Source organism: Microcoleus pseudofavosus SVA1_A4 (assembly GCF_036700565.1).
Lineage (GTDB): Bacteria > Cyanobacteriota > Cyanobacteriia > Cyanobacteriales > Microcoleaceae > Microcoleus.
Map to the genome: position 1 here is coordinate 1 of NZ_JAUBPE010000001.1, position 115,343 is coordinate 115,343.

General features: G+C 46.1%; 101 protein-coding genes and 1 tRNA gene (1 of these 102 running past the window's edge). 59 read left to right on the forward strand and 43 right to left on the reverse strand.

Annotated elements, in window-relative coordinates:
* Positions 1-78: 78 nt before the first annotated feature.
* Positions 79-3,732 carry a CHAT domain-containing protein gene (locus QUA02_RS00005; protein WP_333024312.1) on the reverse strand — a complete coding sequence of 1,218 codons (3,654 nt, stop codon included), beginning with the start codon at positions 3,730-3,732 and terminating at the stop codon, positions 79-81.
* A 267-nt stretch (positions 3,733-3,999) separates the two neighbouring features.
* On the opposite strand from QUA02_RS00005, the gene QUA02_RS00010 reads away from it, so the two are divergent.
* A complete protein-coding gene (locus tag QUA02_RS00010; protein ID WP_333024313.1) occupies positions 4,000-4,125 on the forward strand; it encodes a hypothetical protein in 126 nt (41 codons plus the stop codon).
* Between the two features lie 209 nt (positions 4,126-4,334).
* On the opposite strand, the gene QUA02_RS00015 is transcribed toward QUA02_RS00010, so the two are convergent.
* Positions 4,335-5,606, reverse strand: coding sequence for an aspartate aminotransferase family protein (locus QUA02_RS00015; RefSeq protein WP_333024314.1), 1,272 nt, complete (start codon positions 5,604-5,606; stop codon positions 4,335-4,337).
* A 128-nt stretch (positions 5,607-5,734) separates the two neighbouring features.
* Here QUA02_RS00015 and QUA02_RS00020 point away from each other — a divergent pair, with 128 nt between their 5' ends.
* The gene (locus QUA02_RS00020; protein ID WP_333024315.1) at positions 5,735-7,009 is read left to right on the forward strand and encodes a RuBisCO small subunit-like domain-containing protein; all 1,275 of its coding nucleotides are present in this window, start codon (positions 5,735-5,737) and stop codon (positions 7,007-7,009) included.
* 99 nt (positions 7,010-7,108) lie between these two features.
* Here the strand turns inward: QUA02_RS00020 and rbsK are convergent, their stop codons facing one another.
* Positions 7,109-8,029: a ribokinase gene (gene rbsK / locus QUA02_RS00025; protein ID WP_333024317.1), complete on the reverse strand. Its 921-nt coding sequence runs from the start codon at positions 8,027-8,029 to the stop codon at positions 7,109-7,111.
* A gap of 229 nt (positions 8,030-8,258) precedes the next feature.
* Here rbsK and nblR point away from each other — a divergent pair, with 229 nt between their 5' ends.
* Positions 8,259-8,954, forward strand: a complete 696-nt coding sequence (gene nblR / locus QUA02_RS00030; RefSeq protein ID WP_333024318.1) for a response regulator transcription factor NblR — start codon at positions 8,259-8,261, stop codon at positions 8,952-8,954.
* 131 nt (positions 8,955-9,085) lie between these two features.
* Complete coding sequence (locus QUA02_RS00035) at positions 9,086-9,616, forward strand: DUF192 domain-containing protein (protein WP_333024320.1); 531 nt, start codon at positions 9,086-9,088, stop codon at positions 9,614-9,616.
* 131 nt (positions 9,617-9,747) lie between these two features.
* Here QUA02_RS00035 and QUA02_RS00040 read toward each other — a convergent pair whose 3' ends face one another.
* Entirely contained in the window at positions 9,748-9,879 is a 132-nt protein-coding gene (locus QUA02_RS00040) for a hypothetical protein (protein ID WP_333024322.1), read from the reverse strand.
* Positions 9,880-9,911: 32 nt separating this feature from the next.
* On the reverse strand, positions 9,912-10,241 hold the full coding sequence (locus QUA02_RS00045; RefSeq protein WP_333024323.1) for a hypothetical protein: 330 nt from the start codon (positions 10,239-10,241) through the stop codon (positions 9,912-9,914).
* Between the two features lie 187 nt (positions 10,242-10,428).
* On the opposite strand from QUA02_RS00045, the gene QUA02_RS00050 reads away from it, so the two are divergent.
* Positions 10,429-10,644, forward strand: a complete 216-nt coding sequence (locus tag QUA02_RS00050; RefSeq protein ID WP_332981905.1) for a DUF2949 domain-containing protein — start codon at positions 10,429-10,431, stop codon at positions 10,642-10,644.
* Positions 10,645-10,699: 55 nt separating this feature from the next.
* Here QUA02_RS00050 and QUA02_RS00055 read toward each other — a convergent pair whose 3' ends face one another.
* Both QUA02_RS00055 and QUA02_RS00060 read right to left on the reverse strand, forming a co-directional pair.
* A complete protein-coding gene (locus tag QUA02_RS00055; RefSeq protein ID WP_333024324.1) occupies positions 10,700-11,857 on the reverse strand; it encodes a pyridoxal-phosphate-dependent aminotransferase family protein in 1,158 nt (385 codons plus the stop codon).
* A gap of 80 nt (positions 11,858-11,937) precedes the next feature.
* On the reverse strand, positions 11,938-12,183 hold the full coding sequence (locus QUA02_RS00060; protein ID WP_333024325.1) for a DUF5340 domain-containing protein: 246 nt from the start codon (positions 12,181-12,183) through the stop codon (positions 11,938-11,940).
* Here QUA02_RS00060 and QUA02_RS00065 point away from each other — a divergent pair.
* Entirely contained in the window at positions 12,182-12,370 is a 189-nt protein-coding gene (locus QUA02_RS00065; protein WP_333024326.1) for a hypothetical protein, read from the forward strand. The genes QUA02_RS00060 and QUA02_RS00065 overlap by 2 nt on opposite strands.
* 160 nt (positions 12,371-12,530) lie before the next feature.
* On the opposite strand, the gene trpC is transcribed toward QUA02_RS00065, so the two are convergent.
* Positions 12,531-13,442, reverse strand: a complete 912-nt coding sequence (gene trpC / locus QUA02_RS00070; RefSeq protein ID WP_333024328.1) for an indole-3-glycerol phosphate synthase TrpC — start codon at positions 13,440-13,442, stop codon at positions 12,531-12,533.
* A gap of 107 nt (positions 13,443-13,549) precedes the next feature.
* On the opposite strand from trpC, the gene QUA02_RS00075 reads away from it, so the two are divergent.
* Positions 13,550-13,882, forward strand: a complete 333-nt coding sequence (locus tag QUA02_RS00075) for a DUF433 domain-containing protein (RefSeq protein WP_333024330.1) — start codon at positions 13,550-13,552, stop codon at positions 13,880-13,882.
* Positions 13,879-14,160, forward strand: coding sequence for a DUF5615 family PIN-like protein (locus tag QUA02_RS00080; protein WP_333024332.1), 282 nt, complete (start codon positions 13,879-13,881; stop codon positions 14,158-14,160). The genes QUA02_RS00075 and QUA02_RS00080 overlap by 4 nt, the downstream gene beginning before the upstream one ends.
* Positions 14,161-14,440: 280 nt before the next feature.
* On the opposite strand, the gene QUA02_RS00085 is transcribed toward QUA02_RS00080, so the two are convergent.
* The 3 genes from QUA02_RS00085 to QUA02_RS00095 form a co-directional block, all read right to left on the reverse strand.
* Positions 14,441-14,845 carry a helix-turn-helix domain-containing protein gene (locus QUA02_RS00085; protein WP_333024334.1) on the reverse strand — a complete coding sequence of 135 codons (405 nt, stop codon included), beginning with the start codon at positions 14,843-14,845 and terminating at the stop codon, positions 14,441-14,443.
* On the reverse strand, positions 14,829-15,128 hold the full coding sequence (locus tag QUA02_RS00090) for a type II toxin-antitoxin system HigB family toxin (protein ID WP_333024336.1): 300 nt from the start codon (positions 15,126-15,128) through the stop codon (positions 14,829-14,831). Before QUA02_RS00090 ends, QUA02_RS00085 begins: the two co-directional genes overlap by 17 nt.
* A gap of 88 nt (positions 15,129-15,216) precedes the next feature.
* Positions 15,217-15,450, reverse strand: coding sequence for a type II toxin-antitoxin system Phd/YefM family antitoxin (locus tag QUA02_RS00095; protein ID WP_333024337.1), 234 nt, complete (start codon positions 15,448-15,450; stop codon positions 15,217-15,219).
* A 107-nt stretch (positions 15,451-15,557) separates the two neighbouring features.
* Between QUA02_RS00095 and QUA02_RS00100 the strand changes: the two genes are divergently transcribed.
* The 5 genes from QUA02_RS00100 to QUA02_RS00120 all read left to right on the forward strand — a co-directional run bounded on the left by QUA02_RS00100 (position 15,558) and on the right by QUA02_RS00120 (position 19,950).
* Positions 15,558-18,113 (forward strand): AAA family ATPase, encoded by a 2,556-nt coding sequence (locus QUA02_RS00100; protein ID WP_333024338.1) that lies wholly within the window; start codon positions 15,558-15,560, stop codon positions 18,111-18,113.
* 109 nt (positions 18,114-18,222) lie between these two features.
* Positions 18,223-18,663, forward strand: a complete 441-nt coding sequence (locus tag QUA02_RS00105) for a hypothetical protein (RefSeq protein WP_333024340.1) — start codon at positions 18,223-18,225, stop codon at positions 18,661-18,663.
* 86 nt (positions 18,664-18,749) lie between these two features.
* Complete coding sequence (locus tag QUA02_RS00110; RefSeq protein ID WP_333024341.1) at positions 18,750-19,091, forward strand: type II toxin-antitoxin system RelE/ParE family toxin; 342 nt, start codon at positions 18,750-18,752, stop codon at positions 19,089-19,091.
* 22 nt (positions 19,092-19,113) lie between these two features.
* The gene (locus QUA02_RS00115) at positions 19,114-19,434 is read left to right on the forward strand and encodes a helix-turn-helix transcriptional regulator (RefSeq protein WP_333024342.1); all 321 of its coding nucleotides are present in this window, start codon (positions 19,114-19,116) and stop codon (positions 19,432-19,434) included.
* A gap of 63 nt (positions 19,435-19,497) precedes the next feature.
* On the forward strand, positions 19,498-19,950 hold the full coding sequence (locus QUA02_RS00120) for a nucleotidyltransferase domain-containing protein (RefSeq protein ID WP_333024343.1): 453 nt from the start codon (positions 19,498-19,500) through the stop codon (positions 19,948-19,950).
* A 91-nt stretch (positions 19,951-20,041) separates the two neighbouring features.
* Here the strand turns inward: QUA02_RS00120 and lpdA are convergent, their stop codons facing one another.
* Positions 20,042-21,478 (reverse strand): dihydrolipoyl dehydrogenase, encoded by a 1,437-nt coding sequence (gene lpdA, locus QUA02_RS00125; RefSeq protein WP_333024345.1) that lies wholly within the window; start codon positions 21,476-21,478, stop codon positions 20,042-20,044.
* Between the two features lie 447 nt (positions 21,479-21,925).
* On the opposite strand from lpdA, the gene QUA02_RS00130 reads away from it, so the two are divergent.
* The gene (locus QUA02_RS00130; RefSeq protein ID WP_333024347.1) at positions 21,926-22,204 is read left to right on the forward strand and encodes a hypothetical protein; all 279 of its coding nucleotides are present in this window, start codon (positions 21,926-21,928) and stop codon (positions 22,202-22,204) included.
* Positions 22,205-22,531: 327 nt separating this feature from the next.
* Here QUA02_RS00130 and QUA02_RS00135 read toward each other — a convergent pair whose 3' ends face one another.
* From QUA02_RS00135 to QUA02_RS00160, 6 genes are all read right to left on the reverse strand, one after another.
* Entirely contained in the window at positions 22,532-24,766 is a 2,235-nt protein-coding gene (locus tag QUA02_RS00135; RefSeq protein ID WP_333024348.1) for a GumC family protein, read from the reverse strand.
* Positions 24,763-24,903, reverse strand: a complete 141-nt coding sequence (locus tag QUA02_RS00140) for a hypothetical protein (RefSeq protein ID WP_333024349.1) — start codon at positions 24,901-24,903, stop codon at positions 24,763-24,765. Before QUA02_RS00140 ends, QUA02_RS00135 begins: the two co-directional genes overlap by 4 nt.
* 195 nt (positions 24,904-25,098) lie before the next feature.
* Entirely contained in the window at positions 25,099-26,682 is a 1,584-nt protein-coding gene (locus tag QUA02_RS00145) for a polysaccharide biosynthesis/export family protein (protein WP_333024351.1), read from the reverse strand.
* Positions 26,683-26,811: 129 nt separating this feature from the next.
* Positions 26,812-27,522: a cyanoexosortase B system-associated protein gene (locus tag QUA02_RS00150; RefSeq protein WP_333024352.1), complete on the reverse strand. Its 711-nt coding sequence runs from the start codon at positions 27,520-27,522 to the stop codon at positions 26,812-26,814.
* A gap of 8 nt (positions 27,523-27,530) precedes the next feature.
* Positions 27,531-28,406 (reverse strand): cyanoexosortase B, encoded by an 876-nt coding sequence (gene crtB, locus QUA02_RS00155; RefSeq protein WP_333024353.1) that lies wholly within the window; start codon positions 28,404-28,406, stop codon positions 27,531-27,533.
* Positions 28,407-28,555: 149 nt separating this feature from the next.
* The gene (locus QUA02_RS00160; protein ID WP_333024354.1) at positions 28,556-29,695 is read right to left on the reverse strand and encodes a DegT/DnrJ/EryC1/StrS family aminotransferase; all 1,140 of its coding nucleotides are present in this window, start codon (positions 29,693-29,695) and stop codon (positions 28,556-28,558) included.
* 202 nt (positions 29,696-29,897) lie between these two features.
* On the opposite strand from QUA02_RS00160, the gene QUA02_RS00165 reads away from it, so the two are divergent.
* Positions 29,898-30,956 carry an NADP(H)-dependent aldo-keto reductase gene (locus QUA02_RS00165; protein WP_333024355.1) on the forward strand — a complete coding sequence of 353 codons (1,059 nt, stop codon included), beginning with the start codon at positions 29,898-29,900 and terminating at the stop codon, positions 30,954-30,956.
* A 586-nt stretch (positions 30,957-31,542) separates the two neighbouring features.
* Here QUA02_RS00165 and QUA02_RS00170 read toward each other — a convergent pair.
* Positions 31,543-32,148 carry a hypothetical protein gene (locus QUA02_RS00170; protein WP_333024356.1) on the reverse strand — a complete coding sequence of 202 codons (606 nt, stop codon included), beginning with the start codon at positions 32,146-32,148 and terminating at the stop codon, positions 31,543-31,545.
* Positions 32,149-32,557: 409 nt separating this feature from the next.
* On the opposite strand from QUA02_RS00170, the gene QUA02_RS00175 reads away from it, so the two are divergent.
* The 4 genes from QUA02_RS00175 (at position 32,558) to QUA02_RS00190 (ending at position 34,426) form a co-directional block, all read left to right on the forward strand.
* A complete protein-coding gene (locus QUA02_RS00175) occupies positions 32,558-32,812 on the forward strand; it encodes a hypothetical protein (protein ID WP_333024358.1) in 255 nt (84 codons plus the stop codon).
* A 113-nt stretch (positions 32,813-32,925) separates the two neighbouring features.
* Positions 32,926-33,273, forward strand: a complete 348-nt coding sequence (locus QUA02_RS00180; protein WP_333024359.1) for a hypothetical protein — start codon at positions 32,926-32,928, stop codon at positions 33,271-33,273.
* Positions 33,274-33,384: 111 nt separating this feature from the next.
* Positions 33,385-34,065, forward strand: a complete 681-nt coding sequence (locus tag QUA02_RS00185) for a DUF433 domain-containing protein (RefSeq protein WP_333024361.1) — start codon at positions 33,385-33,387, stop codon at positions 34,063-34,065.
* Complete coding sequence (locus QUA02_RS00190) at positions 34,049-34,426, forward strand: type II toxin-antitoxin system PemK/MazF family toxin (protein ID WP_333024362.1); 378 nt, start codon at positions 34,049-34,051, stop codon at positions 34,424-34,426. Before QUA02_RS00185 ends, QUA02_RS00190 begins: the two co-directional genes overlap by 17 nt.
* A gap of 39 nt (positions 34,427-34,465) precedes the next feature.
* On the opposite strand, the gene QUA02_RS00195 is transcribed toward QUA02_RS00190, so the two are convergent.
* Both QUA02_RS00195 and uvrB read right to left on the reverse strand, forming a co-directional pair.
* Positions 34,466-34,888 carry a DUF2281 domain-containing protein gene (locus tag QUA02_RS00195; RefSeq protein ID WP_333024363.1) on the reverse strand — a complete coding sequence of 141 codons (423 nt, stop codon included), beginning with the start codon at positions 34,886-34,888 and terminating at the stop codon, positions 34,466-34,468.
* Between the two features lie 180 nt (positions 34,889-35,068).
* Entirely contained in the window at positions 35,069-37,081 is a 2,013-nt protein-coding gene (gene uvrB / locus QUA02_RS00200; protein WP_333024365.1) for an excinuclease ABC subunit UvrB, read from the reverse strand.
* A gap of 198 nt (positions 37,082-37,279) precedes the next feature.
* On the opposite strand from uvrB, the gene QUA02_RS00205 reads away from it, so the two are divergent.
* Positions 37,280-37,756, forward strand: a complete 477-nt coding sequence (locus QUA02_RS00205; RefSeq protein WP_333024366.1) for a hypothetical protein — start codon at positions 37,280-37,282, stop codon at positions 37,754-37,756.
* A gap of 107 nt (positions 37,757-37,863) precedes the next feature.
* On the opposite strand, the gene urtA is transcribed toward QUA02_RS00205, so the two are convergent.
* Positions 37,864-40,788 (reverse strand): urea ABC transporter substrate-binding protein, encoded by a 2,925-nt coding sequence (urtA, locus tag QUA02_RS00210; protein ID WP_333024368.1) that lies wholly within the window; start codon positions 40,786-40,788, stop codon positions 37,864-37,866.
* Between the two features lie 564 nt (positions 40,789-41,352).
* Between urtA and QUA02_RS00215 the strand changes: the two genes are divergently transcribed.
* The 7 genes from QUA02_RS00215 to QUA02_RS00245 all read left to right on the forward strand — a co-directional run bounded on the left by QUA02_RS00215 (position 41,353) and on the right by QUA02_RS00245 (position 52,324).
* A complete protein-coding gene (locus QUA02_RS00215) occupies positions 41,353-41,559 on the forward strand; it encodes a hypothetical protein (RefSeq protein WP_333024369.1) in 207 nt (68 codons plus the stop codon).
* A 487-nt stretch (positions 41,560-42,046) separates the two neighbouring features.
* Positions 42,047-42,229 (forward strand): CsbD family protein, encoded by a 183-nt coding sequence (locus tag QUA02_RS00220; RefSeq protein WP_333024370.1) that lies wholly within the window; start codon positions 42,047-42,049, stop codon positions 42,227-42,229.
* 77 nt (positions 42,230-42,306) lie between these two features.
* Entirely contained in the window at positions 42,307-42,750 is a 444-nt protein-coding gene (locus tag QUA02_RS00225; RefSeq protein WP_333024371.1) for a hypothetical protein, read from the forward strand.
* Positions 42,751-42,866: 116 nt separating this feature from the next.
* On the forward strand, positions 42,867-43,379 hold the full coding sequence (locus QUA02_RS00230) for a hypothetical protein (protein WP_333024372.1): 513 nt from the start codon (positions 42,867-42,869) through the stop codon (positions 43,377-43,379).
* 298 nt (positions 43,380-43,677) lie between these two features.
* The gene (locus QUA02_RS00235; RefSeq protein ID WP_333024374.1) at positions 43,678-44,460 is read left to right on the forward strand and encodes a DsbA family protein; all 783 of its coding nucleotides are present in this window, start codon (positions 43,678-43,680) and stop codon (positions 44,458-44,460) included.
* A 314-nt stretch (positions 44,461-44,774) separates the two neighbouring features.
* A complete protein-coding gene (locus QUA02_RS00240; RefSeq protein ID WP_333024375.1) occupies positions 44,775-49,304 on the forward strand; it encodes a DUF4347 domain-containing protein in 4,530 nt (1,509 codons plus the stop codon).
* 608 nt (positions 49,305-49,912) lie between these two features.
* Positions 49,913-52,324, forward strand: a complete 2,412-nt coding sequence (locus tag QUA02_RS00245; protein WP_333024376.1) for a VIT domain-containing protein — start codon at positions 49,913-49,915, stop codon at positions 52,322-52,324.
* A 262-nt stretch (positions 52,325-52,586) separates the two neighbouring features.
* On the opposite strand, the gene QUA02_RS00250 is transcribed toward QUA02_RS00245, so the two are convergent.
* Both QUA02_RS00250 and rpe read right to left on the reverse strand, forming a co-directional pair.
* Positions 52,587-53,405, reverse strand: coding sequence for a Uma2 family endonuclease (locus tag QUA02_RS00250; protein ID WP_333024377.1), 819 nt, complete (start codon positions 53,403-53,405; stop codon positions 52,587-52,589).
* 278 nt (positions 53,406-53,683) lie between these two features.
* Positions 53,684-54,385 carry a ribulose-phosphate 3-epimerase gene (gene rpe / locus QUA02_RS00255; protein ID WP_333024378.1) on the reverse strand — a complete coding sequence of 234 codons (702 nt, stop codon included), beginning with the start codon at positions 54,383-54,385 and terminating at the stop codon, positions 53,684-53,686.
* Between rpe and QUA02_RS00260 the strand changes: the two genes are divergently transcribed.
* The 5 genes from QUA02_RS00260 (at position 54,384) to QUA02_RS00280 (ending at position 57,171) form a co-directional block, all read left to right on the forward strand.
* Positions 54,384-54,563, forward strand: a complete 180-nt coding sequence (locus QUA02_RS00260; RefSeq protein ID WP_333024379.1) for a hypothetical protein — start codon at positions 54,384-54,386, stop codon at positions 54,561-54,563. The genes rpe and QUA02_RS00260 overlap by 2 nt on opposite strands.
* Positions 54,564-54,627: 64 nt before the next feature.
* Complete coding sequence (locus tag QUA02_RS00265) at positions 54,628-55,002, forward strand: hypothetical protein (protein ID WP_333024540.1); 375 nt, start codon at positions 54,628-54,630, stop codon at positions 55,000-55,002.
* Between the two features lie 104 nt (positions 55,003-55,106).
* Positions 55,107-56,522, forward strand: a complete 1,416-nt coding sequence (locus tag QUA02_RS00270) for an LCP family protein (protein ID WP_333024380.1) — start codon at positions 55,107-55,109, stop codon at positions 56,520-56,522.
* Between the two features lie 14 nt (positions 56,523-56,536).
* Entirely contained in the window at positions 56,537-56,692 is a 156-nt protein-coding gene (locus tag QUA02_RS00275) for a hypothetical protein (RefSeq protein ID WP_333024381.1), read from the forward strand.
* A 50-nt stretch (positions 56,693-56,742) separates the two neighbouring features.
* Entirely contained in the window at positions 56,743-57,171 is a 429-nt protein-coding gene (locus tag QUA02_RS00280) for a YidH family protein (protein ID WP_333024382.1), read from the forward strand.
* Between the two features lie 191 nt (positions 57,172-57,362).
* Here the strand turns inward: QUA02_RS00280 and QUA02_RS00285 are convergent, their stop codons facing one another.
* The gene (locus QUA02_RS00285; RefSeq protein WP_333024383.1) at positions 57,363-58,901 is read right to left on the reverse strand and encodes a sensor histidine kinase; all 1,539 of its coding nucleotides are present in this window, start codon (positions 58,899-58,901) and stop codon (positions 57,363-57,365) included.
* Entirely contained in the window at positions 58,898-59,581 is a 684-nt protein-coding gene (locus tag QUA02_RS00290) for a response regulator transcription factor (RefSeq protein ID WP_333024384.1), read from the reverse strand. The genes QUA02_RS00285 and QUA02_RS00290 overlap by 4 nt, the downstream gene beginning before the upstream one ends.
* Positions 59,582-59,721: 140 nt before the next feature.
* On the opposite strand from QUA02_RS00290, the gene QUA02_RS00295 reads away from it, so the two are divergent.
* Positions 59,722-60,135 (forward strand): hypothetical protein, encoded by a 414-nt coding sequence (locus tag QUA02_RS00295; protein WP_333024385.1) that lies wholly within the window; start codon positions 59,722-59,724, stop codon positions 60,133-60,135.
* Positions 60,136-60,293: 158 nt separating this feature from the next.
* The gene (locus QUA02_RS00300; protein WP_333024386.1) at positions 60,294-61,214 is read left to right on the forward strand and encodes a calcium-binding protein; all 921 of its coding nucleotides are present in this window, start codon (positions 60,294-60,296) and stop codon (positions 61,212-61,214) included.
* 168 nt (positions 61,215-61,382) lie between these two features.
* On the opposite strand, the gene QUA02_RS00305 is transcribed toward QUA02_RS00300, so the two are convergent.
* Positions 61,383-62,297: an alpha/beta fold hydrolase gene (locus tag QUA02_RS00305; RefSeq protein ID WP_333024388.1), complete on the reverse strand. Its 915-nt coding sequence runs from the start codon at positions 62,295-62,297 to the stop codon at positions 61,383-61,385.
* Between the two features lie 241 nt (positions 62,298-62,538).
* On the opposite strand from QUA02_RS00305, the gene speB reads away from it, so the two are divergent.
* The 9 genes from speB (at position 62,539) to QUA02_RS00350 (ending at position 70,141) form a co-directional block, all read left to right on the forward strand.
* Complete coding sequence (gene speB, locus QUA02_RS00310; RefSeq protein ID WP_333024389.1) at positions 62,539-63,468, forward strand: agmatinase; 930 nt, start codon at positions 62,539-62,541, stop codon at positions 63,466-63,468.
* Positions 63,469-63,600: 132 nt separating this feature from the next.
* Positions 63,601-64,158, forward strand: coding sequence for a thioredoxin family protein (locus tag QUA02_RS00315; protein ID WP_333024391.1), 558 nt, complete (start codon positions 63,601-63,603; stop codon positions 64,156-64,158).
* A 74-nt stretch (positions 64,159-64,232) separates the two neighbouring features.
* Entirely contained in the window at positions 64,233-64,367 is a 135-nt protein-coding gene (locus tag QUA02_RS00320; RefSeq protein WP_333024392.1) for a hypothetical protein, read from the forward strand.
* A 19-nt stretch (positions 64,368-64,386) separates the two neighbouring features.
* Positions 64,387-65,187 (forward strand): molybdate ABC transporter substrate-binding protein, encoded by an 801-nt coding sequence (modA, locus tag QUA02_RS00325; protein WP_333024394.1) that lies wholly within the window; start codon positions 64,387-64,389, stop codon positions 65,185-65,187.
* Positions 65,188-65,261: 74 nt separating this feature from the next.
* Entirely contained in the window at positions 65,262-67,079 is a 1,818-nt protein-coding gene (gene modB, locus QUA02_RS00330; RefSeq protein WP_333024395.1) for a molybdate ABC transporter permease subunit, read from the forward strand.
* A 125-nt stretch (positions 67,080-67,204) separates the two neighbouring features.
* The gene (gene msrB / locus QUA02_RS00335; protein ID WP_333024397.1) at positions 67,205-67,603 is read left to right on the forward strand and encodes a peptide-methionine (R)-S-oxide reductase MsrB; all 399 of its coding nucleotides are present in this window, start codon (positions 67,205-67,207) and stop codon (positions 67,601-67,603) included.
* Between the two features lie 271 nt (positions 67,604-67,874).
* Positions 67,875-68,603: a UMP kinase gene (pyrH, locus tag QUA02_RS00340; protein ID WP_333024398.1), complete on the forward strand. Its 729-nt coding sequence runs from the start codon at positions 67,875-67,877 to the stop codon at positions 68,601-68,603.
* Positions 68,590-69,138 carry a ribosome recycling factor gene (frr, locus tag QUA02_RS00345; protein WP_333024400.1) on the forward strand — a complete coding sequence of 183 codons (549 nt, stop codon included), beginning with the start codon at positions 68,590-68,592 and terminating at the stop codon, positions 69,136-69,138. The genes pyrH and frr overlap by 14 nt, the downstream gene beginning before the upstream one ends.
* Positions 69,139-69,340: 202 nt before the next feature.
* On the forward strand, positions 69,341-70,141 hold the full coding sequence (locus QUA02_RS00350) for a geranylgeranyl reductase family protein (RefSeq protein ID WP_333024401.1): 801 nt from the start codon (positions 69,341-69,343) through the stop codon (positions 70,139-70,141).
* Positions 70,142-70,170: 29 nt separating this feature from the next.
* Here the strand turns inward: QUA02_RS00350 and QUA02_RS00355 are convergent, their stop codons facing one another.
* Complete coding sequence (locus QUA02_RS00355) at positions 70,171-70,398, reverse strand: hypothetical protein (protein WP_333024402.1); 228 nt, start codon at positions 70,396-70,398, stop codon at positions 70,171-70,173.
* Between the two features lie 313 nt (positions 70,399-70,711).
* Here QUA02_RS00355 and ybiA point away from each other — a divergent pair, with 313 nt between their 5' ends.
* Both ybiA and QUA02_RS00365 read left to right on the forward strand, forming a co-directional pair.
* Positions 70,712-71,167: a riboflavin biosynthesis intermediates N-glycosidase gene (gene ybiA / locus QUA02_RS00360; RefSeq protein WP_333024403.1), complete on the forward strand. Its 456-nt coding sequence runs from the start codon at positions 70,712-70,714 to the stop codon at positions 71,165-71,167.
* A 373-nt stretch (positions 71,168-71,540) separates the two neighbouring features.
* Complete coding sequence (locus QUA02_RS00365) at positions 71,541-74,546, forward strand: GAF domain-containing protein (RefSeq protein ID WP_333024404.1); 3,006 nt, start codon at positions 71,541-71,543, stop codon at positions 74,544-74,546.
* A 204-nt stretch (positions 74,547-74,750) separates the two neighbouring features.
* On the opposite strand, the gene QUA02_RS00370 is transcribed toward QUA02_RS00365, so the two are convergent.
* Both QUA02_RS00370 and QUA02_RS00375 read right to left on the reverse strand, forming a co-directional pair.
* Complete coding sequence (locus QUA02_RS00370; protein WP_333024405.1) at positions 74,751-75,527, reverse strand: pentapeptide repeat-containing protein; 777 nt, start codon at positions 75,525-75,527, stop codon at positions 74,751-74,753.
* A gap of 259 nt (positions 75,528-75,786) precedes the next feature.
* A complete protein-coding gene (locus tag QUA02_RS00375) occupies positions 75,787-76,431 on the reverse strand; it encodes a pentapeptide repeat-containing protein (protein WP_333024406.1) in 645 nt (214 codons plus the stop codon).
* A 1,088-nt stretch (positions 76,432-77,519) separates the two neighbouring features.
* On the opposite strand from QUA02_RS00375, the gene QUA02_RS00380 reads away from it, so the two are divergent.
* Complete coding sequence (locus tag QUA02_RS00380) at positions 77,520-77,957, forward strand: helix-turn-helix domain-containing protein (RefSeq protein ID WP_332978511.1); 438 nt, start codon at positions 77,520-77,522, stop codon at positions 77,955-77,957.
* 544 nt (positions 77,958-78,501) lie between these two features.
* On the opposite strand, the gene QUA02_RS00385 is transcribed toward QUA02_RS00380, so the two are convergent.
* Positions 78,502-78,855, reverse strand: a complete 354-nt coding sequence (locus QUA02_RS00385) for a metal-sensing transcriptional repressor (RefSeq protein ID WP_333024408.1) — start codon at positions 78,853-78,855, stop codon at positions 78,502-78,504.
* A gap of 186 nt (positions 78,856-79,041) precedes the next feature.
* On the opposite strand from QUA02_RS00385, the gene QUA02_RS00390 reads away from it, so the two are divergent.
* The 5 genes from QUA02_RS00390 to QUA02_RS00410 all read left to right on the forward strand — a co-directional run bounded on the left by QUA02_RS00390 (position 79,042) and on the right by QUA02_RS00410 (position 87,786).
* On the forward strand, positions 79,042-80,319 hold the full coding sequence (locus QUA02_RS00390) for an HhoA/HhoB/HtrA family serine endopeptidase (RefSeq protein ID WP_333024409.1): 1,278 nt from the start codon (positions 79,042-79,044) through the stop codon (positions 80,317-80,319).
* Between the two features lie 62 nt (positions 80,320-80,381).
* Positions 80,382-81,032: an RNA ligase family protein gene (locus tag QUA02_RS00395; RefSeq protein ID WP_333024410.1), complete on the forward strand. Its 651-nt coding sequence runs from the start codon at positions 80,382-80,384 to the stop codon at positions 81,030-81,032.
* 154 nt (positions 81,033-81,186) lie between these two features.
* Positions 81,187-83,595 carry an EF-hand domain-containing protein gene (locus QUA02_RS00400; protein ID WP_333024411.1) on the forward strand — a complete coding sequence of 803 codons (2,409 nt, stop codon included), beginning with the start codon at positions 81,187-81,189 and terminating at the stop codon, positions 83,593-83,595.
* Between the two features lie 586 nt (positions 83,596-84,181).
* Positions 84,182-86,710 (forward strand): sacsin N-terminal ATP-binding-like domain-containing protein, encoded by a 2,529-nt coding sequence (locus tag QUA02_RS00405; RefSeq protein WP_333024413.1) that lies wholly within the window; start codon positions 84,182-84,184, stop codon positions 86,708-86,710.
* Positions 86,711-86,712: 2 nt separating this feature from the next.
* Positions 86,713-87,786, forward strand: coding sequence for an AlbA family DNA-binding domain-containing protein (locus QUA02_RS00410; RefSeq protein WP_333024414.1), 1,074 nt, complete (start codon positions 86,713-86,715; stop codon positions 87,784-87,786).
* Between the two features lie 163 nt (positions 87,787-87,949).
* On the opposite strand, the gene QUA02_RS00415 is transcribed toward QUA02_RS00410, so the two are convergent.
* The 6 genes from QUA02_RS00415 to QUA02_RS00440 all read right to left on the reverse strand — a co-directional run bounded on the left by QUA02_RS00415 (position 87,950) and on the right by QUA02_RS00440 (position 95,231).
* Positions 87,950-88,255, reverse strand: coding sequence for a hypothetical protein (locus QUA02_RS00415; protein ID WP_333024415.1), 306 nt, complete (start codon positions 88,253-88,255; stop codon positions 87,950-87,952).
* A gap of 77 nt (positions 88,256-88,332) precedes the next feature.
* On the reverse strand, positions 88,333-89,532 hold the full coding sequence (locus QUA02_RS00420; protein WP_333024416.1) for a glutathione S-transferase family protein: 1,200 nt from the start codon (positions 89,530-89,532) through the stop codon (positions 88,333-88,335).
* Positions 89,533-89,733: 201 nt separating this feature from the next.
* Complete coding sequence (locus QUA02_RS00425) at positions 89,734-90,618, reverse strand: tetratricopeptide repeat protein (RefSeq protein WP_333024417.1); 885 nt, start codon at positions 90,616-90,618, stop codon at positions 89,734-89,736.
* A gap of 248 nt (positions 90,619-90,866) precedes the next feature.
* On the reverse strand, positions 90,867-91,085 hold the full coding sequence (locus tag QUA02_RS00430; RefSeq protein ID WP_333024418.1) for a hypothetical protein: 219 nt from the start codon (positions 91,083-91,085) through the stop codon (positions 90,867-90,869).
* A 57-nt stretch (positions 91,086-91,142) separates the two neighbouring features.
* Positions 91,143-91,766, reverse strand: a complete 624-nt coding sequence (locus QUA02_RS00435; protein WP_333024420.1) for a DUF4347 domain-containing protein — start codon at positions 91,764-91,766, stop codon at positions 91,143-91,145.
* Positions 91,767-92,042: 276 nt separating this feature from the next.
* Positions 92,043-95,231 (reverse strand): ATP-binding response regulator, encoded by a 3,189-nt coding sequence (locus tag QUA02_RS00440; RefSeq protein WP_333024421.1) that lies wholly within the window; start codon positions 95,229-95,231, stop codon positions 92,043-92,045.
* A gap of 396 nt (positions 95,232-95,627) precedes the next feature.
* Here QUA02_RS00440 and QUA02_RS00445 point away from each other — a divergent pair, with 396 nt between their 5' ends.
* The 3 genes from QUA02_RS00445 (at position 95,628) to kaiC (ending at position 98,776) form a co-directional block, all read left to right on the forward strand.
* Positions 95,628-96,563 carry a circadian clock protein KaiA gene (locus QUA02_RS00445; protein WP_333024423.1) on the forward strand — a complete coding sequence of 312 codons (936 nt, stop codon included), beginning with the start codon at positions 95,628-95,630 and terminating at the stop codon, positions 96,561-96,563.
* 191 nt (positions 96,564-96,754) lie between these two features.
* Positions 96,755-97,069, forward strand: coding sequence for a circadian clock protein KaiB (kaiB, locus tag QUA02_RS00450; protein WP_006632119.1), 315 nt, complete (start codon positions 96,755-96,757; stop codon positions 97,067-97,069).
* Positions 97,070-97,213: 144 nt separating this feature from the next.
* On the forward strand, positions 97,214-98,776 hold the full coding sequence (gene kaiC / locus QUA02_RS00455; protein WP_333024424.1) for a circadian clock protein KaiC: 1,563 nt from the start codon (positions 97,214-97,216) through the stop codon (positions 98,774-98,776).
* A 158-nt stretch (positions 98,777-98,934) separates the two neighbouring features.
* On the opposite strand, the gene QUA02_RS00460 is transcribed toward kaiC, so the two are convergent.
* Positions 98,935-99,007: transfer RNA gene (locus QUA02_RS00460), tRNA-Arg, on the reverse strand.
* Positions 99,008-99,366: 359 nt separating this feature from the next.
* On the opposite strand from QUA02_RS00460, the gene QUA02_RS00465 reads away from it, so the two are divergent.
* The 4 genes from QUA02_RS00465 to QUA02_RS00480 all read left to right on the forward strand — a co-directional run bounded on the left by QUA02_RS00465 (position 99,367) and on the right by QUA02_RS00480 (position 106,788).
* Entirely contained in the window at positions 99,367-102,234 is a 2,868-nt protein-coding gene (locus tag QUA02_RS00465) for a hybrid sensor histidine kinase/response regulator (RefSeq protein ID WP_333024425.1), read from the forward strand.
* The gene (locus QUA02_RS00470; protein ID WP_333024426.1) at positions 102,227-103,663 is read left to right on the forward strand and encodes a hybrid sensor histidine kinase/response regulator; all 1,437 of its coding nucleotides are present in this window, start codon (positions 102,227-102,229) and stop codon (positions 103,661-103,663) included. Before QUA02_RS00465 ends, QUA02_RS00470 begins: the two co-directional genes overlap by 8 nt.
* Before the next feature lie 126 nt (positions 103,664-103,789).
* Positions 103,790-104,185 carry a response regulator gene (locus tag QUA02_RS00475; protein ID WP_333024428.1) on the forward strand — a complete coding sequence of 132 codons (396 nt, stop codon included), beginning with the start codon at positions 103,790-103,792 and terminating at the stop codon, positions 104,183-104,185.
* Positions 104,182-106,788: a PAS domain S-box protein gene (locus tag QUA02_RS00480; RefSeq protein ID WP_333024429.1), complete on the forward strand. Its 2,607-nt coding sequence runs from the start codon at positions 104,182-104,184 to the stop codon at positions 106,786-106,788. The genes QUA02_RS00475 and QUA02_RS00480 overlap by 4 nt, the downstream gene beginning before the upstream one ends.
* Positions 106,789-106,795: 7 nt before the next feature.
* On the opposite strand, the gene QUA02_RS00485 is transcribed toward QUA02_RS00480, so the two are convergent.
* From QUA02_RS00485 to tkt, 5 genes are all read right to left on the reverse strand, one after another.
* Positions 106,796-107,884, reverse strand: coding sequence for a hybrid sensor histidine kinase/response regulator (locus QUA02_RS00485; protein ID WP_333024431.1), 1,089 nt, complete (start codon positions 107,882-107,884; stop codon positions 106,796-106,798).
* A gap of 125 nt (positions 107,885-108,009) precedes the next feature.
* On the reverse strand, positions 108,010-109,509 hold the full coding sequence (locus QUA02_RS00490) for a sensor histidine kinase (protein WP_333024432.1): 1,500 nt from the start codon (positions 109,507-109,509) through the stop codon (positions 108,010-108,012).
* Between the two features lie 74 nt (positions 109,510-109,583).
* Positions 109,584-110,030: a response regulator gene (locus tag QUA02_RS00495; protein ID WP_333024433.1), complete on the reverse strand. Its 447-nt coding sequence runs from the start codon at positions 110,028-110,030 to the stop codon at positions 109,584-109,586.
* Positions 110,031-110,072: 42 nt separating this feature from the next.
* Complete coding sequence (locus QUA02_RS00500) at positions 110,073-112,400, reverse strand: PAS domain-containing sensor histidine kinase (RefSeq protein ID WP_333024434.1); 2,328 nt, start codon at positions 112,398-112,400, stop codon at positions 110,073-110,075.
* Between the two features lie 262 nt (positions 112,401-112,662).
* Complete coding sequence (gene tkt, locus QUA02_RS00505) at positions 112,663-114,678, reverse strand: transketolase (RefSeq protein ID WP_333024435.1); 2,016 nt, start codon at positions 114,676-114,678, stop codon at positions 112,663-112,665.
* Between the two features lie 536 nt (positions 114,679-115,214).
* Between tkt and lysS the strand changes: the two genes are divergently transcribed.
* Positions 115,215-115,343 carry the 5' portion of a lysine--tRNA ligase gene (gene lysS / locus QUA02_RS00510; protein ID WP_333024436.1) on the forward strand. 1,428 nt of this gene lie beyond the right edge of the window, so the window shows 129 of its 1,557 coding nt (coding positions 1-129); the start codon lies at positions 115,215-115,217; its stop codon lies off the right edge, out of view.

A 115,343-nucleotide genomic window follows, 5' to 3' on the forward strand; every position in this document is an offset into this window, starting at 1 on the left:
TTTCTTGCACCCTTACTACTTTTTTGGTCGGAAAACCCATACACTGTTTACTTTTCTCACTGATTCAGCAAGCCCTAACTAAACCCCAGCAGCCGTAAAAGCCGCCCAATAATAAGGATTAGCAAAAGGATAAGGTTTGCGGTTGCGAATTTGCTGCAAAGAAGCCTCCGCAATCAGGCGAGAACTTTGAGAAAGCCGATCGAACATTTGCGAAATTTGAGGTTGAAAATCCGCCAACAACACCTCCAATTCCTCGCCAGTCAAATCCCGCAGCCACCTTTGAGCGTCGATCAGCGCGATCGCCACATCTCCCACCTGCAACCGAGGAAACCGTCCGAGATTTTCATAAAACTTGCTAGTAAGCAGCAGCGTCGAAACATCGTTCACCTTCCAAAGACTGCTGACAACACTAGACGTACCAGCATACAGCAAACCCGCCGACAAACCGACAAAATCTCCAGCACCGCTGACAGAGGCGGCCGCAATTTCGCAAGCCGATAAAGTAACTAAAAAGTATTGCCTAAAATCGAGATTAAAAATTTCCTCCAAACTCAGAGAATCATTCCTCAAAAACACTGCGGATTTCAGCGGCACAGCCAAATTAAGCAAACTCAAACAAGCAAAGTGAGCGCATTTTTTCTGCTGCAACTGCCCTATTTGCTGGGGTAAATCCCCATTATTAGCAGACATTGCTCGGGAAAAAGCCTCTTTAATTGCCAGCTTCTGGCGCAAAACTTCTGCACTGGAAAAATACTGCGAAATATTGCCGATTTCAATGTTGCTGTAGAGCGAATTTCTGGTGAAAGTGGGAACTGCCAAAAGGTGCTGCAAACGCGGTCTGTACCGGCCAATAGCTGCGCTGCGCGCGATTTGTTTAAACCGCAATAGCTGACAGCTAGGAGCATAGCGAATTCCTCCAGCAAATCGATCGATCAAATAAGCAGCAGGAGTTGGAACGTCGCCCAAAGCCGAACCTTGAGAAACATCCGAACCGCTGTGGGCCTCCACATCTAAACCGCTGCGATCGCCCCACCCAGACTTAAAACTTCCCCCGCCGTCCTCAAACCCCTCTCTCACCCCCAGAGGCAAAGCGTGCAGCGGCAAAGCGTGCAAAAATCGGTGCGGCACAAAAATCAGCTGATCGCAATTCTCTGGAATCAGCGCCACCACTCGATCGATTTCCAGCAGCGCCGCCAAGCGTTTGAGCCGAGCCGGGAGATGATTGATCCAGCGACCTTTTTGCTCGGAATAAGCGCTGAGGTACTCCGATGCCCAAGTTTCGGCAGCCAAAGCATTTTCCCTGGAACACAGGTGAACAGCGGGATATTCTGCGCCAGCCATCACCACAAAAGCCACCAACAACTCCCCCAAACTCGCCCACACCACAGCAGCGCAATTAGCATCAGGCAACAATTGGCGAATTTCCTCGAAAGCGATCGGTTCAACTTTGCGAGCTAGGCTGAAGAAAGGGTCGTTTGCCTGCACCTCCCGAGCAATCAACCCATCAAACTGCCGCCACAATTGATTTAAGTGCATGAAGTCCGAGTTCGGCAGCAGAGAACCGCTGTTCAAACCAAGGCTGTCGCCCTCAGAAATCAAGGTAGCGATCGGCTGGGGCTCTCGCTGTTGTTGGTGCCGCTGTTCCCCCGCTATTTCCAGTTGCAGCGACTCCAACTCGCGGAGCACGGCTGCGGGAATGTCGCCTTTCGGGGTCAGGTGGCATTTGACGAGCAGTTCTACCAAATTCCGATTTTTGTGGCGTTCGGCGTATTCCAGAGCTTTAGCGCAATATTCGGGCTGGCTTGGGCCCAGTTCCAGGCAAACTTGCAGCAGGCATTTATAAAGTCCAGTCCAGGTGCTGGCTAGTTTGACTTTGGCGGTACTCGCCCGTGAAGCGTAGCTATCCCGTAGGGAATCGCCCAAATCGGCCACATCAACTTCAGCTTCGCCGCGCAAGAATTCAACAGTATCGACAGCAGCAGTAAAAACGCCGTAGGCGCGAAGCAAGTCGCCTCGAACTCGGTAAGCTTGACCCAAATAAAATGCAATTTGAGCCCAGCGGTGGGGATAGGTTTCGCGAGTGTAGACAAAGCCAGCACTGTGATAGCAGCCGATCGCACTTTCGATGTGGGACGAGTTTTCCGTCTCCGTCAGTTCCGAAAAAGCCCGGCCCAGATAAATTTGCAGCATGGCCCAGCGGTTGGGATATCTCTGCCTGGTGTAGACTTGACCCGAATTTTGATAGCAGGCGATCGCGCTTTTGAGATTGCGGTTTTTTTCCCCTTTCAGGTGTTCGCTGAAAGCCCGGCCGAGGTAGGTGCAGAGCATTGCCCAGCGTTCGGGAGTTTTTTGGCGGTTGCAAAACAACAAAGCATTTTGATAGCAGGCGATCGCCATTTCGATATTTTCGGCTTTTTCCCCTTTCACCCGCAGGCTGTAGTAGATCCTGCCGAGGTAAGTTTGGATCGAAGCCCAGGCTTCGGGAAATTTGATGCGGGTGTAGACTTGTAAAGCATTTTGAAAGCAGGCGATCGCCATTTCCACATTTTCCACCCGATCGCCTTTGATGCGATCGATAAACACCCGGCCCAAATTCCTTTGAGTCGTCGCCCACTGGAGTGGCAAAGCTTCCCGAGTCCGCACTTGCAAAGCTCTCTGATAGCAGTTGACCGCGTATTCGAGATTTTCGGCTCGGTTGCCCCCCAGCAACTCGCAGTAAGCATTTGCCAAATTATTTTGAGTCGTGGCCCAGCGCCGGGGAAACACCTTGCGGTTGTAGACTTGCAAAGCATTGTGGTAGCAAGCGACTGCCTGTTCCAGATTTTCGGCTTTGCCGCCCCGCAGCCGGCGGCTGTAAGCGCGGCCGAGATTGTTTTGAGTGCTCGCCCACTCTTCCCCGAAAGTTTCGCGGGTGCGAACTCGCAGCGCGTTTTGATAGCAGGCGATCGCCTGTTCTAGATTGTCTGCCGAATCTCCTCTGAGGCGATCGATGTAAGCGTTTCCCAGATTGTTTTGCAGCGTCGCCCACTGTTGGGGGTACTTTTCGGGAGTGCGCACTTGCAGGGCATTTTCAAAGCAAGCGATCGCCATTTCCATATTTTGAGCCTTATCGCCTTTGGGGCGATCGCTGTAAGCGTTGCCCAGATTGTTTTGCATCAGGGCCCACTCTTGGGGAAAGTCTTTGCGGGTAAAAACCTTAGCAACTGTTTCGTAACCGGCAATTTCGATTTCCAAGTTATTAGCCTTGCTGCCGAGGGGAAACCGCCCAATTTTGTTGCTCAGATTGCCGATTAGGGCTGCAATGCGCCTGGTTTCGGATTCTTTGGCAGCAGGAAACACCAAAGTTGCCCAGTGGCGCAGCAGTTCTGCGAAATTCTGGTCGAGTTTGTCTAAATTGTTTCTCAGCAGCGAGTACAGGTGCTGCGAATCAGCGCTGCGCGCCACTGCCTGCAATACTTCTGCTAAAAAAGCCAGATATGCGGCCCCGGTTGCGGGCAATTTATAATTGCCCTTTGCAGATTCTAAGGGTGCGATCGTCTTTTGGAAAAATTTTGCAGCTCTGAGCAAACTTTCTGGCGTCAGTGCCGGCACTTCCAAGTAAAGCGTTTGCACGAACCCAGAGTCGATGGACTTTGAGTCAGTCCTCAAAATCAAATCTATTCCTAAGTCCACAGGATTTTCCAGCAGCGCTCGGAGCATATTAACATCAGTTTCGCGACGCCGTTCATCCATCGTGCATTCCGCCGAATTATTAACGATAGGATCGCTGCTTCCGTGCAGCAATTAAATCACTTCCTGGTTTAAATTTCAATCTTTAACCGCAAGTACCAGTCTTCGAGGGGGATTAAAAAAACCAGTTTTTTCCACCATACACATCGCCACAACGTATTTTCCTAAAAAAACAGGCTTCTGCACAAGTCTTAAACTTGACAAACCCGCCCCGACTGATTTGCAGCGGGGCGGGTTTAATTTTAACCTGATAAATTTTAGTAGTGCGCAGTGCGCACCCTACTATTGGGCCGAGGAACGAGAAATCTCGAAGAAACCGGGTTTAGTCCCAATATTGCGTTAGTTGCAGCGCTACAGCTAACAAAAACAGTTCGCGATCGCACTCCGACTCAATAAACCGGGTTTTTTATCGAATCTGCGGGCCAGAACCAAGTGGGTCCCCATGTAATATCAATTCCGGCTGCACCGGAATGATATAGAGGACACGGCAGTGCCGTGTCCCTACAATTGATCGTGGTAGGGACACGGCACTGCCGTGTCCTCCGTTTATATCATTCCGATGCTAACGGAATTGATGTAAGTCCTAAAAAATCAAGTCAGAAGATTTAGTGTACCGCTTGAGAACGCAGCGCTGCTTCCACAGCCAGCAAAGCTCGATCAACTTCAGCGGAGTTGACAATCAGCGGCGGGACAAACCTCAGCACTTTCGGCCCGGCGGGAACCAACAGCACTCCGGCGGCGATCGCAGATTTGACGATATCAGCGGATGTAAGTTCGATATCAGCTTGCAATTCCATCCCCACAATCAAGCCCCAGCCGCGCACCTCAGCAATTAAATGCGGATATTCGGCCGCCAGCTTGTTGAGCCCTGCTTTCAACTGTTCCCCGCGCTGCTGCACGTTTTCTAGAAGGTTTTCCCGTTCCAAAGTTTGGCAAACGCACAAAGCTACAGCGCAAGCAAAAGGATTGCCGCCGAAAGTGCTGGCGTGACTTCCCGGTTCAAATACATCGCAGGCAGATTTGCACAGCATAGCGCCGATCGGGATACCGCCGCCCAATCCTTTGGCAGATGTAAAAATATCCGGTTCGATGCCGAGGTTTTCGTAGCCCCAATATTTGCCGCTGCGTCCCATCCCGACTTGCACTTCGTCGAGAATCAGCAAAATGCCTTTTTCGTCGCAAATTTCCCGAATGCGCTGGAAGTAGGCGATATCTCCGGGGCGAACTCCGCCTTCGCCTTGCAGCGCTTCCATCATAATTGCAGCTACTTGGCGTTCGTCTTTGTCGAGTTGCTCGATCGCAAGTTCGATCGCACTAATATCGTTGTAAGGCACGTAGTGAAATCCGGGCATCAAAGGGCTAAAACCCTTTTGATATTTAGGCTGTCCCGTTGCGGTAATTGTCGCTAAAGTCCGCCCGTGGAAACTCGCAACGGCGGTAATAATTGTCGGATTCGCGATATTTAATTTTTCGTGGGCGTACTTGCGGGCGAGTTTAATTGCTGCTTCGTTAGCTTCGGCACCGGAGTTGCAAAAGAAGGCTCTGTCCGCGCAAGAATGGTCTACAAGCCACTTCGCCAGCTCGCCCTGTACGGGGATGTAATAAAGGTTAGAAACGTGGTGCAGGGTCTGAATTTGCTGAGTTACCGCTGCAATCATTGCCGGGTGCGCGTGTCCGAGAGTGCAGGTAGCGATACCCGCCACAAAATCGAGATATTCGCGGCCCTCGGTATCCCAAACGCGGCAGCCCAGGCCCCGTTCTAGGGCGATCGCAAAACGCCCGTAAGTTGACATTACATAGTTGTCGAAGCTTTCAGAACTGAAGGGACTGGCTTCGGCTTGCACGATTGGTTCTTTTAGTAAGGTTTCTGGACTCACGAATCGCTCCTTAACAAATAATATGCAGACCTCGATTGTAAGGTAAAAATCCAACTTCGCGGTGCAGCCTGTTACTTTTGTCATAAAATCATAACAGTAACCTCAATTAATCCCTCACAAATCTACTGATGAGTTATTACATTTCTCCTAACTTTCTCGATAAAGTTGCGGTGCACATCACTAAAAACTTTTTAAATTTGCCCGGGGTTAGAGTTCCCCTAATTTTAGGAATTCACGGCCGCAAAGGAGAAGGCAAAACTTTTCAAGCCGAACTGGTTTTCCGGCGGATGGGCTTTGAACCGGTGATGATATCTGGCGGGGAATTAGAAAGTCCAGATGCGGGAGATCCGGCGCGTTTAATTCGCTTGCGCTACCGGGAAGCTGCGGAGCAAATTCGCGTGCGGGGCGAGATGTGCGCCATCTTTATTAACGATTTGGATGCCGGTGCTGGCAGGTTCGATACTACTACTCAATATACAGTCAATACTCAGATGGTCAATGCCACTCTGATGAATATTGCTGACAATCCCACTAACGTGCAGTTACCGGGAAGTTATGACAGCACGCCACTGCACCGAGTGCCGATTATTGTCACGGGAAATGATTTTTCTACGCTGTACGCGCCGCTGATTCGCGACGGGCGGATGGAAAAGTTTTATTGGGAACCGAGCCGGGATGATAAAATTGGGATTGTCGGCGGAATTTTTGAGTCGGACAAATTGTCAAAAACCGAGATTGTCGGGTTAGTTGATAATTTTTCCGATCAGGCGATCGACTTTTTTAGCGCTTTGCGATCGCGCATTTACGACGAACAAATCCGCGACTTCATTCACCAAGTAGGAATCGAGCGAGTTTCCAAGCGTTTGGTAAACACTCTCGAAGCACCGCCAGATTTCAAGAACCCGAATTTCAGCCTCGCTCATTTATTAGAAATGGGCAGTTTGATGGTGGGCCAACAAAAGCGGATTCAGGAAATGCGCTTAGTAGATGAATACAACCAATCGCGCCTGTTCAACGTTCAAGGAACCGTCAATGTTCCTGCTGCTGCTGCGCCGACGCAAAGCCAATTAAACGACCCAAACTCGAAATATTATAAGGCTTATGTTGAGCCAAGTCCTGAAGTTAGTAACGGTCAAGTAGCGCGGCTGAGTTCCGAGGTATTGGAACAAGTAAAGCAGTTATTAGCAAGAGGCTGCAAAATTGGCATGGAATATGCAGATAATCGCCGATTTAAAACTGGTTCTTGGCAAAGTTGTGCGACGATTAAAACTGCACAGGAGAAAGATGTGGTTGCATCTTTAGAAACTTGTTTATCCGAACACGGCGGCGAATACGTGCGGCTGATTGGTATCGATCCAAAAGTCAAGCGGCGGGTAGTTGAAACAATTATTCAGCGGCCATAAAAGTAGTTCAAGTAGGGTGCTCTTCGGCGTACCTGACAAATTCCAGTAATGCGCGCTTGAAAAGTTAACGTAGGGTGCTCTTCGGCGCACCTTACAAATTCAAATTAAATTCTGCAAAAATTTATCAAAAGTTGCCCGATCGCACATAGCACCTTGAGCACCCGCTTTAGTTGTACACAGAGCGCCCGCTGCTGCGCCCCACCGCACCGCCTCTGAGATTGATCGACCGGCATCTAAGGCGGAGGCCAAACCGCCGTTAAAAGCATCGCCAGCAGCCACAGTGTCGATCGCCTCCACAGCAAAAGCCGGTACAAAAAACGTTTCATCCGCAGTCACCGCAACAGCCCCGCGATCGCCCAATTTGACAATAACATTCTTGACACCGCGCTCCTGCAAGTGTTTGGCAGCTACAATCGCTGTTTCGGTGTCGTTCACCCGAAAACCGGCTAACTGGCTGGCTTCCACTTCATTCGGCGTCATAATGTCAATTAGCGGATAAAGTTCCAGTGGCAAATCCGCCCTAGCAGGTGCTGGATCGAGGATAACTTGCACCCCCGCTTGACGAGCAACTTTCGCAGCTTCTTGCACAAATGCCAAGGGAATTTCTAACTGTAACAGCAAAGATGTAGCTTCGGTTAACAGTTTTTTGAGACGTTCTATATCTGCTTCGCCAACATTATTATTCGCGCCCGGAATCACAATAATATTATTTTGACCTGTCTCGTCTACGGCGATAATTGCCACTCCTGAATGAGTGTTTTTGTCTATTAATACATTGTCTGTATTTACACCATGTAATTGTAAATTCGTCAACAATTCTTCAGCAAATTTATCGTTGCCGACGCGACCGATGATGTGGGTGGAAGTGCCGAGACGGGCGGCGGCGACTGCTTGATTTGCTCCTTTGCCGCCGCCAGCGGTGAAAAAATTGCTACCGATGATAGTTTCCCCTGGCTGTGGCAACCGGGGAGTTTTCGCTGCTATGTCGATGTTGATACTGCCGAATACGATGATGGTCATAATTTAAATTGGGAATTGGGAATTGGGAATTGGGAATTGGGAATTGGGAATTGGGAATTGGGAATTGGGAATTGGGAATTGGGAATTTTCAACCAATGACAACTGTCAACTGACAACTGACAACTGACAACTGTCAACTGACAACTGTCAACTGACAACTGTTAACTGTCAACTGACAACTGTCCCTTGATACGTGCTAGAACAGTTATGATCTACATCGGTCAATTCAATGGCTGCAATTACTCTCGATCGCAATCCCTGTGTCCTGCTAGTTGAAACAGACGAAGTTCTCGCCGGACACTTGAGTCTAGATTTAAAATCCTCCGGCTACGAACCGGTAGTGGCTTCTAATACCGCCACCGGCCAACATTTAGCTCATGAATTGCAGCCAGCTTTGATTGTAATCGATCGCATACTTGGTCCTGAGTCGGGGCTGTCGCTGTGTTCTCACCTCCGAAATATTGGCAATCGGGCGCCGGTGCTGCTATTGATCGGTCGCGATACAGTTGACGATCGCGTCGCTTGTCTGGAAGCTGGCGCGGACGATTATTTCCTCAAGCCCTACCGCACTGAGGAGTTTTTGCAGTTGGTGCGCTTGTACTTGCAGCCGGATAACAGCAGCAACGAACAATTGAGGTTTGGCGATTTAGTTTTGGATTTGGCCTCTAGGCGGGCCCTGCGCAACGGACGGGCGATCGACCTGACGATGAAGGAATTTGAGCTGCTAAAGTATTTGATGGAACATCCCCGCGACGTTTTGACTCGGGAACAAATTTTGGAAAATGTTTGGGGTTACGACTTTCTGGGCGAGTCGAATGTGATTGAGGTTTACATCCGCTATCTGCGGATCAAGATTGAAGATGAGGGCGAAAAGCGCTTGATTCAGACGGTGCGCGGTGTTGGTTATGTGATGCGCGAATCTTGAAGCAGTCAGTTGACAGTTGTCAGTTGTCAGTTGTCAGTTGTCATCACTCAACGCAGTCAACAGTCAACAGTCAACAGTCAACAATTGCCAATTACCAATCTAAAATCTAAAATCTAAAATCTAAAATCATTATGAGTTATTTCGCTAATTTCCTGAGTATTGGGGTAATTGTATTTTTGCTGGGATGTTCGCCGGCTTTACCTGTCGCGAATGCTGGTGCTACTGGTATTTTGGCGTCGCAGTCTCCGACGGCGACAACATCGGGTCAAGTGCTGCCTGTTTCTGCTAGAGTTCGGATAGCCGATCGCGCCATCGAACTGGAAGTCGCTAAAACCCCCGAACAGCAGGCTATGGGTTTAATGTACAGAACTTCTTTGGCTGATGACAGAGGAATGCTGTTTGAGTTTAAACCGGCGCGGTGGGTCAATTTTTGGATGAAAAATTGCCAGATTTCTCTGGATATGATTTTTCTGCGGGATGGGGTGGTTGAGGCGATCGAAGTTTCTGCACCTCCTTGTACTGCCGATCCTTGTCCCACCTACGGGCCCAATACGACTGTCGATCGAGTTATTGAACTCCGGGGCGGGCGGGCTGCTGAACTCGGTCTCAAAGTGGGCGATCGTATTGAAATCGAATTTTTGAACGAAAACCTGCATCAATAAACAATCCCCCGGTTTCCTTCTTCCTTCTTTTTACCATCCGTTAGATCCGTTACGGAATCCGTTGCCGAACTGCCTTCTGCCTTCGGAAAACCGAAAAAATTTAGAAAATTTACAAAAATTGATATAATTTGTTAAATTATTAATCGGCGAGTCAGCACAAACACCAAAAGATTTGCTACGATGTCAATCTCAGTCAGTCTGGGGTTGAGCTTGTTGGCGGAAGCTGTAGATTGTTGGTCGCAGGTATGAGACGAGTCAGCCACTCGTTACCAATCCTGAGAGACGATGCTCAGCCTCAAGGGCAGCAGCACGAAAAGAAATTCTCTGGAACTTCTGGCGATCGAGCTCCATCTACTAAACCTATCTGAAGTAAGATGCTACGAGCCAATTTAATTGGCAAAGTTAACTTCTGGTAGCAAGACCTGAGTTCGATCGAAATATCTGACCAATATTGCCGAAGTAGATTTGCGGATTCTGCATTTTGGTAGATGAAGTTAAACTCTGAACCTGGTTTAGTAGTTTTAAGTAGGCAGCAGAATTTATTCAGATTTCCGCTGCAAAATACCGAGGTATTCAGTTTAGGTGCGATCGCACATCCTGCGATCCCATAGCGAAAAAAATCCAAAACCTTTCACTTTTTGGGAAAGGTTGGCTTTAGAGTCGCACTCAGCAACAAACGTCGCATTTTCAACGGCAAATACTGTTTTAACAGATATCAACGGTTCCAAGACAGATTTAAAACTGGCTTATTACTAATCTCAAACATCAGGTTCGCATCAGAAAATGGTGTCCTACACTTGGAGGAAAAATTCATGGCACCCGCTACATACACAAGATTAATTCGATTTTTACAAGAAGATTTGGCGATTTCTCGTGCGTCAATTGATGTCGCCGAACGTGTTGGCGGTAACGAACAGCGACAACGCGATCGCGACCCGAACTCCTTGCCGATGGTATTGTGGCAGTACGGTTTAGTGACGCTAGAACAGTTAGATAAAATCTTTGATTGGTTGGCCACGGCATATTAAAAGGATTTTAGATTTTAGAAAGCATCCAAAACCCAAAATCCTTTAATAACTGAGATTAAGATTCAGCCAATAATCTCGCAGCAGCGGCAACGCCGGCACCAGGAGTAAAGCCTTCGTAACCCATTTCTCGCAACACCACTTCTAAAGAGGAAATAGCTGCTAGAATATCGCGATCGCACACGAAGCCCAAATGACCGATTCGGAAGATTTTCCCCTTCAAATGGTCTTGTCCGTCGGCTAGTGCAATGTCAAATCTCTTTCTCATCAAAGTCCGCACTTTTTGAGCATCTACTTCGGCGGGCGGCATGACAGAAGTAATCGCAGGGCTGGCGGCACCGTCAGCGGCAAATAATGGCAAACCTAAAGCTTGTACGGCGGCGCGAGTAGTCATCATTAACCGCTTGTGTCGCGCGAAAACATTTTCCAATCCTTCGGCTTTCATCATCTGCAATGTTACTTGCAGTCCAAAAAACATATTGACCGGTGGAGTAAAAGGAGTCGTATTTTTGGCAGCTTCTTTGCGGTATTTGCCCAAATCTAAATAATAGCGGGGCAATTTTGCAGTTTTGTAAGCTTCCCAAGCTTTGGGACTGACGGCGACAAAACCCAAACCAGGCGGAATCATGTAAGCTTTCTGAGAACCCGAAGCAATGACATCGATTCCCCAAGCATCCATCGGAATATTGACAGCACCTAAACTGGTCACAGCATCGACCATAATTAAAGCTTCGCCGTGGGCTTTAACGTGGCGGTTGATGGTTTCGAGGTCGTTGAGCACGCCGGTGGAAGTTTCCGAGTGCGTGATGATGACAGCTTTGATTTGCTTTTCTGTATCTGCTTCCAGTTTTTCGCGGAAATTTTCCGGGTCTAAAGCTTGGCCCCACTCGGCTTTGATGATTTCGACATTCAAACCGTAAGCTTCGGCTACTTCCGCCCAGCGTTCGCCAAATTTGCCGTTGGTGCCGACTAAAACTCGATCGCCCGCACTCAAGAAATTAATTATCCCAGCTTCCATCGCGCCAGTACCAGAAACCGTTAAACTCAGCACGTCGCTGCTGGTTTGGTGCAACCATTTCAGGTTTGCGGTACATTCTGCAAAAATCGCATCAAATTCCTTGCTGCGGTGGCCCATCGGGTGTTTTGCCATCGCCAGCAATGCCGCTTCGGGCACCGGTGTCGGGCCCGGAATCATCAGCATTGATTTGTTGTCCATGATATTGTCCTAACTTTTTCTGTGGGAGTTATATAGAATAAATCAAAAAGCTCTATTGCCGAATCTGCACCCTAAGTTTTTTAATTTTTAGCTCCCATAGGGTTAGTTTCGTTTAGAGACCAGCGGTGTTCTACTGCTAAGTTCGATCGCTCGCAGCTTTGTTCTAATTGCTTCTGAAGGGCAAGGGCTTTCCGCAAAGTAATTATCAGTTGGTGAACTTGTGCTTGCTGCGGTGATTTTTGACTGACAGCAAACATCGTTTTGCGTTCCAACAATTGGAGTAGCAATTCGTAGTGAATGTAGGACGGAAGGGGGATTGGCTCCATGAAAGCTAACATACCTCAGCGAACCGACACCCCATTGCAATTGCATGAGGCATCACAGGTGAACATTAGATGCCCGATTTTTTATTTGTTTTCTAACCGTACAAAAACCCCTGCTTTGCCGATCGAATATTCGGGGCTGGGTGCGTTGGACACGCTAAATTTGGCGATCGACCGACTCAAAGAATAGATTTAATTGATTTGCTGCAAGATATCTCTATGCAATATAGCTGCGAGTGCTATTTTTTTTTTCAGCGCCTGAGTCGATCCAGGGCATAAATTCTCATTTATTTGCCTACTGTATCAATTTTTATCAGAATTCAGGGCTATTTGTCAAGCGCTCTCACCTTTCAAAGGCCCGCACGGGGAGTGGCGATTTCGGCGGCAAGGGAGGCCAAAGCTGCGCCTGGATCGAGCTGTTTGACCAGGGATTCGCCGATGAGGACGGCTTCAGCACCTGCCATCGCAACTCGATCGAGGTCGTCGGGAGTGTGGATTCCTGACTCGCTGACGGTGAGGATGTTTTTTGCTTGGATTTCGGTTTGTCGCGAGGCTAATAGTTGGCTGGTGGTTTCTAGGCTGACGGAAAAGTCTTCTAGGTTGCGGTTGTTGATGCCGATTAAGTTTACGCCTTCGAGGGTTAATACTCGATCGAGTTCTTCGAGAGTGTGAACTTCTATCAAAGCTGTCATGCCTAAAGTCTTGACAATTTTCACAAAATATTGTAAGTCTTTATCAGAAAGAATCGCGGCGATTAAAAGTACGGCATCGGCCCCGTGAATGCGGGCGAGATAGATTTGGTAGGGATAGATAATAAACTCTTTGCAAAGCAGGGGTAATTCGACGGCGGCACGGATTTTAGCGAGGTTGTCGAAGCTGCCTTGAAAGAACTTTTCATCGGTGAGTACGGAGATGCAGCTAGCGCCGTTTTGTTGGTAAGCTAGGGCGATCGCAACTGGATCGAAATCTTCGCGAATTACGCCTTTGCTGGGGGAAGCTTTTTTAACTTCGGCGATGATAGCGGGGGTGGTTTTACCGTTTTTGAGGGCGGCAAGAAAGTCGCGGGTTGGTGGTGCGAAGGGGAGTTTTTTGTGAAGTTCGGCTAAGGGCGTGCGATCGCGCTTTTGGGCAACTTCTACTTCTTTTTGCCAGACGATTTCTTCGAGAATGTGCCGCGGTTCGGCGTCGGGTACGGCGATTTGGTAGCTGAGGTAGAGTACGGAGACGGAGGTGCTGGGGGGACGGCGGCGGATTTGGAGCATGATAAGGGGGATAAAGGGCGATCGCAACAAGTTTCTATTATATAAGGTCGATCGCCCTTTTCAATTTATGATAAAATGCGATTAACTAAGTATTCGGAGATAAACCGATGCAATTAGAAGACTATTTTGAATTTCTCGACCCCGATGACATCCGCATCAAAGGACATCGGATCGGCATCGACGACGTGATTGATTATTACTTGGATGGATATTCTCCAGAGCAAATTCTGGAGGAATTACCGAGTCTGAATTTAGAGAAAATTTACGCGACGCTAACCTATTATCTGCACAATCGCAGACAGATGGATGCTTATATGTTGCGGTTGGCCAAGTGGCGGGAAGAATGCTATCAGGAATCTTTGGCTAATCCATCTCCTCTAGCATTGCGTTTGAGAGCAATCAAAGCACAGCGAGAACAGGAGTTGCTTAACCTAAAGTGAAAATTCGTTTTTTGCTCGATGAAAATTTGCCACCTAAGCTCAAAAGTGCTGTTTTAAAACTTCAACCGGAGATAGATATTTTACGGGTGGGCGACGAAAATGCACCGCCATTGGGAACCTTAGATCCAGAGATTCTCATTTATTTGGAATCATCCAAACGACTATTGGTGACGGATAATCGCAAAAGTATTCCCGGACATTTGGAGGAACATTGGGCGGCTGGGGGACAAAGTTGGGGATTAGTTTGGGTGTGTCCAAGTGCAAGTTTAGGCAGATGAGCAGAAGAAATTGTGATAGTTTGGGAGACTTCGGAAGCTGAAGAATGGATTGATAAATTGGATTGGATTCCATTATAAAAAATTGTTTACAAAGTGCGTGAAGCTTAGCTATCCTGTAGGGAATCGCACATTTTGCCGCTAAAATCCCTTCGCTAACCCGCAAGTCCGCCGGGGGTTGAAAACCCCCGTCTCATAGCGAAAGTCCTCTAAAAGAGGACTGAAAAGTCAATTCAATAAACAAAGGTCGATCGCGCATTCCCAAATTTTACCAAAAGGTCGATTAATTAAACAGAAACAAACCCGGATTTACGTGAAAAAACTTTCCCAAAGCCTCAGCTTGTTTTTTATTAATTTCTAGCTGACCGTTAACGATTTCAGTTACCGTCTCAACTGTGCCAATAATTTCTACTAAATCTGCTAGTTCTAAACTTCTAGCATCCATCAAATGAAGAAGTCTTGAGTGGGGAGTTGAAGCATTCAGTTGATAGTGATTTTCTTCAAAATCCTCAATTAGTTTGACTAAAAGTTCTAACAGAGTATCTTCTTCGGGAGTTAAATTTTTCCGACAGAGCAAGTTTTCAACTATTTCTAAAAAAGTCTCGTTTTCATCTTCATTTTTGATAATTCGAGGTTGATATTGAGATAGCAGGCTGCTGTACCTGTCGGAGTCAAAAGTAAGGGTCATTTTTCCAGTTGTCTTTGTCATATTCTGCATGAGTCAAAATGTACTTGATATAAACAATCTGCTTTTGATAGTTAAGACTTACGATTAAGCGATATTTATTTCCTTTGATATTGAAAATTGTAAAGTTTCCAACTGCTTCAGCTTGAGGATAAATAGTTTGAACTTCAATAAGTTTAGTCCAGTGGGCTTGACTGGCAATTTTGTACCAATCATCAAGGGCTTCGCAGGAATCAGCATGATTTTGGCAGTAGTCTCTTAATTTTTTGCGACTGATAACGTGCATTGAGCGATCGTTCAGATGTTTGGCAGATACCTAATTCTATCAAATTTATGAAATTAGCTTAAGTAGAGTACGGCAGAGGTTTGGCTGTTCAGGCTTTTGCCTGTTTCAGGGCACTTAACAAGCGATCGGCGTTTTTGGGCGATCGCAGCAGGTGTAATGTCTCCAATAAGCTTGCCAACTCGTCAGCGGCAATTAAGGCTACGTTTTCGCCGTCTTTGCGGGTGATGATGATGGCATCGCGATCGCTGATGACTTGTTCGCACAGTTCATCGAGATTTGCCAGAGCTTCAGTATAAGTTACTTGGGTTTGTGTGAGTGACATGGTTTTTGGCTTCCAAATACTAAGGATAGTATAAGGGCGATCGGGCTTGTTGACATTCTCCTTGTTGAGCTATAATGAATTTCAGTGTTTCCCATTTTTCCCTAACTATGAGACTAGATACAATTTTTATCCGATTCTATAAGTCTTTCAACGTCGATCACGCGCGGCAATACCTCGCTACAGACAATGAATCCACCAACCCCAAAAAGCCGAATCAAGACATAAAAAAACTTCCGTGGGAAATGATTAAGGCAGATGGTAGCGACTTATGGTTTCCCTTTATTAGAGTCCCTATAGAGCCGCAAATCACGGCAGTTGTAGGTGCTAATGAATCAGGCAAATCACACCTACTGACCGCGATCGAAAAAGCAATCACTGGACATGATTATAAAGATTATAAAATTTCCGCTTCAGATTTTTGCCGATACTCTGACAGATTTCTCATCACTGCTGATAAATCACGTATTCCAGATTTTGTTACTGAATGGTCTGGCGTTTCTACAGAAGAAGCCGACCAAATCAAGGCTCTCTCTGAAATCCCGAAAGCTCAACAATTTGATAGGTTTTATTTACTAAGAAAAAACGTTGATGAATTAATAATTTATCTGCCTGATGGTAAAAACCCACATCCAGTTAAATCAGATTCTCTTGAACAATTTCAGAAGATACTACCAAGAACTAGAAGACTCGATACTACTACAGCCCTCCCAGATAGTGTACCGATTCAAAAATTAGTTCAAATTATCAACGGAAAGCCTGAAGGCACAAGATATGAATTATTATCTTTTGAAAAAAGAGAGAAAATTAGACTTTTACTTGATAAACTAATAGAAGATTCAACCTTATTTCAAAAGTCACTTCCTCCCACTCCTGGAGCTGCTAGCGATGATGAAAAGAAAGGAACTCAACTAATCAATGATCTTTTAAAAGAACTTGAAGCTCACGAAAATATAGAAAAAAACCGAGAATCAAAGCAAGAAAAAGGTATAAGACTTGCCTATGATATGATATGCAGTATTGCCAAGATTAGCACTACAGCTATTGTTGAGCTAGCAAATGCAATGGCGGAAAACGATATAGGATATACGCAGGCACTAATAGATCAAATTAACAAACAACTATCAGCTAATCTGAATTTTCCGAAGTATTGGCTACAAGATAATAAATTTCAAATTCTCGTTCAAGCTAAAGACCATAATTTAGAATTCAGTATTGTCGATCGGACGGGAACAAAATACTCTTTTGAGGAGAGAAGCTCAGGTTTAAAATACTTTCTCAGTTACTTTATTCAACATAGGTCGTATAAACCACCTAATAGCATCCCTGAAATTCTTCTCATGGATGAGCCAGACACCTACTTATCCAGTCAGGCTCAACAGGATTTGCTGAAGATTTTTGAAGAAGTTGCCAGTTCTGAAGATGGTACTCCCAGTTCTCAGGTAGTTTATGTTACTCACTCTCCTTTTCTGATCGATAAGAACCACTCTGAACGCATCCGTGTTTTGAATAAAGGAATTGGATATGAGGGGACACAAGTAGTTAAGAGTGCTGCCAATAACCGTTATGAACCACTTCGTTCTTCATTAGGGGCATTTGTTGCTGAAACTGTTTATATCAGTCAGTGTAATCTTATGGTTGAGGGGTCTGTAGATCAAGTTTTGCTTGCAGGTGCAGCAACTTATTTACTGCGAAGCGGTGCATCGAAGCGAGAAACTTTGAACTTGAATGAAATAACGATTGTGCCTGCTGGAGGAACGGGAAATGTTCCTTACATGACTTTCTTAGCACGTAGTCGGGATACTGAGCAAGCAGCCGTGATTGTCCTTATGGACAGTGACTCAGATGGAAATGAAGCAAAGCGACAACTGACGGAGGAAAAGTATGGTTGGCAGAAGACTCCTTTACTCAAACAACGTTATGTACTTCAAATCGGTGATTTGAGGGAACTAGGAGTGAATCTTCCTGAAAAACTCAAAGATGCTCAAATCGAAGATATTATTCCTTTGAGGATCGGTGTATTGGCAGCCCGCAGGTATGCAGAAGTTATCTGCGGGCTGACAGAACCCGATCTAAAAGATATCAAGGAGGAAGAGATTCAGAAAAAACTCAACGAAGGTATGACAATGTTCAAAGCGATCTATTCCTGCGTTGAAGCGGCATCGAAAGATAAACCCCGATTAAGCAAGCTTCCTTTTGCCAGATACGTCATTAAAGTAGTAGAGGATCTGCATAAAAAAAGCTGTAGCGACCAAAAAGATTTAGAACCAAAAGATTTAGAGGCACTCAATAAGTTCAACCATAACTTTAAAATTCTGTTCCGCGAACTTGATGAGCGAATTGGTGAGGCAGAACTTGAGAGGACTCGTGAAAAGGCTTCAGAGAAGATCGGCGGTTTAGAGGAAAGCTTCTTTAATAATCATCCGAACGGTGCTAACAAAGAAGATGCTGTTGGTTTTTTGCATAAGCTGAATGTTTTGCTAATAGGAGATACTAGCTTTGATGCTGAAGCAATTATAAAAGCGGTTGAAAGTATCCGAAAAGATTACCAACTTGATACGAATCTAACGGAAAGAATCGAGAAATATGAGGACTTTCAGAGAGAAATCAAAGGTTTGAAGTATCGAGGACAAGAGAAAACTGGAGAACTTGCGGAGGAAGGCTAAAAATAAAAGGTACGTAGAAGGTGGAGATTACCGCTATCACGCAAAGTTTATTGAGGAAGTTTTACACTTTTCAGGTGTCAAGACAAGTCATTAAGGGAGAATTAAGCTGATGAATGCAGTAACTGTGACAAATCACCAAATTTGGGATGAACTTGCTCAACTATTAGCACCGATCGCCCTGAATCACCTGATCGAGAAACATCTAAAATCCTGTAATTACAAAATACGCGGCTATTGGGATAGCAACAAGTTTTATGAAGAGATAGCTTTTATTCATCCAATTTATGCTGAGTTAATCGCCAGATCGATAGGGACAAATATCATCAACAACCATTCCACTTCTAACTGGATTAAACTTAAATTTTTACTCAAAGCCGATTTATCTGCGGGTGAAAACAACTTAGTTAGCGATGATGGAGATGATGAAATTGGCGAACTGACTCTAATTTTAAATGCCAATCTCAAAGTTATTGATGAAAACTGGTCTATCCACCTCGAATCTCCTTTTATTATTGCCAAAAGTCAGCCTGATTTGCAATATTCTGATTGAAGTACGATCGACCTTCTCTTTATAAGGCAAGCTGTATTGCCAATATGTCTGATTTGACATACGATCTAAAAAAACCCAAAATATAGATGGTAGATTCGGAAAGCAAACCCCTTGTCTGGCTTAGTGGGGAAGTAAAAACACCGCCATTTTCTACTGATGCGCGTATTCAAGCCGGATTTCTGCTGCGAAAGCTACAGGATGGCGAAAGCCTATCCATGCCATTCTCTCGCCCTATGCCAAGCATCGGAGCTCATTGTCACGAAATCCGTCTAGCCGATTCACAGACAAGCAAGGATTGGCGCATCATTTATCGAATTGATGTAGATGCTATTATTATAGTGGATGTATTTAACAAAACCACGAACAAAACACCGGATTCTATAATTGAAAAATGTAAAAAGCGCTTGAAGCAATACGACGAAATTTAAAGTTAAATCTAGAAGGTATTTTATGGACATAGCTAAACGCCAACGCTTAGAAGCAGCAGGATGGACTATCGGGACAGTAGAGGAATTTCTCGGACTTTCATCAGAAGAAATTGCTTTCATAGAAATGAAACTTGCACTGAGTAAAGCCATCAAACAAAACCGGATTAGCCAACAGATGACTCAGCATGAGCTTGCCCATAAAATTAAGTCTAGCCAGTCAAGAGTTGCTAAAATGGAAGCTGGCGATCCTTCCGCTTCCCTGGATCTCCTGATTCGCACCTTGCTTATCTTCGGTGCTACACGCCAAGACATTGCTGAGGTAATTCTTAACAGTGGTTCCTGACAAATATCTGATCTTAAGTGAATTAGTCAAAGTCCGATCGCCCTCCAATCATTTACAACAAATATGAACATTAACGATAAACTCAAGAACATATTGACAGAATTACGCTCGCACTTCGAGCAACTTTACGGCGATCGCCTCACCCAAATGGTACTCTACGGTTCTCAAGCCAGAGGCGATGCACGCCCCGACTCTGACATTGATATTTTAGTCGTCCTCAAAGGGCAAGTAAACCCAGGCGAAGAAATTAAAAGAACCAGCCACATTCGAGCCGATTTGTCGCTCCAAAATGATGAAGTGATTAGCTGTCTGTTTATGGACGAACAGCGATTTATACATTATAACGGGCCTTTACTGCGGAACATTCGCAAAGAGGGAATGTCATTTCTCAATCAGCCTTTGACGGGCGGGCAGGATGCCCACCCCACAAAAAAACTTACTCTTTGTGGAACAGGCATCTTGCCTGTTCTGGAGAATGCTAAAAGATGCAATTGCGAACACTTTCATCTCCTTTAACTTTCTCTACCGCCGCCCTACAACAGAATACCAAAATCCCCGACTTATTCAACAAGTCGGGGATATAAAACAAGAGCACCGCCCCTACAGATTAATGACTACCCGCTCCAGCCGCCCGTTTAAACGCCTCATCCAACACTTCCGAAAGCGTCGGGTGAGTGTGCACTCGGAATGCTAAATTGTTAACAGAATCGCGCTGGGCGATCGCATTTGCCGCCTCCTGAATCAAATCCGAAGCGTGCAAACCGAAAATGTGAACTCCCAACAACTCCCCAGTATCTTTCCGGTAAATCACCTTAGCCATACCGTCGGTTTCACCCTCCGCAATAGCCTTAGAATTTCCCTTAAAATAACTCTTGACAGAAGCTACCTCAAACCCTTCAGCTTTTCCTAACTCCTTCGCCGCCGGTTCAGTCATCCCCACATAGCTAATTTCCGGGTGAGTAAACGCGGCCGCAGGGATACTCAAATAGTCAACTTCGCGCGATCGACCGCAAATATTTTCCACCGCAGCAATTCCCTGGGCAGACGCAGAGTGCGCTAACATCATTTTGCCGTTAACATCCCCGATCGCCCACAAATTTTGCACCGGTTCTCCCCCCGCCAAAACCTGCATCTTATCATTAACTGGGATATAACCGCGCATGGTTTCCACGCCAACAGTTTCTAATCCCAAATTCTTGCTCACCGGAACCCGACCAGTTGCTACCAAACAAGCGTCAACTTCCAAAACTTCGACAACTTCCTTCGTTTTGAAATCAGCTAATTCAATAATTACCGGCGAACCAGGAATAATCTTCTTAGCCAACAACCCAACTTTTGTTTCAATATCGCGGGGTGCAATTAACACTCGTTCTGCCAACTTAGCAATATCCGGGTCAAAAGTCGGCATCAATTGGTCTAGAGCTTCAATCATCGTAATTTCGCAGCCCAGGGCCGTGTAAATATCCGAAAACTCCAAACCGATATAACCGCTGCCAATAATTGCGATCCACTTCGGCAGCGATTCCAACCTGACAGCATCATCGCTGGTAAATACTGTTTTGCCGTCAATTTCTATCCCGGGGGGGACAAAGGGAACTGAACCGGGAGCGAGAATAATATCCTTGGCGGTAATAGTTTTCTCGCCTTTATCGGTTTCGATCGTAATTTTTTGAGAACCCGCGATTTTACCCCAACCTTGGATCGTATCGACATTCAAACGTTTGAGGCTGTTGGTCAAGTCGCCGCGAAGTTTGCTAACAATGGTATTAGCGTGATTGGCGATCGCCCCGCGATCGAAATCCACACTCCCCAATTGAATTCCCAAAGTCTTCAGGTGGTGGGCATTCCGCAAATCTCGCACCCGCCCGGAAGCCGCCAACAGCGCCTTCGAGGGAATGCAGCCGCGGTTGACGCAAGTCCCGCCCATGTCGCCCGCTTCGATAATTGCCACTTTCAGCCCGCAGCTAACCGCGTGTATGGCGGCCCCGTGTCCGCCCACGCCGGCGCCGATAATTGCTAAATCGTAATCAAATCCCTGAGTCACCTTAAAATCTCCTAATGCCTTTGAAATCTTAGGACTCAAGCAAAAAACACCGTATGTCCGTCCTTTCGAGGTGGCGCGTTGCCATCGCAACCCTTGAACAGCGGTAATAGTTGCATAAGTCCTGTCTCCTTATTCTCGACTAGACTAGGGTTAATTAGACAACGAAAGAGCAGTAACTGAGATTTTTTCAGGGTCGATGATTTTGAGCTGGTTTTGCACAAAGTCACAAATCACTCAGTAGGCGGGTGTACAGTTAAATATAGTTTGAAGGCTGACCATGCCCGCAGCGGGTTTTATATTGGGGCAGCAACTTGGGCCGCAAGCATTCCCACCGCCCGGTTAAATTCTGTCCGCCTGCTTGTTTTAGTCGGTTTTCATGTCTAATATCTGCAGGCGCCGGGGGCGGACAGAGTTTGTTGGCAACTTTTAGAGTTTATGGAGTGGCTTATGACGGATGACGACGACCAGAAAGATTTACGCCGGGCCTCGGCTCAATCATTTTTTGAGTCCCTTGATGAATTGTTTGATTCTATAGAATCGAAAAGCAGTCAAGCGGCACAGCCTAAATCTCCACCGCCTCAAACTAAGTCTTCGAGTCAGTCTTCGATTCCGCCGAAGAAGACCAGACCTGCAAAAATTAATTTGTCGGATTTTGAAGATGCGATCGCCGATTTGGAACAGTTTATCCAGAAAAAACACTCCAAACGCCCGGAATCCAATCAATAGTGCGATCGACACATTTTCAAGTAATGACTGTTAACTGTTAACTGTTAACTGTTGACCGTTGACTGTTAACTGTTGACTGTTGAACTCGCCCAAAAACTGATACTTGCTTGAAGACAGGAGTCGCCCAGATCGCAAAATGTTAGACCAAAGTTATGCCTCCCAGATTCATCTGTGGAGTCGATTCTTCAATCTCAAATCTCAAATCTCAAATCTCAAATCTCAAATCTACTGACTGTTAACAGTGCTTTCGGCTGAAGCTGCTTAGGTTGCATCCTACAATATTCACATTTCGTTGAAGATTGCTTTAGAAGAATACAGCGACATAAATTAGCTTAATTTACTATTAATAGCCTTGTTTTTAGTCTTTGACTGCTGCGGTAATTGCCTCGATCGCACTTCGAGCGCCCGATCGCCGATCGCACTCAAAGGCAACTCCAATTCATCAATATCAATATCATTGCGGAACTTCACCGCAATATCAGCACCGTTAATAATCGCTCCCAACAGCCGCGGCCCGGATTTATGCGACTCCTCGTCGTCAGATTCCAGCAACTGATCGGCAGCCTCAGACAACATACTAGACAAAGTGTAACCAGGCCGCGCCACCAAAATCATACCGTCCGTGTACGGTTCCAGCGTCAGCGCATCGTTGCACTCGCTCAACGCCGGAGAATCCACAACCACAAAATCAAAGCGGTTGCGAACATCCTCAAACAACCTCCGCATTTCGCTCGATTCGAGTACGGCGGAGGCCTGCCGCAAAAAGCCCGGACTCGGCACCACGTATAGGTTCTCTATCTCTGGAACCAAAAGGACGCACTCGCTCATATTGCCGTAATAGTGCAAAGGTTCCACCGCCGCCAGAGGATCGGCGGCGATTTTCAAAGATTCAACATTAGAAGCCGATCGCAAATCTGCTTCAATTAACAAAGTCCGTTTACCCGATCGAGCCGAAGCAATTGCCAAATTGTAAGCGCTAAAACTTTTCCCCTCCAAAGGCGCCGCCGAAGTCAGCAACACCACCTTCACAGGTTTGTCCCCGATCCGGCGCAAATTAGTGCGCAACCGCTCGTAAAATTCCAAATAGGGAGAATTCGGTTCTAGCGCCAAAGGCATCTCATCCCCATAGGAATCAAACACAATCACTTCAGGCAAAACTCCCAGTATCGGCACCTCTTTTTCCACCAAAGCCGCCCGCACTTCTTCCCAACTGTAAAACTTGCCGTTGAGCATCCCCAACAAAAATATCAACCCGCCGCCCAGCAGCAATCCCACAAATCCCCCCACCGCCAGCATCACCGGCAAACCTCTCTTGTTTGACTCAACATCATCAGTTTTGGGAAGTTGGGCGATTGTCAAACTCCCGGTTGTCTCAGCTACCGCCGCCTCAGCGTCTACCAAAGCCGACTGCATCTTATCGTAGAGAGATTTTTTCAGCGCCACTTGCTGGGCCAACCGCGCTTGTTCTAACTGCTTGTTGGGGATTGTCGCGTGTTCCAGGCGCAATTGCTGTTCAGTTTTTTCGACTCCTTTGAGTTGCTGTTGCGCCGTATCCCGCTGCGTTTGTAAAGCAATCAAACTTTGAGCTAGCTGCTGTCTGGCCGCGTCTAAAGAAGAGTCTACGCGAATTCGCTCGGCACTTCTGAGCGGAGCCGCCACCCCGTTACCGCCGAGTACCTCCGACTGTCGCTGCTGCAACTGCTGCTCAAAAGCTTGTTTTTGCTTGAGCAATTCTACAATTTTTGGGTGTTCCTCCTGCAAGTCGCTGCGGAGAATTTTGAGCTGAGATTCGATCGAAAACAGTTGCACTCGCAGTTGCGCAATAATTGGATCGGCAGAGAGTGCTTGAGCGACGTAAGCTTGCTCCACATTCAATCCCAACCGCTCTTGCAAGCTTTTGATTTGAGCTTCAATCCCTCCCAACTGCAAGCGGAGCTGCCGCTGCTGCTGTTCGGTATTGATAATCGCCTGGGGCAGTACACCGCTCTGAGCTGCTAAAATTGCAGTTCCTTCTCGTTTTTCGTAAGCTTCAAGTTTTTCTTCCGTCTCTCTAAGTTCCTGTGTTACTTTCGGCAAGCGGATGTTAATTTGGGCGATCGTTTCTCGCAGTCTAGAAGTATTAATAGTTTGGCTGCGAGCCACCATTTCCTTCATCAGCACCTCTACAACCGCTTCTGCTTTTTTGCGATCGGCATTTTTGTACAATACTTGAATCAAAGCGCTCGGGTCATTATTCTTGCTCGGCATCTTTACCTGCACGTTGTCTGCCAGCTTTTTAGCAGAAACATTTACTTTTTTTGCTGCTGCTTCAACCACCCTTGTATCCAACAGCATATCTTTAGTTATTTCTTGTCCTTCCTGTTGAATTTTAGTAGTAGTCGATGAAAAAATCACGCTCGGTCTGCGGTAAGCCAGCGTACCTGCCGCAACGTAAACTGGTGGCGGAGTTGGCTGCAAGGCCACTACTCCCGACACGCCCACAGTCGCCGCGAGAGTTGCCAGTCCCACCCACTTGTATTGGTCGAAAGCAATTAAATAACGTTTAACAACTGATAAAGTCATAATGATTGTTGACTGTTGACTGTTGACTGTTGACTGTTGACTGTTGACTGTTGACTGTTGACTGTTGACTGTTGACTGTTAACCGTTGACTGTTGACTGTTGACTGTTGATTTTGAGTAAGTAGGGTGCGTCGCCATCTATAATTTGCAAGTTATATCCAATATCTCGTAGCGACGCACCCTACGGATTAACTTAAGTAGGGTGCGTCGCCATCTATAATTTGCAAGTTATATCCAATATCTCGTAGCGACGCACCCTACGGATTAACTGTTGATTTTGAGTAAATCATAACTAATAACTAATAACTAATAACCCTTACTAATAACTAATAATTACCTGCCATTATTATTAGTCGGTCCGAACAGATTTGTCACCCCATTTCTCAACTGATCGAAGAACAGAATAAATCCCAAAGTATCGCGGAATGGTCGAGTAAAAGTATTGATTACATAACCAATGCGCTCTACCAAATTCCTACCGATCACAATCACATCATTATCTTCGAGCATCGGGTTCTGAGAAACATTGCCCTCCAACGCAGCTTTAGCATCTATCGAACGGTTGATTGCTCTACCTTGCTTTTCGTCGAACCGGATCAGGGCTATTTTCCGCAAGTCAGCAAGATTTACAGGCAAGTTGTTGATAGCATCCAAAAACTTGCTGCCATTTTCTAGGTAGAACGAGGTCAAACCACCACTAGCGTAACTCAAAACTCGAACGTAGATCCTGGGCTTAATCAGGGTAGACCGCGCCACCAGAGCTTTGTCGTAGTCTAGGTTTTTTGTACTAGCGTCCAATTCCGGGATGACAATCACATCTCCCGATGCCAAAGGAAAATCGAACAAATCGTTAGCCTTTGCTAGGGGAGTGTAGAGGTCGATTGGTTCCTCCACCGAGGAGCCATCCACTAGCGTCCGCCGCACTCGCACCTCCCGCAAATCGGCTTTTCCCGTGACTCCCCCCGCGATGGTCAAAGCAGCCGAAATTCGACCAGAACCCGCCGGAAGCGTATAAAAACCGGGTTTGCTGACTTCTCCGGTGACAGTGACTTGGACGGGGACAGCGGCAGCAGCTAGGCTGTACCTGGATGCTAAATCTCGATCGGATTTGCGATCGGGCGTAACCTGTTTATACGGTACGACGATCGCATCTCCATCTTCCAAACGCAAATCCGGCGGAGCAATACCAGTTTGCAGCGGTGTCAAAATATCAACAACTTGCTCCGCGACACCACCCCCCGGCAAAGTCCGCCGCACCCGCACCCCCCGCAGTTCCGCCGTAAGAGTAGTCCCAGCAGCAGCCGCCAGAGCCGCCGGAAGCTGGGGAGTTTGCAGCGGATAAAAACCCGGTCTCGCCACTTCCCCCGTCACCGTCACTACTACGGGGCGCTGAACCAGCAAAGCAGCCGAGACTTGAGGATTTTTGATAAATTGAGCAAAGCGCTCCCGGAGGCGCTGCTGTGATTCTTCTACGGTAAGACCCCGCACATTTACTGTTCCGATTAGCGGCAGTACAATTACCCCTTCAGGGCTGATTGCACCTGTAAAAGCTAGCTCGGGGAAGCGCTGAACTTGAACAGAAATCTGGTCTCCCGGGCCCAGGCGGTAGGGCCGATTCCGAAAAGCTGGGTTAATTTCCCGGTTGAAATTGGCAGGCGGCGGTGGCGGTACGCGCAGTGGCGGTGGCGGCGGACTCTGCCGGTCGGAACTAGGAACAACAGATTGAGCTAAAGCCGTTTCTGGAAAAACTTTGCCGTTAAAACCCCAGAATACAGCAGTAAAAGATAGAGTCCAAGCAGTTGAATACAGGCCTGCCAAGGAAAAAGCGGCGCGATTTTTAATTGTGAATTTTTCCCGCATTTTGAGAGGATAAAAAAGAGTAATATTTTGAATAATTCGCTGACTTTTAAGTTTCATCTAAATAGAGCGGCGCGAAAAAACAATAAGATATTTTAGGGGCGGGTTGAACCCGGATATTTACTATGAGGCAGTTTATTGTGGCAAAACCCGCCCACCCCGTAAGCCGATTTATTTGCACCTACCTACTTACTCAAACCGAAAAGTTTCTGCTATTAATTTAGCCTGGACAGTTTGGCCGAGAGATTCCAGCAACGGTTCAACTATCTTAATGTCCTCTTGCGGTTGAATGGGAACGATGATACTGACAGCAACCCAAGAGGCGCGGCGGTTTGACAGTCTAGCAATGCTGTCTTCCCAAAACCAGCGGCTGGTTGCTGGAGAACCCCCGTTAGGCCAAGCGTACCACTGCACGACAGCAAAAGTTTGTTGGGCAGTCCAGCTTCGGAAAAACCGGGCCTCGACATTAGGCGGCGGCTTGTCGGGTACGGGCGCTAATTTTACTGTAAACCTCAAAGTGCGATGAGAATCTGTTTGCCACCGGTGAAATCCATCGATATCGAGCCATTCTACCTGGGGCTGATCTTTTGGGCCATTTTGAGGCAACAGCAATAAAATGGCAATTGTTCGATCGTTTTTAATTTCTTCAACTAACCACCTGTGACCGCCAATTTGAACGTTATTCTGGACGCGCATTACATCCCAGCCGGGAAGTGTCATCCCGTGTTGGCGCAAACTTCTCAATTGCTTGAGGTTTGCAACTGGGGGCGGATTTGTCCAAGGCCACCTTCCCGTCGCGTAGCCCGGAAGTGCTACTGCCCCAACCAATACCAGCAAAAACACCAGTACCACAATTTTAGATAATTGGTACTGCCGCAGTAGTTTCCGTGCTGAAATCATTTGTTTCACTAATTTACAGACTGGCTTGGGAAATACTTTTCCATCCCGTTGAGGATAAGTACCAATAAGCCTAGTATACAAGCAGAATACAAGTCTCCGCCCCATCCGGCGTGCAGCCAAGTAAAAAGCGTCTCTCTCTCTGTTCCGTGAAAGTAAGTTAGCAAAGTGTTGCGGAAAATGTTGGAAGCGATGCTAATGATAGATGTACTTGCTAAAAACAAAATGCTTCTTTTGCGAGAACTCCAAACTCCCGTCCAATCCAGCAGAATTAAGCTGACATAAAGACTGGTAAACAGCATTTTCAAGCCTGCACAGTGGGGAGCAACTTCTACAATGCGGTCGTTTACGTACAGATAAATTTGTTCCACTCTCACGTTGAGACCAACCTTAATTAATATTAAGCCTGATGTTTCAGCAATGAAGTGCTGCAACGGCAAGGCGTAGGGTTCTATGAGGTAAGGAATGTGGTTGGGCGAGGCCAGAAATACGAATAAAAGCGGCATCGCCTGCAATTTTAAGCCGGGAATTCCTTTTAAAGATAAGCAAATGCTGGTCAGCATTACTGGCAGGGATAAATTTACCAAATCGCTCAAGCGACTCAGATAAAAAAGCGTTGCTAGTACCAGCAAAAAGCCTCCCAAAGGATGCGGGGAGTTGGGCAAGCGGCGCCAGGACTTTCGGTTCATCCAAGCAATATAAGCCGCGTAGGGCAAACCAATAAGTCCGTGGCTGAAATATTCGTGTTCGATGCTGATACTTTTGTTGAACCAGCCGTCGTACCAGTTTACTAGCAGGGGGGCATACAGCAGCACTAGGAGTACCGTGATACCTTCCCCCAAGAGGTGTCGCTTTATAACAATGCGAATTCTGCGCTGGATGTGCATGGTTTGAGAAGTTTTGAGATTGCTGCGCTGGATTCGCCACGCTTTGCGGTTTTCAACTGTGAGTTAAAGATTTGTTAATTCCCCACAAAAACGCTTTTAGAACCGCACCTTACTGCTTGAAACACGTGCAGCATAACTTTTACGAACAATTAGCAATTCAATGATAGTTCGATCGCCCCAACAACTTGCTCGATCTGAGTATTGCTCAATCCGGGATACATTGGCAATGATAAAATCTGTTGGCACAGGGTTTCTGCGTGGGGGAAGTCGCCCCGATGGCCTAAGTTTTGGTAGGCGGGTTGCAGGTGACAAGGTACGGGATAGTGTATACCTGTTTGAATGCCGTTTTGGGCCAGTTTTTCCTGAAGGGTGTTGCGGTCGATCGAGCTTTCCTCAGTAATTTGGATAACATAGAGGTGATAAATGTGACCGCTGCTGCTGTGGTTGGCGATCGGTACAATGCCTTTGTGTTTCAGGGGTTCTAGTAGAGTATTGTAGTATTGGGCGGCGTCGGTGCGATCGCGATTCCATTTTTCTAAGTAAGGCAATTTAACATTGAGCACGGCAGCTTGCAAATTGTCGAGGCGGCTGTTGGTACCGATTTCTGTGTGCAAATATTTGCTGGGTGCTCCGTAATTGCGGAGAGTTCGCATTTTGTGTGCGAGCTCTGCATCATTAGTAATTAACATCCCGCCGTCGCCAAAAGAACCGAGGTTTTTGCTGGGATAAAAGCTGAATGCTGCTGCTTTGCCAATGGAGCCCGCGCGGTATCCTTCTCTTTCGGCTAAGTGCGCTTGGGCGGCATCTTCAAATACGATTAAATCGTGGCGATTCGCAAAATCTAAAAGCTGCCGGGGCGATACCATTTGACCGTAGAGGTGTACGGGGATAATTGCTTTAGTTTTTGAGGTAACTGCTGTTTCGGCTGCTGTGAGGTCAATCAGGGCGGTTTCCGGGTCACAATCTACAAGAATAGGTATAGCTTTGGCTTGGAGGACGGCGATTATGGTGGCGATAAAAGTGTTGGCGGGTATGAGAATTTCGTCGCCCGGATTAATGCCGCAAGCTTGGAGTCCCATAGCGATCGCATCTGTTCCGCAAGCCACTCCTACGCCGTATTTTACTCCAGAAGCTGCTGCAAATGCTGTTTCAAATTCCGTCAATGCTTGACCTAAAATAAAGTCTCCTTCCTGGATTATTTGTCCAATTGCTTCTGCTATTTGGGATTGGATTGGTTGGTGTTGCAGGGAGAGATTTACAAAGGGAATTTTGGGCTGACGGTTACTCATAAACTATCGGGCATAATTCTTTATATTAACATTTAAGGGCAAATAGCTTTTAAAATATTTTAACCGCAGAGGGCGCAGAGTAAAAGAGGGCGCAGAGTAAAAGAGGGAAAAGGGAGATTTTTTACAAAATAGCTGCGCTTCACGTACTTTTTTTATTCAGCAACTAAATCTTTTTTTGCCGCTAATATAGAATCAGATCATTTTGCAGCAAGCAATCGAAATCATGGAATACAAAAAACTCGGCGACAGCGACTTATCAGTATCTGAAATTTGTTTGGGTACGATGACTTACGGCCAGCAGAACACCGTTGCAGAAGCGGCCCAACAGCTCGATTTTGCGATCGCCAGAGGCATCAACTTTATCGATACGGCAGAAATGTATCCTGTCCCTGGAAAACCGGAAACTCAGGGTAGAACAGAGGAATATATCGGCGAATGGTTGGCGAAACAGCAGCGGGATAAAGTCATTATAGCGACTAAAGTGGCGGGCAGAAGCACTCGATTAAAGTGGATTCGGGAAGGGAAAAATCAGATCGATCGCCCAAATGTCGAAAAAGCCCTGAATGACAGCCTGAAGCGCCTGCAAACTGACTACATCGACCTCTATCAGATCCACTGGCCCGATCGCTACGTGCCGCTATTTGGCGCGCCGGATTACGACATCGCCCAAGAACACGAAACCGTACCGATTCTCGAACAGTTAGAGGTATTTGCTGACTTGATTAAAGCTGGCAAAATCCGCTATTTGGGTTTGAGTAACGAGACGCCTTGGGGAGTTTGCGAGTTTTGTGCATTGGCGGAAAAACACGGCTTGCCGAAAGTTGTTTCGATTCAGAATGCTTTCAGTTTAAGCAATCGGACATTTCACCTAAATTTAGCAGAAACTTGCCGCTTTAAGAATGTGGGATTGATGGCTTACAGTCCTTTGGGATTTGGAATTTTAACGGGCAAATACTTGAATGGAATCCCGGAAAATTCGCGGCTGGCTTTATTTGCTGGTTTTGGTCAGCGTTACGATAAAACTAATCTGAATGATGCGGTAAAAGCGTATATTGAGATTGCTCAAAAACACGGTTTGAGTCCGGCGCAGATGGCTTTGGCGTATGTGCGATCGCGCTGGTTTGTGACTAGCACAATTATCGGTGCAACAAGCCTCGAACAGTTGGAGGAAAATATCGGTAGTTTGGAGGTGAATTTGGATAAGGATATCGTAGCGGAAATCAATGCGGTGCACGCTAAGTATCCGAATCCAACACCGTAAGTTTATTAGTAGGTTGGGTTGAGGTAAAGAACCCTACGTTTCACTTCGCCCAACTTACCACTTTAATATGCGAAAATTACATAAATAGAACTTACGCACTCCGCCAAAGAAACCGGGTTTTTTACTGCATCTGCGGGCTGTTACGAAGTATTAGCCCAAAAAACCCGGTTTCTGAGTTCTCCTGCGTAACTCCTATTTGAGGAAGTTTGAAACTTCTGGTTAGGAAAAGGTTTTTGAATGCGATCGCACTCACGTATTAGATGTGCTGAGAGGTTTTCTTTAGGAAGTGATGCAGCTAGCTGTAGATAAGGGTTACATCACGCTGGAAGAGAAGGAGGAGTTTATTCGTCCGGCTTTTGCTAGCAGTACGGATGCTGTGGTGTTGAGTAAGTAGTTGGTTTTGGTGGTGTTTTGGGCGATCGCACCTAACTCTTAATTTATCCCCTCACATTTACCCCTAATTATTACCCCTAAACTAAGGGTGTTAAGGACGATCGCACCTAACTCTTAATTTATCCTACGAATATTTTAACCGCAGATGATGTACGGGCGAGACGCCCGTACCACGGTTTAGCTTGTTGGCATTTTACTCTTCTTCTGAGTCCTCAACTTTAGACTCTTTGGCTTTCTGTCGAATCTGCTTGAGTTCTTCTTTTGGTTTCCAGTTGCTTTTGGGAGTTAGTCTGTACACGTCAGTACGTCCCTTACGCTGTTCCTTTAGTATTAAACCCGCATCACACAGAGTTTTTAGGGCATATTGGGCTTTTCTGACGCTCATATGACAGATTTCTGCTGTTTTCTTCAGTTTAGCGAAACACTCACCTGTGAGTTTTCCGCCTGTCCTGCGAACTACATGGGCATAGAGTCGGAATTCATAGGGGTCTAAGCCGTACTCATCAAGGTCAGAATGGACAACTGGCAAGGGTTGTAAGTCATTTTTATAATTTTTATTTGTGGGTGGCTGGGGCTCTTGAAAAGAGTCATCAACAGTTTCTGGGATTGTTTTTTTGATTAGCAACTCATCCGAGTCTTCCCCCTCATCTTGGTTGCTTTTCTCTGTAAACATATTTTTTGGGAACACATTTTTAAGATATTCCACATTTTCTGGGTCTATTTGTTTTATTGGCAACTGATCCGAGTCTCTCCCGTCATCTGGGTGATTTTTATCGACCGACATATGTTTTAAGTGCATAAGTACAAGTGCATTAAGTGCATATCATAGCATATGTATTTGATGCGTAGCTAGTATGCACTTAATGCGTAAGCTTGGTTATTATATTATAGAGTTTTTTTTAAGGATCTACAATGGTATCTACGATAATGGGAATACCTTTGCGATCATGCACCTAACTTTTAAGTTTGCTGCCAACTTCGGCACGAAGTTGCAAATTTAGATAAAAGGTGTTAGAGTTTTAAAATAGAAAACAAAGCAAAAGCGTCCTCAACACTTCTCAGGTGTAAGGACGCTAAGTCTCAACACTTCTCAGGTGTAAGGACTTTCTAATGTTTTCTATTTTTCGTAATATCGAATCCTAGAGTGGCTGCGCTGGTGTGCATCAGGTCACTTGAAAGATTCTCTTGTTCTTTAAACAGTCAAAAACATGATAACACAAAATCCGCTGTTGCTACTAGACAAGCTGTCTAAGCATCCTCGTGGTTTGGAGCTAGCTTATCTGGTTTATCAGCTCCATCAAGATGGTCAAAAACAGACACAGCCAGAGTCTCGGCTTGTGGCGCTCGCCTTGAACCTAGCCAAGCGTCAAGGTATAAAAGACAGACCATACTTCAAAGGTATGGCTAATGACGAGATTCGCGGGTGGATTGCTCAGCACTCTCCCAAGCAGGAAATTAACTGAGAACAAAATAGCCTAGACAGCAGCCAGTCAGCTTACTGGCTGGCTTAGCTGTATCTAATCTACTTGTTGCAATTGCGAGTATCAATCCACCCAACACTTAGTCAAAGAAGCTAATGGCTAACATCCTAATTTCTGAAAACAGACAACTCATTGAGCAACTTGAAATAGCACTCTCTACTCAAGCAAACTTGTACCGCATTCTGCTTGAAAAAATGGAAGCAAAGGACAAAACTATCGAATTGCTTCAAATTGAGAATCAACAAATTAAAGGTAAACTGAGCTACCTAGACCATGAAAATCTCGAACTGCAACAGGAGCGAGATGAGTTACAAGATGAAAACCTTGAACTACAACAAAAGGTAGATTCATTGGAGGATCGGAACCTGGAACTGCGACAACGAGTAGATCCCTGTTCGCCAGATGGTCTTTCGATTGAAGACTCTTTTGATGACGAATATTAAACAGGGATGTAGGTAAATTCATCAAAAGTACGATCGCCCTTTCCATCCATAAAATAAAAGAATGGTCAAAGGCGATCGCACTTCACCCTAAAATCTTTCTCAACTAAACCCATGAGTACAATTCGCTTACAACTAGCCGAATACTTGAAATGTCGAGGTTTCACCCCCGAAAACTTAGTCGAAGCTGTGGGCGAAACACTCAATCCTGAAACCGTATACCAACTGATCGAAAAAGCAGAAAAGCTCAACCATCTAGACTTATCCGTCTTAGCCGCCATTATAGATGGCTTGAGCAAACTCAATGGTTTTCCAGTTGGTATCGCAGAAGTGCTAATATTTTTTCCTGACATTTCCGAGGAAGCATTGGCAAAATCGCCTTGGCGTCAACTTTACCTCGTCGATAATGAAATTCCCCCCTATGATTGGGGAGATGTAGACCCCCTCGAAGGCACAAAGCCTGTGCGTTTTATTCCGGGAGTTGGAATGGTAATTCTGGACAATGAAAGTGCAACCAATAGCAAAGAAGATATCCAGCAATTTACTAGAATTACTTCCGATTCAGAATTCATGGCGGGAAAACCTTGCATTCGCAACTTACCCATAACTGTTGAAACTATCATCTCAATGATAGCGTCTCACTATTCTACAGCAGAAATACGCCAAACTTATCCAGAACTTGAAGAAGAAGACTTTAAAGAAGTTATAGCCTATGCTGCGTGGCGCATTCAAGAAACAAACCCGATCGGCATTGGCAATAAAAACGTAGAGAAAATTTGTGAGTCAGCTACCTAATTTTTTGCAGGTGAGGGCTGTAGTGTTAGTTAACTTCCCGGCTCAAATTCCCCCCGGTCGCGAACAGGAAAACACTCGACCTGCCGTAATTGTAGCTTTGCCAAATGTCACAGGAATAACGCGGTTTTCGCTGGTAATAGTCGTTCCCTTGACGACACAACAAGGAGATTGGGCGGCACGAAACTCAACGCTATATCCGCAGCTTCAGGCTGGAATGGGAAACATACGCTATGACTCTACAGTGTTGCTGGATCAAATACGTGCTGTGGACATAAAGCGTGTTTTGGGCTACCGAGGAGATTTAACCGCAGAAGAGTATCAGCCGATCGCAAATGGACTAAAAGCGATGTTTGGCTTTTGAATTATCCCTTCATTACCTAAACGTTTATCGCGCAGATGCTTAATACGATTCCCTACGGGATAGCTTCGCTTCACGCACTTTTTGCTGTTTTTCCTGCAAAAACTCCGCAAAATCGCAGACTTCAGCCACTAACTCGTCAGGTAAATTATTTAAAACCGACAGTAAACGCTCTCGAACTCCCATAAGTTCGCTGGCAGATTTTACTAATTGCAACTGATGCGGATAAACTGTTTCAACACCAATCGTTTCCATAAATGCGCCCGGTTCATCCTGAGTTGCAGGCACAAAATCCCCGCCAACTTCTGCTTTCACCCATCCGCCAAATAATTCTACTAAATAAGCTTCACCGTTCTTGAAAACCTCAACAATTGTCCCGGCTGTTTGTGGCGGTGCAATCTCGCCATCAGCGAGGGCGACTCCTTCGGTTAAAGTCACTGCATCCAATAACTGAAATTTGCTCATTGCTGTCTCCCAAAGAAATCAGGACACGGCAGTGCCGTGTCCCTACAATTAATAGGGCGATAGTTACATCTCTGATTGAGGAAGATTGATTATTTTCGGGTAGGGAAATGGCACTGCCGTGTCCTCCGTTGTTTCTAATCGAAGGTAATGCGATCGAACATCATATCCTCCCACTCTTCCTTAATGTCCCAATAGCTTATCGCGCAAATGCTTGATTCGATCGCGCAATTTACCCGCCTCCTCAAACTCCAACTTCTTCGCCGCCGCCTTCATCTGCGCTTCCAACCGCCCGATTAACTGAGGAATCTCATCCAAAGATAACTCGTTTACCTGTTCGTAAACCTCCTCCAACTGCTGAGAATTCAGCTTGCGCGACACATCCAAAAATGCCAAAATCGCATTACTCGATCGCTTTTTGGCGATCGGCTGCGGCGTAATCCCGTGCATCTTATTGTACGCTAGCTGAATCCCCCGGCGTCGATCGGTTTCGTCGATCGCCTTAACCATACTATCCGTCAAATTATCCGCGTACAAAATAGCCTGTCCCTGAACGTGCCGCGCCGCCCTTCCAATCGTTTGAATCAACGAACGTCCCGATCGCAAAAACCCCTCTTTATCCGCATCCAAAATTACCACCAGCGAAACTTCCGGCAAATCCAAACCTTCCCGCAGCAAGTTAACGCCAATCAATACATCAAACTTACCATCCTGCAAATCTTGGATAATTTCGATGCGTTGAATCGACTGAATTTCCGAGTGCAAATACCGAACTCTAATCGCCCTTTCCTGCAAATATTCGGTTAAATCTTCTGCCATCCGCTTGGTTAAAGTCGTCACCAAAACTCGCTCGTCCCGAGTTACTCTATCCTTGATTTCCCCCAACAAATCATCAATTTGTCCCTCCGTCGGGCGCACGAAAATCGTCGGATCGACTACTGCCGTCGGGCGGATCACCTGTTCGGCAACTCTTCCTTCAGAAATCTCAATTTCCCAATCCCCAGGCGTAGCAGAAACAAAGATGCACTGATTCTCTTTTGCCCAGAATTCCTCTGCTTTTAAAGGGCGGTTATCTGCCGCGCTGGGCAAGCGAAAACCGTGTTCGATCAATACTCTTTTGCGCGCTTGGTCGCCGTTGTACATTCCCCTAATTTGCGGCACTGTGACGTGAGATTCATCTATCACCAACATCCAATCTTTCGGGAAATAATCAATTAAACATTCTGGCGGTTCCCCGGCATTTCTCCCTGCTAAATGCCGCGAATAATTCTCGACTCCGTTGCAGTAACCTACCTCGCGCAGCATTTCCAAATCGTAGCGGGTGCGCTGTTCTATCCGCTGAGCTTCTAATAGTTTACCCTCTTTTTCAAATTCTGCCAGTCGGTCTTCTAATTCGAGTTCTATTCCTTGGCAAGCAGCTTCTAATTTATCTTCTGCCGTGACAAAGTGGCGCGCTGGATAAATATTTAAAGCGGTTGTACTTTGCAGGATTTTACCGGTTACGGGGTCAACGTAGCGTATGGCATCAATTTCATCCCCGAAGAATTCAACCCGAATAATTCTATCTTCGTAAGCGGGGCCAATTTCCAAAACATCGCCTTTGACGCGAAATTTGCCTCTGCCTAAATCTATGTCGTTGCGGCTGTATTGGACGTTAACTAAATCTCGCAATATTTGCCGCTGGTTGACTTCCATTCCTACTTGCAAAGGAATAGCAGCTTTCAGGTATTCTGCGGGCATTCCCAAACCGTAGATGCAGCTAATTGAAGCAACTACAATTACGTCGCGGCGTTCAAAGAGCGATCGCGTTGCTGAGTGCCGCAGCATATCTATCTCGTCGTTAATTGCTGCCGTTTTCTCAATGAAAGTATCGGTGACGGCGATGTATGCTTCAGGTTGGTAGTAGTCGTAATAACTGACAAAGTATTCGACTGCATTGTTCGGGAAAAAATTTCGCAGTTCGTTGCACAGTTGGGCTGCCAGGGTTTTATTGTGTGCTAGGACTAAAGTGGGTCTGCCGATTTTTTCAATCACCGAGGCAATGGAGAAGGTTTTACCCGTACCTGTGGCACCGAGTAAGGTTTGAAATCGATCGCCCGCTTGGATGCCTTTGACGAGTTGCTCGATCGCTAGCGGTTGGTCGCCTGTGGGCTTGAAGGGCGCTTGCAATTGAAAAGATGCTGCCGCAGTTACCATAGGAAAATGTAGCTATTACTAATAAATTTTAACAAAAATCCGATGACTCTGCAATTTAGTTAATCAATTGGTTAGAGTTTATAATATTATTTTAACATCGATCGAAATAGAAAGCAGAAAGCCCAGAAAAAAAGCTTGGACAGTCCGAGGCTTTCCGAACCCAGCAATCAAAGCCCAATAATCAAGAGGAAAAAAATTATGAGTCTCAGCCCCAAAGATAAAGGCAATGCGATCGCCCGCCGCGGCAAAGCAAGTTCCAAAAACCAAGCGACAGCAGCCGCAGAGGCAAAATCAGCGGGAATTCAACTTTATCAGCCGCAACACCTGCATGACAACCGCCCCGTCGGCCCAGACGATTTTACCATCAGCGAGACCGTCTCGATATCGGGGAATCGCCCGATCGGCACCAGCACCCTGCACATCAGCGAAACCTACGGCATTGTAGCCAATCGCCCGGTGGAATCCAGCGACTTGGAAGTGGTGGGGACAGTGGGAAGACGCCCGATCGGCTCTAGCGCCATGCAAGTCAGCGAAATGTTCAGTATGTCCGGTGCCCGCCCTATTGGCGTCAGCCTTCTGCACATTGATGAAGTTTACTCCACAATGGGAGGAAACCGCCCCATTGCCTCAAACGAAATTGACGATAGCTCGACCTTAATGGGATTCTTAGATTAAGTTGTTAGTTGTTAGTTGTTAGTTGTTAGTTGTTGTTATTTCTTGGTTTTATCTGCCACTAACAACCAATAATTAATAACTAATAATTAATAACTAATAACTAATAACTAATCTCTCGATCGCTGATATTTGCTCAATAAAGCAGCAAAGCGCTTGTAATCCAAAGGCTTCCCCAAATACTCCGCCGCTCCCAATTCCAAACCCTGATTTTTGTCGTCCAAAAAAGTCAACATAATCACCGGAATATCAGCCAAATCCGGATCGGCTTTCAACGCCGACAGCACCGCCCAGCCGTTCATACTCGGCATCATCACGTCCAGAGTAATCGCATCCGGCAGCAACTCAGACGCCAACTGAAGCCCCGCTTGACCGCTAGCCGACGATCGCACCCGAAATCCCTGTTTCGACAAGCAGCGGGTGATTAAATCCCGTGCATCCGGGTCATCGTCAATCACCAGCACAGTAGCAGCATCGGGCAGATCCAGCGGTTGCGATCGCACTTCTTTTTGCTTCGCTTCTGTCGCCGCTGCACCCGTTTCTAACTCCAGGGAAGACTCGGCCTGCATTTCTGCGATTTCTCGATCGGGCGCAACTTCTTTCTCGCTTTTAACCGCAACCGGCAACCGGATCGTAAAACTAGAACCGCAATCAAACCCGCTCTCAACCGTAATGTCCCCGCCCATCATCTGGCAAAACTTCCGGCTAATTGTCAGCCCCAAACCGGTGCCGCCGTACCTGCGGGTAGTCGAATTGTCCGCTTGGGCGAAAGCTCCGAACAGCCTCGACACCTGATCCTCAGTCATGCCGATGCCGGTATCGGTGACTTGAAACACGATCGAAGGATTTGGACACCGAGAACGAACTGCCGGGAGTTCTTCGGAATTGTCGATCGGCAAAACTTCCCCTTCTTCCTTCCAAACATTAATCGTAATTTTGCCTCGATCGGTAAACTTAGCAGCATTGCTCGCCAAATTCAACAGCGCTTGCCGCAGCTTCGACGAATCGGAGTATATCGTGCCAATATTGCGATCGCAATTGACGATCAAAGTGTTGCCATTTTTCCCTAGCATGGGTTGAACAGTAGTGACAACCTGCTCGATCAAATTCAACACCTCAAAAGTCTCCAAGAAAAGAGTCATCTTTCCTGCTTCAATTTTAGAAATATCCAGGATGTCACTAATAATGTTGAGCAACTGCTTGCCTGCCATATTAATGCTTGCCAAATCCATCACAAACTCTTCTTCGCCGAGTTCGATCGCCTCTTCTTGCAGCAGCTCGCTGTAGCCGATAATCGCATTCAAGGGCGTCCGCAACTCGTGAGTCATATTTGCCAAAAATGTGCTTTTCGCCCGGTTGGCAGCTTCCGCAGCATTCTTAGCGACTTCCAATTCGCCCGATCGTTCCTCTAGCTGCCGCTGCCGCACTTCCAAACCGTTGAGCAAACTGCTAATTTGCTGAGCCATTGTATTGAGAGTAGAAGATAGCACCCCGATCGCGTCATTAGAAACAACAGGCGATCGAGCCGTCAAATCACCGCTCGCCATCATGGACGCAGTTTTCCGCAGCAAGCCGAGATTCCGAATAATTGCCGACACCGACACAAAAGCCACTATCCCCGCGATCGAACTCAAAACCAAAGCCCCCAGCAGCCAGTGCTGAGTGCGGCTCGCCACAAAGAGAGTTTGCTGCACCAGCACCCCCATTGCTGCCTCGGGAACCCCCGCCGGAGCCGAGGCAGCCTCTATTGCCAGCAAATAGTTCTTCATTTCCACAGCACCAATCCACCCGACTCCCACCGCCATCCAAGTTATCAGTACCAAGATGACAAACAGCCCGATCAAAGAAGCCCGAGTTCCCACAGAAATATGCCTCGGAGCAAATGCCGCCGCCCAAGGATAGGCTTTTAGAAAAGGATCTGGCTGTACCGGTGCGCCCGAATTCCAAATCTCCTCAATTTGACCGTCCGACTTCACCTTGCCAATCCGCACTGTTTTCCAGGTATGCTGCGTTTGGGTATCTATTTTGACCTTGCCCGAAGGCGCTGCAAACTCCATATTTTTAGCAGCCGCCCTGACTTTCACCACATCTGTAGAACCAGCTTTTTCTACTGCTTGCTTCCACAGGTAAACGCCGAAATAAGCCGCTTCGATCGGGTCATCCGTGACTCGATTTTCCCCGTATCGGGCTTTATAAGCCTTGACAAATTTCCGATTTTCCGGTGTATCAACCGTTTGAAAATAGTTCCAAACCACCAAATGTCCGGCAATATTTTCTGGCCCGATCGCCCGCACTTCTTCTTCTGCTACGCTGACCGACATCACCGGCAAATCCTGCGGTTTCAAGCCAGCTTCCCGCCACTTTTGGAAAAAAGCCACATTGCTGTCGCCGTTGAGAGTGTTGAGAATAGCATCCGGTTTCACTGCTAAGATATGTGCGATCGCCTCGTCAACTTCCTTAGAACCCAGCGGCAAATACACTTCCCCCGCCAACTCTCCCCCCAGTGCCGCCAATTGAGCTTTCACAATCAGATTTGCCGTGCGGGGAAAGATATAATCCGAACCCAACAGAAAAATTTTCCGCTTCCCCTGTGCCAGCAAGTAATTCACCCCAGGCACAATCTGTTGGTTCGGGGCAGCACCAGTGTAGAAAATATTCGGAGACTGTTCTAGCCCTTCATACTGCACCGGATAAAACAGCAACCCGCTGCCGTGCTCCAAAGCCGGCAGTACAGCCTTGCGGCTCGCCGAAGTCCAACAGCCAAATACCACCGCCACCTGCGTTTCTAGGAGCAATTGCCTAGCTTTTTGAGCAAAAGTCTGCAAATCGCTGGCTCCATCTTCTATAACCGCTTCCAAGGGGCGTCCGAGCACCCCGGACGCCGCATTAATTTCCTCAACAGCCAACAGCGTCGCGTCTTTCACAGAAATTTCGCTGATGGACATCGTGCCCGTCAGCGAATGCAACACGCCTATTTTGATCGGCTCACGAGTCGAACCGGCTGCTTCGAGGGGGTTACTGCTGCTTGCTCCCATAGGGTTTTAGATACTTTTTACTAATAACAGAAATTTTAGTTCAATCCTGTCGGAAGTTAGCCTCGATGCTAACTCTTGTTTAGCAGATTACTTAAGCCGATCGCCACAAAACAGGGGAATTGCTGTACCCTGTGGATTTTAACGGTCAAACTCTCAGCATAGACTTAAGTCTGCACTAACCTGTCCCCTATTTCTCTCTTCATCTTTTACGGATGTCGAAAGAGCCTCATCCAACAACATTTGCCACTTAATGCGCGCGCCGCAGAAAATTCTCCCCATCCCCCGCCCTCCCCGCTCCTCCCATCTCCCCAACTCATTCACGGGATAGCCTTGTGAGTCATCAAGAATTTCACGCACTCACGCACTCATCCCTTTCCCATATCTTTCTTCCGGCAGATGGAAGTCTCCCTAATTTCTCTTAATGTAAAGTTACAAACTATTAGCCAGTCCCTATCTATCTTCAGGCAGAGGGAAGGCTTCGTTATTGGCCTTATTATAAGTATGAGGTTAGCTTCTAACTAGCCTTGTTAAAAATAAATTTAACCAACAATAGGGTCAAGACAAATGAGTATTGAAGAAAACGCGACCCACCCTGGCAGCGAAAATCAAGTAACGCTACCAAAATCAAGGGAAAAATTGCTCGGAGAGGAAACAGAAAAAGCCCTCGGCCAGCAGAAACAAGAAAATGCTCAAACTATGCGCGCTGTCGAACAGTTGAAAGAAGAACTTCAGCACAAAATAGATACAGAATGTCCTCAGAAGGTAGATTAAAACTCATAGCGATTTTTGTAGGGTGTGGGTAAGATGCGGTCTTGCCCACACTCGCCTTTTGAAGGCACAAAGCAGAATTCAATAAAAACATTATAATTTTCAATTTTTTTGGGTTTAAAAAAATTGTCTTGGACGCACGGGTGACCATCGACGAGTTTTTTCACAGAAATACTTCATTGCAGCCCGCTGAAACTGTAAAAATCCGGTAAGTATCAAAGTCGCAGTTTATCCCGGACTGAAAAAAAACTATTCCCTATTCCCTATTCCCTATTCCCTATTCCCTATTCCTTGTTCTTATTCCCAATCTCCGTTAAATCCGTTAAATCGGTTGCCATCTTCCCTATTCCCGACCTCCGTTAAATCTGTCAAACAATCTGTTGCCGAACTTTCTTCTTTCTTCCTACAGGTAGAGTGCAACGTAGCTCCTTGTTACCTATGATGAGTTTAAGTAAAAAACGTCAAATTAGATACAGATAGGGAGAAACCAATGAGCACTGAAGATAGAGCAAAGGCAACTGGCAAAAACATCGAAGGCGCTGCTCAAGAAGCCCTAGGCAATATTACTGGCGACCCGAAGGATAAAGCAGAAGGCAAAGCCAAGCAGGCACAAGCTGAAGCTGGTCACGCGGTCGAAGATGTAAAAGATGAGCTCAAAAAGAAACTAGACTGAGCCTAATACCAATTGAGAGGCTCTAGAAACCCGATCCTCTCAAGGATTCAAATTGTTTCGTGAACGGAGGAAAAAAGGTGAGTTTATTGCAGCAGAGTCGCAAAATAATTGCGGGCATACTCTTAGTATTAATGCTGGCGGTTACTACTGCCTGCGCGCCCAGCGTTTCAGCCCAACAACCGACTAATGTACCTGTAGCAGTTGGTGGCAGTCAGGGTTATTACGCGCAGCTAGAACGCGGCAATACCGCGGCAGGTCAAGATTTTGGTCAATGGGTAACAAAGACGGCTAAGGGTCTGGTTCAGGATGCTTACGTGCGCGACAATAACAAATTGGGAGTTGTAATTACCCCGCAAGTGAACCCTAAAGAAGTGAAAGATTTGGCCAAATCTTTAGCCCAAGGTTTTCACCGCAATTTCCCAAGTCAGGATGTAAGTGTTTTGGTTTATGCTCCTGACAAAAAACTGATTTTGACGGCTAAGTACGACCAGCAATCAAATCAGATTGAATACAAGTCTTGACCTGGTTAGCAAGCTTTAATAATAGCCGCGCGGCGGTTTTATATTCCGCAGTTTTTTGAAGGCGAAACAATCTCAAGTATAGACAAAACTGTTGTGTAGATTGGAAGAGAGTTATCATGAGTAGCAGCGATAGTTACAAAAGTCAAATCATGAGCGATTTGGCAAAGGGGGATAAAGAAATGATGCCGGAGACAACCGGTGAAGAGTACGAAAATTTTGACGATTTTGCTCAGAGAACTTCGCCGGATCAGCGCAAACAATTATTCGGCCGTTCTCTTAATCACGACTCGCTACCGCCGGCGCAGTTGGAACCGGAATTGCAAAAGGCGATCGCCCAAATTAAGCCGAACGAACGCGACGATGTAGCGCGGGAATTCTTCAAGCAGTTGGATAAGAGAGGATTGGACGATCGCCAATTGGAAAAGCAGCTAGGACTTTCTACCCACCACGCCAGCCGCATGAATGCTGACGATGTTACCAAGCTGGCCTCGTTTACCTATCACAATCACCCGGATATTTTCCGAGACGTGCTGGCCGAACAGCCGAGTTTGATGAAGTTTTTGGGAAATCCAATTGTGGCGGGTATTGTGGGAATAGTTGCTGCTAAATGGCTCAACAACCGCAAATAATCGAGCAAACACTTGCACTCTTGACTGCAAATCTTGTTAATTACAATTATATCAATTCCGGCTGCGCCGGAATGATATAGAGGACACGGCAGTGCCGTTTCCCTACCGCGATTAATTGTAGGGACACGGCACTGCCGTGTCCTAATTTCGGGTAAAATTAATTCCGATGCAACCGGAATTAATTTTACTAATTATTCATCACATATAAAAAGAGCTGCACAGCACTCAACAGCGGTACACCTGACACTCCGCAAAATTAAATGTAGGATTAAGTGTTGCCGTGTATGAGAAATAAAAGATGAACCTATCCACTATTTGGCGAAAACTCCGCAGCCAGCAAGCCTTCTGCTTTGCTGCACTCCTCGCAGGTTGCCTGGTATTTATCGGTTGTTCCCCCGCCCAGTCAGCCGGTGGTAATCCAGTCGATCCCAAGTTGAAAGAGCAAGTCTTGCAGGTTATCCGCGAAAACCCGCAAGCAATTTTAGAGTCTGTACAAGCGTACCAGCAACAGCAGCAGCAGTCTCTCAAAGCAGCGCAGCAGTCATTTTTGCAGTCCATGAAAACTAATCCCAAATCTTCGATCGGGGATTCTCCCAGCACGGGTTCAGCTTCGCAGCAGATTGTACTTTTAGAATTCTCTGACTTTCAATGTCCGTTTTGCGCGCGCGCTCACGATACTGTCAAGCAGTTTATGGCAAAACACCAGGACAAAGTTACTTTAGCTTACAAGCATTTTCCCTTGACTTCAATTCACCCTCAAGCGCTGCCAGCAGCTAAAGCAGCTTGGGCGGCCCAGCAGCAGGGCAAATTCTGGGAATATTACAGCGCTTTGTTTGAAAACCAGAAAGAGTTAGGCGAGCCATTGTACGGATCGATCGCCCAAAAACTCAATCTAAAATTAGATAAATTCAACACCGATCGCAACAGCCCCGCCGCCGAAGCCGCCATTGCCAAAGACGTGCAACTCGCTCAACAACTCGGCATTGAAGGCACTCCATTCTTTATTATGAACGGCAAAACGTTCTCCGGGGCGATCGAGCTTGCTGAAATGGAAAGCATTCTCGCTAGTATCTCCAAATAAGTAAGCCCACCTGAAAAAACAGAACCCCCAGATCCCCGATTTCTTAAAGAAGTCGGGGATCGAATGCGCGATCGGGTCGATCGCTATATTTACTGACTAATTTCTAAGATTGGGAACAAATTTGCTCTCGGTGTTGTCTTAGTAAGACTCTAAGCTGCTTATGATTTAAGCATTATATCTTGCCTTTTACAAGCTTTCCCAAACCTAGCTAGTGGATTCAAATGATTATTTGTCAATACTAATTTGAATTCTTTTGGCAAGACGCTCGCCGCTTTTAAGCTCCATTTCCCTTGCATCTACGAGGAAAATCGATCATGGAAAAAATTACGCAAATAGTTGTCATTGACCCAACCGTTGAAGATTATCAAAGCCTTGCACCAAGCGCCGAACCAAGGAAAGAGATATTTATACTCGATCGGGCGGGGGATGGAGTCGAGCAAATTACAGAGTTATTAGCTAGCTACACCGATATTTCCGCCGTTCACATTGTTTCTCACGGCGGGCCTGGAAATTTGCAACTGGGGTCAATTCAGCTAAATTCTGACAACCTAGACGAATATGGCGATCGACTTGAGCAGTGGAAAAAGGCCTTAGCCCCTAACGCCGATATCCTCCTGTACGGTTGCAACGTGGCGGCAGAAATCGCCCCACCGATAGCGGGGCGATCGTTCTTGCAACGCCTCAATCAACTCACAGGTGCAGACATCGCCGCTTCCAAAAACCTGACAGGAAGTGCTGCATTAGGCGGTGACTGGAATTTAGAAGTAACAATTGGTTCGATTGAGACCGCTTTGGCATTCACCCAAGAGGCGATCGCAAGTTACGATCGCGTTTTACCCACCATCAACGTCACCACCACTACCGACGAAGATAATGGAAATTTGGTCGGACTTATCTCTTTGCGCGAAGCCATTCGTTACTCCGCGGCTGGCGACAGCATCATTCTGCCTGTTGGCAACTATAACCTAGCGATCGCGGGGACAGGCGAAAACTTAGGTGCTACAGGCGACCTCGACATCACTAAAAACCTCACCATTACAGGCGCAAGTCAAGCCACAACAACAATTAACGCCGCTACAATCGATCGCGCCTTCCACGTCACAGCCGCAGGCATCACCTTCAATATCTCCGCTTTATCAATTAAAAATGGTAACGCTAACGCTGCTGGTGACGATCAAGGTGGCGGCATCTTTAACAACGGCGGCACAGTTAATGTTAACAACGTCACTTTCGACACTAACGTAGCAGGTAACAGCGGCGGCAGCATCAGAAACAACGGTGGAACCGTAACTGTCACCAACAGCACCTTTACTACAAACACGGCCCAGAGTGGCGGCGCTATTTTTAGCGATAATAGCGGCACGGTGACAGTCAGCAACAGCACCTTCACTAGCAACAAAGCAACCGGATTTGGTGGCGGTGCGATCAGAAACCAAGAGACGATGACAGTCATTAACAGCAGCTTCACCAACAACGAAGTGACAGGCCAAGGCGGCGGCGCAATTTATACAGAGGGAAGTCTAGATATTTCTGGCAGCACTTTCTCCGGTAATAAAGCCAGCAACCCCACTGTTTTTTACGGTGGCGGTGCCATTTACGACGGCAGCACGTTAAACACAAACATCGCTAACAGCACTTTTTCTGGCAACACAGCAAACGCTGAAGGAGGTGCCATTTTCAAACCCGGTGGCGGCACATTAACTATTAACAATAGCACGATCGCTAGCAACACCGCCGATCTCGATAACAACAACCAAGCTAACGACAATGGCGGCGGAATCTTCAGGCAAGGCGGCACAGTTAACGTCAAAAATACCATCATCGCTGGCAACATTGATAACACAGCAGTACCCGGAACCATACATCCCGACGTTTCTGGGCAATTCGTCAGCCAAGGCAATAACTTAATTGGTAACAACACTGGCAGTACAGGGTTTACCAATGGCACGAATAACGATAAAGTAGGCACTGCTGGCAGCCAGATCGATCCATTACTTGATGCTTTAGCTAATAACGGCGGCCTCACGTTTACTCGCGCCTTACTCTCAGGTAGTCCAGCATTCAACGCAGGCAACAACACTGGTGTTTCAACTAACGATCAACGAGGTGCTGGTTTTGCCCGCATCGGCAACGGCATCGTTGACATTGGTGCTTATGAATATCCCGACATTCTAGTTAACTTTGGTGCTCCCACTTTCTCAGGTACAGAAGGAATTGCTGCTAATACTGTTACTATCCCAGTCACTCTCAGCGCTACTCCCCTTGCCAATGTCACCGTACCATTAGTTAACACAGGTACGGCTACCCAAGGCGCAGGTTCTGACTACACTTTTACCCCTGGCTCTATCACTTTTAATGCTGGTAGCAGTGGTGCAGCCCTTACCCAAAATCTCACTGTTACTATCAATCCTGATGACATCCCAGAAAATGATGAAACAGCCGTTTTCAACTTCGGTACTATTATTAATGCCGTTGCTGGAACTACTAACCAAACTACCCTAACTATACCCGCCAACGACCCGATTTCTTATGCGATCGCACTCACAAATCCAGCGACAGGTTCCTTAATTGAAGGCAACTCCGGCACTAAACCCGTCACTTTCACCGTCACTCGCAGCGGCGGCACGGGGGTAGCGAGTACAGTAAATTATGCGATCGCTGGTACCGCGAGCAACGGCGCAGACTACAATAATATCAATGCTGCTGGGGCTACTAGCGCCACAGGGACGATCGCCTTTGCCGCCAACGAAACAACTAAAACTATTGCTGTGGATGTCTTGGGCGAAAGCGCAGTTGAACCTGACGAGACAATTACCGTCACCCTCAGCAACCCAAATTTGACCGCAGCGCCGGAAAGTTCGACTGTCACCACCAGCACCGCCACTGCTACGATCGCCAATGATGATATTCCTAGTATCTCGATCGGTGATGTAGTTGTTACCGAGGGCAATACGGGTACTGCTAGCGCCACCTTTACCGCCACTCTCTCAGCAGCTTCTAGCTTGCCCGTCACCGTCAATTACGCCACGTCAGACGGTACTGCTAACACTGCTGATAGCGATTACGCGGCGGCCGCAGGCAGCGTCACCTTCAATGCCGGGGAAACGACTAAAACCATTACTGTTGCTGTCAACGGCGATTCTAAGTTTGAAACTGACGAAACATTTAACGTCAACCTCAGCACCGCTGTCAATGCGACTATTACTAAAGCGACGGGCATAGGTACGATCGCAAATGACGACTTGGAGTCACCAAGTCCGACGCCAACTCCAACTCCGACGCCAACTCCAACTCCGACTCCAACTCCGACTCCAACTCCAACTCCGACTCCAACTCCAACTCCGACGCCAACTCCAACTCCGACGCCAACTCCAACTCCGACAACAACTCCGACTCCGACGCCAACTCCAACTCCAACTCCGACAACAACTCCAACTCCAACTCCAACTCCGACAACAACTCCGACTCCGACGCCAACTCCAACACCAACTCCAACTCCAACTCCAACTCCAACTCCAACACCGACAACAACTCCGACTCCGACGCCAACTCCGACGCCAACTCCAACCCCAACACCGACACCGACAACAACTCCAACCCCAACTCCGACAACAACTCCGACTCCAACGGAAACGCCAACTCCGACAACAACTCCGACTCCAATTCCGACTCCGACTCCGACAACAACTCCAACTCCAACCCCAGAAACTCAAGACGAAGATTGCATTTGCAAGCAGATAACCTTTCCCAGCCAGACTGCTATTCGCGGCCCCAACCAAACAAATAGCACCACCAACGGTACAGAAAGCGACGACTTTCTGGAGGGTTCGATTACCAATGACAATATCAACGGCTTAAATGGTAACGACTTGGAGATTGGCTTCACTGGCAATGACAATATTTATGGCGGATATTACCTCGGCATTAATCTAGGAAATATAACCATTCTTCCCTCTGCCCAAGATAGCGACGTGCTGTTTGGCAATGAGGGCGATGACTACCTCAACGGGGGTGCTAAAGATGATTTAATTTTTGCGGGCGAGAATGAAGATGTTGCTTACGGTGGCAAAGATGACGACATAATTTTTGGAGACAAACAGAGCGATACTTTAATTGGCGATGAGGGTAACGACACATTATACGGTGGTACTCTTAACCCTTTAAACATTGATTCTACAGGTCGCGATTTGCTATTTGGCTTCAGTGGCGATGATTACCTGAACGGGCAAGAAGCCGAAGATTCCCTTTCTGGCGGTAATGGAAACGATACAGTGCGTGGCGGCAAGGGTGATGATTTGGCCCTAGGAGACTTGGGCAACGACGTGCTGTTTGGGAATGAGGGCAGCGATACTCTCTGTGGTGGCGAGGGAGAAGATACTATGTACGGGGATATTGGCAGCCGTCTGGCGATCGGCTCCGCTGGCGGTCAAGACCAGATGTGTGGTGATTTGGGCAACGATTTGTTGTTTGGCAATCAAGGTCAGGATACCGTCAACGGTGATGCTGGAAACGATACTCTTTATGGCGGCAAGGATGAAGACAGTTTACTGGGTAGTGCTGGGGACGATTGGTTATTTGGAGATGAGGGGAATGATACTTTGATTGGAGGTACTGGGGACGATCGATTTATCTTAGGTATCGACAGCGGCCGCGAGACTATTTTAGACTTTCAAGATGGTCGCGATGCGATCGGCTTGACAGGCGGTTTAAGTTTCTCGCAACTGAGCATTACTGTAGAAAATAATTCTACTTCGATCCGAGTTACCAGTTCCGGTCAACTGTTAGCAACTCTCAGCAATGTGTCAACAGGGCTGATTAATGTTGCAGATTTTGTAGCGGTCTAAATCGATACCCCTGGGGACACGGCAATGCCGTGTCCTTTTGCTCGATCGTATACAAAAAATCGGCTCTCCTGGATCTATGGTGATAACTCGATCTAAGAACTGGTAATAGGTAATGGGTAATGGGTTAGTCATTTGGAGCCAATTACCTATTACCTATTAACCATTACCCTGTAACACAGGATACATTTTCCCAGCTCACTATGAGATCCAAAAAGGGGACTTTGACCCTCTTGCTCCCCTCTTTTTAAGGGGTACTGGGGGGTTCTAAGACGCAAGAAAACACGCTCTAGAGAACCCAAAAACCAGGTTTATGCGTCAATATTTCTCGAAAAAAGCGACAATTTTTCCCAAAAACCGATTTTTTTGCATAATTCCTGTTCTCTAAGCCGATTATTTAATAGGACAGATCGATACCAACTGGAATCTGTTGTTTTTCTCGTTCGTTCCCGCTTCCCTTTCTAATCTTTATCCAAAGCAAACAAAACAAAATAAAATAAAATAAAATAAAATCAAGCGCTGAAACCCAAACGAAATCGCTACAGTCAAGGCAGTCGAGACGATGCGTGTTGCAGTTCCTTTTGATGTATCATTTATGGAGGACTACTTTTATGCCATCCTTGAAATCTCCACCCGAGCGAACCAGTGGATTATACGTGGGTTCCCCAGAGGGAGAACAACTTATTTTTCCCCTGAAACATACAGAAGTCCGAGCAAAAATCGCCGGAAATTTATCGCGAGTTGAAGTCTCGCAGCAATTTGAAAATCCTTTCACCAAGCCATTAGAAGCCGTCTATATTTTCCCGCTACCGGAGGAAGCAGCGGTAGATGAGATGGAAATTAAAATTGGCGATCGCACCATTAAAGGCAGCATCAAAAAACGTGAAGAAGCCCAACAAATTTACGAAAAAGCCAAACAAGAAGGGCGGACTGCGGGTTTGCTGGAACAGGAGCGAGATAATATTTTCACCCAGTCCCTCGCCAACATCAAACCGGGTGAATCAATCGATGTCACGATTCGCTACACTGACAGTTTGAAATTTTTAGCTGGCGATTACGAATTCATTTTTCCGATGGTTGTCGGGCCGCGATATATTCCCGGTACGCCGCTGGATGAAACGGCTGCTAGCGGTAGCGCCCCAGCCCCAATGACAGTCAATTCGTCTACCGATATTGTCCCCGATGCGTCGCGCCTGAATGCCCCGATTTTGCCACCGGGAATGCGATCGGGACACGATATCGCCGTGACGCTGGAAATTGAGGCGGGCATACCGATTCGTAATGTCAATTCCCCATCCCACCAACTGGAAATAGAATATTTAGACTCCCCCCAAACTTCCTTAGCAAGCGAGCAGAAAAATGGGCTAACGGTGCGCGTTCAATTGGGGAATCAAGATACAATTCCCAACAAAGATTTGATTGTTCGCTATCAAGTTGCGGGTCGAGAAACTCAATCGACGGTATTAACTCATTCGGACGATCGCGGCGGGCATTTTGCAGTTTACTTGATTCCGGCGATCGAGTACAAAACCGATGAAATTGTGCCGAAAGATGTCGTTTTTTTAGTCGATACTTCCGGTTCGCAATCCGGTGCGCCTTTGCAGCAATGTCAGGCATTGTTGCGACAATTTATTAACGGATTGAATCCAGCGGATACTTTCTCGATTCTGGATTTTTCCGACAAAGTGCGACAACTGTCAAAACAACCGCTACCGAATACAGCAGAAAATCGACAACAGGCGATCGAATATATCAACAAACTGCGCGCTGACAATAGTACGGAAATGTTGGGCGGGATTCGGGCGGCGATCGATTTTCCCGCACCATCCGGGCGCTTGCGCACTGTGGTATTCCTCAGCGACGGTTACATCGGCAACGAAAACCAAGTTCTCGCCGAAGTGCAGCAACATCTCAAATCGGGGAATCGCCTGTACAGCTTCGGTGCGGGGAGTTCCGTCAATCGCTTTTTGCTCGATCGCATTGCGGAAATCGGGCGGGGAATCTCGCGGATCATCCGGCACGACGAACCAGTTAATGAATTTGTGGAAAAGTTCTTCCGGCAAATCAACAATCCGGTGTTAGTAAATCTGGAAATTACTTGGCAGGGAGAGGGCGAAAATCCGGTAATTTATCCGTCAGTTGCGCCGGATTTATTTGCCGAACAACCGCTGGTTCTGTTTGGGAAAAAGGGCGATCGCGAAGCTGGAACGCTTCATATTAAAGGGGTTAGCGCAGGCGGACACCAGTACGTCCAAACCTACCGACTCGACTTTACAGATCCTGGAAATCCGGCAGTTGCCCAGCTTTGGGGGCGGCACCGCATCAAAGATTTGATGAATCAGATGGTGCAGTACGAAACCAAGGTGGGCGTGGAAACAGTGACAGAAACGGCGCTAACCTATCAGCTTCTGTCGCAGTACACGGCTTTTGTGGCTGTCAGCGATGATGTGCGCGTCGAACCGGGTACGGAATCGATCGCGATGAACGTGCCGGTAGAAATGCCGGAAGCGGTGGAATATGGAGGTGTATTTGGTGGCACGCACTTTATGGCGCAGGAAATGATGGTTCGAGGTTCTGCACCTGTTGCAAGGTTTATGGAATGTTTTTGCCTTGCTGAAGAAGAAGAACCTGAAGAATTAGTGCGCGGCATCACATTTAACCGCATGGAGGAACGGAAGTATCAATTGTCCGCACCCGCCGCAGCCAGTGCCCCGATCGCACCGGCCAGCCCGCGCGGCACATCACCTGTAGAAGTCGTTAGCGCGACGGGGTTGGATGAAGAGGCGCGTGATAGTTTAAACGAACACTTGGAAACTTTGACTGTGCCACCGGGTACAAACGGCGAATTGGTGTTAGAAATTGTCTTCGGTAAGGTGCGCGCCAGCCGCATAGTTGTGGATGCTGATGCTTCGACTTTGGCGGATGTGGAGTTGCTGAAAACTATCAAAAAATGCCTCTTTAGCTGGCGCATTCCTCACTTTATTGGGGATACAGTGCGCCTGACGTTGCGGGTGCGATCGTAAAACAGCTTGAGTTGCACAACAATCCGGGCGATACTTTTGCTCGATCGATAACTCTTGAAGAATGTTAGAGCGACATCTTTGAGCGATGATTAATCTACCTTTTTTCATAGGGATAAAAACCAGTTTTTCGGTTAAAAAAGCAACCGCCAAAGCTCAAATAGGACTTACGCTCATAAACCGGGTTTCTCTGTAAAATCGTTGGTTGATAACCGGAGATTTACGAAGAAACCCGGTTTCTGGCCTTGACGTGCGTCCAGGACTGTCAAATTCGATCGGGATCGATACCCTGCGATCGCAAAAATTCGCCTAATTGAGCGACTCGCTGCTCGGCTTGAGTAGCTCGCTGTTCGGCTTGAGAGGCTTGCTCTTGGGCTTGAATCGCCCACTGTTCGAGTTCTGTGGATCTGAGCAGGCGCTCTTGAGTTTGAACATCCACCATCACCACCTCGCCATCATGCAATCCCATCCACAAACCCACCGTTTCGCACATAATGCGTCCCTCTTCATCGGGAGTAATCGGCACGTAGATGTTATCTATTAAACGGTAGCCCAACACCTCATCCAGCATTTGACCTCGCTGGCGCCGCCGATCGAAAATTATATATTCCCGCACGCCAGCCCGAGCGTATTGTTGGACTTTGATTTCTCGATCCTCTTTGCGATATCGAGGCGAAACCACTTCAACAATTAAAGACGGACGCGCGCCTTCAGAGTTCACTAAAAACTCTGTCCGCACCTGCTCTTTATTTTGAATGCCAAACACCACACAAGTATCGGGACAATGATCTTTGAAATCCGCAATTTCCCAGCGAACTATGAGATCGCGAAAAACCGCTGTTGTTGGATCGTTAGCGTAGTGACGGGTGAGAATATCTTTAATATCTCCTGCTATGCGATCGTGAAAAGTGCTATTTGGCAAATGATATCCCTCTTCTGGATGGAGAAATTCTTCAGAGGTCAGGGGAATATCCTCGAAAACCGTGCTGCCATCGGGTTGGACGATTTCTTCTGTGCGCCAACCGCGTTCGGCTAATTCGTTTGTTGGATGGCGGGTAATGGCGATCGTCATTAGCTTTTCCATTTTTGACCTAGCTATATTATACAGCAGGTTGACCAATGACCAATGACTTATGACTTATGACTTATGACTTATGACTTATGACTTATGACTTATGACTTATGACCAATAATCGAGGTTTTTAGTAAGGACTAAAGTCAGTATTAGCTAATATTTTCGCTTCTCGATCGGAAAAAAAATGGAAGAATTTGCTCTTCCATTTTTAAATAAGGATTATTCGTCCTGACTTCAAACCACTTTTATTATTATTGGTAATTCACCGGACACGATCGCATTTTCAACTAAACAGCAGCCAACTCGGGAGTCGGGCGCTTGCTGTGGCGGATACCCTCGATCGCCCCTGCGTAATCGTTCGCCTTAAACACAGCAGAACCAGCGACGATCGCATTTGCGCCCGCTTCCAGAACCTGCCAAGTATTGTTCCCCTTCAAACCGCCATCCACCTCAATCCAAGGATCGAGGCCCTTGTCGTCGCACATTTTACGCAACTGGCGAATTTTTGGCAAAACAGCCGGGATAAAACTTTGACCGCCAAAGCCGGGATTCACGCTCATAATCAGCACTAAATCGCAAAGTTCCAGCACGTACTCGATAAACTCCAAAGGCGTCGAAGGATTCAGAACCACACCAGCCATTTTGCCCAATTCCCGAATTTGGCCGAGGGTGCGGTGCAAGTGAGGCGAAGCATTATGCTCGGCGTGAACCGAAATAATGTCAGCACCAGCCTTAGCGAAGTCCTCAACGTACTTCTCCGGCTCCACAATCATCAAGTGGACATCGATCACCTTGGTAGTAACAGGGCGAATTGCTTCAACAATCAGCGGCCCGATAGTAATATTAGGAACAAAGCGACCGTCCATCACATCTACGTGAATCCAGTCAGCCCCTGCTCGATCGACAGCCTGAATCTCTTCTCCGAGACGGCTAAAATCGGCTGATAATATGGATGGAGCAATAACGATTGATTTTTGGGATTGGGTCATGGCTAAGTCTGTTCTCCTGTCTGCTGTGCTGTATCCAGTTTATCAAAATACGGGTCTCCGGGTCGAAAAGTTGCCAACGATCGGTCGCGGGTTGGGAGTGCCGAAAAATTTTGCCTCTGACAGACAAGTTTGGCGATCGCACCAGCCCTGCTCTGGGAATTTTGGTTTAGGATATTAATTTTCCCTCTAACAAATAACTCTTGTGCAAAATCTGACCTTCTGCAAATTTTGAGTAGCAAATGATGAAAAATACAGATCCCTTAGAAAATCCTGAACTCGATCGTGCAAGTCTGTTTGTATTAATGATCCCAGTCATCGGCTTTTTCCCCGCCCTGTGGAATCTTTACCGCCGTCAGGGCAGCCCCGAACGCAAAGCCGTCAGCCGCTTGGCAATTGCCCTTGCTTTTAGTTGGCTTTTAGGACATATTCTTTTAGAAGCTGGAGCGATTTCTGCGGAATCTCCGACACTTCCCATGTTATTAATGAGTAGCCTGCTGACAACCAGCTATTTCATCGTTGCTCTGGGACTGATGGTTCGCCTCTGGAAGCGTCAACCGCTATGGTTGCCCGGAATTAGCCGCGTAGCGGAGCAAGTGGTGGGCAAACATTTATCATAATTTAGGGTTCTTTTAAGCCCCTACCCTATTGATTGATTGCGTCTTCAGCTTGATACTACATATTGCCATTATCTTTTTTATTTTTGTTGTGTGTGAGGAAGCCAGTGCCAGCTCAAAAAATTCCTAATCAAGACCCTATCAAACAATCAACTGCTCAACCTTCAACCAAAAAATCTTCCCAGCCCCATCGAGGCCGTTGGCTGGGTTTTGGTTTTGGTTTGGCTGGAGTAGCCATGCTCTCAGCCACAGCCGGAGCGCTGCTAGCCGTGTCCCTTTCCACAACGCCGCTTCAGCAACAGAAGTTGAGTCCTGAAGAAGCAGCGGTGTTTTCTCAAGGCGACATGGCAAAGCTCAGCATGAAGATGCCGGAGCTGACTCGCCCAGTTAATATTTTAGTTTTAGGACTTAAAGTTCTCAGCTCAGACCTCGACGGCCATCCCGATAAGGAGCAGGGATACGAGGTCTGGCAAAACTCTTTCAAGGGGTTAACCGATACCATGCTGTTGGTTAGGTTTGACCCTCAAAATAAAAAGTTAAGCGTGCTTTCCATTCCGCGAGACACCCGCACCTATGTTGAAGGCAGGGGCGAGGTGAAAATAAACGAAGCTAATTTCTACGGCGGCCCGGCTTCGTCAGCAAAGTCAGTCAGCGGACTCTTGGGCGGCGTGGGGATTGACCGCTATGTCACAGTCAATATTCAAGGCATCAAAAGTTTGGTAGATGCACTTGGCGGCATTACCATTAATGTCCCTAAAGACATGAAGTATACCGATGAAAGCCAGCATTTATATATAAATTTAAAGGCTGGCAAACAGAAACTCAACGGCGAACAAATCGTGCAATATTTACTTTACCGCCATGACGATTTGGGCGATATCGGGCGGGTGCAGCGCCAGCAATTGTTGATGCGGGCTTTTGTGGAACAGGAAGTTAATGTAGGTTTGCTGTCTCGCTTGCCGAAGATATTGTCGGTGATTCAGTCTCACCTTGACACGAATTTGAGTATAGAAGAATTAGTGGCTTTGGCTGGTTTTGCTACTCAAACCGATCGCGCCAGCGTGCAGATGTTGATGGTTCCCGGCAAGTTCAGCGATCCCAAGGACTACAAGGCGAGTTTTTGGTTGCCAGACCAAAGTGCGATCGAAACTATGGTGTCAGAACATTTTGACTTCGGTCAGAATAGTTGGACAATTGAGAATGCTGATGCGACTTTTCTGAAGGTGGCGATTCAAGATAGTACCGGAGATGAATCTGCTGTTGAAGATTTTGTCAATACTCTGACTCAAGCCGGTTATCGGAATGTTCAGGTTTATAAGGCTTGGCCCGAACCGCTGGAGGTAACTACTCTAGTAGCTCAACAAGGCGATATTAAAGGTGCCCAAGCGATTCGCCAGTCTTTGGGTTTTGGAGATGTGCTGGTTGAGAGTACCGGTTCTTTGCAGTCGGATGTGACAATCAGATTGGGCAAGGATTGGTTGGAGAAAAAGGCTCAGTCCGGCGGGGCGGCTAAGTCTTTTTAAACGGGGTTTTAACCGTGGTATTTGTAGGGACACAGCAATGCTGTGTCCTCTTCTTTTCTGTTGGTAGAGATGGAGGCGATCGCTTTTTTGCAGATTTACTGATACTATATTTTTTGGTGATGATGAATCACGATCGCAATACCGATACTTCCCTCGGCAATCGGAACTGAAACAATAATCAACGAGGGAAAGCTTAAAATATTTTATAAAGGTAGGGTTGATGAACAAGGGTGCTAAAATAGACCGACAGCGCGAACATCAGGCAAATGAACGCACCTTTCTTGCATGGTTGCGAACTTCACTCTCTTTAATTGGTTTTGGGTTTGCGATCAGTCGGTTCAGTTTATTTCTCCGTCAATTTCAAGCTACAGTGACTCAGCAAGAAGTTTCCTCCCCTCCCTTCTTCAACTCGGAAACTTTAGGGCTGAGTCTGGTCGTTTTTGGAATTGCGGTCATTGCCTTAGCAGCATGGCGTTATAATCGAGTTTTCTGGCAAATTGAGCGAGGTGATTATCGCCCAAATCGCGTGCTAATTTGGATTATGACTGGAGTTGTAATGATTTTAGGAACGTCAAGCATTCCGTTGTTGCTATGGCGAGATCGCGGAAATATAGCTCCCCCTTCAACTCCTAAAAACTCTCAATTCTAAGTTAACCCGATCGGTTAGCTAAAGTGCCTCTTCCTTCATTCAGCTAACATATAGGCGTCCCAAATTGTCTTGATTTTTTTCAAACGTTCCAAATAGGTCAGGCGATCGAATTGAGGTGGTCTATCGTGCCAGTAAACTGGCTAAAATCGCAAGTTTGAGCTTTGTTGCGGCTTAAAAATTTTCAAGTTCCATTAATCGCGATCGCCCACAGGTAAACTGAGTATAAACCCTGTTTGACCAAGTATTGCAGCATCTAGTTTGATATCGCCGCCGTGGGCCCGTGCAATTTCCCTTGCTAAACTTAGTCCCAATCCCGATCCTTCTATTTTTTTGGTCTGAGTCGAGTCACCGCGATGGAAGCGCTCGAAAATGCGATCGCGCTCCCTCAAAGAAATATCTTGAGAGCTATTGACAATTTTCACAATTACTCTTTTTCCCTGACAGTCAGCCTGTAACCTGAGCCAACCCTTCGGTAAATTATATTTAATCGCATTACCAACTAGATTTTGCAAAACCTGCACCAGCAAATCGCGATCGCCCTTGATATATAAATTAGGAGCAATTGCCATTTGCACATCTAAATGCGGTGCTAGCAGTTCCATATCTTCGGCAATTTCCGATAGCAAAGCCGACATATTCACCTCAACCAAATGTAAACCCATACGTCCGGCATCGGCTAGAGAAAGTAAGAGAAGTTTACGGGTAATTTCACTCAAACGGCGCACTTCATCCAATAATTTACTGAGGGTTTGCTGTACCTCAGAACCCGATTCAACTTGATGCAAAGCCCGTTCTAGTTGGCCTTGCAAAATTGCCAGCGGAGTCTTTAATTCGTGGGCAGCATCTCCACTAAAACGAGAAGCTTGCTTAAAACTTCGTTCCAGACGTTCTAGCATCTGATTGAACACAAAAATTAATTCTACAAACTCTATATCCGTTGAGCCGTCTGGGACGCGCCGATCGAGCCCCTGTACGGTAACATTGCGAATTGCCATCGTAAGTCGCCCAATTGGAGATAGAATACTCCGCGATATGACCCACGCTCCACTGGCCACGAGTAAAAGCACTACGGGAATAGAAATTAGAAAGATATTACGAATCGATGCCATTTCCCGATCGATCGCTTGTAAGTTAACTGCGATCGCTATTTGAGTCTGAGGAGAATGAATCGCGCCTACACGCCAAACAGCCGTGCTAGTACGCTGGGTTGCTAGCTTAGCTTTGAAAACTCGAGGAAAATCCGGTCGATCGAATTGAGGAGGCCGATCGCGCGGGGGTCTTCTTTCTGTCGGTGAAAATGAATCGGGTCGATCGGGAGGTGGCGGATAGGGTGGAGGTGGTGGAGGGGGAGGTTCTAATTGAAAAGGTATTCTGGCAGGATCGGGAGGGGGTTGGGGCAGCGATCGCCATAGTGAATTGGCATCAATTCCATCTTGCCACTGGCTCGATTTGTAGAGCAAATTACCATCTCTGTCATTCACCAGCAAAGCCACGGTTGTTTCCCCATCATTCATGCCCAAAACTGATGGCAAAGAATCATTATAAACATCCCATTGAGTCGATTGGGGGCGGGTAGATTGGATTAACTGATTCTTGATTTCAGCATCAAGACGCTTGACCTTAGCATCGTAAATCAACCACCACGAAACAATACTAAAGCCAATTAAAGCAATACTTGCTAGAACAGCAGATGATAGAGCAATGCGAAAGCGAAAAGATTGCAATTTCACGATGGGGAATCTGGTTTGCGAAACCGATAGCCAACGCCGCGCACGCTCTCAACCCATCCCGTACCGCCGATCGGTTCTATTTTTTTGCGAATGCGTTGAATGCACACATCTACTACATTCGTATTCGGATTAAAATCATAGCCCCAGATATGTTCGAGGATTTGCGTGCGGGTGAGTACCCGGCCAGGCGATCGCATCAGATATTCCAACAGATTAAACTCGCGGCTTGTAAGTTCTACTGCATGGCGATCGCAAGTAACTTCTCGCAGAATGCGATCGAGCTTAACTGGGCCAACGCTCAGAATATTTTGGCGATCGCCCGAAGCCCGCCGCACTACAGCATAAATCCGAGCAACTAACTCCTCAACAAAAAACGGTTTAGCCAAATAGTCATCAGCACCGAGATGTAACCCTTCAATGCGATCGTCTAGTTCATTGCGAGCCGTTAATAAAATCACAGGTACATTGCGCCCAGCCTTTCGCAGATGTTTGAGAATAGATAATCCATCTTTTCCGGGCAAAACAATATCCAGGACGATCGCATCGTACTCATTATCCATCGCCCGATCGTAGCCATCATTGCCATTATCGCAATAATCCACGACAAAGCCTTGTTCTTTCAAGCCCATACAAACAAAATTGGCGATTTTTTCTTCATCTTCAACGTATAGAACATTCATAGATTTACTTATTCGGTTGTGATTATACCGCCATCAGGCATTTACTTAAATTACAAAACTGTAATCTATTCGCAGTGTTCCCGGTCATGTTTGGGGAGTTTGATGTAGCTATAAACATTTTTGGATTCGCGATCGTAAATATGATGAAAATTGCTTCACTGCTAGCGTTACCTGCTACAGCCTTGCTGCTGGGATTTAGCAGCTTGACTTTTCCCGATCGGACTACAGCTAATTCTAATACTCTACTCGCCCAGAGCCAACCCGAACCCAGTCAAGCGCCCAGACATCCGCCCCGTATAGATTTTCCTGCTGCTGCCAAACAGTTAGGAGTCACCGAAGCCGAGTTAATCGAAGCATTGGGGCTACCCGCCAAACCGCCGGAACCGCCAAGTGAAAATAATCGCCCGCCCAGCCCACCGCCCCGTCCTCGTTTAGATATTCCCGGTGCAGCGAAAAAGTTGGGAGTCACCGAAGCAGACTTGATTAAAATTTTGGGCATTCCACCGCGTCCACCGGGCGATCGTAATTTACCTCAAAATTCGGAAAAACCCTAATTTCTCCAGATTACAAAACTGTAATCACAGCACAGGGATAAATGTCATTTTCAACCAGCTTAATGATTGTAGCGACTAACTCAAAGGCCGAGCGAGAATTCATTCCTTTAGCCTGAAAGTTACTTCAAACTTAGAAAACTCATCGAGGGAATTACATCATGCCACCACTATTTCCTAATTCAAACAACGCACCGGGCAACCAACCACCTCAAAATCAAGGCGCACCGGGCAACCAACCACCTCAAAATCAAGGCGCACAACTTACCAATTCTGCTCTACCTCCCCAAATTCAAACTCCACCTCCTCCGCCAGCTAACAGTATTAGCACCACAGCAGGAAACGACAATATTACCGGAGATAGTTTAGATAACTTCATTCTAGGTAGTAGCGGCACTGATAGCATAATTGGAGGATTAGGCACGGACACAATTAGCTATCTTTCCCTTACCAGCAGCATTAGCCTTGAGGCGAAAGGTATTGTAGATAAAGGCGCAGCAGGTACAGATACCCTGCAAAATATAGAACAAATAATTGCTCCTTTAGGACAGATTAATACGATCGATGCTTCTACAGGTAGCGGCACAGCTTCTATTAATGTGGATTTGTCGCAGAATCGTTTGGCGGTTAACAATCTACCCGGTATCGGCACTCTGAATTTTACGGTAGAGAATTTCGTTAACGTCACAGGTACTCCGAATGTAGATGTCCTTACCGGAAACATCCAAAACAATTCTTTAGTAGGGGGAGATGGTAACGATACACTCTCCGGTTTGCGCGGCAATGATACGCTAATTGGAGTCAACCCATCGAGTGCTGCACCGGGAAGTAATGAAACGGATGTGCTGATTGGCGGTCGGGGAAGAGATGTTTTTGTGCTAGGTGATGCCGCCAAGACCTACTATAGTGGAACAGGAGTTGCGTTGATTCAAGATTTTCAGCAGGGAATCGATCGCATTCAGTTACGCGGGAGTCTTTCCAACTACAATATTGTTGGTAACTCGATAAATTTGGCTGGTACATCTGACCAAATTGCTGTAATTCAAGGAGCCTTTACTCCTGATAGTTTCCTGTTTGTGTAATATCAATTCCGGCTGCACTCAGACATGATACCGAGGACACGGCAGTGCCGTTTCCCTACCCAAAATAATATTGTAGGGACACGGCACTTATGAGACCGAGGACACGGCAATGCCGTTTCCCTACCCAAGATAATATTGTAGGGAGACGGCACTGCCGTCTCCTAATTTCTAATTTTCTGTAAATACCGATCGCTCTTTAATCCAATCGAGTAAAATAGGATTGACCAATTCCGGCGCTTCATCCTGGGGACAATGACCTACGCCTTCCAGCGCAATAAACTTTTCAACAGCCGGAAACTTTGCCAATTCTCGCCCCAATGCGATCGGCTCCCAAGGGTCATCCGTACCCCACAAAATCAAAGCCGGACAGCTCAAACGAGGCAACAAATCCTCCGGTAACGGCCCTTGAGAATAACTGATAAAGGCCACAAATACTTCAACTGCGCCGCTATCTTTGGCAGGTTCCAGCAGCATATTTACCAGTTCGTCGGTGACAGCTTCGGGACGGCGATATGCTTGCAAAAGCACTTTTTTTACTGTTTTTGGCGTTGCTAATTGTTTAAAAAATAATTGACTTATCCACTTGACATTTAAAACTTTTTGTGCAATTGGCGCTCCAAAACTGCGATACCAAGGCAATTCGGCGCGTTTGCGATCGTGCAGCAACCGCAGGGAACAATTGAGTAAAATTACGCCCTCAGCAATATCGGGAAAATCAACAGCCGCTTGCATTATTGCCACACAGCCGATCGAATTTCCCACCAAAAAAGCCCGCCCGCCCGCAACTTCCCGACAAAAATCAGCAATTAGCTGTCCCCAAGTTTCAAAAGTATAGTCAATCTCAAGTTTGGGCGCGGGTTTAGCAGAACCGCCAAAACCGATGAGGTCGATCGCATAACACCGACAATCAGCAGCCAATGCCGGCAAATTTTTGCGCCAGTGGCCCCAAGACGCGCCAAAACCGTGGACAAACACCACCGCAGGCCCCTGCGAACCCGCAGCCTGGTAGCAAATCGGAAAGCCTTTCCACAGCCAAGTTTGAGGTGCAACAGCAGTTGACGAAGTAGGAGTTGAAGGTGTCATGGGATTTTAGATTTTAGATTTTAGATTTTAGATTTTAGATTTTAGATTGGGAATGGGGCATAGGGCATCGGGCATTAGTAATTCTGCTTTCCTGTCAACTGCTTTCCTGTCAACTGCTTTCCTGTCAACTGCCCACTGCCCACTGTCAACTGCCAACTGACTAATGACTACTTTGCACCACGAGCCAATATTGTGCCACCATTAAAGATGCTGAATTTTTTGCCTTATTGAAATTTCCCTTATGCCAACGATCGTTTCCACTGCTGTCGTACCGTTTCTAGGATCGGAAATTGTACCAGACTACGACACTGCCAAAGTAGTTATCTTACCAATTCCCTACGAAGCTACCACCACTTACCGCCGGGGGTGCGAAAACGGGCCGGCGAAACTTCTAGAAGCTTCTCATCAACTGGAATGCTACGACGAAGAATTAGATTCCGAAGTTTGCTACGATGTCGGAATTTATACAAAAGAGCCGATCGCAGATACCCGCAACAGGCAACCGGTTTCATCCTTAGAAATGCTGCGAGTGACCCAAGCCGCAGTCCACCAGCTAGTTACCGAAAATAAATTTGTCATCTCCCTCGGAGGCGAACACAGCATCACTGCAGGCGTTGTCGAAGGTTATCGCCAAGCATACCCAAACGAACCCTTCACAGTCGTGCAAATAGATGCCCACGGCGACTTGCGGCACGAATACGAAGGCTCGATTCACAATCACGCCTGCGTGATGCGGCGCGTTGTCGATATGGGCTTACCGACACTGCAAATCGGGATTCGCGCTATCTGCAAAGAAGAAGCAGACTTGATTAAAGCAAAACAGCTAAACGTGATTCGAGCTAGGGAAATTGCTACTCAACCGGATTGGGCCGATCGGGCAATTGCCAGCATAACAACTAAGCGGGTATTTTTGACGATCGACTTAGACGGCATCGATCCGACTTTAATGCCAGGGGTGGGCACACCGGAACCGGGCGGGTTAAATTGGTATTCCCTCACCGGATTTTTGCGCCGCGTCTTCGAGTCCTACGAAGTAATCGGGTGTGACATTATGGAATTAGCACCTATTGTAGATTCTGTAGTCTCAGAATTTACCGCAGCCAAATTAGCATACAAACTTATTGGATATCAAGCTCTGGCTCAAGGTTGGCTAAAGCCAGACGCGGGATAAATCGCGAAGTACGAATCACTCATAGGCTGTTGGCAAGGCTAGAATTAAGCTAAAGCAAAAAACAGCCAATTTTATTCGCACTGACAGTTTCATCTTTGATGCTTGCAAAACTGCTCTTCACCTCCTGAAAAAATGAGTTTACTAATGGAAACAACCGGAACTCCCATTAACGGCTACGCTCCCGATTTTGAACTGCCTGGAGTAGACGAAGAAGTTCACCATTTAGCTCGCTATTTAGAAAAATATCGAGCTATTGGGGTGATATTTATGTGCAATCACTGTCCTTACGTGAAGTTCTATCTAGATCGCCTTAAAGAACTTCAAGCAGATTTTCAAGATCGAAATGTTACTTTAATTGGGATTAATGCAAATGATGCAAACCAGCATCCCGACGACAGTTTTGAGAATATGAAAATTTTTGCAGCCGACAATCAACTCAACTTCCCGTACATCCGAGATGTTGCTCAAGATGTGGCTGAAAGTTTTGGGGCTTCTAAAACGCCGGAGGTTTTTTTGTTAGACCAAGACGGCAAACTGCGCTATAAAGGTTTAATTGACGACAACGCCGACGATTCGGGGGCGGTGCAAGTTTCTTATTTGCGGAGTGCGATCGACCAATTGCTCAACAGCGAACCGGTAGAGCCTTCAACTACAGAGGCGATCGGCTGTTCCGTCAAATGGCGATCGTAGTCATTAGTTAGCAGTCATCAGTCATTAGTTGAAAGGTGCGTCTGTTGTGAGATTGTTGGTTTGTATCAAAAATAATGGTAGCTGACGCACCCTACTTCATTGTGGTAGGGTGCGTCAGGTTTTACATTCTGAATTTGCACGAAAAGTCGAGTCCTGACGCACCATTTATCGGAAGCTGCTGTAAGCTAGACTTCTCGATCGCCCTATGAAAAATTAAAACATAGCCCTATGAAAAGAAAACGCATCTTTCACTTAATTGTAGTAGCCGTCGCGGCACTGACACTACTAATTAGTTGGAACTTATTTCAGAGCGTTTCTCCAGCAACAGCGCAGCAGCGAACGTCTTTAACTGTATCTGCTGCTATCAGTCTGTCGCAAGCTTTAGGGGAAATCAAGACTGTTTATCAAAGCAGCAATCCCAATATTACTATCACTTATAATTTCGGTGCTTCCGGTGCTCTAGAACAGCAGATTCAGCAGGGAGCGCCGGTAGATGTATTTTTGAGCGCCGCTACCAAACAAATGGATGCTTTGCAGCAAGCTAATTTGCTCCTTAACGAGACGCGGCGCAATTTGCTGACAAATCGCCTGGTTTTGATTACTCCCAAAAACGGCGTTGCTGTGAGCGATTTTAAACAGTTGACAGATGCCAGAATCAAGAAAATTGCGATCGGCGAACCTAAAAGCGTACCTGTCGGACAATACGCTCAGGAAATGCTAACTAAGCTTGGATTGTGGCAGCAACTCCAGCCAAAATTAGTGCTAGGAAATAACGTCCGCCAAGTGCTGACATTTGTCGAAAGTGGTAACGTTGATGCCGGTATAGTTTACACGACTGATGCCAAAGCATCCAACAAAGTAATTGTGCGGCTAACGGCTGCTGAAAATTTGCACTCGCCCATTGTTTATCCGGTGGCAGTTATCAGAAACAGGCGCAATCCCGCTGCGGCTAAAGCGTTTGTTGACTTTTTAGCGGGCGATCGAGCTAAAATAGTATTTCAGAAATATGGATTTGGCATAGTTCGATAACTAACTAATTAGGGATTTTTTACCGCTGATGAAAGCAGATAAGCGCTGATTAACGCGGATTTATTTATATATAGATGGAATTTGATATTTCTCCGCTCTGGATATCTCTAAAATCCTCCACTATTGCGACATTTCTCACCTTTTTCCTGGGAATAGCCGCCGCCCGGTGGATGCTTTCTACTCGCATCAGAGGTAAAGCTTTAATTGAAGGGATTTTCATTTCTCCCTTAGTTTTGCCGCCGACAGTAGTGGGATTTTTGCTGCTGATGCTGTTTGGGAGAAATGGGGCGATCGGTCAATTCTTGCTACAATTCGACTTTACTATAATTTTCACTTGGCAAGCCGCCGCCATTACGGCCACAGTTGTATCATTTCCTCTCATGTACAAAACTGCTTTGGGAGCTTTTGAGCAAATTGATGCCAATCTTCTCAACGCTGCTCGCACTTTGGGAGCCTCGGAGTGGCAAGTCTTTTGGCGGATTATGTTGCCGCTAGCATGGCCGGGAATTTTAGCAGGAACTATTCTCGCATTTGCTCGCGCTTTGGGTGAATTCGGCGCGACGCTGATGTTAGCGGGGAATATTCCCGGACAAACTCAAACTATCCCGATGGCAATTTATTTTGCTGTGGAAGCAGGGGATATGAGGCAAGCTGGTATTTGGGTTTTGATTATTCTTAGTCTTTCTTTGAGCGTGCTAACTGCTGTTAATTTTTGGACTGATTTACAAAGGATATCGCCCAAACCGAATTCGAGCCAAAGACTGCACTCAAATCTTCCCAAAGTCGCGTCTACTTGTACCACAAAACCACAAAAACAACCGGAAAGCGGACTTTGTTTAAACATTTTTAAACCTCTCTCTGGCTTTGCCTTGGATGTCGGCTTTGATATCGGCCCGGAAGTGCTGGGAATTTTGGGCGCGTCGGGTTCCGGCAAGAGCATGACTCTCCGCTGCATCGCTGGTTTGGAAACTCCCAGCAGCGGTAAAATGGCCGTCAACGGCAGGGTTTTATTTAACTCAGCACAGGGCATTAATGTACCTTCTAAAGACCGCCGCATCGGTTTTTTGTTTCAAAACTATGCTTTATTTCCTCACCTGACAGTGGCTGAAAATATTGCGTTTGGCTTGCAACATTTATCTGAAAGCGAGCAAAAACTTCGGGTAAAAGAACAACTAATTTCGGTGCAAATGTCGGGACTGGAAAACCGCTACCCGCACGAACTTTCGGGAGGCCAACAGCAGCGGGTGGCTTTGGCGAGGGCGATCGCCCCTTCTCCAGAATTGCTGCTGTTAGACGAACCGTTTTCTGCTTTGGACACTCACTTGCGGAGTCAACTGGAACGCGAGTTAATGCAGACTCTGGCTAATTATCAGGGAGTTACTTTGTTTGTCAGCCACAATTTAGAGGAAGTTTACCGGGTGTGCAAAAATCTGTTGGTGTTGGCCGAGGGAAGGCCGATCGCCTTTGATACCAAGGAGAACATTTTCGATCGCCCTGGCAATTTCACTGTCGCCCAGTTGACTGGCTGTAAGAATTTCTCAGCAGCTAAACCGATCGCGGAAACTGTCGTAGAGGCGATCGACTGGGGCTGTACTCTGACTGTAGTCGAACCAATTCCCAAATCTCTAGTTTTTGTGGGAATTCGAGCTCATCAACTGAGTTTTGTTAGCGGGTGCGATCGTGAAAATACTTTTGCTTGTTGGATCGCCTCGACTGTGGAAACTCCGCACCGGGTGACATTATATCTCAAATTGCACTCGCCTCCCAATGATTCCCAAGATTATCACTTGCAAGCCGAAGTCTTCAAGGAAAAGTGGAGGGCTATTAAGGACAATCCTTTTCCCTGGTATGTTCATTTCGAGCCAATTAGGTTAATATTAATGGAGGCATGAGTTAACTAGCAATATACCGTTAACCGTCAACACTCAACAGTTAACAGCTAACCGTCAACACTCAACAGTTAACAGCTAACCGTCAACACTCAACAGCTAAATACATCTTAACCAAACATCAAATCATGACTGAAAAAGTTCAAAAAACCGACGCAGAATGGCAACAACAACTCACGCCGGAACAATTCAAAGTTGCCCGCAAAAAGGGAACGGAAAGAGCTTTTAGCGGCGAATATCACGACAACAAAAAAACCGGAATTTATAATTGCATTTGCTGCGGCACAGAGCTATTTAAATCAGAAACAAAATTCGATTCTGGTACCGGTTGGCCGAGTTTCTACGCTCCCGTTAGCGAAGAAAATGTCAAGTGCGAGTCGGATAACACCTTGTTCATGCGCCGCACGGAGGTACTGTGCGCTGTTTGCGACGCTCATCTCGGCCACGTATTTAACGACGGGCCCAAACCCACCGGTCAGCGTTACTGTATGAATTCTGCTGCTCTTGATTTTGTTCCCAAGGATTGAGTCTGTTGGGGGCGGGCTAAGAGTGCCTACACCACAAAAAATCAATCCGGTTGTGGAACAGGCATCTTGCCTGTTCACCTAGAATTCACTGAGAAAAAATCAATCCGGTTGTGGAACAGGCATCTTGCCTGTTCACCTAGCAGCCCGCGCAACAAACAAATTCTCTGGCAGCACCACAAGCAGGATGCCTGTTCTGGGCAATTGATGTTCAAAATGCACCCGTACTGCTATCTTATGGTGGAGGCAAAAAGAGTAAAAAAATAGTGGCGACATGGGGATGGTATATCAGCGAGTTTTGCTGAAGCTCAGCGGTGAAGCGCTGATGGGTGGACTGGGCTACGGGATCGATCCGGTAGTCGTTGGGTCGATCGCCCAGGAAGTAGCCAAAGTCGTGTCCGAAGGCATTCAAATCGCGATTGTTGTCGGTGGCGGCAACATTTTTCGCGGGGTGAAAGCTGCTTCAGCAGGGATGGATCGGGCAACGGCTGATTATGTGGGCATGATTGCTACGGTGATGAATGCTATCACTTTGCAGGATGCCCTGGAACAAGCAGGAGTGCCAACGAGGGTGCAATCGGCGATCGCCATGCAAGAAGTAGCTGAACCCTACATCCGGCGGCGGGCCATTCGCCACCTTGAAAAAAAACGGGTAGTGATTTTTGGTGCCGGTTCTGGCAATCCTTTTTTTACTACTGATACTACAGCCGCACTGCGGGCGGCTGAAATTGATGCAGAGGTGATTTTTAAGGCTACTAAGGTAGATGGGGTGTACGATTCTGACCCCCACATCAACCCCAACGCGCGCAGGTATCAAACCCTCACCTATGCCCACGTCTTAAATCAAGACTTGCGGGTGATGGACAGTACCGCGATCGCCCTGTGCAAAGAAAATAATATTCCTATTATGGTATTTGACCTCTCGGTGTCGGGCAACATCTACCGAGCTGTAATGGGAGAATCTATTGGAACTCTTGTCGGAGGTTTTTGTGAAGTTAGCTGAATCAGAAGATCATATGCAAAAGGCAGTTGAGGCTACTCAACGGTCTTTTAATACTATTCGGACGGGACGGGCAAACGCCTCTCTCCTCGATCGAGTCATGGTAGACTACTACGGCTCTCCAACTCCGATCAAATCCCTTGCCAATATCGGCACGCCGGATGCGACTACGATCAACATTCAACCGTTCGATCGCACAGCGCTCAACTCGATCGAAAAAGCGATTTCCCTGTCAGATGTAGGACTCGTTCCCAACAACGACGGTTCAGTTATTCGCTTGAACATTCCGCCGCTGACGAGCGACAGACGCCAAGAATTTGTCAAAATGGCCGCGAAGTTTGCCGAAGAAGGTAAAGTTGCAATTCGCAATATCCGCCGCGATGCCGTTGACTCGATTCGCAAGCAGGAAAAAAGCAGCGATATCTCTAAAGATGAATCCCGGGACTTGCAAGATAAAATTCAAAAACTGACGGACAAGTACATTGCCAAAATAGAAGAAGTTCTGGCAGCGAAAGAGAAAGATATCACGACAGTTTAGGGAATGGGAAATTGGGTATGGGGAATAGGAATAGTTTTGAGATTGCCCAGATCCGGTCGCGAACAACGCCCAGACGCTCGATGAGTTGTGAGTTGTGAGTTAAAAACTCAAGATTTAATACTTCAAGAGTTACCAATTACCAGTTACCAATTCCCCATGCCCCCATCACCGATCGCCCATTACCAGTTACCCATTACCACAAATGTTCGATCGCATTATTGTCCGTGCAGGTCCGGCAGGCAGCACAGCAGCTTATCACCGGGCAAAGCAGAGACGTTCTGTTTTGGTACTAGAAAAAGCGTCTGTGCCTCGCAATAAACCTTGTGGCGGCGGCGTTTCTGGGGCGATCGCCCAATGGCTGGCTTTTGACCTGACGCCAGCTAGTTCTCTGAAAGCTAACAAAATTAGCTACACCTGGAAAATGGGATACCCGGTGGAAGTTGAGATAGATTCGCCAATGCGGATCGTACAGCGAGATGTATTTGACGATTTTTTAATTAAACAAGCTCAAAAAACTGGTGCGGAACTTAGAGACTCAACAGAAGTTAAAGGAATTGAATTTAAGAATTATATTTGGAAAGTAAAAACTAAGTCAAAACCCGTTTCCGGCCACTATTTGATGGCTGCTGACGCGGACGGCGGGCCGATGACTAAGTGGCTCAGATTGAAAGAACCAAAACTCTGTTTGAGCGCAAGTTTAGAAACTCGCTCAATCAAGGGCGATTCCATCAATTTCGATTTTGGTACTATTAAAAAAGGTTTTATCTGGAGCTTTCCCAAAGCTGACGGCTACTCTTTGAGTATTGCTGCGATGCGCGGCGACAAGCCAAAAGATATCGAGAAAATTTTGACCGATTGCGCAACTAAGTGCGGTGCGGATGTTAGTGTCAGCAACCTGCGGGAACACCCCATGAGTCTGGGGGATGGCGATCGCAAATTGCACTCGCTCTCAGGCGCTGCTCGCAGGAGACTCCGCCAGTCTCGCCGACCCCCTCTCCGGTGAGGGGATTCGACCTGCCATATTTAGCGGATTTAAGGCGGCTCAGGCGATCGATCGAGCTCTTGGAGGCGCCGGCGACGCAAAGCGTCGCAGTACACTAAAACGATCGCCGAAGAATGGGGAACTGATATGGTTTGGGCCGACGCTTGGCTGCGGCATTCTATCAGTTTACTGGATGTGCTTACCGAGCGGGCGTCAAATTGCCGATCGCAACTCAGTTGACGAGCAAAATTTTGTGCCGCGAACTGCGTTATGCCCATATCGCTAACCCCCCTCTTAAAAAGCTGATGCCGTTTTAGAACGAAGGAAGTTCGGCAACGGATTTAACGGATGGATTTTGAGGGCAGAAGGTAGAGAGAAGAGGAAAGAAGGAAGAAAGAAGAGAGAATATTCTTAAATCCCAACTCCTTATTCTCAATTCCTCATTCCCAATAGCGGTAAGGTGCGTCCCTAAGCACCCTCGATAATTAGGTTCTGCGTAAATCTTGTAAAGTCAGGTGCGCCCCTAAGCACCCTAGATAATTAGGTTCTGCGTAAATCCTGTACAATCTAAAATCTCAAATCTAAAATCTAATGATAATTTATTTTTATAAATTAGAAAAGCCTTACGGCTGCTTTTCTAATTTTTCACTACACGACATTTACCTGCACGGTCAAGATTGGTTGACTGTGGAACATTACTATCAAGCCCAAAAATTTGTCGGTAGCGCTGATGAAAGATTAGTGGCGGCGATTAAAGCCGTAGCAACTCCCCAAGAAGCCGCCAAATTAGGTCGCGATCCCAACCACCGGATTCGCGCTGATTGGGAAGCGGTGAAAATTCCCATTATGCGCGAAGCAGTTTTAACTAAGTTTCTCGCTCATACAGACATTCAAGCTATTCTTCTCGCCACAGGGGATCGAGTGATTGTGGAGGATTCGCCAACGGATTACTACTGGGGCTGCGGGTGCGATCGAACCGGCCAAAATCATTTGGGTAAAATTCTGATGAGCGTGCGCAGCGAAATTTTTCAGCGCCGGGGGAGCTAATAAAACTCAAATTCTTTCGTTAATGCTCATTATATGAAGTTATCCCAACAAATGTCAACTTATCCTAACAATCAATAATTCCGATAGTGAGAGTTTAAGATTGCGAGAAATTTATAACAGGATTAAAATAATAATTATGATTGGGTTGAGTCGCTATGCCTGTTGAAGGCAAGGACTAAACCGGCGCGATCGCAGATTTTTCTTACCCCAGCGCGCCAGAGGCGATACACCGCAGTCTCTAACCAGTGTGCAGCAGATTAATTGTACAGATCGGTTGAATCAAAAACTCAGGGTGGTGCATTTGAGTTTGAGCGCTCCAACAGCACATCAAAACTTTTTATTATCATTGTATAATTACAAAAGGAGATTTATTATGCAATTCACAGAAAATACGCAAGAATTACATCATAAACTAGACAGAGAAGTTTTGGTACGGCGGATAACTGAACGCATCCGCCAATCTTTAGAATTAGAAGAAATTTTAACCAGTACGGTAGTAGAAGTGCGGTCTTTTTTGAAAACAGACCGCATCATGATTTACAGGTTCAGTGCCGACTGCAGCGGAGAAGTTGTTGCCGAATCAATTAATAACAACCGTCTCCCTTCCTTGAAAGGCCTGCACTTTCCAGCAGACGACATTCCCGCACACGCCCGGGAGATGTATGTGAGTATGCGCCTGCGGACAATCATAGATGTTAACTCCGGGACGATCGTCCTGAGTCCCCTCGATGCTGCAGACACCGGTCAACCTTTAGTAAAGGAAGAGATGCACTACCGAGCGCTCGATCCTTGCCACACAGCTTACCTGATGGCAATGGGAGTGCAATCTTCCTTAGTCGTCCCCATTTTGCACCGCACGATCGCGTCGGAAAACAGCAACACACATATCTGCGATGCCCCGAAGTGCCTGACTCGATACGAGCCAGGAAACAATCAAAAAATTCACATCGAACTGTGGGGACTTTTAGTGTCTCACGACTGTGCCCCCCTCAATATTTCACCAGCAGATTTAGAAGTAGTTCAGCTCGTATCAGATCAATTGTCTAGTGCTATCGCCCACGCGCTCCTCCTCCAGCAAACCCGCTCTCAAGCCACCCGGGAAGCTACCGTGAGCCGCATAGCAGCCCTGTTGTACGGTCACGCTAACATTCAACTGCAACAAGGTTTAGAAGCCACCGTCACGGCTTTGGGCGGCAGCGGCGGCAGACTCTATCTCAACCCCCCGAACATTAAGGGTGAAAAGTTATCGCTTCCCAAGATCGATCGAGCATTTTCCCTTGCCCCTGCTCAAAGTGATGCTACCTTTGAACTGTTCGCCACAGGAGAACAACCCACACTTCCCGACTGCGAAATAGTCAAGGCGATCGAAGCTCATCCCCTCTGGCAGCAATGGCTAACCAAAGGATTCCAAAATACCGAAGAAATTCCCAAATTGTCAATTATTACTAATTCTCAATTTCCAGTTTGGATAATTACCGACTTATACAAAGAACCTCTATTTAGAGTTTTAGTTCCCGCTTTCCAAACTACTAAAATTCGGGGTTTGCTGGTAATTCCACTCCACTACCAACAAAAAATAGTCGGCTGTTTGACCATTTTTCGCAATGAAATTGATACCGAAAAAATGTGGGCGGGGCGCTTTGATAGCAGCGCTGCACAAAGGCTTCCCAGACAATCCTTTGAACTCTGGCGAGAGATTAAAAAAGGTCAGTCACCAGAGTGGAAGTCGGAGGAGATAGAGCAAGCTTTAGCTATAGGCAGCCAATTTTGTGCGGCAATTGGGCAGTACGTTCTTTATAAAGAAGTGCAAGCCCTAAATGCCAACTTGGAGCGTCAAGTTCAAGAACGCACCGCCCAATTGCAAAAATCTTTGGACTTTGCTCAAGTATTGACGCGAGTTAGAGACCAGATTCGCAGCACATTGGATTTGAAAATCATACTGCAAACTATTGTGCGAGAAGTCAGAGTTTTGTTGGATACCGATCGCACGGTAATCTACCAGTTTGCAGAAGACAAACAGGGCGAGGTAGTTGTCGAAGCTGTTTGCGGCCAGTGGCGGTCAATTTTAGGTATCACATCTCCACAAGAATGCTTTACCGAAGGCTCAGACTGCTTTTCTCAAACCGGGCGGGTGCGAGCAATTAATGATATTTATACTGAGAATTTAACACCCTGTCACCGTGAATTTTTGGAAGATTTGCAGGTGAGAGGAAGTTTAATTGTGCCCATGAGGGGCAAAGATTCCCAATTGTGGGGGTTGCTGATTGCCCATGAGTGTTCGGGGCCCAGAGTTTGGCAAACAGCAGAACAGGAATTGGTGCAACATTTAGCGGCTCAAGCTGCGATCGCCATTCACCAAGCAGAACTTTATCAAGAAAGTCTCAATGCAGCAACTGCCGATCGATTAAAAGCCGAACAGCTAGCTAAAACCCTCACAGAATTGCACAATACCCAAGCCCAACTGATTCAAACCGAAAAAATGTCCAGTCTCGGACAACTGCTGGCGGGAGTAGCCCACGAAATCAATAACCCCGTTAACTTTATCTACGGCAATCTGTCCCACGCCAGCGAGTACACCAAAGATTTGCTCTGCTTGGTGAAACTCTACCGCCAGCACTACCCCAATCCCAACCAAGAAATTAGCGAGTGCTCCGAAGCGATCGACATCGAATTTCTTGCCGAAGATTTGCCAAAAATTTTGGGTTCCATGACAGTCGGAGTTGACCGCATCCGCCAGTTAGTTGTATCTTTGCGCAATTTTTCTAGGAGCGATCGAGCCGAGAAAAAAGCCGTTGACATTCACGAGGGCATCGACAGTACCCTGTTGATTTTGCAGCACCGGATCAAAGCCAAGTCCGATCGCGACACCGTAGAAATCATTAAAGAATACGGCAATTTGCCCTTAGTAGAATGCTATGCCAGCTCGCTCAATCAGGTATTTATGAATCTGATCGGCAATGCCCTTGACGCCCTAGAAATGGGACAAAAAGAGCGAGTTATGAATCTTCCATTGAAAGTGGCAAGTGCAGCGGCGACACATTTAAGCTCCCAAAAAATGGCTGTCGAGTCAGGAGATATCAATGCCACCACCGAGTGTTTTATTCCTGATTTCCCATCTCCTTGCATTCGAATTCGCACGGAATTGATCGATGAAATAACGGTAGGAATTTGCATTGCCGACAACGGTCACGGCATCCCCAAAGAGTTAATCTCTCACATATTTAATCCGTTTTTTACTACTAAACCCGTCGGTCAGGGCACGGGTTTAGGACTGTCCATCAGTTACCAAATTGTAGTTGAAAAACACCAAGGCGTACTCAAGTTTATTTCTGTACCCGGTCACGGTACAGAGTTCTGGATCGAGATTCCGCTGAATTAAGTACAACAACCTAAAAAACTGAACACCCAGATACCCGACTTCTTTGAGAAGTCTTGGCTCTAACATCGAACATCAAGAAATTATTTTCTCTTCATGGCAGAGAGAGATAATTCGATTCACAAAAGCTTTTAGTTCTGGACAAGCTTGAATCGCAATCATCAGATCGTTGTTTTTCAAAGTAGCCATTCCATCACTCACAAGTCTTTAAGGCAAGATCAACTTCACCAGAACAGAACCGATCGAGCCCAGAAGATTCATAAAGTCGCCGCGGCTGGCAGTGCGGGCTTCCGTAGGCTTTTGGCGCGCCACAATGGCTTCGGCTAACTGCTTTGACAAATCCTGACCTTGGGGATTTCCCTGAGCGGCAAAGAGTTGGTTTGCTCGAACTGCGTCTTGAGTCGCGCCGGCGAAGTCTCCCAAGTCAGCGCGAGACATACTGCGCGCAAAATAAACGGCGGCTAAATCCGATTTCAGATTCAGGGCTTGATTGTAATAATCAATGGCGTTTCTGTAGTTTCCCGCTTGAGCTTCCTGCACTCCCAACCGATAGAAATCCTCAGCGGTGCCGATATTAGTTGGCATTCCTCTAACTCCGAGCAGTTGCGCGTTAGTTAGATTGGCGTTGACCAAATTCGCGTCGCCCAGATAGGCACTTCTCAAGTCAGCACCGCTGAGGTTGGCACCGCTGAGGTTGGCCCCCGTCAGGTTGACGCCAAACAGGCTGGTGCCGCTGAGGTTGGCTCCGCTGAGGTCAGCCCCCGTGAGGTTAGCCCGGCTGAGGTTAGCCAGCCTCAAGTCAGCACCTTTGAGATTGGCTCCTGTTAAATTGGCTAAAACCAGACCTGCACTGCTGAGGTCGCAGTTGGGGCACTGTCGGGTGGCTAGTAATTGTTGCGTGTGTTGGATGTTCTCGGCAGGTGCAGGAGCGATCGGGGCGATCGCGCTCAGCAGCGTTACAGCAGCGAGGATTCTGAGTTTCATCTTAACCGTCCCAAATCCAAAATATTAAATCTAAAATAGCTTTTATCGAAGCAATTGAAAATCAACATAACACAAGTTCACCAACAAATCTTTGGACTGGCCCTATGTAGGAGTTTTGTGTGCCATCAGCACCCTAAATTGAAGTTCTGCACCTTACCTGAGTGTCAAATAAACACTTCGCTACCAATAAATTAGGGTAATGAAATAGTCATTACCCTTTAGCAGCGGTTCTCGGCAACCATAAAAATTAACGAATAAATTAGTCGTGAATCGTGCCGTCGGGCATCGTCGTACCCTTAAGATAAACTCCGCTCAGGTTGACTTTTGTAAGGTTTGCTCCCAGCAGGTTTGCCCCGCTTAAGTCTGACGCACTTAAAATCGCTTCCGTCAAATCTGCCCTAATTAGGCTCGCTCCCATTAAGTCGGCTCCGCTGAGGTCTACTTTGCTCAAGTTAGCCCCAATTAAATCTGATTCTGTGAGAACCGCCCTGCGCAAGTTTACTCCGTAAAGATTTACTCCGTGCAAGTCTGCACCGCAGAGTGTTGCCCGAGATATGTTGGCTCCAATTAAATTTGCTTGGATCAGGGAAGCTCCGCTCAAGTCTGCTTTGCTGAGATTTGCTCCCATCAACTCAGCTCGATTCAGATTAGCTTCAGCTAAAAGTGCTTCTGTGAGGTCGGCTCCACCTAAGTCTGCTCTGCTCAAATTAATCTTGCACAAATTGGCTTTGACAAAGTTGACTCTGTTGAGTTTCGCTTTGCTGAGATTGGCTCCAATCAGGTCGGCTTCATACAGATTGGCTCCAATCAAGTCTGCTTCGTAGAGGTACACCTCGTGGAGGTAGACCCCGCTAAAATTTCTTTCTCCTATTGCGTATAGCTTGAGCAGTTCGTCAACGTTCATTATGGCTTCTCTACACCTTTTAAATGAAGAATACTGTCAGCAAGCTGGTTGCACCGGATGTTCGGCCATTTTAGATTTTAGATTCTCAATGATTCACACCCAGCGCGAGACTTCCCTCAATCTGCAAAATTTGAGAATAAATTAGATTGTTTGGGGAGAGTGAAGGACAAAGCTGCATTTTTTTTATAATTAACATTTAAAATGTTTAACAACAATATGGCTCGCACTTCCTAACTAAATCAAAGGATTCTGGGTGGAAAGTGCGATCGAACCCATAACTTTTTGTAGATAGTTGATTTTACTGAGTATGAGTGTGACAAGGATCACTAATGGATGTTAGTAGTATCACATAGAAACCACCGTTTAGATCACGACTCGCAGGGAAAAATAGCTGATAGTGTTACTGTAAGGCTGAAAAATTGACAATGCCACTGCCCGCGTGTTTTACTCAACTAGCGATCGAGCAAGTAGTTTCACAGATACTAGCTTTTAGACCCGAAAGTCGGTTGCAACGTCACTCGGCGCGACACTCGGGGCGACCCGCTCCGGCCGGTGAGAGTGCTGATGTCTCAGGATTTCTCGCACATCGAAAGCCAGAAATGCACTTCTGGGAATAGGGGTATGTATGTATAAAAGTGCGATCGCTGGTGTACAGACCAAGCCTGTCTGCTAGCAACTAATGACTGAAAATCGCTAATCCCTTCGCAAAAACAACCAATAAATACCTGGAAAACCATGATATATGTTTAGCAAAAAAGAATAAATGGTATTCCTTAAAAGCCAACTATTGCAGCTAATATTGCAATCGAGCGGTTAACTGATATCAGTATTAGCAATGACGTTTGTTCCATCAAATACAAAACTGACCCAGAAACCGATTTTTTTACCAAAATACTTTGTGGCAACCCTTGCTCACAGTAAAAAAAAGGCTTTTGAGCGTGTGAGTGTGTCCAGGACACAAAAAGTTTAATTTAGAGCGCTTTTGTATTGCTGTAGGGCAAACAAAAGGCGAGCAGTTAGGATAGGAGCGAATTTTGCTCCCTTGTCAAACAAAGTTATTGTAGAGCGCGAATCGTGAGGTAATTGGTATGGCTGGAGTATGTAAACTTAGCATCACAGAGACAATTGACGAACTAAAAAGCCTGTTAACCGAACAAAAAACGGCAAGCGGCTTTCAAAAAATTCAAGCACTTTATCTGTTCAAAATTTGTCACGTTAAGACAGTTAAAGAATTGGCAATGACGATCGGGGTCAACCGAATTACAGTGCAGCGGTGGCTGAGAAAGTACCGCTCTGACGGACTCGAAGGACTCCTGGAAACAAAGCACAGCGGCGGCCGCAAGCCGGCGATTCCTCCTCTGGCCCGCGCTAGTTTGGCAATGCGCCTGAGCGACCCCCTGAAAGGCTTTAAAAGCTATGGAGAAATTCAAGAGTGGTTGCAACAGGAACACAGCATTGAGGCTTCCTATAAAGCCGTTTACGCAACAGTCAGATACCAGCTAAAAGCCAAGCTGACGAAAGTCTAGACATTTCATACCACGTCCGATTAATCACCGATCGTCTAATTGTTTGGAGTCAGCCTCTAAAGCTTTTGAGGACTTCCGCCGTCACTATAAACCTACAGCACTTTTCAGGTATGTGAGGTACATAGCAGAGGTAGGGACACGGCGAAAGCCTTTTTCCCTACGGGGATATTGAATGTACTTCATGAACCTGGAATATGCTGTAACTAATTCTTTTTTAAGCAAACTCGCTCTCATAAGCTGCGAAGCATATAAATTATGTGTTGTGGCGATTGGGGCGAGGGGGAAAAGATGTGACGCTTTTCCTGCGTTTGTGAAAGATGCTTGAAAAATGGGCAAGAAATCATCCTATCAAATCCGGTAGCATCGGAATTAATGTTACCCACAGTCAGGACACGGCAGTGCCGTGTCCCTACAATTAATCGGGGTAGTCCAAGGGCACGGCGCCGTGTCCGACCTATCATGTCGCTCGTGCAACCGGAATTGATATCACTTGCAAGTTTTGTCTAATTTGCAGGTTTTGTTGTGGTGTAAAAATTGGTAGCGGCTAAGGTAAAAACCGATCCAAAGCCGCTTTCAACTCTTCTATTTCCGTATCGATATTGCCTTCTTTCGCGGCTCTGGCAATGCACTCAGTTAAATGTTCGTCCAGAATGATTCTCGCTACGCGATCGAGCGCGCCTCGAACCGCAGCAACTTGCACGAGAACTTCGGGACAGGGACGGTTTTCTTGCACCATAGTTTTGATGCCGCGGACGTGTCCCTCAATCCGAGACAAGCGATTGACCAGCCGCCGCATCGATTCTTCATCGTGAAGGTGAGGGTGGGCTGATTTATCGCCGTGATGCTGGTGGGAATTTGAGGGCAAGGATTTGTCAGTAGAAGTATCAGATATAATCATCGGGGTTACGAGGGAAATTTAAAAGTTAGAAAAAGTTAGAATTGAGAATATGTTGAGTTGGTGCTGGCTCCTGACTCATGTATTGTAAGGGTCAAAATATATTTAGGATCTTCATAGCGGAAAATTATTGAGTCCGCACATCGCACACCTTTACCAGACTAACCCAGACTAACAAAAATTGACGCTATGCGACTATTTAAGTTTTTTCGCCCCGCACCCCGCACCCGCGATCGCTGGTTCGCCCTAATTTTAGGAATGACGATCGCCCTGAGTGCTTTAGCAATCAATCCTGCACCCGCTACCGCCGCTGATGGCAAAAATCCGCCTTCCTTGCGGGAACTCGCAGGAACAGCCGTGCATAAAGTACAGTTCCAGAGTTCCCCACCCACCGCCCCGAATCCGCAACTGTTAGCGCTGCGGGGCCCGGAACTCCCGGCGGATACCAGCAGTTTTGTGACGGCGGCAGTCGATCGAGTCGGGCCGGCCGTTGTCCGCATTGATACCGAGCGGACTGTCAGCCGCAACCTCGACCCCTTAATGGAAGACCCCTTCTTCCGCAGATTTTTGGGAGAAGATTTGCGCAGCATGACCCCCAGACAAGAACGCTTGCGCGGTCAAGGTTCCGGCTTCATTATTGACAAAAGCGGGATTGTTTTAACCAACGCTCACGTAGTTGACAAAGCCGATCGAGTAACTGTCACCTTAAACGACGGCAGGACATTTCCAGGAGAAGTGCAAGGTACTGACGAAGTAACAGATTTGGCTGTTGTCAAAATTAATACTAAGCAATTAGACTTACCGACTGCCACTTTGGGAGATTCCGACGCGGTGAAAGTGGGAGATTGGGCGATCGCCGTGGGCAACCCCCTCGGATTTGACAACACCGTCACCTTGGGCATTATCAGCACCCTCAAACGCTCCAGTGCAGCCGTCGGCATTCCCGACAAGCGGCTCGATTTCATTCAAACCGACGCGGCCATCAATCCCGGCAATTCCGGCGGCCCGCTGTTAAACAGCAGAGGAGAAGTGATTGGCATCAACACGGCGATTCGAGCCGATGCAATGGGTATTGGGTTTGCGATTCCGATCGACAAAGCCAAGGCCATCTACGCGCAGTTAGCCAAGGGAGAACAAGTCAGCCATCCGTTTTTGGGGATTCAGATGATTGCTTTGACTCCTGAAATGGCCAGAGAGAATAATTCTGACCCCAATGCTCCTTTAATTGTGCCGGAAGTCAAAGGGGTGTTAGTGATGCGAGTTGTACCAAATACGCCTGCTGAGACAGCAGGGGTTCGCAAGGGGGATGTCATCGTTCAAATTGACGGTGAGGGAGTGACTGAACCCGAACAGTTGCAAAATTTGGTGGAAAATAGCAAAATCGGTCAAATTCTCGAACTGAAGGTGCGCCGCGGTGTCCAGATTAAAGAACTTGCCGTTCAAACTGCTCAACTGAGGGATTTTTAGGGAAGAATGGGAAGGGGGGAAACTGTTAAAACCCTTTCCTTCTTCCTTCTTCCTTCCTCTATATGACAAGAATTCAGCTTGCATATCCCAAAATTCCCGATAGTAAAAATTGCCCTAATGAACAGTGTATAGCTTTTGAGAAGTACGATGGCACTAATTTGCATTGGGTTTGGGAAATTGAACTCGGTTGGTATGCTTTTGGTACGCGCCGCAGTAGATTTGATTTGGATGAAATGGGAATTGCAGAATTTAATGCTGCACATCCAGGTTTAGAAACAGCACCTGAAATATTTAAGAGAGATTTTGCTAGTCCGTTAGAGTCTATATTTCGAGAGAACGAACAGTATCACTGTGCTGAAATTACTGTGTTTACAGAGTTTTTTGGTGCTAGCTCGTTTGCGGGAATGCACCAAAAAAAAGATCGCAAACAATTAGTGCTTTTTGATGTGGAAACTGAGGGCGGTATGGTTGTTCCCGATCGGTTTATTCAGGATTTTGGTAAATTAAATATTGCGCGAGTGATTTATCGCGGCAAACTGACGGGCAAGTTTATGGATGATATTCGCCAGGGGAAATACGGTGTGGATGAAGGTGTTGTGTGCAAGGGAGGCCGCAATGCTAATAATCTGTGGATGGTGAAGATTAAGACTGATGCGTATATGCAGATGTTACGGGAAGCTTTTAAGGATGATTGGGAAAATTACTGGGAGTAATATCAAACTGATAGATCGACTGTCACAAGCCAAAGTGGGAGATATCGGCAATCCCCTTGGATTTGACAATACCGTTGCGTAAGTCATCAGAAATTAAAGTATATTGGTCATAATCAATAGACAGCCAATAAAAAAAATCAGGGAAAATTTAGTTATGACATCTGTGGAGCTTGAAAGAAAAGCCATGACTGAAGAAGATGTGGCAAAGTTATGGGAAGCCTTCCAAGTATTTGACGCGGACGGGAGCGGTGGTATCTCATCAGAAGAACTGGGTCAAGTGATGCGATCGCTAGGCCAGAGTCCTAACGAAACTGAGCTGCGCGACATGATCAAGGAAGTGGACGTAGAGTTGTCGGGCAGTATCGATTTTGATGAATTCAAAATGCTGATGGTGTCCCAGCAGGGCGATCGCCAGAGTCGTCTCAAACTGGCATTTAGTGTATTTGATGAAAACGGTAGCGGTCAAATCACCAGAGACGAGCTGCACGGCGTGATGAGCCAGTTTGGGCTCACAGAGCAAGAGCTCGATGAGATCATCAAAGAGGTAGACCATGACGGCGATGCCTCAATTGACTTTAAGGAATTCTGCAAACTGGTACCGGATGAGTCAGAGCTCACAACCGGATATCAAGACTCGCCCGTTCCGATTGTCAGTACACAGACAACCGAGATTTCAGATAGTACAGCGGCTGCGATCGCAACTACAGCAACTGCTATCAATGAGGCAGCTTCGGCAACTATTGAACCTAATCTACAAGAAGCACCCACCGATGGCGATCCAGAAATAGCAAGGCTAAAAGAACTACTCGCCCAACACCCACAAGCTGAGAATAAGCGCGGTACGTCCCGCTTGCAGATGCAGATTGGTTTGTTTCGTCTGATCCAGGGAGCAGCCTACCGCAGCTTCCGCGAGAGTTTCTCCGCCAACCACGAGACTCACCTGCGCGTGAGAAACTTGCCATACAGAATCGTTGATTTTGTGCAATTTGTCAGGACTGCGATCGCCCTTTATAAAGGATTAGGTATCGTAGAGTCTGCGTGCAACCCTGTACTGGATGCAGTAGTGAAGTCGATCGAAGATGAATATGCCAGACTAGAGGCTCGCATCAAGAACTGGAAGACGATCGAAAAAACTCCAGAAATGTTGGTCGAACAAAAAGCCATGTTGGAGGCGCGGGGTAAATCTGCCAGCGCCAAGGAGAAGTTTGCCGCAGGAGTCGAGTTTGCAATCACCATCAAAAAGAAGAGTCTCAACTTGCGTGACATCGCCGAGGGCGTGCTTGCCATCAACGAACTCAACCGACTGCGGAAAATGGAGCTGAGTGAGGAAATGGCACCGCCACCAGCCCAATCCGAGGGAGACCCCAAAGACTACCTGAAGAAGTGGAACCGCGTCATCGTCTCGGATGCTTCAGAGAAAATTGATGGTGCAATGATGCCAGTGGCATATTGGTATGAAGACTTTATGCCGAAGTTGCTGACTGCCTTCAGCGTCTGTACCGCAGCAGATATCCCCTTGAACACGGTGCCTGACGAAGCGGCTTTAAACCAGTGGTACGAAGCCACTAAAACGTCAGGGGAATTTGGGCGCTATGGGGCGGATGTTGCAGAAAGCTTTCCCAAATGCGCTCCAAAACAGAAGCTGATGCTTCAACAGGCATGGCGCTTGACGCACAACTACCTAAATGGGGTACAGAAACGGCGCGAACGCATGGAGTTTGGGCGCGAGTCTGGCGCACTCTCGCAATATGTGTCGTTCATCGATGTGTATATCGATCGCAGTGAAATCAAGAATTCACAAATGCGCGTCAGCTTCCCTTACTATATTGGCCCTGCGGTGTGGCGTTTCTTCCACACTACGGCTGAAATCGTCTCTACCAAGACCCCCAAACAGCAAAAAACTCTGGTGGCAATTTTCAAGGACTTCTTCAAGCTGTTTGCCACTATGTATCCCTGCCCCTACTGCCGCCACCACCTCAACGCCTACGTCGTGCAGAATAAAGAGGTGGAAATGTACCCTGTAGAGTACCTTGTGCTTGGGCGCGACCCGCTTCTGAATAACTTTGAGGTATCAATGGAGGCAAAGCTGTCCACCGTAGTAGATGGCGATTCCCTGCGCTTATTCTTCTGGAAGCTGCACAATACTGTCTCCTCATCGATTGCTCGATCGGAGGAGTGGTATCACAAGGATGAGAAAGCATTCTACACCACCCGTTATTGGCCCAGCATTGACTCTGAGCTAGCACGAGCCAAAGCCCTCAAACACATCAGCATTGCCACCGATCGGATGTACCGCCTCTACGGTATGCTCAAGCCTGCGGCACGACTGACAGGGGTGAGAGCAACATTGCAAAAGCTGTTAAATAAGAGGGATGATGAAGGTATCAAGGAGGCTTGCTTAGTTGCCCAAGATTACATCAAGGAGTTGGAGGAGGCGATCGTCACCGGACAATTCTTACAAGAGACATATTACTTTGACCCCGATCTTGTCGATCGAGCTCCAGTCTTTAGTCCTGAAGAAGAGGAGTTTGCTCGCAGCGGTGTGTTCGTAGAGGTTGCTTAGATATCAGTCCGTAAAAAGTTAAGCTTAAAAGCTTAACTTTTTACCAATTATAAAAAACTAGACAAATTAGCGTGATTAACATTCTGAGTGGGTTTATAGCAGAAGGAAGAAGTCGATGCGAAAATGCAATTCCAGGCAATTGTTTGAGCGATCGAGAATGTCCTGATCGTTTTAGCGGTTGCTAGGGAGGTGGCAATGCTAATAATCTGTGGATGGTAAAGATTAAGACTTATGCGTATATGCAGAAATTGCGGCAAGCTTTGAAGCGTGTGAGGGCATCCAGAAAAGTTTGGCTAAAACCTTGGGTAGTGGCGATCGGGTTTTCGTAGAAGATGAGGATGGGTGTTTATCCCAGTCTAGGAGTTGCCAGTAAATTTTGAGTCCCGTGAGGCTTTGGGGCGATGCCCTCTGTGGATTTGGGGCACTGGTGTTTTTTTGACGAGTTGCAGGTAGATGTCGGCGGCGGGGTTATTGGGGCGATCGAATTTGCTGCGATCGATGACGCTATGCGATCGTGCTAATATTACACATAGGTGTTTGTCCCCCAAATGTGGGTCAATATTTCGCAAAACAGCAAAAGGTGCTTATGATTCAGTCAATTGTAAATGGCAGAGAAGAGGATGGAAACCGATCAATTGCACACAATATAATAAAGCGTTTGGATGAGCTGGATCAAACTAGTGACAATAATCAAGGGCGTTGGGCTTGGGAACTTCTACAAAATGCCAAAGATAGCATAGCGGAAGATAACGAGAGAACGGTATCTGTTCAAATACAACTTGATGAAAATACTGTTGAGTTTAGGCATAATGGCGCACATTTTACAGAGCAAGACGTAAGAGGTCTAATAAACCAAATTTCTTCCAAAGAAATTGAAGAAGGACAGCAGACCCAAAAAACTGGTAGGTTTGGGACAGGTTTTTTGACAACACATTTACTTTCAAGAGTAATTCAGATAAAAGGAATTGTACAAACAGCAGATGATAAATTTTATAAGTTTGATTTTCCATTGGACAGACAAGGTAAGACGACAACCCAACTCATTCCTAAAATCAATAATTCCTTCCAGAAATTTCAGGAATCAGTCAAAGAAATAGGTGCTAAATACGATAAAGATGAATTCAACACATCTTTTTGTTATCAATTAGAAAAGGAAAAGCAAAAAAAAGTTGCTAAAATTGGTGTCGAGGAATTTGCAAAATTAATTCCTTTTGTTTTGGCATTTATTCCTAGAATTATCAGAGTAGAAATCATAGATAATACTACGAATAATATTACTATTTTTGAAAAGAATCAAGAGTTGATAGATGGTTTCGTTGTACCTATTTCAAAAAACAAAAATAAAAAGAAAACTAATATTTTCATTTTATATGCGTCTGATGATAAGGTAAAGATTGCTACCGAAATTGAAGAAACAGAAAGAGGCTATTCAGTTAAAAGCATAGAAAATTTTCCAAAATTATTTTGCGATTTTCCTCTTATTGGCAGTGAGGACTTTCACTTTCCTGTAATTGTAAATAGCTTCTTTTTTAATCCACAAACTGAAAGAAATGGACTTTGGCTAAAAGATAGTGATAATACAGAAGTAAAAGAAAATCAGAAACTTTTAGAAAATGCTGTTGAATTGTATAAAAATCTAATTTCTAAAGTTTCAGAGGGACATTTTTTTGATCTATATAATCTTGCCGAAACTAAAATGCCTTCTACAAATGAAATATACTTTAATGAAAACTGGTACAAAGACTTTATTCAAAAACCTATTAGGGAATTTATTTATAAGGCAAAAGTTGTAGAAACTGAAAATGATAAAGTTTTGTTGGGTGATGTTTATTTCCCAGACCCAAATTTAAACGAAGAAGACAGAGAGAAAATTTGGAAATTTTCATCTGATCTTAAAATAAATAAGCTGCCATCAAAACAACATATTCATAAATGGGCAAAACTAATTTGGAAAGATTGCAAAAGGGTGGATATCGCTGAGCTTGTTGCAAATATACAAGCTAAAGCCAATATTACAGAATTAATTAACACGCTTGAGATAGATGATAAAGAATCCTTTGTCTGGCTCAACAACTGTATAGAGTTTATCTATGAAATTGGTGGACAAAATTATTTTGACAACAACACACTTATTCCGAATCAAGAAGGAGCATTTAAAAAACGTAAAGAGCTTTCAATAGATGAAATAGAAGATGAAACACTTAAACAAATAGCATATTTAGTTGGGTACAATTATTATAAAGGATTGATACACAAGGACATCTATTTTGAGTATAGCTACACCACAACTACAATGCAAAATGTTGCCAATGAAATCATCAAAAATTTGATTAAGGATGATGACAACAATGACAAAAATAGAATGCTTGCTATTATAAAACTTACTGAATGGTTTGAGTCTAATCCAGATCCAGGTAAAAAATTATTTACCGAACTTTATCGGAAAAAAGAAAAACTATTGGTGGATACAATCGAAGACAAAGAGAATTTATATCGAGTTCTAAAAAGTAAGATACCTCTTTCAAAGCTGGCAAGCCCTGAATTGAGTGAAGAAATTCAAAAAGCAGAAGAACTAACAAATCTCTTAAAGGACTTCGGTGCTAATGATGTGTCTGATTTAAGGAAAAAGCTGGAATTAGCTCAGAATATTTCTACTAATAATTCTAAAATACAAATTACCGAACAAACTTTAGTGAGTTTAGGGGTAAAATCGCTTAAAGAGCTTGAGGAAGCTTTGAAGGATAACGATTTTGCTTCTCAATTTATTCATACATCTACACCAACAGAAGAAATGTTTATATATGCTCAAGGTTTAATTAGTAGAGCTAAGACTAATGTTATTGAATACTTAAAGAAACATCCAAAGTACGCTTGTGAAGAATGGCAAGAATTAGCTCCTACTGTAATTGGAGGAATAAAAAAAGATGGTTTACCTATATATGTTGTTGTAAGACCGTCGGACAATCGAGAGGTGATTGTTTACTATAGCTCTGAAAAAGATATTTTAGATAATCCTTATGCAGAATTATGGATTGATAACGGGGTTGATGAACCAAGACATTTAACTCTAGGCAAAATTCTTAAAATAACAGGTATTAATAGGATTCCAGTTTAAACATGGATATTACAAATGAAGTAGCCCAAATAATTGGACAGGAAGAAAGCTCTACGCTTGAATATAAAGCGGTTTTGCCACCATCCAGGAATATTGCTCAACTAATCAGTTCATTTGCTAATACTGAGGGTGGATACATCATTTTGGGTGTGTCAGATAATCTTGAAATCAACGGTTTAAGTGAAGACTTTTATGCCAACACGATTACGCATAAAGCATTAGATATTCTTTCACCCCGACCGCAGGTATATTACCAATACGTTGTATATAATGGCAAAAAACTTTATGCAATAAAGATTGAAAAATCAGACCTTTCAGTTGCTGTCGAAGATAAAATATATAAAAGAGTTGGCGCTAAAGTTCAACTGTCAAATCCTACTGAAGTTCAATTCAATGTGAACGGATATTTAAGAATAAAAAGTATAAATCAGCAGCTTGAAGAATATAATGAAAAGGCAACAAATGCCAAGAGCAAGTTGATTAAACACTATCAAAGTATTTTAAAGATAATAGATGATCTTGGTCAGATGCTTTATCCAATAGATGTAAATACGCCGACAATCAATCAAGAAGGGAAAATACTTACAAGAATATTGTTTTCCTCCTTTGTTGATAACTTTGAAACATATTTGTCTGAATTGTTGTATGAGATTTTTCTTGCGAATCCGGCCACACTAAAAACAAACGAACAAGTTACTATTGAAGAGGTTTTAAAATGTTCAGACTTGCAAGAATTTGTGGAGTATTGGGTAAACAAAAAACTTGGTAAGTTGCACAAAGGTAGTGTAAAAGGTTTTATCAAGGAAAATAAAAAAATAAGCGATTTGGGTGTTCTTGATAAATCTAAGCAAAATGAAATAGAGAAGATACTTCAAATAAGGCATTTGTATTCTCATAGAAATGGATCTGTAGATGAACAATTTCTTCAATATTTCGCTGGAAAATTTACTTTGAATTCAGAACATCAAATGTCTATAAGTGAGATTTGCGATACGCTATGTTATTTGGCTGAAGTTACCGACCAGATTGATTCAGCGGCAACAGCTAAATATAAACTGGCACAGATCAATAAATGATTAAAAAATATTTTCAAAATAGTTATATCGTCTTTAGCTCCCTCCTCACCCAAAAAGTAATCACTAACCATGCTCTCAAAAGTTAATTTAACACGCGATCGCCCCAAATTCCTACCCACGATCCTCAAGCCATCTTGATTCTAACCTCAGTCAAAAGAATTACCTACAAATCAGTATCTACGGGATTGATATCTTCTGGGGGAGGATGACGACCCCGTAATTCCTCTTCGGCCCGAATTGCCAACATAGTTGACCGATTCAAATCAAGGGCTTGCACTGTTGCTCGACCGATCGCCGTTAACCCGAGCGCTTCCACAGCATTCCAAACAAAGTGAGTATTCCATCTCTGTTGAGGAGGATTAAAAATATAGACAACCTCATCTTCAAGATCGATCGCCAACTCCACCAGCCCAGTATCTTCCTCTTCAAACAAAACCGGATTAAAAATCACATCAACCTTTAGTTTCATTAATCCAGCAGATAGCAAGCTGATGAAGTAGAGCAGCAGCAACACCGATTCCGTCTGATTCCGATCGCCCCAGAATCCTACACAAAATTAGCCGGATCTTGATCTCGCCGATGCTTCAATAGAATCGGAGAACCTTGGCCATCACCCACCAAAGCCGCCGTTTCCTCCAAAGCTTCCCTCAAGCGCTTCGCCGCGTAAATCGACATATCACGGGGCACATTTACCCGATCGCGCAAATACCGCAAAGCCGCATCAGAACCAGTCGGCGGCGTACAAACTTCGCCAGTCATCATCAAAGTTAAAGCACAACGCAAAGCCTCATCGAATAACTTGTCATCAGCAGGATTGACTCGAACGATGTTGCGCTGGTGCTTGATGACGCGGTGGAGTGCTTCAGCGCGGGAGGTTTCCGGTTCTGGATACATCACATCCGGGAGTCCAGCCCAAGGCCCATTATCCACGCGGGCTTTATTGAGTAGCATCTGAGGTTCGCCGTTTTCATAACACCCGCCCATCTGAGGCGGTAAATCGTGGACGTGGGTGTGAAAATCGCTCTGAGTGCCGCGATAGGTGGGGCGGGTTTCCATCGCCGCAAACCAGTCAGCAAAGCGGGGGTTTTCTTCGCGCATCGAGTAGCCTTTGTAGTAGTAAAGACTGGCATTCATGCGTTCCACGTAGGGCGTAAATATCACATCCGCAGTGCCAAATTCATCCAGGAAATAAGGCCCCGGAGTGCTAGCCAGAGCTTTTTCTACTTGGGCGACGACGCTGATAAATTGGTCGCGGTTGTGCTGTTCTACTTTGGCTGAACTTGCTGGGTAGCACAGCCAAGAGCACCAGGCTCTAAACAGCAGTCGCTCTAAGCGCCGCATGGGTATTACTGCGGGGTTTTCCATGCCCAAACCCAAGGGGCCATAAACTCGTTCGAGGGCGATTAATATATCATCGCTTTCGGTGATGATGCGGCCGTCTAGTTCGATCGCCGGTAGCATTCCCGATGGCACTTTGCGCTTGTACCAACTTTCCTTTTCCCCATAGCAGAACATGGTAATTTTGTCAATACGGTAGGGGATTTGTTTTTCTTCCAGCCACAGCCAGATTTTTTGGCAGTAGGGACACCAAGCATGGTGATCGCGGTACAGGGTGACTCGCACATCGGATTCGGTTTGTCCGAAGAGGCGCAACCGGGATTGAGCGTTGGTTGGGCCGTTAACGCGATCGATTTCAAAGTCTGTGAGGGCTTCTAATTCTGTCCAGCTTAGGGGGGAAACAGTCATAGGATTTTAGATTTTAGATTTTAGATGGGATAATTGAAGAAAGCGACTTCTTCGTGGCAATAATTTAACTTACGCACCAACTCTATTTGTAGGGTGCGCCATAAGCACGGCCGTGCGCCGAAGAGCACCCTACTAACTACTACAAACTTATAATTAAAAAGGTTTTGAGGACGATCGTCCTCACTGCAAACTTAACTACAATTAAGGCGACATTTGGGCAGGGAGTGGGGTGTCTTGAATTTTAGCAAGTGCTGCTTTCATTTCGGGAGTTGCCAAGAAGTTTTGGGTGGCTGTAATTAAACGATCGCCCCAGAGATTTTCTTTGAGATATTCTACGGTAGCATAGCGTTTGTCAAGTTTCAGAGCTGCTTCTCCCATCGCGAAGCCTTTTTCTTTGTCACCTTTGCCGTAGAGTGCTACTGCTAGAGCTAGCATTGATTCTGCTGCTTTGTTGTCGAGGGCGATCGCCTGTTCCCAGCGTTTGATAGCGCCATCGGCATCTCCCATTTCGTATTTGACTAATCCGATATTGTTGATAGCGGGCCAGAGGTTTTTTTCTAAAGCAAAGGCTTTTTCGTACTGGACGATCGCCTCGTCAAACCGCTTGAGCTTATAAAAAGCATTGCCTAAATCAAATAATGCACCTGGAGTGTCTGGTTTTAACTTCAACCCTGCTTGCAAATATTCGACTGCTTTGTCGTAGCGAGCCTGCCGAAAGTGAGCTTCTCCCAAGGCAAATTTAATTGAGGAATTTTCTGGCGCCAGAGATTGAGCTTGTCCCAAAGCTACAATCCCTTTATCGAACTGCTCGACTTGAAGGTACAAGCTGCCTAACAAAGTCCAAGTTTGAGCATTCTTGGGGGCTAATTGTGTGGCGAGTTCGGCTCTGGGTACGGCGAGTTCGTACTGCTGGAGTCTGGCTAGCTGGACGGCTTCTTCTGCAAGGCTCAAGGCTGTTTGTTCGAGTTGGGCAGAGTCGATTTGCAGGGTGTAAGGCAGGAGTGCCTGAGCGACAGCAGGCTTGGGCATTGCCCCCAAACCGAGTGCGAGTAGCAGAGATAATAGTAGAGGAATCCGATTAGGCACGCGATCAGCCCCAGCAAAAAATATAAAGGTTTCTCGATCGCCTATAATAACCCATAATTATCCAAATAATCATCGCAGGACTAGATTGTATTAATGGCGATCGCGCTAGCTTGCACCCCTAAAATAGCTGCCAAACCTTCGCCGCTGCTCAAATACCGCCATTTCCGCCTTTAGCAAATCCGTTGGTAATTTTTAGATTAGTAAAATTAACAGTAGGAGTTGTCAGCGTCGGAGGATCGGCGACATCGTTACCTATCAAAAAAAACTCGCCTAGTATTATTGCCGCTAATTCCAAAATTATTGCTGATAAAATCGAGACTTTTAGTAATAATTGGCAAGTCAGCATTGAGAGTAATGTTGTTGACTAAAGTTACAGTATCGCCGCCAACAGAAGTGTTAATTGCATTAGCAAGAGTGGCTGTGTCTGTAACATTCAAGTTAACCAAGACACTTTCGTAAGCTGCCATCACTCCAATTTGAAAAGCTAAAGGCGTTTCAATATTTCCGGTTGCTTTTTCTAATATTCAGTCGCCGCCTAATTTCGCATTCCCGGTTAAGTCTTCGGAAGCGGCAACATCTGCACCTGTTAGTTCGCTTAATTTTGAGATGAAATTATTGCCTTTATCTCCTTGAGCAACTTCGCAACCGTACAGGAGAATGTCTGGTGCGGAATTTGAATAAGACTTACCCACTTCGATCGAAGAAACCGGGTTTTTTACGGAATCTGCGGGCCGCAGCGCAGTATTTTCGTAAAAAAAACCGGTTTCTGAACCCCCAGATGAAGTTGGATCGGTTGCATCCAGCGTCCGTGTATCTGCGTTCAAAATCTGTGTCTGGCTGTTATTGTTATTTGTAACTGCTGGCGAGAACCACTGTTTTAAAGATTTTTGATAGCTGTCGAGATTGTCTGAATTTAGTTTTGTTGAACCTAATAACAAACTTCCTGGTTCGCCGTGAGAAATGATGTGAACGGCTTTAATATCGGTACGGTTTTTAAGTGCGGCGGCAATTTGTGCAATTCCGTCTGTTTCTGGGTTGAGTACAATTATTTGTGTTCCCGGTTTGAGGCTGGCGGCGAGAGTTGAGTAATCTTCTACTCTGGAGTCAATGACGGCGAGCTCCGATATCTTAGGTGTACTTGTCGTCATAGATTTAGAGCTGATTGTTTATTTATTGCTGGTTTGATGACAGACAACACGGCAACTCTGGACACGGCAATGCCGTTTCCCTACCACAAAATAATCGTAGCACGGGCTGCAAGCTCCCAGCCATCGCCCAATCAAAAGATGTAACCATCGCCCGATTAATTGTAGGGACACGGCACTGCCTTGTCCTGATGGTTCTTTTATGATAATAAATAAGTCATTTTAGGCGAGGTAATGAGTAATTGTAAAGATAATTGGGTAAATTTTTGTGAATCGCTGCTATCCCTGTATGTTCTGTTGAATTCGCTCTAACAATTGTGCTGCCGATAAGGAAGAAGGCAAAATTTTGGCAGATACTTCTTGCAGCAGAAAGTCGATCGCCTCGGATTCCGAATTTACAGCAGACCGATAATCCCAGACTAAAATTGGCAGTTTTACTGCCATTTGCCGCAGGTTGGATAGCGCTTGCAACATAGCGGTTGATTCAGAGGGGGCATCTCGCAAGCACAGCAAAACTAAGTCAACGCTTTGATATTGCAACTGCTGCAAAACTTCTGTCCAACAGGGAGCGATCGACCCTCGAAATCCTGCGGTTTGGATGTACTGAATCAAAGCTTGAAGGTTGGGAGTAGAAAACTGGGAATTGGGAACCGGAATCTCGGCTTTTGTCGATCGATCGCGATTTTCCAATTCTCTCGTCGGGTTCCCCCCAGCCGTGCGGTGCAAGTCCGGTAAAGTCGAAATGTCGGCCAATAAAATGCTGGGCTTCCAACTCATGCCAGCAGCTACTTGAATCACTTGCCACAACGCACTTGCCACCAACCCAGTGCCGTCGGGACTGCCGGCTGCCAAACAGGGAAATACCGACAATCCTTTGACTTGATTTGCCAGTTGCGTAGTTGCGGGATCTAAAGTCACCAAGGGGAGAGAACCCAAATTTCCAGACCGACTTAACTGTTCGATAAAAGCTGAGGGGTTTTGCAGTTGACTTGTACCGTCCAAGACGATCGCGTCGGGCCGCCAAATTCGGGCCACGAGTTCTGCTTGGCCGAGGTCGTCTGCTTCTAGAACCCGGCAGTAGTTGGGGTTGAGCAGTAAAGCGGAACTGTGAGAGGAACTGTTTTGCGGGCTTAGCCACAACACGGTTAAAGAATTCCTCACTTTGGCGGTACTGGCATTACTTTGACCGATCAAGTCGGTCAGCAGCCGGCGCAAAGCGGGTTCTTCGACTGGCAAGCTCAAAAACCCTTCGGCTCGGTTGACAGCAGCCCGTTCTTTTTCGCCTCTGGTGGCCGTGACGATCGCCGGAATCGATCGGGTATCTGCATCGCTCTTGAGCAGCGTCAGCACGTCCCAACCGGACAGCAGCGGCAGCAGCGGGTTGAGGAAAATCGCTTCGGGACTGAACCTGCGGGCTTTTTCCAGCGCTTCGGTGCCGGAACGGGCGACTATTACTTGGTAGCCCAAACCGGAGAGGACGTTGGTTAAATCTTCGATATATTTGGGAACTGCTTCGACTATTAATACTAAACGAGAGCGAGAATTGGCGATCGGAGTCTGATATTTTGGTTTTAATAATTCTGACTCGGCCTGGGTGCCTCCTGGGGATTCTTCAGAGCTGTTTCCCGGAGGACTTGGCGGCAGCAACAGGGTAAATTGAGAGCCTTGGTTTTCTGAGGAAATAAACGAAACGTCTCCGCCGTGAAGCCGAGCTAGGCGTTGAGTGAGTACCAGTCCCAGTCCGGTTCCTTGAAAGCGCCTGGTGAGGGGGCTTTCTAGCTGTTGGAATTTCTGAAAAATCAGGTGCTGTTTGTCGGCGGGGATGCCGATGCCGGTGTCCCAAACTGTAAATGCGAGCCAGCCTTCCCAAACATTTACTTTCAATCCGATTTTGCCGCCCGTGGGAGTGAATTTTAGGGCGTTGGAAAGGAGGTTGACGAGCATTTGTCGCAGCCGCAGTTCGTCTGCAATTAAATAGCTCAGTCCCGGTTCTATTTCGAGTGTAAATTCGATTTGAGCGGAGGGTTCTGCGTTTGCTGCGCTGTTGTGAGTGCTCGGCTGGGGAGGGGATTTTTCTTCTTGCTGTTGCAGTTGTTGGGCTTGTTCAAAGGATCTTTTACAGGTGGCTGCTATTTCTACCGATTCTGGAATTAGTTCTAGCTGCCCGGTTTCCATCCGGGTCAAGTCTAAAATGTCGTTAACTATTGTCATTAAATGCCGCCCGCTTTTATGGATTAGTTTGGCGTAGCGCGTTTGGCGGTCGTTGAGTTCTCCGATCAATTTATCTTTGAGGAGGCTGGACAAACCGAGGACGGCGGTGAGCGGGGTTTTTAGTTCGTGGCTGATGCAGGATAAAAATTCGTCTTTGAGTCGGTTGAGGTGGATTAAATCTGCGTTTTTTGCTGCTAGTTCTTTGGCGACTAAATGTTCTTCGGTGACATCTTGTCCCATGACTAAAATTAGCTGGTCCCAGAGCGGTTGTTTGACAAATTGCCAGATCCGTTGTTGGCCTTTTTGTACGGGGCACTCGCAAATGTAGGTATCTGGTTTGCCGGCGGTGGGGCACCAAGCTGGAGCGGTTAAGGTTGAGGGGGAGGCGGCGGCGTACAGGGGCAACGGGCAACTGGTGGGTGCGGTTGAATCGCGATCGCCCCTACTTGCTCCTACTAAGCTCCGGCATTCTTGGGTGATGGCTTCTACCTGCGCGCTCGTGTATTCGGTTGTTAAATGGCTTGGTTTGTGGGGCGAGTGTTTGCCCAAATTTGCTGCTGGTTCTGGAATTGGTTCTGGGCCTGCTCCCAGCAAAATCCGCCACGCTGCGTTTTGGCTGACTATTTGTCCGGTGGGGGTTTGCAATCTCAGGGGCAGGGGCAGTTTTTCCAGCAGTTGCACTAAGGAGTTGAGGTTTTCCGAGGGTTTCAATCCTGCTTCTAGAAAGCGCACTTGAGCGTCTAGGGCGGTGGCGATGGCTGCGGAAACGGGTATTAATTCGATTTCTTTGACTGCTTTTGGCTGCTCTGTCAGGCTGCTGTTAAGTGCGGCGAATTGCAGCAGGCTCAGGCTGTCTAGCAGTCCTAAAAATTGACCCCTGGCATCTGTGAGGGCGATCGGGCTTTTGGAGGAACCGCCGGCGATTTGGTCGAGCCGGGCTGGGGTGTTAAGTTCCTCTGTTTGTATGTACTGCCAGAATTCGCTGACGCTCAGAGCGGCCGGTACTGCCCTGACGGGTTCGATCGCGATCGGGCTTTCTGACAAAGGTTGTTGCCAGTCGTTTGCGCGATCGGCAACGCGTGCCCAAAGGCTGCGGAGGTAAACTAATCCCAGGGGCTGTAGCTGTTCGTTGACTACTGCGACTCGATCGCAGTTACAGGAGCGAAAAATTGACCGCAGAGATTCTAGCGCCGCCGTGGATTGGCACAGCGGCACTGGCTGGATAAAATTCTTGAGACTGGGGCTGGTGAGTGGCATAACAAACCTGAGAGTCTGCTATCAATAGCAGTAATATTTTTGATACCCAACGTAGCTGCGGATTTCTGTATCTTATTTGTTTTATATCAGTTCGCTATCAGACCGGGGATCGGCACCGAGACCTGTGAGTTCGATGCCCGCAGCCGATTTGAGTTGACTATCACTTATTTTAAGGCTTAAGCTTAATTGCAGAAATCAGGCTTAGGGTGCTTGACACAAAAGTTAAAGAGTAGACCTTAATTATCCCTCTGTGAGCAACTTGTTACCAATTTTGCTGTTAAGATTGCTTACAGTCAATGTTGCGATAATTGTTAAAATGTTAAGTGTTTTGTAAAGGAGATATCAACTCTGAGCGATCCAGCACTTTCGGGCAATGCCGGCGTTTCACCTACAGCTTTGCTTCCTCAACTGTCGATCGGTATTTTTGTCCGATCTGAGAAAATCGCAGCCTCTGCGATCGAGCTTTTGAGGGGCGAACGCTATGCTTTAACGCATATTAAGTCGGCGGTGGAGTTTTTGGGGTTCTTTAAGCACAATTACCACGTCGATTGTTTGGTTTTTGAAGTAGATGGGGATCTGCGCGAGCTTCTGAGCAAGCTGCAAGAACGATCGATCTTTTTGCCAGCAGTGATTTTTTCCCCCCAGCCCGGGGAGGATGGAAGGCCCGAAGCACCACCTTCTGAGAGTTTTGAGGCTGCCGCTAGTACCGCCGACAAGAGTCAAGAGCAAAGTTGTGCTTTTTTTTACCACCCTGCTGAGGTGCAACTGGCACTCGCTCAAGCGAGCGAAATAGGTGCAGGTATCGATCGGGCGATCGCACAATTTCTGAAACTTTCAACTCCGGTTCCTGTCAATTACCAATCCGCAACAGTAGATGCGACGGCCCAATTAACAGCTCAAAGTTTGCTAAGCCGACAGCAGCGGCGGCTGGCGGAAAAATTACGGGAGCGATTAGGATACTTAGGTGTCTATTATAAAAGAAATTCCCAGATTTTTTTGCGAAATCTGTCTGGAGCAGAGAAGCAAAAGTTTTTGGAGCAACTCAAGTCAAGTTATCGCGACATCGTTTTGAATTATTTTTCTCAAGATACTGCGGTCAACAATCAAATAGATGAATTTGTGAATTTGGCTTTTTTTGCTGACGTTCCCGTGACTCAAATTGTAGAAATTCACATGGAATTGATGGACGAGTTTGCTAAACAGCTACAATTAGAAGGGCGCAACGAGGAAATATTGCTCGATTACCGCTTGACCCTGATTGACGCGATCGCTCATATGTGCGAGATGTACCGGCGATCGATTCCAAAAGAGGCATCTGAGGTTAAAATGTAGAAGGCCCGACTGCCGAATTTAAGAAATAATAAGGTAGAAGGTAGAATTTAACAAAAAAGAAAGGAGAAGGCCCGACGGCCGCGCGAGCGCGAGGCTGAAATTATTATAAAATAAGAAAGAACAGCGGATTCCAGACAAATAACAACTACAACTAACATCTAGCAACTAATACTCAACATTTAAAAAAGTTCATGAGTCCTCTGAAGAAAACCTACGTTCTGAAGCTGTACGTTGCGGGGAATACTCCCAACTCAGTGCGAGCTTTGAAAACCCTAAAAGACATCCTAGAACAAGAATTTCAAGGAGTCTACGCGCTGAAAGTCATAGACGTTCTCAAAAATCCTCAGCTAGCAGAAGAGGACAAAATTTTGGCAACCCCGACGCTGGCGAAAATCCTGCCGCCGCCGGTCCGAAAAATTATTGGCGATTTGTCCGATCGCGAGAAAGTTCTGATAGGATTAGATTTGCTCTATGAAGAACTTCGCGAAGAAGACCTGAATTCATAAGATAATCAGGTGACACTCATTAGTCAGCAGTCAGCAGTCATTAGTTATTGAGCAAGAGCCAAAACTAAAAGCTGGGTACAAAGACTCACGACCTGCGGTTAATGAGTGACAACTAAAGAATACTGAGAGTTGACAAAAATCGACATGAATGAAATTAGTCAAACGGTTCAACGAGAAGGATTGGTAACGGCAGGCGTTGAAAAAATTCGCACGATGATTGAGGGTTTCGATGACATCAGTCACGGCGGAATGCCGAGCGGCAGAACCACCCTAGTCAGCGGCACGTCAGGAACGGGAAAAACTTTATTTGCAGTACAATTTCTCTATAACGGAATTACCCATTTTGACGAAGCTGGAGTGTTAGTAACTTTTGAAGAATCTCCGACAGATATTATTAAAAATGCTTGCAGTTTCGGTTGGGATCTGGCACAGTTAATCGATGAAGGCAAGCTATTTATTTTGGACGCTTCCCCCGATCCGGAAGGTCAAGATATCGTAGGAAACTTTGATTTATCAGCCTTAATCGAGCGAATTCAGTACGCAATTCGCAAGTACAAAGCCAAGCGGGTTTCTATAGATTCGGTGACGGCCGTATTTCAGCAGTACGACGCTGCATCCGTGGTGCGCCGAGAAATTTTTCGCTTAGTTGCGCGCCTCAAACAAGTAGGCGCAACTACAGTTATGACTACCGAACGGGTGGAAGAATACGGTCCGGTGGCGCGGTTTGGAGTGGAAGAGTTTGTGTCGGATAATGTAGTAATTGTTCGCAACGTTTTGGAAGGGGAACGCCGCCGCCGCACCATCGAAATTTTGAAGTTGCGCGGTACAACTCACATGAAAGGCGAATATCCTTTTACCATGACTAATGACGGAATTAATATTTTCCCATTGGGGGCGATGCGATTAACTCAAAAGTCTTCTAACGTGCGGGTTTCTTCAGGCGATAAAACTCTCGACGAGATGTGCGGCGGCGGTTTCTTTAAAGACTCGATTATTTTGGCGACGGGCGCGACGGGAACCGGCAAAACGCTGTTGGTGAGCAAGTTCTTGCAGAATGCTTGTATGAACGGCAATCGGGCGCTGCTTTTTGCCTATGAAGAGTCGCGGGCTCAGTTGTTCCGCAATGCTTATTCTTGGGGTATTGATTTTGAGGAAATGGAACAGAAAGGACTGCTGAAGCTGCTGTGTACTTACCCGGAATCTGCGGGTTTGGAAGACCACTTGCAGACTATTAAATCAGAAATTGCTGAATTCAAACCTTCTAGAATTGCCATAGATTCGCTGTCGGCCTTAGCTAGGGGTGTCAGCAATAATGCTTTCAGGCAATTTGTGATCGGAGTGACGGGTTTTGCGAAGCAGGAAGAAATAACCGGCTTTTTCACGAATACAAGCGACCAGTTTATGGGTTCTAATTCGATTACGGACTCCCATATTTCTACGATTACTGACACGATTATCATGCTTCAGTATGTAGAGATTCGAGGGGAAATGTCGCGGGCAATTAATGTGTTTAAGATGCGCGGTTCGTGGCATGACAAAGGGATTCGGGAATACACGATTACTGAAAGAGGCCCGCAAATTAAAGATTCGTTCCGCGGTTACGAACGGATTATCAGCGGTTCTCCGACTCGGATTACAGTTAATGAGAAGAGTGAGTTATCGCGGATTCTCCAGGGCGTGCAAGGTCAAAACGATGACGATATTTGAGAGTCAGCCGTCTGTTGTGCAGCTATTCGGCGGTGCGCGGTGCGCACCGCCGAATAGCTGTGTTCTGAGTTCTCCTCGCCCAAACAGCCATAAATCTAGAAGAATTTGTCATTAAAAAACGATCGAGCGCGAACGATCGATCGAATCCTTAATTTATATGAGCACGGAGGGATTTGAACCCCCGACCCTCAGGACCGGAACCTGATGCTCTATCCACTGAGCTACGTGCCCTCAACTTTTTCGACTATAACACGCCTTGCGCAAAATGGCAAGGACGATCGCAAATTCGATCGGCAGTCTCCAAAGTGCCGGGCCTATGGGGTGCCACTCGCGCTTAGAGCGTGCATCAGGCTTCTCGCAGCCCGAGACTGCAAATTTTACCTAAATCGTCAAAATAATACGACAATGGGTAAAATAATAGACTTTGATATAGCAAAGATTAGGTTCACAGGCGATCGGGGTTAAGCATCTACTGTGGCTAATATAGCCCGCATCAATGCCCTCTAGCTAATCGGCATTAGATGGCGCTGCTGTTAAGACAGTCTCTGCAAGGACGGTTCTAGCCTAAGTACACAAAAACTCTGAATCCTATGGTTTCTAAAATTTTAGACAAATTATCGTTGCGAACTGTTCTCATAGTTCCATTTGTACTGCAAATCGTGGGAGCCGTGGGACTCGTAGGATATCTCTCTTTTAGAAACGGACAAAAAGCCGTTAATAACCTTGCCGGCCAGTTAATGAGCGAAGTGAGTTTGCGTGTCGAGCAAAACCTCCAAGTTTACCTGACAACTCCGCATCAAATCAATCAAAGCAAGCTCGATGCTGTTAAGCTCGGGTTGTTAAAGATGGAAAACTTATCAGCTTGGGAGAAATATCTTTGGCGGCAAGTACAATTATATCCCTATATCAATTTTACATCTATTGGCAACAAAAATGGAGACTATCGAACCGGAGAAAAACTGTCAAATGGCTCTTTAATGATTAATGTGTCAGGCAAATCTACTGGTTTTGATTTTTATTCTTACAATACTAATGATACAGGCGATCGCACTACCGTAGCAACAGTTGTCAAAAAGTTTGACATCCGCGAACATCCTTCGTACCAAAATGCGGCTAATGTTGGCCAACCAACTTGGAGCTCAGTTTATATTTCGTTTCTAGAACCGACATTAATACTCAGCGCACTCCAACCCGTATACGAAAATAATCAGCTAGAAGGAGTATTAATTTCTGCCTTGCGTCTAGACTATATAGGCAGATTTTTAAACAGTCTCAAAATTGGCAAATCCGGGCAAGCATTTATTGTCGAAAAGAATGGTACGTTACTGGCAACTTCAACTGCGGAACAACCATTCCGTACCAAAGATAATAAAAAAGAACTGTTCAAAGCAGAAGAGAGTGTTGACCCCTCGACTCAAGCTACAGCTAGATATGTAGCAGTTCGTTTTCGGGAATTAAAGGAAATTAAAACTTCCTATCTCTTGAATTTTGAAATAGACGGCAAGCGACAATTTGTAAAAATTCAACCATTCCAAGATGGCAAAGGTTTAGACTGGCTGATTGTGGTTGTGGTTCCTGAAGCAGATTTCACCAAAGAAATCGATGCCAATACCCGCACAGCGATATTGCTTTGTTTGGCAGCTTTAGGAGTAGCTGTAGCGATCGGCATTCTGACTTCTCGGTGGGTGACAAATCCTATTTTGCGCTTAAATACAGCAGCAAAAAATATTGCTAAAGGTGAATGGGACAAAACAGTAGAAAGCGAACGCTCCGATGAATTGGGGGAATTAGCCAAGTCATTTAACAGCATGGCTCAACAACTGCAACAATCTTTTGAAACTTTAGAACAGCGAGTGCAAGAGCGGACGGCCCAATTGGCTGTAGCTAAAGACAAAGCGGAAGTAGCGAATCAAGCTAAAAGCACCTTTCTTGCTAACATGAGCCACGAATTGCGATCGCCTCTCAATGCAATTCTCGGCTTTTCCCAACTGATGACTCGCAGCCAAACTCTATCCCGAGAACATCAAGAAAATCTTAGCATAATTAGCAGCAGCGGAGAACACCTGCTCACCCTGATTAATAACGTGCTCGATTTATCTAAAATTGAATCGGGGCGCACCACCCTAAATCCGAAAAAATTCGACCTCTATCGCCTGCTAAACGAATTAGAAGATATGTTTCAACTCAAAGCAGATGAGAAGGAATTACAGTTAGTTTTTGAGCGCAGTACCGATGTACCCCAATACGTAGAAACTGATGAGTTAAAGTTGCGGCAAATTTTAATTAATCTGCTGAATAACGCTCTTAAATTCACCAATGAGGGCGGTGTTTCGGTCAGAGTAAGCAAGCATTATTCAGGCGGAAATCAGCAGGCAGAAGGCGAAAAAAATAAGCTTTCAGAAGAATCAAAGAATACAGAGATTTCAGCAAGTAATAATCTTAAGCAATCCCAATTAAGTCACTCAGAAAACGCGAGTTATGCAACCAAAAATGACTATTCAGCTTCTGCTTATTCCTTGTTTCTTCATTTTGAAGTCGAAGATACTGGCCCAGGTATTTCTGCCAATGAATTAGACAATCTTTTTGAAGCTTTCGTGCAAACCCAGACAGGCAAAGATTCGCAAGAAGGTACAGGCTTGGGATTGCCAATCAGCCGCAAATTTGTGGAATTAATGGGCGGCGAGATGAGGGTCAGTTCTGCTGTCGGCAAGGGTACTAATTTTAAGTTTGATATTAAAGTTATTGGGGTCGATGCGGCTGATATTGAAAGCAAAAAGCCGACTCGCAATGTGATTGCGCTCGAACCAAACCAAAACCCCTATCGAATTTTGATAGTAGACGATAAACCGTTAAACCGCCAATTATTAATTAAACTTCTCAATCCTCTGGGTTTTGAACTGAAAGAAGCTACTAACGGTCAAGAAGCTATTGAGATTTGGGACAGTTGGGAGCCGCATTTAATTTGGATGGACATGAGAATGCCTGTTATGGACGGCTACGAAGCAACGCAATACATTAAAGGAACTATTAAAGGTCAAGCTACTGCTATTGTTGCGCTGACTGCGAGCGTTTTGGAGGAAGAACGGGCAGTTATTTTGTCGGCGGGCTGCGATGCTTTTATGCGGAAACCTTTCCGGGAAACGGATATTTTCGATGCTATGCACAAACAGATCGGAGTGCGCTATATTTATGAAGATCCCGGTCAAGCTAATTTATCGGCAATCAAAGAGCGCGATCGGGGCGAAATGACTGTGGCTGACTTCGTGAAATTGCCTGAGCCGTTAATAGCTGATTTAAAGCTGGCGATACTGAATGCAGATATGGATTTGATTGATAGCTCGATCGAGCAAATTCGATTAAAGGATGCAGTAACGGCCGGTGCGATCGCAAATTGTATAGAAAATTTCGAGTACGACAAAGTTTTAAAGTTAATTTCTCAAACAATATCACATGAATAACGAGCTTCCCAGCACCGATCGCGGTAATATTTTAGTAGTTGACGACACTCCAGCTAATTTGCGGCTGCTAGCCGGAATTTTGAATGGCAAGGGCTATAAAGTCCGCCCCGTACCTAGCGGGGAGTTAGCGCTGTCGGCGGCAAAAGGTATGCCTCCCGATTTAATTTTGCTGGATATTATGATGCCCGAAATGAACGGGTATGAAGTTTGCGAAAAAATCAAAGCTGATGAACGCACTCGCGACATTCCGGTAATTTTTATTAGCGCGATTAATGACGTACTAGATAAAGTCAAAGCCTTTGCTGTGGGCGGGGTTGATTATATTACCAAGCCCTTTCAGGTGGAAGAGGTTCTAGTTAGGGTAGAAACCCATTTAGCAATGTGCCAGTTGCAAAAAAAGCTCCAACAGAAAAACGATGAACTGACAGTCACTTTAGACCAACTGCAAGCTACTCAGAATCAATTAGTTCAATCGGAAAAAATGGCTGCATTAGGGCAACTGATTGCGGGCATTGCTCACGAAATTAATACGCCGCTGGGAGCAATTCGATCGTCTATTGGCAACATTACCAACTTTTTGGATAACAATCTCGAAAGTTTGCCAGTTTTTTTTAAAGAACTGTCAGCCGAACGCCAGCAAGATTTCTTGAGTTTGATGTACAGTTCCCGCCAACAAACTTACTCTTTATCTACGCGAGAAAAACGGGAATTTAAAAAAGGGCTGAAGCAGCAACTAGAGTCGGAAAGCATTGACAATGCTGATAGCCTTGCTAGCATTTTAGTCAATATCGGATTGCAGGGAAACCTGCAAGAATTCTTGCCCTTGCTCAAAGACCCTGACAGCGAAAACATTATAAAAACAGCCTACGACTTTGCTAGCATTCACAGAAGCGCCCGAACCATCTCTACCGCTACAGAACGCGCAGCAAAAGTCGTCTTTGCCCTGAAAAATTATGCGCGTTACGATGTAAACGGGGAAAAATTACAGGTGAATATTACTGAGGGAATTGAGACTGTATTAACTCTTTATCAGAACCAGATAAAGCAGGGTGTGGAAATCGTCAGAAACTATCAAGCTCAATTGCCTGCGGTACTGTGTTATCCCGACGAACTAAATCAAATTTGGACAAATTTAATTCACAATGCCTTACAAGCGATGGACAATCAAGGAAATTTAACAATTGAGGCGCTACAGCAAGATACTAGCATCATCGTAAAAATCACTGACAGCGGCAAGGGAATTCCACCGGAGATTTTGCCTAAAATTTTTCAGCCATTTTTTACTACCAAACCTGCGGGAGAAGGCAGCGGGTTGGGATTAGATATTGTTAACAAAATAATTGAAAAACATCAGGGTAAAATTGATGTGGAGTCTGTGCCAGGTAAAACTGCATTTACAGTGTCTTTGCCGATTAATTTAACTGAGTAGGTAAAGCGCCCCAGACTTCAGTCTGGGCTAAAAATTTGCAGTCTGCTCGCGCGGAATGTAGAATTTGGAAAACGGTGTGCTTACCCATCGGGGTTCAGCCTGCCAGACTAAAAAAGGAAACTAGCGATGTCTAAACCAGCAATTTTGTGTGTTGACGATGAAGTAGCGGTTTTGGAAAGTCTGGAAATTGAACTGCAACAGGCATTTAACGGTAAATATCTTTGCGAATTTGCTGAAAGTGCTGCCGAAGCCCTGGAGATTATTGAAGAGCTATGTGAAGCTGATGTTAACATTCTAGTGATTGTCTCTGATTGGTTGATGCCCGGAATGAAAGGAGATGAGTTGCTGATTAAAATTCATCAAAAATATCCGCAAATTGTGACTGTGATGCTGACGGGACAAGCAGACCAAGAAGCAATCGAACGAACAAAAACTAAAGCAAATCTTCATGCTTTCATACAAAAACCTTGGCAAAATCAAGAATTAATTGAAGCCATCAAGTCTGGTCTAGCAATTTTATGAAAAAACCAGTCATTATTTGTGTCGATGATGAGCCGACTATACTCGATAGTCTGGAAATCGACCTGCTAAAAGCTTTTGAAGATAAATATTTAATTGAAATGGCGGAAAGCGGCGAAGAAGCTTTAGAGTTGCTGTCAGAACTTTTAGCAGAACAGTATGAAGTTCCTTTGGTTATTTCCGATCATATCATGCCTAATATGAAAGGAGACGAGCTATTAAGAAGCGTTCATGCCATCTCGCCGAAGACTCTCAAGATTATGCTGACGGGGCAGGCTGATTTGGAGGCCGTAGCCAATGCTATTAATTATGCTAAATTGTACCGATACATACCTAAACCTTGGCAATCTGATGACTTAAAATTAACTGTTACTGAGGCAATATACAGATATTTTCAAGACAAAGAATTAGCTGAAAAACAAATAGAACTTCAGGAGATGAATCAGGAATTGGTAAGATTAAACCGCAAGCAAGCGATGCTGATTGCCAAACTCCACGAAAACGAAAGTCGGTTGACGCAATATCTGGAAGCTATGCCCTTGGGCGTGTGTGTACTTGATGCGAACGGGCAATCTTTCTATGCGAATCAGAAGGCGCGGGAGGTATTTGGCAAAGGCACTGTGCCGCATATTAATTCGGAGCAGAAAGCAGCAATTTATCAATTCTATAAAGCCGGAACTAATGAGAGATGCCCTGTGGAAGAATTGCCAATTATGCGGGCGCTCAGGGGCGAAAATGTGCGGACTGAAGATGTAGAAATTCGGACGGGCAGTAAGATTATTCCGGTGGAGAGTTGGGCCACTCCAATTTATGATTCTACAGGCGACATTTCCTATGCGATTATTGCTTTTAGTGACATAACTGAACGCAAGGAAGCTGAAGCGGCGCTAATTCAAGCTGAAGAGAAGTATCGCGGGATATTTGAAAATGCTCTAGAAGGTATTTTTCAGACGACGCCGGACGGACATTTTATCAGTGCGAATCCTGCTCTGGCGGAAATTTACGGCTACGATTCCGCGTCAGAATTGATAGAAAGTATTAATGATATTCAGCAGCAATTGTACGTGCAACCGAACCGCCGTCAAGAGTTTCTGGCGCTGATGAAACAGCACGGTACTCTGTGTGAGTTTGAGTCTCAGGTTTACTGTCGAGATGGCAGCATTATCTGGGTTTCTGAGTATGCGCGCACAGTTTATGATGCTAACGGTGAAGTGCTTTACTATCAGGGTTTTGCTAAGGATATTAGTTTGCAAAGACAGGTGGAAGTGGAAAGAATCAGGTTTACTAATGATTTAGAAAAAGCTTTGGCAGCCGAAGAAAAGTTAAATGAGGCACTGTCAGAAAACGAAAGCCGATTGACTCAATTCCTGGAAGCGATGCCGGTGGGAATATTTGTTGTCGATGGTAAGGGTAAACCTTTTTACATGAATTCTTGGGGCGAAAGGATACTAGCCCAAGGTTTAATTTCTGATGGGGGTACTGACAAATTTCCTGAAGCTTATCATTTTTACGACGCTGGAACTAATCAATTGTATCCGAGCGCTCGCCAACCGATTGTTCGGGCGTTGCGGGGAGAATTTGTGCGTATGGACGATCTAGAAATTCATGGGTCAGATCGGATTGTGCCGATCGAGGTTTGGGCGACTCCAATCTACGACGAACGGAAAAACATAGTTTACGCGATCGCAGCATTTCAAGACATCACAGAGCGTCAAGAGGTAGAAACCGAGCGCCGCCAATTCACAGACGAGTTGGAAAAAGCTTTAGCAGCGGAAGAAAAATTAACAGATGCTTACGGGCGGTTCGTGCCGCACGAATTTCTCCACTTTCTGGGATATGAAAGTATTCTGGAAGTAAAATTAGGCGATCAGGTACAGAAAGAAATGTCGGTGCTGTTTTCAGATATTCGCGATTTCACTTCTCTTTCTGAAACGATGAATCCCGAAGAAAATTTTCAATTTATTAATGCTTATTTGTCGCGGATGGAACCGGCAATTACTGAAAATCTTGGCTTTATTGATAAATACATTGGCGATGCGATTATGGCTCTGTTTAATGGCAGTGCGGACGATGCTGTGAAAGCTGGAATTGCGATGCTAGAACAGCTTAACGAGTATAATATTAGCCGCAATCGACCCGATCGCCCGCCGCTGCAAATTGGTATTGGAATCAATACGGGTTCTTTGATGTTAGGCACGGTTGGCGGTCAAAGTCGGATGGACAGCACGGTGATTAGCGATGCGGTAAATTTAGCTTCCCGCGTGGAAAATTTGACGAAAGAGTATGGAGTGTCGATGTTAATTACTCACAATACTTTTATACAGTTGAACGATATTTATGATTTTAGGTTGATCGATCGCGTAACAGTTAAAGGCAAATCGCGAATGGTAACAGTTTATGAAGTATTTGCGGCCGATCCGCCAGAGTTGCGGCAGAAAAAGTTAGAGACAAAGACAATCTTTGAGCAAGCTTTGGTATTCTACAATAGTGACAGGTTTGTGGAAGCTACAAGATTGTTTTCGGCGTGCCTGCAAATCAACCCTAGGGATAAGGTAGCTCAAATTTATATGCAGCGGTGTGTGAAACGGGCGATCGCTCCTGCATAATTATTGTTTAGACAGGCAGGGAAACGCAAACAATAGTTTCTTGCTGCGGCAAACTTTCTATTTTAAATTCTCCTCCGTGCAATTCTGCAAGGCGTTGAACGATCGCCAGCCCCAATCCCAAACCTGCTTGTTGGTAAAGTTTGCGATCGAACTGCCTGTAAGCTTCTAGCTGTGCAATCCGATCGGCAGTCATGCCGCGGCCTTGGTCTTTGACAGACAGAATAAAAGTCTGATTTTCCACCAAACTGCTTAAGAAAACAGGCGTTCCTTCTAAAGAAAATTTGAAGGCATTGTCCAGCAGTTCCTCAACAATTTTTGTGAGTCTCATAGAATCCATAGCCACCGACGAATCTTGCAAATTTAAGTGTAAATCGTCTGTTCTATTCGCCTGTTTCGCTTGCTGACGCGCTTTTTCAGCCAGCAAAGATTTGACGCAGCTAAATTCGCTGTTGCGCATCTCCTTTAGCAGTTCGGGATTTGTGGCTGCTATCTCCAGTTCTGCATACAGCAAAAAATTCTGAATCAGTCGGTACAAGCGATGACCGGAAGTGTTAATTTGACCGATCATCTCTAAGATGTCTGATTCCTCGAAAAGCTGATATTCTGACAAAATCAGCTCGGAAAAACCCAGAATGGCATTCAAAGGAGTCCGCAATTCGTGGGGGAACGACATACTAATATTGGTGCGCAATTCGTCTAGCGTTTTTTGAGATTGCCTGCTAATTGTTTTATGTTTCTCAAGTCGAATAGCAATTGCTTTTAGCAGTTCTTGCGGCGTACAAGGCTTAGTAATGTAATCGTCTGCTCCCAGTTCCATGCCCGTGCGAACGTCACTTTTATCGGCTTTTGCTGTGAGGAAAATAAACGGAATTGTGGCAGTTAGGGGTTCGGAGCGCAAAGCTTTGAGGACGCAGTGACCGTCCACTTCCGGCATCATCATGTCGCACAAAATTAAATCCGGGATTTGTTCGATCGCCAATTTGATGCCGACTCGGCCGTTAATCGCTCCAATTCCTTGAAAATTCTCGGCTTCCAGCAACTCTAAAATATTTTCTCTAATCGACTTTTCATCTTCAATTACCAAAATCTTGGTCACGGTGATTGCTCCTTTTAGTTAGTAGTTTTTTGGGAAAATTCTGGTTCACACACTTGACAAATTTGTTTTTTTATGCACTTAATTTAGCGTTAAGCGGCGGATGTTTGTAGTTAATAATTCAGTTATTATTCGCTGGCGCAAATTAAAGGTAAGGTAATAGTGAAAATGGTACCGTTTCCTTCTTGACTGTCGATCGCGAGCTTGCCACCGTGAAGTTCCACAGCCCTTTTCACAATTGCTAAACCGAGACCTGTTCCAGAAATAGTGCCCACATTTGTAGCTCTGTAAAAAGTTTCTAAGATCCGCTCTCGATCGGCTTGGGGAATTCCGATGCCCCGGTCTTGAACTTGGAAAACAGCTTCTTCATTTTGACATTTGAGGTGCAAGGAAATTGAACTGCCGGCGGGGGAATATTTGATGGCATTTGAAAGGACGTTTCCCAAGATTTGCCGCAGCAGTTTTTCATCCATTTGAGCGTCGCAGTTGCCGCCTTCATGTTTAAAGGCGATCGGGTGTTGGTTGCTGTCGTTGAGCTGCTGCTCTTCTACGAGTTGACGACAGAATTTTTCGATGTTTAAGGAAATCGGTTGAAACTGTAGTGTATTTGCTTCGATTTTCCCAATTACGAGGATATCTTCTAATAACTCTGTCATGCGTTTAATTGCTAATTGAATCCGCACAAAATGAAGAGATTTTTTATCTTCTGACCATTGAGAACTGTAATCTTGCAGCAATCCAGCCGAAAATTGGATGGTTGTCAATGGGGTGCGGAACTCGTGGGAAACCATTGTGACAAATTTAGCTCGGAGTTCGGAAAGTTCTTTTTCTCGTGCGAGTGCTTTGAGAATTTCGGCTTCCGCTCGCTTGCGATCGCTAATGTCGCGGGCTTCAGCAATCAGCAGCAAAATTTGTCCTGTGTCATTTTTAACAGGTTTCAGCGAGAAATCAACCGTCACTATTTGGCCGCCTGTTCCTAACAAGTCCATTTCGCTGCGAAAAAATTCGCCCGTAGCAGCTTTGGCGATCCCTTCTTTTAATTGTGCTTTAGCATTTGGTGACTGTTGCCAAATCGGCTGTTGCCAAATCGGGCGGCCGATAATATTTTGCGATCGCATTCCGGTAAATTCTAGCGCTGTCTCGTTCACTTCCAGCACGATTCCTTCGGGAGTCAGCAGTTTGGTTAGCTGAAACGAAGAGTCAAAAATCGCCCGAAAACGCCGCTCGCTTTCCCTGAGCATTTGAAATGTTTGAGAGCGTTCGATCGCGTAACGGATCGTCCGCACTAATAATTGGGTGGTAATTTGACCTTTAACAATGTAATCTTGAGCTCCCAAGCGAACTGATTCAAGGGCGATCGCCTCATCATCCAAGCCCGTCATTACCACCATTGCCGTATCCGGGGCAACTTCTCGCAGGCGAGTTAGGGTTACCAAACCGTGGCTATCGGGTAAAGAAAGGTCGAGCAAAACTACATCAAAGGGCTGTTTGCTCAGATGTGCGATCGCTTCGTGCAGAAACTCAACAGACACCAGTTCCCATTCTACGCCCACAGATACTTCTAGCAGCTCTGCCAGCAAATCAGCATCAGCCGGATTGTCTTCTACTAACAGAATCTTAATCCACATAGCTTTGACATTTTTAATTTTAACATTTTCACTCTTCAAATCTTATGCTAAACCTTTTTTGCTTTCCCCTTCCATTAAGCTACAGGAAGTTGGACAGCCGCTAGCCAGAATTCTTCAATTAACCTAACTACTTTAGTAAATTGTAAGAAATCTACTGGCTTAGTAATGTAACAGTTAGCGTGCAGCGAGTAGGACTTGAGAATATCCTCTGGGGCTGCTGAACTGCTGAGAATTACTACGGGAATTATTTTTAAATTTGAGTCTGTCTTAATTTCTGCTAACACTTCTACACCACTTTTTTTGGGCAAATTTAGGTCAAGTAAAATTAAGTGGGGACGGGGTACACTGAGATAGGGTTTTTCTTTGCGCAAAAACTTGATTGCTTCGACTCCATCCTCCACGAAATGCAAGTTATTTAAAATTTTACCCTGACTCAGGGCTTCTATTGCCAAGTCAGCGTCGCTGGGAGAATCCTCTATCAACAGAATTTCTATGGGCTTAACTGTGTTTTTATTGTTCATAACGGCCACATCCTTTTGATTATTATAGAGAAAAATTGGCAGCTATATCCTTGAGATGTTAATTAGAGGAATAGTAAAGTAAAAAGTCGCTCCTTCTCCCTCCTGAGACTCAACCCAGATCCGTCCGCCGTGGCGTTCCACAATTCGCTTGCATATTGCCAAACCTATGCCTGTGCCGGAATATTCGCGGCGGGAGTGCAGGCGTTGAAAAATGATGAAAATGCGATCGGCATACTCTGGATCGATGCCAATGCCATTGTCGCGAACGCTAAACCGCCATTCGCTCTCGTTCTCAAGAGCAGAAATATGAATTAATGGGAGTTCTTGGCGGCAAAATTTGACGGCATTGCCGATCAAGTTTTGGAATAATTGTATAAGTTGAAATTCATCTGCCATCACGGTTGGTAAGGATTCGTAAGTGATGGTAGCTTTGGTTTCGGCGATCGCAATTTGCAAATTTTCTAAACTTTGCTCGACAACAGCATTGCAGTCAGCTAGCTCAAATTCTTGCCCCCTAGTTCCCAATCGCGAGTAAGCCAACAAATCGTTAATCAACTGTTGCATTCTGGCGGCGCCATCGACAACATAATTAATATATTTATCTGCTTTAGCATCCAAATTGCCTTGATAGCGCTGGGCCAGCAATTGAGTGTAACTGGTAACTGCTCGGAGCGGTTCTTGTAAATCGTGGGAAGCTACATAAGCAAATTGTTCTAATTCCTGATTGGAACGCTTCAAATCAGTAGTAAGTTGCAGCATTTGCTGTTCTGCTTCTTTGCGATCGCTAATATTGTAAACCAAGGCACAACAGGACAGCAGATTACCTTTTTCATCCATGAATGGACTGGTAGACATATAAGTCCAAACATCTTTACCATCCTTACTTTTTAGTCTAAACTCGTGTGTTTCAGCAATTCCTTGCTTGCGCCGAGCCATATTATCGTTGTCTGACTGTTTGGCCTCTTCATCCATGAAATCAAAAAGCGATCGCCCGAACATTTCTAATTCAGTATAGCCCAGCATTCGCGCCATTGCGTGGTTCACGTAAGTGGTGCGGGCCTTGGTGTCAATTACCCAAATACCTTCTTCTGCTAATTCAACTATTTGTCTGTACTTGAATTCACTTTCCTGCAACGCTCTTTCCGTGAGTTTGCGCTCGGTGATATCTTTCATAAAACAGTGGTGTCCGTTAAATATCCCTTGTTCGTCGCAAGCTTTTACCATTGTTATTTGCTTGTAAAAAAACGCTCCATTTTTCCGCACACCTCTAGCTTCAACTTCTACTTTGCCAGAAGTTAGCATTTCCTGATAAGCTGAGATCATCATCTCAACATCGCCCGGATGTACGGTCATCGGCCATTCCCTACCGAGCATTTCTTCGGGTTTGTAACCGCATTTATTAGCGTAAGCTCGGTTAACATTCACGTAGCGTCCCTCAATATCTAGCCGTGAAATACCTTCCACCGCATTTTGCATGGCAGTATTGAGTTCGCGCAGCTCTTTTTCAGCTTGTTTGCGATCGCTAATATCCTGACCGATGCCCACAAAACCGTTAATATTTCCCTCGCTGTCATATAAGGCAGTCACCGACAGCATCACCGGAAACCGCGAACCGTCTTTGCGAATGTAAGTCCATTCATTTTCGTCAGCTATTCCCCGGCGCGGCAAGGCAACAAAAACCTCAAATCCCGCCTCTATTTTCACTCCGAATTCTTGAGAAAGAACTTCAGCTTTCTGCTCCACCTCCAGAGGATCGTGAATTATTACTGGCGTTAGTTTCCCCACCACTTCCTCTACGGAATAGCCTAAAAGTTGCTGGGCTGCCCGATTAAATGTTTTAATTGTACCATCGGGATCGGTGGAAATAATTGTGTAGTTAGCGCTGTTAAAAATCGCATTTTGCAGTTGCGTCAATTCTAACAAATTGATCGACATTTGTTGGCGTTCTGCTATTTCTGTTTGCAGTCTTTGATTAATCATCCCTAATTGAGTGGGACTGGGGAGAGCTAATGCTTGGGGAATTAAAGGAATTAATGCGAAAGCGGTGTAAGCAGAAATCGCTGCGGTAATCAGTTTCAAGCTGCCAGAAACCCAATAAACAGGATGCCAAAGCGTCCAAATTTCCATCACATGAGTAGTGCCGCAGGAGAGAATAAAGGCTCCGAACAGCCAAAAAATGTTGCGAAAGGGCAAGTCTTTTCGCTTGCGGACAAAATAAATTAGCGATAGGGGTATTGAATAGTAGGCGAGGGCAATCAGGGAGTCTGAGGCTACGTGCAGTGCGACTAATTCTCGCTGCCACAGGTAACAGTGGCCGTGAGGAATATAGTTCCCGGTGAATAACAGGTTATTTAAAAAATTCCAAAGCATAAGGTGCGATTTACAAATAGTTAAAAGAATAAAACTGGATCTGACACCATAACTTATAACTTATCTCAAATTTTTAAGAACGGATGACACCGCACTCCCGCCGTTTCCCTACCCCCGATTAATTGTAGGGAAACGGCACTGCCGTTTCCTGACGGTGGGTAGTATTAATTCCGATGCCACCGGATTAGATATCAAATAAGATTTAGCCATAAAAAATGGGGCGAGCCAGAAGCCCGCCCCATCAAAAATTATGCTGCTGCTACTAACCCAATAGCGCCTGAGCCTTAGCTACCACATTATCAACGGTGTAGCCAAACTTTTCTAAAGCAACTGGGCCCGGTGCAGAAGCGCCGAATCTGTCGATGCTGATGCTGTCGCCTTCGGAGCCCAAATAGCGTCCCCAGCCGAAGCTAGCAGCCGCTTCAACTGCCAAGCGTTTAGTAACAGCTTTTGGCAGTACAGATTCGCGGTAAGCGGCATCTTGTAAGTCGAACAATTCCCAGCAAGGCATCGAAACTACCCGCACTTTATTGCCTGCGGCGCGCAATTTTTCAGCGGCATCAACGCAGAGGTAAGTTTCGCCGCCGGTGCCGATTAAAATGATGTCGGGAGTGCCGCCGTCGTCGGACAAAATGTAAGCGCCTTTGGCTGTTCCTTCGATCGAACTTCCGGCCAAGTTAGGCAAGTTTTGACGGGACAGAGCCATTAAAGTTGGGCGCGTGCGGCTTTCAATTGCCACCTTGTAAGAACCGGATGTTTCGTTACCATCCGCAGGGCGCATTACCAACAAATCGGGAATTACGCGCAGAGAAGCGATGGTTTCTACTGGTTGGTGAGTCGGGCCATCTTCGCCCAAAGCTACGGAGTCGTGAGTCATTACATAAATGACACCAGCTTCCGAGAGTGCAGACAGGCGAATTGCGCCCCGCATATAGTCAGCAAATACCAAGAATGTAGCGCAGTAAGGAATCAAACCGCCGTGCAGGACCATGCCGTTCGCGATCGCTCCCATGCCGTGTTCCCGCACGCCAAAGCGCAGGTTGCGTCCTTCGTATTGACCTTTTTGGAAATCTTTTTCGCCCTTGAGCAAAGTCATGTTAGAAGATGCCAAATCAGCGGAACCGCCGATCAATTCAGGTAACACGCTTGCCAAAGCATTCAAACATTTTCCAGAATGATTCCGAGTCGAATCTGCCTTATCTTCCGGCTTGTATGTCGGCAAAACTTTATCCCAACCTTCGGGAAGTTTGCCAGCAACCGTGCGCTCGTATTCTGCTGCTTCTGCAGGATATGCTGCTTTATAAGCATCAAAAGCTTTCTGCCATTCTTGCTCAGATTGAGCGCCACGTTCGACTGCTTTGCGGAAGTGTGACAAAGCATCATCAGGAATCTCAAAGGGTGCGTGTTCCCAATTCAAGAAATCGCGAGTTGCTTTCACTTCATCGCTACCCAAAGCAGCACCGTGAGCACTGTAAGAATTGCGCTTGTTGGGAGAACCGTAACCAATGATGGTGCGGACTTTAATCATGGACGGTTTGTCCGTGACTTTTTTGGCTTCTTCAATAGCTTTGTGAACTGCTTCTAGGTTAGTATCGTGGTCTAGAGCGGTATTGTCTACTGTAATAACGTGCCAGTTGTAAGCTTCAAAACGCTTGCCCACATCTTCAGTAAAGGCCAAGCTAGTGTCACCTTCAATAGAAATGTGATTGTCATCGTACAGGGCAATTAATTTGCCGAGTCCGAGGTGTCCGGCCAAAGAACAAGCTTCGCTAGAAACGCCTTCCATGTGGCAGCCGTCACCCATGATGACATAGGTGTAGTGGTCAACAATGGTGTGGTCGGGCTTGTTAAATGTGGCAGCGAGGTGAGCTTCTGCCATTGCCAAACCGACGGCATTAGCAATTCCTTGTCCCAGGGGGCCGGTGGTAACTTCTACGCCTTCGGTCATGAAGTTTTCGGGGTGTCCGGGGGTTCTGGATTCCCACTGGCGAAATTGCTTGATGTCGTCGAGGGTGACGCTATCGTAGCCGGTCAAGTAGAGGAGGGCGTACTGTAGCATACAGCCGTGGCCGGCGGAGAGGACGAAGCGATCGCGATTAAACCACTTGGGATTTTTTGGGTTGAACCGCATGAACCGATCCCACAGCACGAAGGCCATAGGGGCAGCGCCCATCGGCAGTCCCGGGTGTCCTGATTTTGCTTTTTCTACCGCATCGATGGCCAAAAAGCGGATAGAGTTGATGCAGAGTTCTTCGAGTGATTGGGTTGCAACAGCCATAATTCTGGTTTTTATATGTAAGAGAGAGTGTGTGTGGTCGATTCTGGCAGAGGTGCGATGAGTCGAGTTCGATCGCCCGCGTCTCTGCTTTTCAGTTTCGATGGAACTGCCGTGAGGCTGCACTACATATCATCTCACCAATTTGCGATCGACAGACAACTTAATTTTTTAATGTTTCGGTCGCTTTGTGCAGTCAATAACAATAGTTGTCTGCTGACTGTTGACTGTTGACCGTAGGGGAGAGGGAGTAGGAGGGATGGAGAGGATAGAAGACATCCGTCAGGATTAAAACCTTACTGACCTGGCGCATCTGTCGATCGCCAGCGTGTCTGGATTATCTGACAAATTGGTCTATGTTGCACAGTTATGATAGAGTTTTGTATTTCTCGCATCTTACAGCTTTGTCCCGAACAGGCAAGATGCCTGTTCCACAAAGAGTAAATTATTTTCTTGTGGGGTGGGCGTCCCGCCCGCCCGGATAGCGCGAGAATAGTGCAAGATGTAAGATATTTGTAATTCCAATCAGGCAATAACTAATGACTCTCAGTGAAGCCGAAGTCCGCAGTCAAAAAGTAGACGAACTGCGATCGCAAGGCATAGAACCGTATCCCAGTGAATCCTACGCGCGATCGCACACAGCCAAGCAAGTTCGCGAAATATTTAGT

What these genes read in the sequence shown, in the direction of transcription:
- QUA02_RS00005 (WP_333024312.1), bottom strand. Translation starts at nt 3,732, where the DNA reads ATGGATGAACGGCGTCGCGAAACTGATGTTAATATGCTCCGAGCGCTG.
- QUA02_RS00020 (WP_333024315.1), top strand. Translation starts at nt 5,735, where the DNA reads ATGAGTTATTACATTTCTCCTAACTTTCTCGATAAAGTTGCGGTGCAC.
- rbsK (WP_333024317.1), bottom strand. Translation starts at nt 8,029, where the DNA reads ATGACCATCATCGTATTCGGCAGTATCAACATCGACATAGCAGCGAAA.
- nblR (WP_333024318.1), top strand. Translation starts at nt 8,259, where the DNA reads ATGGCTGCAATTACTCTCGATCGCAATCCCTGTGTCCTGCTAGTTGAA.
- QUA02_RS00035 (WP_333024320.1), top strand. Translation starts at nt 9,086, where the DNA reads ATGAGTTATTTCGCTAATTTCCTGAGTATTGGGGTAATTGTATTTTTG.
- QUA02_RS00050 (WP_332981905.1), top strand. Translation starts at nt 10,429, where the DNA reads ATGGCACCCGCTACATACACAAGATTAATTCGATTTTTACAAGAAGAT.
- QUA02_RS00055 (WP_333024324.1), bottom strand. Translation starts at nt 11,857, where the DNA reads ATGGACAACAAATCAATGCTGATGATTCCGGGCCCGACACCGGTGCCC.
- QUA02_RS00065 (WP_333024326.1), top strand. Translation starts at nt 12,182, where the DNA reads ATGAAAGCTAACATACCTCAGCGAACCGACACCCCATTGCAATTGCAT.
- QUA02_RS00060 (WP_333024325.1), bottom strand. Translation starts at nt 12,183, where the DNA reads ATGGAGCCAATCCCCCTTCCGTCCTACATTCACTACGAATTGCTACTC.
- trpC (WP_333024328.1), bottom strand. Translation starts at nt 13,442, where the DNA reads ATGCTCCAAATCCGCCGCCGTCCCCCCAGCACCTCCGTCTCCGTACTC.
- QUA02_RS00075 (WP_333024330.1), top strand. Translation starts at nt 13,550, where the DNA reads ATGCAATTAGAAGACTATTTTGAATTTCTCGACCCCGATGACATCCGC.
- QUA02_RS00085 (WP_333024334.1), bottom strand. Translation starts at nt 14,845, where the DNA reads ATGACCCTTACTTTTGACTCCGACAGGTACAGCAGCCTGCTATCTCAA.
- QUA02_RS00090 (WP_333024336.1), bottom strand. Translation starts at nt 15,128, where the DNA reads ATGCACGTTATCAGTCGCAAAAAATTAAGAGACTACTGCCAAAATCAT.
- QUA02_RS00095 (WP_333024337.1), bottom strand. Translation starts at nt 15,450, where the DNA reads ATGTCACTCACACAAACCCAAGTAACTTATACTGAAGCTCTGGCAAAT.
- QUA02_RS00100 (WP_333024338.1), top strand. Translation starts at nt 15,558, where the DNA reads ATGAGACTAGATACAATTTTTATCCGATTCTATAAGTCTTTCAACGTC.
- QUA02_RS00105 (WP_333024340.1), top strand. Translation starts at nt 18,223, where the DNA reads ATGAATGCAGTAACTGTGACAAATCACCAAATTTGGGATGAACTTGCT.
- QUA02_RS00110 (WP_333024341.1), top strand. Translation starts at nt 18,750, where the DNA reads ATGGTAGATTCGGAAAGCAAACCCCTTGTCTGGCTTAGTGGGGAAGTA.
- QUA02_RS00115 (WP_333024342.1), top strand. Translation starts at nt 19,114, where the DNA reads ATGGACATAGCTAAACGCCAACGCTTAGAAGCAGCAGGATGGACTATC.
- QUA02_RS00120 (WP_333024343.1), top strand. Translation starts at nt 19,498, where the DNA reads ATGAACATTAACGATAAACTCAAGAACATATTGACAGAATTACGCTCG.
- QUA02_RS00130 (WP_333024347.1), top strand. Translation starts at nt 21,926, where the DNA reads ATGACGGATGACGACGACCAGAAAGATTTACGCCGGGCCTCGGCTCAA.
- QUA02_RS00135 (WP_333024348.1), bottom strand. Translation starts at nt 24,766, where the DNA reads ATGACTTTATCAGTTGTTAAACGTTATTTAATTGCTTTCGACCAATAC.
- QUA02_RS00140 (WP_333024349.1), bottom strand. Translation starts at nt 24,903, where the DNA reads ATGGCGACGCACCCTACTTACTCAAAATCAACAGTCAACAGTCAACAG.
- QUA02_RS00145 (WP_333024351.1), bottom strand. Translation starts at nt 26,682, where the DNA reads ATGAAACTTAAAAGTCAGCGAATTATTCAAAATATTACTCTTTTTTAT.
- QUA02_RS00150 (WP_333024352.1), bottom strand. Translation starts at nt 27,522, where the DNA reads ATGATTTCAGCACGGAAACTACTGCGGCAGTACCAATTATCTAAAATT.
- crtB (WP_333024353.1), bottom strand. Translation starts at nt 28,406, where the DNA reads ATGCACATCCAGCGCAGAATTCGCATTGTTATAAAGCGACACCTCTTG.
- QUA02_RS00160 (WP_333024354.1), bottom strand. Translation starts at nt 29,695, where the DNA reads ATGAGTAACCGTCAGCCCAAAATTCCCTTTGTAAATCTCTCCCTGCAA.
- QUA02_RS00170 (WP_333024356.1), bottom strand. Translation starts at nt 32,148, where the DNA reads ATGCACTTAAAACATATGTCGGTCGATAAAAATCACCCAGATGACGGG.
- QUA02_RS00175 (WP_333024358.1), top strand. Translation starts at nt 32,558, where the DNA reads ATGATAACACAAAATCCGCTGTTGCTACTAGACAAGCTGTCTAAGCAT.
- QUA02_RS00180 (WP_333024359.1), top strand. Translation starts at nt 32,926, where the DNA reads ATGGCTAACATCCTAATTTCTGAAAACAGACAACTCATTGAGCAACTT.
- QUA02_RS00185 (WP_333024361.1), top strand. Translation starts at nt 33,385, where the DNA reads ATGAGTACAATTCGCTTACAACTAGCCGAATACTTGAAATGTCGAGGT.
- QUA02_RS00195 (WP_333024363.1), bottom strand. Translation starts at nt 34,888, where the DNA reads ATGAGCAAATTTCAGTTATTGGATGCAGTGACTTTAACCGAAGGAGTC.
- uvrB (WP_333024365.1), bottom strand. Translation starts at nt 37,081, where the DNA reads ATGGTAACTGCGGCAGCATCTTTTCAATTGCAAGCGCCCTTCAAGCCC.
- QUA02_RS00205 (WP_333024366.1), top strand. Translation starts at nt 37,280, where the DNA reads ATGAGTCTCAGCCCCAAAGATAAAGGCAATGCGATCGCCCGCCGCGGC.
- urtA (WP_333024368.1), bottom strand. Translation starts at nt 40,788, where the DNA reads ATGGGAGCAAGCAGCAGTAACCCCCTCGAAGCAGCCGGTTCGACTCGT.
- QUA02_RS00215 (WP_333024369.1), top strand. Translation starts at nt 41,353, where the DNA reads ATGAGTATTGAAGAAAACGCGACCCACCCTGGCAGCGAAAATCAAGTA.
- QUA02_RS00220 (WP_333024370.1), top strand. Translation starts at nt 42,047, where the DNA reads ATGAGCACTGAAGATAGAGCAAAGGCAACTGGCAAAAACATCGAAGGC.
- QUA02_RS00230 (WP_333024372.1), top strand. Translation starts at nt 42,867, where the DNA reads ATGAGTAGCAGCGATAGTTACAAAAGTCAAATCATGAGCGATTTGGCA.
- QUA02_RS00235 (WP_333024374.1), top strand. Translation starts at nt 43,678, where the DNA reads ATGAACCTATCCACTATTTGGCGAAAACTCCGCAGCCAGCAAGCCTTC.
- QUA02_RS00240 (WP_333024375.1), top strand. Translation starts at nt 44,775, where the DNA reads ATGGAAAAAATTACGCAAATAGTTGTCATTGACCCAACCGTTGAAGAT.
- QUA02_RS00245 (WP_333024376.1), top strand. Translation starts at nt 49,913, where the DNA reads ATGCCATCCTTGAAATCTCCACCCGAGCGAACCAGTGGATTATACGTG.
- QUA02_RS00250 (WP_333024377.1), bottom strand. Translation starts at nt 53,405, where the DNA reads ATGGAAAAGCTAATGACGATCGCCATTACCCGCCATCCAACAAACGAA.
- QUA02_RS00260 (WP_333024379.1), top strand. Translation starts at nt 54,384, where the DNA reads ATGGCTAAGTCTGTTCTCCTGTCTGCTGTGCTGTATCCAGTTTATCAA.
- rpe (WP_333024378.1), bottom strand. Translation starts at nt 54,385, where the DNA reads ATGACCCAATCCCAAAAATCAATCGTTATTGCTCCATCCATATTATCA.
- QUA02_RS00265 (WP_333024540.1), top strand. Translation starts at nt 54,628, where the DNA reads ATGAAAAATACAGATCCCTTAGAAAATCCTGAACTCGATCGTGCAAGT.
- QUA02_RS00280 (WP_333024382.1), top strand. Translation starts at nt 56,743, where the DNA reads ATGAACAAGGGTGCTAAAATAGACCGACAGCGCGAACATCAGGCAAAT.
- QUA02_RS00290 (WP_333024384.1), bottom strand. Translation starts at nt 59,581, where the DNA reads ATGAATGTTCTATACGTTGAAGATGAAGAAAAAATCGCCAATTTTGTT.
- QUA02_RS00295 (WP_333024385.1), top strand. Translation starts at nt 59,722, where the DNA reads ATGATGAAAATTGCTTCACTGCTAGCGTTACCTGCTACAGCCTTGCTG.
- QUA02_RS00300 (WP_333024386.1), top strand. Translation starts at nt 60,294, where the DNA reads ATGCCACCACTATTTCCTAATTCAAACAACGCACCGGGCAACCAACCA.
- QUA02_RS00305 (WP_333024388.1), bottom strand. Translation starts at nt 62,297, where the DNA reads ATGACACCTTCAACTCCTACTTCGTCAACTGCTGTTGCACCTCAAACT.
- speB (WP_333024389.1), top strand. Translation starts at nt 62,539, where the DNA reads ATGCCAACGATCGTTTCCACTGCTGTCGTACCGTTTCTAGGATCGGAA.
- QUA02_RS00315 (WP_333024391.1), top strand. Translation starts at nt 63,601, where the DNA reads ATGAGTTTACTAATGGAAACAACCGGAACTCCCATTAACGGCTACGCT.
- QUA02_RS00320 (WP_333024392.1), top strand. Translation starts at nt 64,233, where the DNA reads ATGGTAGCTGACGCACCCTACTTCATTGTGGTAGGGTGCGTCAGGTTT.
- modA (WP_333024394.1), top strand. Translation starts at nt 64,387, where the DNA reads ATGAAAAGAAAACGCATCTTTCACTTAATTGTAGTAGCCGTCGCGGCA.
- modB (WP_333024395.1), top strand. Translation starts at nt 65,262, where the DNA reads ATGGAATTTGATATTTCTCCGCTCTGGATATCTCTAAAATCCTCCACT.
- msrB (WP_333024397.1), top strand. Translation starts at nt 67,205, where the DNA reads ATGACTGAAAAAGTTCAAAAAACCGACGCAGAATGGCAACAACAACTC.
- pyrH (WP_333024398.1), top strand. Translation starts at nt 67,875, where the DNA reads ATGGGGATGGTATATCAGCGAGTTTTGCTGAAGCTCAGCGGTGAAGCG.
- QUA02_RS00350 (WP_333024401.1), top strand. Translation starts at nt 69,341, where the DNA reads ATGTTCGATCGCATTATTGTCCGTGCAGGTCCGGCAGGCAGCACAGCA.
- QUA02_RS00355 (WP_333024402.1), bottom strand. Translation starts at nt 70,398, where the DNA reads ATGGGCATAACGCAGTTCGCGGCACAAAATTTTGCTCGTCAACTGAGT.
- ybiA (WP_333024403.1), top strand. Translation starts at nt 70,712, where the DNA reads ATGATAATTTATTTTTATAAATTAGAAAAGCCTTACGGCTGCTTTTCT.
- QUA02_RS00365 (WP_333024404.1), top strand. Translation starts at nt 71,541, where the DNA reads ATGCAATTCACAGAAAATACGCAAGAATTACATCATAAACTAGACAGA.
- QUA02_RS00370 (WP_333024405.1), bottom strand. Translation starts at nt 75,527, where the DNA reads ATGAAACTCAGAATCCTCGCTGCTGTAACGCTGCTGAGCGCGATCGCC.
- QUA02_RS00375 (WP_333024406.1), bottom strand. Translation starts at nt 76,431, where the DNA reads ATGAACGTTGACGAACTGCTCAAGCTATACGCAATAGGAGAAAGAAAT.
- QUA02_RS00380 (WP_332978511.1), top strand. Translation starts at nt 77,520, where the DNA reads ATGGCTGGAGTATGTAAACTTAGCATCACAGAGACAATTGACGAACTA.
- QUA02_RS00385 (WP_333024408.1), bottom strand. Translation starts at nt 78,855, where the DNA reads ATGATTATATCTGATACTTCTACTGACAAATCCTTGCCCTCAAATTCC.
- QUA02_RS00390 (WP_333024409.1), top strand. Translation starts at nt 79,042, where the DNA reads ATGCGACTATTTAAGTTTTTTCGCCCCGCACCCCGCACCCGCGATCGC.
- QUA02_RS00395 (WP_333024410.1), top strand. Translation starts at nt 80,382, where the DNA reads ATGACAAGAATTCAGCTTGCATATCCCAAAATTCCCGATAGTAAAAAT.
- QUA02_RS00400 (WP_333024411.1), top strand. Translation starts at nt 81,187, where the DNA reads ATGACATCTGTGGAGCTTGAAAGAAAAGCCATGACTGAAGAAGATGTG.
- QUA02_RS00405 (WP_333024413.1), top strand. Translation starts at nt 84,182, where the DNA reads ATGATTCAGTCAATTGTAAATGGCAGAGAAGAGGATGGAAACCGATCA.
- QUA02_RS00410 (WP_333024414.1), top strand. Translation starts at nt 86,713, where the DNA reads ATGGATATTACAAATGAAGTAGCCCAAATAATTGGACAGGAAGAAAGC.
- QUA02_RS00415 (WP_333024415.1), bottom strand. Translation starts at nt 88,255, where the DNA reads ATGAAACTAAAGGTTGATGTGATTTTTAATCCGGTTTTGTTTGAAGAG.
- QUA02_RS00420 (WP_333024416.1), bottom strand. Translation starts at nt 89,532, where the DNA reads ATGACTGTTTCCCCCCTAAGCTGGACAGAATTAGAAGCCCTCACAGAC.
- QUA02_RS00430 (WP_333024418.1), bottom strand. Translation starts at nt 91,085, where the DNA reads ATGGCAGCTTACGAAAGTGTCTTGGTTAACTTGAATGTTACAGACACA.
- QUA02_RS00435 (WP_333024420.1), bottom strand. Translation starts at nt 91,766, where the DNA reads ATGACGACAAGTACACCTAAGATATCGGAGCTCGCCGTCATTGACTCC.
- QUA02_RS00440 (WP_333024421.1), bottom strand. Translation starts at nt 95,231, where the DNA reads ATGCCACTCACCAGCCCCAGTCTCAAGAATTTTATCCAGCCAGTGCCG.
- kaiB (WP_006632119.1), top strand. Translation starts at nt 96,755, where the DNA reads ATGAGTCCTCTGAAGAAAACCTACGTTCTGAAGCTGTACGTTGCGGGG.
- kaiC (WP_333024424.1), top strand. Translation starts at nt 97,214, where the DNA reads ATGAATGAAATTAGTCAAACGGTTCAACGAGAAGGATTGGTAACGGCA.
- QUA02_RS00465 (WP_333024425.1), top strand. Translation starts at nt 99,367, where the DNA reads ATGGTTTCTAAAATTTTAGACAAATTATCGTTGCGAACTGTTCTCATA.
- QUA02_RS00470 (WP_333024426.1), top strand. Translation starts at nt 102,227, where the DNA reads ATGAATAACGAGCTTCCCAGCACCGATCGCGGTAATATTTTAGTAGTT.
- QUA02_RS00475 (WP_333024428.1), top strand. Translation starts at nt 103,790, where the DNA reads ATGTCTAAACCAGCAATTTTGTGTGTTGACGATGAAGTAGCGGTTTTG.
- QUA02_RS00480 (WP_333024429.1), top strand. Translation starts at nt 104,182, where the DNA reads ATGAAAAAACCAGTCATTATTTGTGTCGATGATGAGCCGACTATACTC.
- QUA02_RS00490 (WP_333024432.1), bottom strand. Translation starts at nt 109,509, where the DNA reads ATGTGGATTAAGATTCTGTTAGTAGAAGACAATCCGGCTGATGCTGAT.
- QUA02_RS00495 (WP_333024433.1), bottom strand. Translation starts at nt 110,030, where the DNA reads ATGAACAATAAAAACACAGTTAAGCCCATAGAAATTCTGTTGATAGAG.
- QUA02_RS00500 (WP_333024434.1), bottom strand. Translation starts at nt 112,400, where the DNA reads ATGCTTTGGAATTTTTTAAATAACCTGTTATTCACCGGGAACTATATT.
- tkt (WP_333024435.1), bottom strand. Translation starts at nt 114,678, where the DNA reads ATGGCTGTTGCAACCCAATCACTCGAAGAACTCTGCATCAACTCTATC.